Origin of the sequence: Natrialba hulunbeirensis JCM 10989 (assembly GCF_000337575.1) — an archaeon.
GTDB classification, from domain to species: Archaea; Halobacteriota; Halobacteria; order Halobacteriales; family Natrialbaceae; genus Natrialba; species Natrialba hulunbeirensis.
On record NZ_AOIM01000038.1, the window covers coordinates 1 to 113950 of the forward strand.

General features: G+C 60.7%; 109 protein-coding genes, 2 tRNA genes and 6 pseudogenes. 59 read left to right on the plus strand and 58 right to left on the minus strand.

Annotated features, from left to right (window positions below):
• Positions 1–300 (plus strand): annotated as a pseudogene (locus tag C483_RS14565) (ABC transporter permease); the annotation flags it as partial.
• A gap of 33 nt (positions 301–333) precedes the next feature.
• On the opposite strand, the gene C483_RS14570 reads toward C483_RS14565, so the two are convergent.
• Positions 334–939 (minus strand): nitrous oxide reductase accessory protein NosL, encoded by a 606-nt coding sequence (locus tag C483_RS14570; protein ID WP_049912757.1) that lies wholly within the window; start codon positions 937–939, stop codon positions 334–336.
• Between the two features lie 192 nt (positions 940–1131).
• Here C483_RS14570 and C483_RS14575 point away from each other — a divergent pair, with 192 nt between their 5' ends.
• Positions 1132–1488 (plus strand): TRAM domain-containing protein, encoded by a 357-nt coding sequence (locus tag C483_RS14575; RefSeq protein WP_006654130.1) that lies wholly within the window; start codon positions 1132–1134, stop codon positions 1486–1488.
• A gap of 40 nt (positions 1489–1528) precedes the next feature.
• Here the strand turns inward: C483_RS14575 and C483_RS14580 are convergent, their stop codons facing one another.
• A complete protein-coding gene (locus tag C483_RS14580; RefSeq protein ID WP_006654131.1) occupies positions 1529–2446 on the minus strand; it encodes a DMT family transporter in 918 nt (305 codons plus the stop codon).
• A 112-nt stretch (positions 2447–2558) separates the two neighbouring features.
• Between C483_RS14580 and arcS the strand changes: the two genes are divergently transcribed.
• The gene (gene arcS / locus C483_RS14585; protein WP_006654132.1) at positions 2559–4379 is read left to right on the plus strand and encodes an archaeosine synthase subunit alpha; all 1821 of its coding nucleotides are present in this window, start codon (positions 2559–2561) and stop codon (positions 4377–4379) included.
• 247 nt (positions 4380–4626) lie between these two features.
• Here arcS and C483_RS14590 read toward each other — a convergent pair whose 3' ends face one another.
• Complete coding sequence (locus tag C483_RS14590) at positions 4627–5883, minus strand: magnesium transporter (protein ID WP_006654133.1); 1257 nt, start codon at positions 5881–5883, stop codon at positions 4627–4629.
• A gap of 615 nt (positions 5884–6498) precedes the next feature.
• On the opposite strand from C483_RS14590, the gene C483_RS14595 reads away from it, so the two are divergent.
• Complete coding sequence (locus tag C483_RS14595) at positions 6499–6789, plus strand: hypothetical protein (RefSeq protein WP_006654134.1); 291 nt, start codon at positions 6499–6501, stop codon at positions 6787–6789.
• A 297-nt stretch (positions 6790–7086) separates the two neighbouring features.
• On the opposite strand, the gene C483_RS14600 is transcribed toward C483_RS14595, so the two are convergent.
• Complete coding sequence (locus C483_RS14600; protein WP_006654135.1) at positions 7087–7590, minus strand: hypothetical protein; 504 nt, start codon at positions 7588–7590, stop codon at positions 7087–7089.
• Entirely contained in the window at positions 7580–8086 is a 507-nt protein-coding gene (locus C483_RS14605; protein WP_006654136.1) for a nucleotidyltransferase domain-containing protein, read from the minus strand. The genes C483_RS14600 and C483_RS14605 overlap by 11 nt, the downstream gene beginning before the upstream one ends.
• Positions 8087–9332: 1246 nt before the next feature.
• Between C483_RS14605 and C483_RS21265 the strand changes: the two are divergent.
• The 4 genes and pseudogenes from C483_RS21265 to C483_RS14615 form a co-directional block, all read left to right on the plus strand.
• Positions 9333–9563: pseudogene (locus C483_RS21265) on the plus strand (HNH endonuclease); the annotation flags it as partial.
• A gap of 9 nt (positions 9564–9572) precedes the next feature.
• The gene (locus C483_RS19590) at positions 9573–10289 is read left to right on the plus strand and encodes a hypothetical protein (RefSeq protein ID WP_241431520.1); all 717 of its coding nucleotides are present in this window, start codon (positions 9573–9575) and stop codon (positions 10287–10289) included.
• A 401-nt stretch (positions 10290–10690) separates the two neighbouring features.
• Positions 10691–11290 (plus strand): HdeD family acid-resistance protein, encoded by a 600-nt coding sequence (locus tag C483_RS14610; protein ID WP_006654138.1) that lies wholly within the window; start codon positions 10691–10693, stop codon positions 11288–11290.
• Between the two features lie 199 nt (positions 11291–11489).
• Positions 11490–12518, plus strand: coding sequence for an LLM class flavin-dependent oxidoreductase (locus tag C483_RS14615; RefSeq protein WP_006654139.1), 1029 nt, complete (start codon positions 11490–11492; stop codon positions 12516–12518).
• 14 nt (positions 12519–12532) lie between these two features.
• On the opposite strand, the gene C483_RS14620 is transcribed toward C483_RS14615, so the two are convergent.
• The 3 genes from C483_RS14620 to C483_RS14630 all read right to left on the minus strand — a co-directional run bounded on the left by C483_RS14620 (position 12533) and on the right by C483_RS14630 (position 16587).
• Positions 12533–14182: a bacterio-opsin activator domain-containing protein gene (locus C483_RS14620; protein WP_049912788.1), complete on the minus strand. Its 1650-nt coding sequence runs from the start codon at positions 14180–14182 to the stop codon at positions 12533–12535.
• A 278-nt stretch (positions 14183–14460) separates the two neighbouring features.
• The gene (locus C483_RS14625) at positions 14461–14925 is read right to left on the minus strand and encodes a response regulator (protein ID WP_006654141.1); all 465 of its coding nucleotides are present in this window, start codon (positions 14923–14925) and stop codon (positions 14461–14463) included.
• A gap of 630 nt (positions 14926–15555) precedes the next feature.
• Positions 15556–16587: a Cdc6/Cdc18 family protein gene (locus C483_RS14630; RefSeq protein ID WP_006654142.1), complete on the minus strand. Its 1032-nt coding sequence runs from the start codon at positions 16585–16587 to the stop codon at positions 15556–15558.
• Between the two features lie 1449 nt (positions 16588–18036).
• Here C483_RS14630 and C483_RS14635 point away from each other — a divergent pair.
• The 6 genes and pseudogenes from C483_RS14635 (at position 18037) to C483_RS20935 (ending at position 24669) form a co-directional block, all read left to right on the plus strand.
• Positions 18037–18954 (plus strand): GNAT family N-acetyltransferase, encoded by a 918-nt coding sequence (locus C483_RS14635; protein WP_006654143.1) that lies wholly within the window; start codon positions 18037–18039, stop codon positions 18952–18954.
• 23 nt (positions 18955–18977) lie between these two features.
• Positions 18978–19364, plus strand: a complete 387-nt coding sequence (locus C483_RS14640; RefSeq protein WP_006654144.1) for a hypothetical protein — start codon at positions 18978–18980, stop codon at positions 19362–19364.
• A 174-nt stretch (positions 19365–19538) separates the two neighbouring features.
• Positions 19539–20807 (plus strand): ABC transporter substrate-binding protein, encoded by a 1269-nt coding sequence (locus C483_RS14645; RefSeq protein ID WP_006654145.1) that lies wholly within the window; start codon positions 19539–19541, stop codon positions 20805–20807.
• Positions 20804–23368: a methyl-accepting chemotaxis protein gene (locus C483_RS14650; RefSeq protein WP_006654146.1), complete on the plus strand. Its 2565-nt coding sequence runs from the start codon at positions 20804–20806 to the stop codon at positions 23366–23368. The genes C483_RS14645 and C483_RS14650 overlap by 4 nt, the downstream gene beginning before the upstream one ends.
• A 119-nt stretch (positions 23369–23487) precedes the next feature.
• Positions 23488–24200 (plus strand): annotated as a pseudogene (locus tag C483_RS14655) (DUF2270 domain-containing protein).
• Between the two features lie 313 nt (positions 24201–24513).
• Positions 24514–24669, plus strand: a complete 156-nt coding sequence (locus tag C483_RS20935) for a hypothetical protein (protein ID WP_241431521.1) — start codon at positions 24514–24516, stop codon at positions 24667–24669.
• A gap of 323 nt (positions 24670–24992) precedes the next feature.
• Here the strand turns inward: C483_RS20935 and C483_RS14665 are convergent, their stop codons facing one another.
• Positions 24993–26060, minus strand: coding sequence for a tyrosine-type recombinase/integrase (locus C483_RS14665; protein WP_006654149.1), 1068 nt, complete (start codon positions 26058–26060; stop codon positions 24993–24995).
• Positions 26061–26723: 663 nt separating this feature from the next.
• Between C483_RS14665 and C483_RS14670 the strand changes: the two genes are divergently transcribed.
• Positions 26724–26963 carry a MarR family transcriptional regulator gene (locus tag C483_RS14670; RefSeq protein ID WP_006654150.1) on the plus strand — a complete coding sequence of 80 codons (240 nt, stop codon included), beginning with the start codon at positions 26724–26726 and terminating at the stop codon, positions 26961–26963.
• Between the two features lie 149 nt (positions 26964–27112).
• Entirely contained in the window at positions 27113–27364 is a 252-nt protein-coding gene (locus tag C483_RS20065) for a hypothetical protein (RefSeq protein ID WP_152419889.1), read from the plus strand.
• A 32-nt stretch (positions 27365–27396) separates the two neighbouring features.
• On the opposite strand, the gene C483_RS14675 is transcribed toward C483_RS20065, so the two are convergent.
• A complete protein-coding gene (locus C483_RS14675; protein ID WP_006654151.1) occupies positions 27397–28230 on the minus strand; it encodes a hypothetical protein in 834 nt (277 codons plus the stop codon).
• A gap of 342 nt (positions 28231–28572) precedes the next feature.
• On the opposite strand from C483_RS14675, the gene C483_RS19595 reads away from it, so the two are divergent.
• Together C483_RS19595 and C483_RS19600 are read left to right on the plus strand one after the other, a co-directional pair.
• Entirely contained in the window at positions 28573–29055 is a 483-nt protein-coding gene (locus C483_RS19595; RefSeq protein WP_006654152.1) for a type IV pilin, read from the plus strand.
• 11 nt (positions 29056–29066) lie between these two features.
• On the plus strand, positions 29067–29552 hold the full coding sequence (locus C483_RS19600) for a type IV pilin (protein ID WP_006654153.1): 486 nt from the start codon (positions 29067–29069) through the stop codon (positions 29550–29552).
• Between the two features lie 88 nt (positions 29553–29640).
• Here C483_RS19600 and C483_RS19605 read toward each other — a convergent pair whose 3' ends face one another.
• Complete coding sequence (locus C483_RS19605; RefSeq protein ID WP_083860440.1) at positions 29641–29835, minus strand: hypothetical protein; 195 nt, start codon at positions 29833–29835, stop codon at positions 29641–29643.
• Between the two features lie 122 nt (positions 29836–29957).
• Between C483_RS19605 and C483_RS14685 the strand changes: the two genes are divergently transcribed.
• The 7 genes from C483_RS14685 to C483_RS14715 all read left to right on the plus strand — a co-directional run bounded on the left by C483_RS14685 (position 29958) and on the right by C483_RS14715 (position 35736).
• Positions 29958–30389: a hypothetical protein gene (locus C483_RS14685; RefSeq protein WP_004213756.1), complete on the plus strand. Its 432-nt coding sequence runs from the start codon at positions 29958–29960 to the stop codon at positions 30387–30389.
• A 17-nt stretch (positions 30390–30406) separates the two neighbouring features.
• Complete coding sequence (locus tag C483_RS14690; protein WP_006654154.1) at positions 30407–32395, plus strand: hypothetical protein; 1989 nt, start codon at positions 30407–30409, stop codon at positions 32393–32395.
• Complete coding sequence (locus C483_RS14695; RefSeq protein WP_006654155.1) at positions 32388–32930, plus strand: hypothetical protein; 543 nt, start codon at positions 32388–32390, stop codon at positions 32928–32930. The genes C483_RS14690 and C483_RS14695 overlap by 8 nt, the downstream gene beginning before the upstream one ends.
• On the plus strand, positions 32927–33745 hold the full coding sequence (locus C483_RS14700) for a hypothetical protein (RefSeq protein ID WP_006654156.1): 819 nt from the start codon (positions 32927–32929) through the stop codon (positions 33743–33745). Before C483_RS14695 ends, C483_RS14700 begins: the two co-directional genes overlap by 4 nt.
• Complete coding sequence (locus tag C483_RS14705; protein ID WP_006654157.1) at positions 33742–34023, plus strand: hypothetical protein; 282 nt, start codon at positions 33742–33744, stop codon at positions 34021–34023. Before C483_RS14700 ends, C483_RS14705 begins: the two co-directional genes overlap by 4 nt.
• On the plus strand, positions 34020–35189 hold the full coding sequence (locus tag C483_RS14710) for a hypothetical protein (RefSeq protein ID WP_006654158.1): 1170 nt from the start codon (positions 34020–34022) through the stop codon (positions 35187–35189). Before C483_RS14705 ends, C483_RS14710 begins: the two co-directional genes overlap by 4 nt.
• A 148-nt stretch (positions 35190–35337) precedes the next feature.
• On the plus strand, positions 35338–35736 hold the full coding sequence (locus C483_RS14715; protein WP_006654159.1) for a hypothetical protein: 399 nt from the start codon (positions 35338–35340) through the stop codon (positions 35734–35736).
• A gap of 31 nt (positions 35737–35767) precedes the next feature.
• On the opposite strand, the gene C483_RS20070 is transcribed toward C483_RS14715, so the two are convergent.
• Positions 35768–36034 (minus strand): hypothetical protein, encoded by a 267-nt coding sequence (locus tag C483_RS20070; RefSeq protein ID WP_152419890.1) that lies wholly within the window; start codon positions 36032–36034, stop codon positions 35768–35770.
• Between the two features lie 147 nt (positions 36035–36181).
• Between C483_RS20070 and C483_RS14720 the strand changes: the two genes are divergently transcribed.
• Positions 36182–36751, plus strand: coding sequence for a MarR family transcriptional regulator (locus C483_RS14720; protein ID WP_006654160.1), 570 nt, complete (start codon positions 36182–36184; stop codon positions 36749–36751).
• 7 nt (positions 36752–36758) lie between these two features.
• Here the strand turns inward: C483_RS14720 and C483_RS14725 are convergent, their stop codons facing one another.
• Complete coding sequence (locus C483_RS14725; RefSeq protein WP_006654161.1) at positions 36759–37016, minus strand: DUF7692 domain-containing protein; 258 nt, start codon at positions 37014–37016, stop codon at positions 36759–36761.
• 308 nt (positions 37017–37324) lie between these two features.
• On the opposite strand from C483_RS14725, the gene C483_RS14730 reads away from it, so the two are divergent.
• The gene (locus C483_RS14730) at positions 37325–38344 is read left to right on the plus strand and encodes a hypothetical protein (protein WP_049912762.1); all 1020 of its coding nucleotides are present in this window, start codon (positions 37325–37327) and stop codon (positions 38342–38344) included.
• A gap of 811 nt (positions 38345–39155) precedes the next feature.
• On the opposite strand, the gene C483_RS14740 is transcribed toward C483_RS14730, so the two are convergent.
• From C483_RS14740 to C483_RS14810, 15 genes are all read right to left on the minus strand, one after another.
• Positions 39156–40808 carry a winged helix-turn-helix domain-containing protein gene (locus C483_RS14740; protein WP_006654163.1) on the minus strand — a complete coding sequence of 551 codons (1653 nt, stop codon included), beginning with the start codon at positions 40806–40808 and terminating at the stop codon, positions 39156–39158.
• Positions 40809–40920: 112 nt separating this feature from the next.
• The gene (locus C483_RS14745; RefSeq protein ID WP_006654165.1) at positions 40921–41121 is read right to left on the minus strand and encodes a hypothetical protein; all 201 of its coding nucleotides are present in this window, start codon (positions 41119–41121) and stop codon (positions 40921–40923) included.
• Entirely contained in the window at positions 41111–41479 is a 369-nt protein-coding gene (locus C483_RS14750; RefSeq protein WP_006654166.1) for a hypothetical protein, read from the minus strand. The genes C483_RS14745 and C483_RS14750 overlap by 11 nt, the downstream gene beginning before the upstream one ends.
• Complete coding sequence (locus C483_RS14755) at positions 41476–41754, minus strand: hypothetical protein (RefSeq protein ID WP_006654167.1); 279 nt, start codon at positions 41752–41754, stop codon at positions 41476–41478. Before C483_RS14755 ends, C483_RS14750 begins: the two co-directional genes overlap by 4 nt.
• Positions 41747–41986, minus strand: coding sequence for a DUF7563 family protein (locus C483_RS20940; RefSeq protein ID WP_049912766.1), 240 nt, complete (start codon positions 41984–41986; stop codon positions 41747–41749). The genes C483_RS14755 and C483_RS20940 overlap by 8 nt, the downstream gene beginning before the upstream one ends.
• A 168-nt stretch (positions 41987–42154) precedes the next feature.
• Positions 42155–42226, minus strand: a tRNA-Ala gene (locus tag C483_RS14765).
• 143 nt (positions 42227–42369) lie between these two features.
• The gene (locus tag C483_RS14770) at positions 42370–43101 is read right to left on the minus strand and encodes a rhomboid family intramembrane serine protease (protein ID WP_006654168.1); all 732 of its coding nucleotides are present in this window, start codon (positions 43099–43101) and stop codon (positions 42370–42372) included.
• 272 nt (positions 43102–43373) lie between these two features.
• The gene (gene rpsJ / locus C483_RS14775) at positions 43374–43682 is read right to left on the minus strand and encodes a 30S ribosomal protein S10 (RefSeq protein ID WP_004215311.1); all 309 of its coding nucleotides are present in this window, start codon (positions 43680–43682) and stop codon (positions 43374–43376) included.
• A complete protein-coding gene (tuf, locus tag C483_RS14780; protein ID WP_006654169.1) occupies positions 43683–44945 on the minus strand; it encodes a translation elongation factor EF-1 subunit alpha in 1263 nt (420 codons plus the stop codon).
• Between the two features lie 210 nt (positions 44946–45155).
• The gene (locus tag C483_RS14785) at positions 45156–46115 is read right to left on the minus strand and encodes a homoserine dehydrogenase (RefSeq protein ID WP_006654170.1); all 960 of its coding nucleotides are present in this window, start codon (positions 46113–46115) and stop codon (positions 45156–45158) included.
• Positions 46115–46792 carry a hypothetical protein gene (locus C483_RS14790; RefSeq protein WP_006654171.1) on the minus strand — a complete coding sequence of 226 codons (678 nt, stop codon included), beginning with the start codon at positions 46790–46792 and terminating at the stop codon, positions 46115–46117. The genes C483_RS14785 and C483_RS14790 overlap by 1 nt, the downstream gene beginning before the upstream one ends.
• Before the next feature lie 142 nt (positions 46793–46934).
• Complete coding sequence (locus C483_RS14795) at positions 46935–47318, minus strand: NifU family protein (protein ID WP_006654172.1); 384 nt, start codon at positions 47316–47318, stop codon at positions 46935–46937.
• Positions 47319–47441: 123 nt separating this feature from the next.
• Positions 47442–49004: an LVIVD repeat-containing protein gene (locus C483_RS14800; protein ID WP_006654173.1), complete on the minus strand. Its 1563-nt coding sequence runs from the start codon at positions 49002–49004 to the stop codon at positions 47442–47444.
• A 51-nt stretch (positions 49005–49055) separates the two neighbouring features.
• Positions 49056–50033, minus strand: coding sequence for an ROK family protein (locus C483_RS14805; protein WP_006654174.1), 978 nt, complete (start codon positions 50031–50033; stop codon positions 49056–49058).
• A gap of 86 nt (positions 50034–50119) precedes the next feature.
• Complete coding sequence (locus tag C483_RS14810) at positions 50120–50581, minus strand: universal stress protein (RefSeq protein WP_006654175.1); 462 nt, start codon at positions 50579–50581, stop codon at positions 50120–50122.
• 111 nt (positions 50582–50692) lie between these two features.
• On the opposite strand from C483_RS14810, the gene C483_RS14815 reads away from it, so the two are divergent.
• Entirely contained in the window at positions 50693–51478 is a 786-nt protein-coding gene (locus C483_RS14815; RefSeq protein ID WP_006654176.1) for an SDR family NAD(P)-dependent oxidoreductase, read from the plus strand.
• A gap of 30 nt (positions 51479–51508) precedes the next feature.
• Here C483_RS14815 and C483_RS14820 read toward each other — a convergent pair whose 3' ends face one another.
• Positions 51509–52753, minus strand: a complete 1245-nt coding sequence (locus C483_RS14820) for a digeranylgeranylglycerophospholipid reductase (RefSeq protein ID WP_006654177.1) — start codon at positions 52751–52753, stop codon at positions 51509–51511.
• A gap of 294 nt (positions 52754–53047) precedes the next feature.
• Here C483_RS14820 and C483_RS14825 point away from each other — a divergent pair, with 294 nt between their 5' ends.
• Entirely contained in the window at positions 53048–53827 is a 780-nt protein-coding gene (locus tag C483_RS14825; RefSeq protein WP_006654178.1) for a DUF7839 domain-containing protein, read from the plus strand.
• A 105-nt stretch (positions 53828–53932) separates the two neighbouring features.
• Here the strand turns inward: C483_RS14825 and C483_RS14830 are convergent, their stop codons facing one another.
• The 6 genes from C483_RS14830 to C483_RS20075 form a co-directional block, all read right to left on the minus strand.
• Positions 53933–54700, minus strand: coding sequence for a proteasome assembly chaperone family protein (locus C483_RS14830; RefSeq protein WP_006654179.1), 768 nt, complete (start codon positions 54698–54700; stop codon positions 53933–53935).
• 3 nt (positions 54701–54703) lie between these two features.
• Positions 54704–54886, minus strand: coding sequence for an RNA-protein complex protein Nop10 (locus tag C483_RS19610; RefSeq protein WP_006654180.1), 183 nt, complete (start codon positions 54884–54886; stop codon positions 54704–54706).
• A 39-nt stretch (positions 54887–54925) separates the two neighbouring features.
• The gene (locus C483_RS14835; protein WP_006654181.1) at positions 54926–55726 is read right to left on the minus strand and encodes a translation initiation factor IF-2 subunit alpha; all 801 of its coding nucleotides are present in this window, start codon (positions 55724–55726) and stop codon (positions 54926–54928) included.
• A complete protein-coding gene (locus C483_RS14840) occupies positions 55723–55896 on the minus strand; it encodes a 30S ribosomal protein S27e (RefSeq protein ID WP_006654182.1) in 174 nt (57 codons plus the stop codon). Before C483_RS14840 ends, C483_RS14835 begins: the two co-directional genes overlap by 4 nt.
• A 5-nt stretch (positions 55897–55901) precedes the next feature.
• Positions 55902–56183 carry a 50S ribosomal protein L44e gene (locus C483_RS14845; RefSeq protein WP_006169133.1) on the minus strand — a complete coding sequence of 94 codons (282 nt, stop codon included), beginning with the start codon at positions 56181–56183 and terminating at the stop codon, positions 55902–55904.
• Positions 56184–56266: 83 nt separating this feature from the next.
• Positions 56267–56449, minus strand: a complete 183-nt coding sequence (locus C483_RS20075) for a hypothetical protein (protein WP_152419891.1) — start codon at positions 56447–56449, stop codon at positions 56267–56269.
• Here C483_RS20075 and C483_RS14850 point away from each other — a divergent pair.
• The 4 genes from C483_RS14850 to C483_RS14865 all read left to right on the plus strand — a co-directional run bounded on the left by C483_RS14850 (position 56436) and on the right by C483_RS14865 (position 58211).
• Complete coding sequence (locus tag C483_RS14850; RefSeq protein ID WP_006654183.1) at positions 56436–56702, plus strand: HAH_0734 family protein; 267 nt, start codon at positions 56436–56438, stop codon at positions 56700–56702. The genes C483_RS20075 and C483_RS14850 overlap by 14 nt on opposite strands.
• A gap of 227 nt (positions 56703–56929) precedes the next feature.
• Positions 56930–57382: a GtrA family protein gene (locus tag C483_RS14855; protein WP_006654184.1), complete on the plus strand. Its 453-nt coding sequence runs from the start codon at positions 56930–56932 to the stop codon at positions 57380–57382.
• Positions 57383–57442: 60 nt separating this feature from the next.
• Positions 57443–57517: transfer RNA gene (locus tag C483_RS14860), tRNA-Met, on the plus strand.
• 277 nt (positions 57518–57794) lie between these two features.
• Complete coding sequence (locus C483_RS14865; protein ID WP_006654185.1) at positions 57795–58211, plus strand: DUF7555 family protein; 417 nt, start codon at positions 57795–57797, stop codon at positions 58209–58211.
• Positions 58212–58446: 235 nt separating this feature from the next.
• On the opposite strand, the gene C483_RS14870 is transcribed toward C483_RS14865, so the two are convergent.
• From C483_RS14870 to C483_RS14890, 5 genes are all read right to left on the minus strand, one after another.
• Positions 58447–59814: an ABC transporter ATP-binding protein gene (locus C483_RS14870; RefSeq protein WP_006654186.1), complete on the minus strand. Its 1368-nt coding sequence runs from the start codon at positions 59812–59814 to the stop codon at positions 58447–58449.
• Positions 59798–61126, minus strand: a complete 1329-nt coding sequence (locus C483_RS14875) for an ABC transporter ATP-binding protein (RefSeq protein ID WP_083860442.1) — start codon at positions 61124–61126, stop codon at positions 59798–59800. Before C483_RS14875 ends, C483_RS14870 begins: the two co-directional genes overlap by 17 nt.
• On the minus strand, positions 61123–62322 hold the full coding sequence (locus C483_RS14880) for an ABC transporter permease (RefSeq protein ID WP_006654188.1): 1200 nt from the start codon (positions 62320–62322) through the stop codon (positions 61123–61125). Before C483_RS14880 ends, C483_RS14875 begins: the two co-directional genes overlap by 4 nt.
• Entirely contained in the window at positions 62322–63290 is a 969-nt protein-coding gene (locus tag C483_RS14885) for an ABC transporter permease subunit (protein ID WP_083860443.1), read from the minus strand. The genes C483_RS14880 and C483_RS14885 overlap by 1 nt, the downstream gene beginning before the upstream one ends.
• A gap of 144 nt (positions 63291–63434) precedes the next feature.
• Positions 63435–65255: an ABC transporter substrate-binding protein gene (locus C483_RS14890; RefSeq protein ID WP_006654190.1), complete on the minus strand. Its 1821-nt coding sequence runs from the start codon at positions 65253–65255 to the stop codon at positions 63435–63437.
• Positions 65256–65767: 512 nt separating this feature from the next.
• Here C483_RS14890 and C483_RS14895 point away from each other — a divergent pair.
• The 7 genes from C483_RS14895 to C483_RS14925 all read left to right on the plus strand — a co-directional run bounded on the left by C483_RS14895 (position 65768) and on the right by C483_RS14925 (position 74817).
• The gene (locus C483_RS14895; RefSeq protein WP_049912768.1) at positions 65768–67546 is read left to right on the plus strand and encodes an ABC transporter substrate-binding protein; all 1779 of its coding nucleotides are present in this window, start codon (positions 65768–65770) and stop codon (positions 67544–67546) included.
• A gap of 169 nt (positions 67547–67715) precedes the next feature.
• Entirely contained in the window at positions 67716–68777 is a 1062-nt protein-coding gene (locus C483_RS14900) for an ABC transporter permease (protein WP_006654192.1), read from the plus strand.
• On the plus strand, positions 68778–70490 hold the full coding sequence (locus C483_RS14905; protein WP_006654193.1) for an ABC transporter permease: 1713 nt from the start codon (positions 68778–68780) through the stop codon (positions 70488–70490). It begins immediately after the preceding gene.
• A 5-nt stretch (positions 70491–70495) separates the two neighbouring features.
• Positions 70496–71929: an ABC transporter ATP-binding protein gene (locus C483_RS14910; RefSeq protein ID WP_006654194.1), complete on the plus strand. Its 1434-nt coding sequence runs from the start codon at positions 70496–70498 to the stop codon at positions 71927–71929.
• Positions 71926–73329 (plus strand): ABC transporter ATP-binding protein, encoded by a 1404-nt coding sequence (locus C483_RS14915; protein WP_049912770.1) that lies wholly within the window; start codon positions 71926–71928, stop codon positions 73327–73329. Before C483_RS14910 ends, C483_RS14915 begins: the two co-directional genes overlap by 4 nt.
• Before the next feature lie 235 nt (positions 73330–73564).
• Positions 73565–74008, plus strand: coding sequence for a DUF7555 family protein (locus C483_RS14920; protein WP_049912794.1), 444 nt, complete (start codon positions 73565–73567; stop codon positions 74006–74008).
• A 257-nt stretch (positions 74009–74265) separates the two neighbouring features.
• Positions 74266–74817, plus strand: coding sequence for a DUF7529 family protein (locus C483_RS14925; protein ID WP_006654197.1), 552 nt, complete (start codon positions 74266–74268; stop codon positions 74815–74817).
• Between the two features lie 212 nt (positions 74818–75029).
• Here C483_RS14925 and hpt read toward each other — a convergent pair whose 3' ends face one another.
• The 3 genes from hpt to coaBC form a co-directional block, all read right to left on the minus strand.
• A complete protein-coding gene (hpt, locus tag C483_RS14930; protein ID WP_006654198.1) occupies positions 75030–75599 on the minus strand; it encodes a hypoxanthine/guanine phosphoribosyltransferase in 570 nt (189 codons plus the stop codon).
• A 95-nt stretch (positions 75600–75694) separates the two neighbouring features.
• Positions 75695–76396 carry a DUF7344 domain-containing protein gene (locus tag C483_RS14935; RefSeq protein ID WP_006654199.1) on the minus strand — a complete coding sequence of 234 codons (702 nt, stop codon included), beginning with the start codon at positions 76394–76396 and terminating at the stop codon, positions 75695–75697.
• A gap of 123 nt (positions 76397–76519) precedes the next feature.
• Complete coding sequence (gene coaBC / locus C483_RS14940; protein WP_006654200.1) at positions 76520–77677, minus strand: bifunctional phosphopantothenoylcysteine decarboxylase/phosphopantothenate--cysteine ligase CoaBC; 1158 nt, start codon at positions 77675–77677, stop codon at positions 76520–76522.
• A gap of 286 nt (positions 77678–77963) precedes the next feature.
• Between coaBC and C483_RS14945 the strand changes: the two genes are divergently transcribed.
• The gene (locus C483_RS14945) at positions 77964–78773 is read left to right on the plus strand and encodes a hypothetical protein (RefSeq protein WP_083860444.1); all 810 of its coding nucleotides are present in this window, start codon (positions 77964–77966) and stop codon (positions 78771–78773) included.
• A 72-nt stretch (positions 78774–78845) separates the two neighbouring features.
• Here C483_RS14945 and C483_RS14950 read toward each other — a convergent pair whose 3' ends face one another.
• Positions 78846–79583 carry an NAD(P)/FAD-dependent oxidoreductase gene (locus C483_RS14950; RefSeq protein ID WP_006654202.1) on the minus strand — a complete coding sequence of 246 codons (738 nt, stop codon included), beginning with the start codon at positions 79581–79583 and terminating at the stop codon, positions 78846–78848.
• A gap of 109 nt (positions 79584–79692) precedes the next feature.
• On the opposite strand from C483_RS14950, the gene C483_RS14955 reads away from it, so the two are divergent.
• The 3 genes from C483_RS14955 to C483_RS14965 all read left to right on the plus strand — a co-directional run bounded on the left by C483_RS14955 (position 79693) and on the right by C483_RS14965 (position 84458).
• Positions 79693–80214 carry an SRPBCC family protein gene (locus C483_RS14955; protein WP_006654203.1) on the plus strand — a complete coding sequence of 174 codons (522 nt, stop codon included), beginning with the start codon at positions 79693–79695 and terminating at the stop codon, positions 80212–80214.
• Positions 80215–80534: 320 nt separating this feature from the next.
• Complete coding sequence (gene trkA, locus C483_RS14960) at positions 80535–81872, plus strand: Trk system potassium transporter TrkA (protein ID WP_006654204.1); 1338 nt, start codon at positions 80535–80537, stop codon at positions 81870–81872.
• A 378-nt stretch (positions 81873–82250) separates the two neighbouring features.
• The gene (locus C483_RS14965) at positions 82251–84458 is read left to right on the plus strand and encodes a PQQ-dependent sugar dehydrogenase (protein ID WP_006654205.1); all 2208 of its coding nucleotides are present in this window, start codon (positions 82251–82253) and stop codon (positions 84456–84458) included.
• Positions 84459–84485: 27 nt separating this feature from the next.
• On the opposite strand, the gene C483_RS14970 is transcribed toward C483_RS14965, so the two are convergent.
• Positions 84486–85565, minus strand: a complete 1080-nt coding sequence (locus C483_RS14970) for a M42 family metallopeptidase (protein ID WP_006654206.1) — start codon at positions 85563–85565, stop codon at positions 84486–84488.
• A 159-nt stretch (positions 85566–85724) separates the two neighbouring features.
• Between C483_RS14970 and C483_RS14975 the strand changes: the two genes are divergently transcribed.
• The 3 genes from C483_RS14975 to C483_RS14985 all read left to right on the plus strand — a co-directional run bounded on the left by C483_RS14975 (position 85725) and on the right by C483_RS14985 (position 88264).
• The gene (locus C483_RS14975) at positions 85725–86891 is read left to right on the plus strand and encodes a thiolase C-terminal domain-containing protein (RefSeq protein WP_006654207.1); all 1167 of its coding nucleotides are present in this window, start codon (positions 85725–85727) and stop codon (positions 86889–86891) included.
• Entirely contained in the window at positions 86891–87289 is a 399-nt protein-coding gene (locus C483_RS14980) for a Zn-ribbon domain-containing OB-fold protein (RefSeq protein WP_006654208.1), read from the plus strand. Before C483_RS14975 ends, C483_RS14980 begins: the two co-directional genes overlap by 1 nt.
• 120 nt (positions 87290–87409) lie before the next feature.
• Positions 87410–88264, plus strand: a complete 855-nt coding sequence (locus C483_RS14985) for an NAD+ synthase (RefSeq protein ID WP_006654209.1) — start codon at positions 87410–87412, stop codon at positions 88262–88264.
• Between the two features lie 12 nt (positions 88265–88276).
• On the opposite strand, the gene C483_RS14990 is transcribed toward C483_RS14985, so the two are convergent.
• Complete coding sequence (locus C483_RS14990; RefSeq protein ID WP_006654210.1) at positions 88277–89299, minus strand: alpha/beta fold hydrolase; 1023 nt, start codon at positions 89297–89299, stop codon at positions 88277–88279.
• A gap of 175 nt (positions 89300–89474) precedes the next feature.
• On the opposite strand from C483_RS14990, the gene C483_RS19615 reads away from it, so the two are divergent.
• On the plus strand, positions 89475–90776 hold the full coding sequence (locus tag C483_RS19615) for an eCIS core domain-containing protein (protein ID WP_006654211.1): 1302 nt from the start codon (positions 89475–89477) through the stop codon (positions 90774–90776).
• Between the two features lies 1 nt (position 90777).
• Positions 90778–91248 (plus strand): SMI1/KNR4 family protein, encoded by a 471-nt coding sequence (locus C483_RS15000; RefSeq protein WP_006654212.1) that lies wholly within the window; start codon positions 90778–90780, stop codon positions 91246–91248.
• A gap of 382 nt (positions 91249–91630) precedes the next feature.
• Here C483_RS15000 and meaB read toward each other — a convergent pair whose 3' ends face one another.
• The 5 genes from meaB to C483_RS20630 all read right to left on the minus strand — a co-directional run bounded on the left by meaB (position 91631) and on the right by C483_RS20630 (position 98400).
• Complete coding sequence (meaB, locus tag C483_RS15005) at positions 91631–92755, minus strand: methylmalonyl Co-A mutase-associated GTPase MeaB (protein WP_006654213.1); 1125 nt, start codon at positions 92753–92755, stop codon at positions 91631–91633.
• A complete protein-coding gene (locus C483_RS15010) occupies positions 92752–93210 on the minus strand; it encodes a cobalamin B12-binding domain-containing protein (protein WP_006654214.1) in 459 nt (152 codons plus the stop codon). Before C483_RS15010 ends, meaB begins: the two co-directional genes overlap by 4 nt.
• A gap of 124 nt (positions 93211–93334) precedes the next feature.
• A complete protein-coding gene (locus C483_RS19620) occupies positions 93335–96391 on the minus strand; it encodes a carboxypeptidase regulatory-like domain-containing protein (RefSeq protein ID WP_241431523.1) in 3057 nt (1018 codons plus the stop codon).
• Between the two features lie 40 nt (positions 96392–96431).
• The gene (locus tag C483_RS20945; protein ID WP_049912777.1) at positions 96432–97829 is read right to left on the minus strand and encodes a S8 family peptidase; all 1398 of its coding nucleotides are present in this window, start codon (positions 97827–97829) and stop codon (positions 96432–96434) included.
• Positions 97786–98400, minus strand: coding sequence for a surface glycoprotein (locus C483_RS20630; RefSeq protein ID WP_449289184.1), 615 nt, complete (start codon positions 98398–98400; stop codon positions 97786–97788). Before C483_RS20630 ends, C483_RS20945 begins: the two co-directional genes overlap by 44 nt.
• A 503-nt stretch (positions 98401–98903) precedes the next feature.
• Here C483_RS20630 and C483_RS15030 point away from each other — a divergent pair.
• Entirely contained in the window at positions 98904–99578 is a 675-nt protein-coding gene (locus C483_RS15030) for an HD domain-containing protein (protein ID WP_006654215.1), read from the plus strand.
• 124 nt (positions 99579–99702) lie between these two features.
• Positions 99703–100128, plus strand: coding sequence for a hypothetical protein (locus tag C483_RS20950; RefSeq protein ID WP_241431522.1), 426 nt, complete (start codon positions 99703–99705; stop codon positions 100126–100128).
• Positions 100129–100198: 70 nt separating this feature from the next.
• On the opposite strand, the gene C483_RS15040 is transcribed toward C483_RS20950, so the two are convergent.
• Entirely contained in the window at positions 100199–100879 is a 681-nt protein-coding gene (locus C483_RS15040; protein WP_006654217.1) for a LysE family translocator, read from the minus strand.
• 171 nt (positions 100880–101050) lie between these two features.
• On the opposite strand from C483_RS15040, the gene C483_RS15045 reads away from it, so the two are divergent.
• The 3 genes and pseudogenes from C483_RS15045 to C483_RS21270 form a co-directional block, all read left to right on the plus strand.
• Positions 101051–103219, plus strand: a complete 2169-nt coding sequence (locus tag C483_RS15045) for an AAA family ATPase (protein ID WP_006654218.1) — start codon at positions 101051–101053, stop codon at positions 103217–103219.
• Positions 103216–104565 (plus strand): hypothetical protein, encoded by a 1350-nt coding sequence (locus C483_RS15050; protein ID WP_006654219.1) that lies wholly within the window; start codon positions 103216–103218, stop codon positions 104563–104565. The genes C483_RS15045 and C483_RS15050 overlap by 4 nt, the downstream gene beginning before the upstream one ends.
• Before the next feature lie 40 nt (positions 104566–104605).
• Positions 104606–104749, plus strand: a pseudogene (locus tag C483_RS21270) (restriction endonuclease); the annotation flags it as partial.
• Positions 104750–104768: 19 nt separating this feature from the next.
• On the opposite strand, the gene C483_RS15055 reads toward C483_RS21270, so the two are convergent.
• Positions 104769–105056, minus strand: coding sequence for a type II toxin-antitoxin system RelE family toxin (locus C483_RS15055; RefSeq protein WP_006654220.1), 288 nt, complete (start codon positions 105054–105056; stop codon positions 104769–104771).
• 2 nt (positions 105057–105058) lie between these two features.
• Positions 105059–105247: a hypothetical protein gene (locus C483_RS15060; RefSeq protein ID WP_006654221.1), complete on the minus strand. Its 189-nt coding sequence runs from the start codon at positions 105245–105247 to the stop codon at positions 105059–105061.
• A gap of 1114 nt (positions 105248–106361) precedes the next feature.
• Between C483_RS15060 and C483_RS15065 the strand changes: the two genes are divergently transcribed.
• Positions 106362–106976, plus strand: a complete 615-nt coding sequence (locus C483_RS15065) for a hypothetical protein (RefSeq protein ID WP_006654223.1) — start codon at positions 106362–106364, stop codon at positions 106974–106976.
• A 121-nt stretch (positions 106977–107097) separates the two neighbouring features.
• Here the strand turns inward: C483_RS15065 and C483_RS15070 are convergent, their stop codons facing one another.
• From C483_RS15070 to C483_RS21365, 4 genes and pseudogenes are all read right to left on the minus strand, one after another.
• Positions 107098–107565 (minus strand): type II toxin-antitoxin system VapC family toxin, encoded by a 468-nt coding sequence (locus C483_RS15070; protein WP_083860445.1) that lies wholly within the window; start codon positions 107563–107565, stop codon positions 107098–107100.
• Entirely contained in the window at positions 107558–107842 is a 285-nt protein-coding gene (locus tag C483_RS19635; protein ID WP_006654225.1) for an AbrB/MazE/SpoVT family DNA-binding domain-containing protein, read from the minus strand. Before C483_RS19635 ends, C483_RS15070 begins: the two co-directional genes overlap by 8 nt.
• Positions 107843–107963: 121 nt before the next feature.
• On the minus strand, positions 107964–109745 hold the full coding sequence (locus tag C483_RS15075; RefSeq protein WP_449289185.1) for a PAS domain S-box protein: 1782 nt from the start codon (positions 109743–109745) through the stop codon (positions 107964–107966).
• Between the two features lie 42 nt (positions 109746–109787).
• A pseudogene (locus C483_RS21365) lies at positions 109788–110216 on the minus strand (PAS domain S-box protein); the annotation flags it as partial.
• A gap of 108 nt (positions 110217–110324) precedes the next feature.
• Between C483_RS21365 and C483_RS15080 the strand changes: the two are divergent.
• The 4 genes and pseudogenes from C483_RS15080 to C483_RS15095 form a co-directional block, all read left to right on the plus strand.
• Positions 110325–111212, plus strand: a pseudogene (locus tag C483_RS15080) (aldehyde dehydrogenase family protein); the annotation flags it as partial.
• A gap of 92 nt (positions 111213–111304) precedes the next feature.
• Positions 111305–111868 carry a class I SAM-dependent methyltransferase gene (locus C483_RS15085; protein ID WP_006654228.1) on the plus strand — a complete coding sequence of 188 codons (564 nt, stop codon included), beginning with the start codon at positions 111305–111307 and terminating at the stop codon, positions 111866–111868.
• 212 nt (positions 111869–112080) lie between these two features.
• A complete protein-coding gene (locus tag C483_RS15090; RefSeq protein WP_006654229.1) occupies positions 112081–112893 on the plus strand; it encodes a peroxiredoxin family protein in 813 nt (270 codons plus the stop codon).
• Positions 112894–113159: 266 nt separating this feature from the next.
• Entirely contained in the window at positions 113160–113945 is a 786-nt protein-coding gene (locus tag C483_RS15095) for a TlpA family protein disulfide reductase (RefSeq protein ID WP_006654230.1), read from the plus strand.
• The last annotated feature ends 5 nt before the right edge of the window (positions 113946–113950 follow it).

The following is a 113950-nucleotide window of genomic DNA, read 5'->3' on the forward strand; positions in this document are numbered from 1 at the left end:
ATGTGTATAAGAGACAGGAGTGCGCTCGCACTCGCGGTCGTCGCACTCGTCGTACTGCTGGTCGGCCTCGACCTGCTGCTCGTCTACGGCTTTACGTCCGGGCTGATCGGCGACGGCGCGCTCGTCCACTCGCTCGCGCTCAGCCCGCTTAGCGCCTTCCGAGGGCTGGTCTTCGATACCGTGGTGGTCGTCGCGGCCGGCACCGGTCCGGCAGTCGCCTCGCCGCTGGCGAGTGTGCTCGGATTGGTCGGCTGGACCGTCGGCTCGCTTGCGCTCGCGAGTTGGGTACTGAACCGCTGAGAGCTGTTGGGTTGGTCCTGCTACGGCAACTAATCACATCAACGACATAACGAGCTCCTGAGTCACGTCCTCGTGCTCATAATGCTCGCCGCCGTACTCGTCGCTGAACGCAGTCGCGTCGTCACCATCGCTAAACGCAACGATCGACCCACCCATCGCGCCCTCGACATCGCTGTCAACGACCAACTCGAGTCCGGTCGCCGCTGCGAACGCGTCGGCGTCGAGGTGACGACTGAGGACGTAGTTGTCGCTGTCGGTGCTCTCGTCGACCTCGTAGTCGACGGCGGAGTAGTCCGTCAGGTACGTCACCTCGGGGTCTGCGGTGTCTTCGTGCTCGAACGCGAAGGTGTACGTACACAGCGAGCTACAGAACTGGGCCGGTCGGTCGTCCCCATCGAGCACCGTGGTGGGATCCTCGTAGTGGAGTTGGCCTGCGGGTCCCGGCTGGTTTCCGATTCCCATCGTACAGTTGTCACAGTCCTGTCCGCTGTCGATACTGACTGGATCGGGCGCTGGTTCTGCGTCGTCGTCACTGAGACAGCCGGCGGCCAGACCGAGAGCGGCCGTCGTCGCCCCTGCGAGGACCGTTCGACGCGTCATCCATCGTTCGTCCGCTGCTAACCGATTCCGTCCGTTCATACGCGCACTTAGCAGCAGTACTGTAAATCCGGTCTGGTATAATTCACGAATGGACGGGCGTACCACACTGCACGCGGTGGTTGCCGGTGCAGCCCGCACGCGATCCTGCTGTCGTGGCCATCACACCATCGTCAGCAGAATCACCATCGTCATCAGAAACAACAAAGGTGCGAGCGCGAGCCAGTAGGCAGTATGCTCGGACCAGCGTCGCTCGTTCTCGGGGTATTCGTGATGATACTGTTCGCGTCGTGGCTTATTCGCCGTGTCCGGGGCTCACCGCTCTCCGACGAGCAGCGCGAGTCTCTGGAGAGCCATCAGGAAGCCCAGGGGCGCGACCCACCGGTCGACGTCGGCGAAGAACACGAGGTCGCAATTCAGGAGTTCACCGAACACCACACGGGCGAGCGCCAGGCCGTCTGCAAGGTTGAAGGCTTCGTGATCTTCGTCGAGGACGTGCCGAGTCACTACGAGGCGACGGACGTGATCCAAATCTCTATTCTCTCGTTCAACCGCGGGAACACGTCGGCGACGGCGACTTACGTAGGCTAATCCGCCATTTCTCGTCCGCTTCTGCACCACGGTCTCGCCATTAGCCCGAAATAGACACGAACGACGCCCCCAGCACGACGATTACCGCAGCCACACCGACCCGCCAGCTCACGTGCTCGAGTCGCGTCGGCAAGAAGAGTGCAGAGAGGACCACAACGAACAACGGCGTGAGCTGCAGCAGTGGCATGACCACGACGACAGGAGCGATCTCGAGTGCCGCGAAGTAGGCGACGAAGGCAACGGTCGTCGAGACGCCGGCCGCGACGTACCAGAACGTGGTCCGTTCGCGGAGGGGAATCCGCCGAAGCGATCCCCTCCAGAGCTGGTACCCCACGAATCCGATCGTGGCTGCGCCCGCCATAGCGACCAGTCCAGGAAGGATTGCCGTCCCCTCGGCCAGTCCGACCGAGACGAAGATCGGCTCGAGGCCGATACAAACCGCGGCTCCGAGCGGCAACAGGAGGGTCACACCGGTTTCCCGGAGTGAGCGCTCGCGTGCCGTCGTCGCGGCGGTTTCCCAGGAGACGACGGCCAGGCCGACGACGACCAGCACGATGCCGAGGAAGTGAACCAGTGTCAGTTGCTCGTCGAGGAGCACCACGGCGAACACCGTCGCGAAAAGCACGTTCGAGGCCACGATCGGCGAGGTCAGGCTCGCGCCGATCTCGTCCGTGCTCTTGAACATGAGCAATCGCGCGACGAACATCCCGACGAGGCCGGCCGCAGCGAACGACGCGAGCGAGGTCTGGGTGTACAGCCCCGTGTACGGCGGCGGGTAGAGAACAAGCATGGGGAGGCCGACGAGGACGACGTTACACAGCAAGACGACGAGCACCGCGTCGGTAACGTCGCCGTCGTCGACGCCCAGACGCACGCAGAGGAACTGGCCGGCAAACGCCAGCGCGCCGGCAACCGCGAGCGCCACTCCGAGCGCTGACTCGGAGAGTTCGAGTACCATGACCCTCCTTTCGAGCGAACTGTCATAATGACTCTGTCCAGAGCGCGAACGCGACACGGACGCTGCGATCCACACCGACAGCCTCTTTCGCGCTCCCCCACCCAGTTCTGGTATGACCGAGTACTTCGAAGTCCACGAGCGCGACGGGGCCGCGCGCGTGGGCGAGCTGCGCCTCGATTTCGAGGCCGTCGCTGGCGATGCTGATTCGGACACCGATTCGAACCCCAACTCCGTTCCCGATCGAACCCCACCCCAAACGACACCCGCACTCGTCGACGACGTACTCGAGGACGCGGGCTCGCTCTGGTCGGCAGAGCGCGAGTTTCCGGAGGGCGATGAGTCCGCACTGACGGTGCTCCCGCACCGGTCGTTCCCGGGCGGGACAGCCGACGAGGTACAGGACTCGTTCGCCGTCGACTATCCGGACGTGGAGTTCCCCAGTGTGGCGGTCGTCTCGAGTGACCACGTCGACGACCACGGAACGGACGCTTACGCGGTCTCTGACGTGCAGTCGTTCACCGGCCACGGCGCGGGACTCGTCGAGGCGGTCGTCAACGTGCGCGAAGAAATCCCGACTGACACTGCACTGTTCTTCTCCGGTGTCGCAACGCCGCGAAACGTCGCTCTGTTAGCGTACGCCGGCGTCGACCTGTTCGACCGAACCGCGGCTATCGTGAAGGGAATTGAGGGTCGGTACCTGACGACCGACGAGGCCTACTTCCTCGAAGATCTGGAGGAGTTGCCGTGCTCCTGTCCGGCCTGCCAGCAGCCCCGCGAGGAGTTCACTCGCGAGGACTGCGTCGACCACAACGTCAACGCCCTGGAGGCGGAACTCGGCATCGTCCGCCGACGGATTCGTGACGGCCGCCTTCGCGACTACGTCGAGGGCCAGGCCCGCCAGGATCAGTGGCTCACCGCCGCAATGCGCGAACTCGACTCCCAGTGGGGCTATTTGGAGGAGCGTACGCCGATCCTCCGAGACGCACAGATCGACGCCGCGACCGAGGACACCCTTCGTCGCGTCGAGATCCAGCGCTACGCCGACCGGGTCACGACGCGATACCAGAACCGGTTCAAGAACCCGCTCGTGCTGGTCCCCTGTTCGGCGGCCAAACCCTACAGCGAGTCCCAGAGCCACCGCCAGTTCCACGACGCCATCCAGTGGCGCGCCCACCTCGTCTCGATGACGAGCCCCATCGGCGTCGTCCCGCAGGAACTCGAGACGACCTACCCAGCCCAGCACTACGACACCGTGGTCACGGGCCGCTGGTCCGAGGACGAGAAGCAGTTCGTGAGCGAGGTGCTTCGCCGGTATCTCGAGCGCAACGAATACCCGAAGATCATTGCCCACGTTCCCAACGAGGGGTATCGCGACATCGTCGGCCGCGTCGAGGAAGAACTGGACCTTGACATCACCTACACCGTCAACGAGCATCCCACAGACGACGAATCCCTCGCGAACCTGAGCGAGGCGCTGTCGGGCGAACTCAAGTACTCTAAACGCGAACGCGAGCACAACACTGTCCGCGCCATCGCCGACTACCTGCTCGGCGACGGTGCCGGCGACGACCTCTTCGAGGATATCCAGACCACCAGCCGCTACCCGAAAATTCAGGTCCGCGACCGTGAGGACACGCAACTGGCGACGATGGTGCCCCAGTACGGCACGCTCTCGTTCACACTCGCAGGCGCACGCCGCTGGGTCGACAGCGACGCACCGGTCAAGCGTGTCGAAATCGACGGCTTCGTTCCCCACGGGAGCGTGCTCGCGCCGGGTGTGGTCGAGGCCGACGAGGAGATCCGCGTGGGAGACGAGGTCGTCGTCGAGGGGCCGAAGGCGTTCGGCGTCGGCCGTGCCGAGATGTTCGGCCGCGAGATGGCCGAGAGTTCGCGCGGGATTGCGGCTGAGATTCGCCACGTCGAAGAGAAGTAGTCCGAGGTGTTCATCTGGTAGGCAGGGGGCTGAACCTCTCTCGAACGGACGGTTCTGTTGCAGCTCGATTTCCCGGGTAGTTGTCGTGCACAACATGTGCTTCTCGAGCAACGCAATTTCTGTGAGATCCACGTACTGTTCCTGGCAGCGTGCTGAATACAGGGCGCAGATCCCGCATAGCGGGCAGTCAGATTGGTGTTCCCAGCGTAGTCAAGCACATCTAGCGACAGAAGTGTACCAGTGGCACTTACAACAGGATCGCCTGGGCCAATCCGAGGAAGACGAAAAAGCCTAGCACGTCGGTCGCCGTAGTGATGAAGATCGTCGCAGACGTGGCTGGATCGAATCCCACCCGATCGAGTAACAGCGGCGTAATAGCGCCGAAAAAGCCTGCAATCACGAGATTTGCGACCATTGAGATGCCAATAACGGCCCCGAGTAAGAGACCAAATTCGCCGAATGAAAAGGCGGTAGCGATAACGGCGACAAGCACACCGGTAATAATTCCATTGACGGCACCGGCAACGACTTCGTTGAAGATGACACGCTTGCCGGTGTTGAGTGACACCTCATCGAGTGAAATTCCACGAACCGTGACCGCCATCGCCTGTGTGCCAGCATTTCCGCCCATCCCAGCGACGACCGGCATGTATGCTGCCAAAATGGCGACAGCAGCGATGGTTGACTCGAACAACCCAACCACCGCTGCAGCCATAAACGCCGTTCCGAGGTTGAGAATTAACCACTTGTATCGTCGCCGTACCTTGGTACCTGGACCATCGAGAACACTCTCTTCTTCAGCGACCCCGGTGAACTCGTAGAGCGTTTGCCCCCGCGCGTCTTCGAGTAGCCGCAACAAGTCCTCGGCATGAATCACTCCGAGGATGTCTTCTTCTTCATCGAGGACGGCAACGGAACGCTCGCGGTTTTGCCTGAATATCTCGAGGACCTCTTCGTCGTCGCGGTCGTACCGGACATGCGGTGTCTCTTGAACGTAGTCGCTAATCGTCTCGGTTTCAGGATCGGCCACGGACAGTGCTGCACCAGGGAGTTCGCCTTGTAATTCCCCATCGTCAGTAACGAAGATCGTCGGAACCCGTCCCCTTCTCTCTTCGAACCGACAAACGCGTTCGATCACTTCTGGGAAGTCCCGCGTTTCATCAACGGTGACGTAATCGAGGCTCATTACCCCGGCTGCACTTTCAGGGTCAAACGAGAGTAGGAAGTCGATTTTCTCGCGGCGTTCACTATCGAGCGTCGTGAGTAGCGCCTCACGTGTTTCCTCGTCAGTGTACCCGAGAACGTCCGTCACCTCGTCCGGATCAAGACCGTCGATAAACATCTCCAATGCAGACCGATGCATGTCTCCGATGAGGTGTTCTTGCACCTCTTCCGGGAGTGTGAAGAACACATCACGCCACTTGCTCAGTGGCAAGTCTGTGAACGGATCCGACGGCTCCGAAGCCATCGCAATCGTCTCCTGGATATCCGTCTGCTGAGCCATATGCAGAGTATATGAGCCGAGCACTAAATCACGACTGATGGCGCTATCGCAACACGGCCCTCTCAGCAGTGGCTGCTCTAACGACATTGAACAGCCTTCGATAAACACGCAAAAAAGAGATTTTCGCTGCTGAATTCACTCCCTGTATTCAGCACAGTGATTTAACAATTGTATGAACTTAATACTGAACAGTTACCTCTGTGTCCGATACTAACCGCTACAACTGACGAACTAACCCGGTCCACAGAGGATCACGATGGCGTGTACCCACTTTCTTCACGAGAAGTCCAGAAGTTATATTACTCTCCTTAACTAACTGTCACAACGGAAGCCACACCCAAACGAATACGCGGGGGCATGCGTACGAAATGCCCCGGGTGCTGTAACACCCGAGACGTGGCTTCCACTGCGGCCTGCAATGGTTGCCATGTTTCCGTTACTCCTACCGAGACAAAAAGGTCTCGCACGACACACAAGCATAGACACAGATACAGGTATCGCTCACAGGCAGCGCGCTCACGACCAGCACGCTCACGACCGGCGCACGGAGCCGTGCAGTTCCAAGTACGGACCCACTCCGGCCCGTCTCCTCGCCAATCGTCGACGGTGGTCTCGATGACTGCACGGTTCGACGAGCACGCCGACCAGTCGACGCCACTCGAGTCGGTCTCCCACGAGACAGTCGACCTCGACGCGCGAATCGAGCCGCGTTGCTACCGCTGTGACCGCTCCCTCGAACCCGACCACAGGATTCGCCTCACTACGCATCCGGGCCCCGACGCGATGGACCACTACGAAGCCACGAGCCGGCCTTGCTGTCCCGACTGCGTGGCTGCCATCGGGCTACTCGAGTTCGCCGTCGATCCGGGGTCGGGACCGGGGCCGGGATCGACCGGCTCGGACTGAGTCGGGAGTCGGTTTGACGGCCCCCGTCGCCGACGAGGTCGTCGTCGAGGTGTTGAGGGGCCGAAGGCGTTCGGCGTCGGCCGCGCCGAGATGTTCGGCCGGGAGATGGCCGAGAGCACGCGCGGGATTGTGGCTGCGATTCGCCACGTCGAGGAGAAGTGATCCGGACTCTCGCTCGGTCGGCGAGGGGTGAACACTCCGAAGAGCGTGTTCTGCTGAAACGCTCGTCGTCGGATAGCTGTCTCTGCATTGTACACCACTGCTGTGTGCTGTTCAGCAGTTCAGCAGGGGAGCCACCTATCGCTCCTCACACCCACACCTGGATTGTGCATCCGCGAACGCGACAATGTACGAATGAACCTCCTCTGCAAGGTCGTGCATCCCGAGCGCGAGGTCGCGACCAGGCCGGTCAATATCGTAGTAGATCCGTGATCGATGCTCGGCGCGGAAGCTATTGATTCGATCGGCGATATGTTCGTCTGAGAATACGCCCCGACTCTCGATATCACGGTAGACATCTCCGTGTTCGTGGTAGTCAGACGATTCGGCAGCAGTCATATCAACGAGGTAAAACTGCAACGATCGCTCGATGGCGTTGAACGAAAGTTCGACGAGACTCACGTTATTGTTCGTCCCGTCACGGAGTTGGCGGCACGTCCCTAACATCGCACACGCTTTTCCCAGTTGGATGTCAGCGTCCTCCTGCTGCCAGGACAGCGAATCCTGAACGGGTCCAGTTTCGCCATCTGCGAGTAGTTCTTCGACACGCCCAACGGCGCCCACAACATCCTCAAGCCCCATTTGTGAACACCTCCTGTTTCACAGCATCCAGCGCAGCAGCGGGTCGCAGCGTAATTCCATCGGTGAGAACGGCCGAAATTCGATCGTGCGTCGGGGCGGCATCTCGCGTTTCGACGACGATATGGAACTCGTACCGATGGCCGTCGAAGCGTTCGGTGGCGATCTCTTTCTCAATCTCGTGCGCTTTTCGTTGTGCCACCATCCGCTTCTCCGGTACCACGACAAAGAGATCCACGTCGCTGGCTCTGTCAGCGTCGCCACGAGCGACACTTCCGAACAAAACCACGCCGATCTCGGTACTCACAGAGTCGACGAGTCGCGTGAGGACCTCGCGGATCGGCTGCTGGAATTCCGTCTGCGGAACCAACGTGACGCGATCACCCGGCTTGGAGAGGTTCGTCGCATTAATTGTCACTTGATTCGCTCGGGCGTCGCGCTGTACTGTAATCAGATCTGCGGCCTCCAACGCATCTACAGCGCCGTTTACGTTTCCCATCCCCTTCCCGGTTAGCCGCTGGAGTTGACGATTACTGAACGCTCGGTTTGGGTTGTCTGCTAGCAGGTGCAGAATGTCGCCAGTCGCGGTGTGCCGGAAGAGTTCGGATCCATCGATAGGGAGTGGAAGACGAATGTGAATTCCATCCGGTCCCTCATCAGACTGAACAGGCTTGCAGTTCATGAACAGTTATACGGTTCAGTCTGTGTTGGATGTTACGGATACGACTGTATACAGGATAGGGACGTTTGCTTCGCGAATCAAAACGCGCTTCGGCTTCTGTAGCCCGTTTTTCTTGCCAAATCGGCCACTGACTCGTCTCGCCGCGCGGACGAATCTCACCGTGACGAGCGAGTACGGGCCCACGAGTCGCCCCTGCTGTTCCGACTGGTCGCCCTATCGATTCACAGGCTCGTCGCCACTCCACAGTTGGCCAGTGTAAACTGAATCGGTGGCAACTGGGTACGCTACTCACTTTGTCGGCGACGTCCCTCGTCGATACAACGAACTTCCGCTTGTACAATCGTCGAGACCCCCACCGAATCATCCGATTTGCCGTGGTGATGTCCGTCGGCCGAGGTTGCTCACTCGCGCAAGGCGGCGATGTGATTGTCCGCCGTCGACGCGTACAGCGTCGAGTCCGCAACGGCGAATCGGGCAGTTCCGACCGCGTCGTCCCCGTCCCTGCCTCCGTTCCACTCCCAGAGGCGGCACCGGAATCGGCATCCATCGCGACCAGTGGATCGCCGGTGTACACCGTCCCGTCGGCGACGATCGCGCCGGCAACCCCGCTCACCTCGGCGCACGTACCCGGACCGGGTCGCCAGTCGGGGTCGACGCGACGCTCTGGAGTACTGTGGCGTACATCTCCGAGGCGTTCCCGGGCGGTAGTACAGCCAGCGAGGCCGACGGTCGTAGCCGATGCGGCTACGAGGAACGGGCGACGACGCATAGCGGGTACAGTCGCTGCTCGCTCGCCTACAGTAAATATTTGCTGAACGTGTCGCTAATCAGACGTTCAATTCATTCATAAAAGTAAAGAATAGTTTGCATATCCACAAGTATTACTGGATGAACGGCGAGTAGAGGCAGGGTAGTACCAGCGTATCTATAGTAGCCACTGAAAGTCAGTGCACACCTGATCGCCAGACTGATCGGCGATCAGTGTGTAAACCGTTTCAGTTGTTACTATAGTGTGGTATCAACAAAGATGGCTTTAAGAGAATCTGCATAATATCTTGGGGAGATGGGTCAGGAGTGGGGAGCAAAATACGCTGACAATTGGGACGACATCTCAGAGTATGTTAAGGACCGGGACAACTATACCTGCCAATCGTGTGGGGTAAGGGGACGCCAATACGGGCCTGCTGAACTGCATTCACACCATATACATCACAAAAGTGAAGGGGGTAGTGATGACCCCTCGAACTTAGTAACTCTCTGTTGGAGATGCCATAACGAGGCCCACGATCATTTTGTCCGCCCTATGACAGAAAAGGCACGGACGGATCGACCATCCGTGTCAACACGCTCTTCTCAGTCATCGAATCCAGCCAAGCAGACGTGGAAGATCAGTGACGGTCCGGCTGATGAAAACCTCCAGCGGATTGCGGACGACATCTATGGCTCTAGTCACGAGACGACGACACGCCAGCGGTCTCGGTCTGGTTCTGCAGTCGCCGACAACGCTGGTGTAACGGTAGATCGAAGTTCCGATCCCAAAGTAACGACGACGCTTCAACTACCGACACTGGATCAGAATGATCCCCTTCCGGCAGCGGACTACACGCCACATGGACTCACCTTCTCCATCTTACTTATACTCGGCATTCCGGGTGGTTTCCTATTCACACTACTGAGTCAGTCAGTCATCAGCTCAGTACTACTTACCCTTGCTCTGGCAACCATTGCGTATCCGTTCCTCTACATACACAACAAACCCGTTTCAGAGGATCTGAATAGGATTAACGAACTTATTGGACCATATGAGAAAAAGAAACGAGAGATAAACAATATGATCGAGCAGAATGGGGATGTTCCTGACAAAGACATCAATGACCTGAGAAGCCTCCATGGAGAAATTTCAACTATTGTGTCGAGAAGAAATGAGGGTCATTTCAACAGTCAATTCGTCGACCAGGTTGCGGTAACGACAACCGATATCAAACGGTTGGAACGAGGCAATGTCACGCCCCGTACGTAATTACACTCCTTTCTATAGCGCGGACAAGTCCGTGAGTATCCGTAACAGATCCACACGCACTCCACCTGTTGCTCTGACTGTGTCGCTGCGATCGACCGCCTCGAGTTCATCTCTGAGCCACAGCCATGCGGTTCGGACTGAGCCGGGAGAACAGGGTGACTTCGAGGTGTGTGCGAACACGCGCAGGATCGCCTGTGAAAGGCGACATGACAATTAACGTGACACAACGGGAGATGTGTCCGAACAGACAGTATAGTGCTGTCTGAGACCACGCAGCGCGACTTTGAGGCGCCAGAACCTGAGTGTATCTGACTTTCGGACCGGTCCATATCCGCGACCTACTGTCAAACTGTGAAAATGTGTTATCTCCGTACACTGCGTACGTCTCTGTGGAGACGATTATGTCCGCAAACACAGCAACTGCTGACCACGAATCGCACGGCTACTCACTCAAGCGCGGATGGCGAACACTGGCTATCGCCGGCGCTGTCGTCGGGCTCATCGGCCTGCTAGCGATCGCGTTCCCGCTCGCGACCGGCATTTCTGTTACCCTCGTAATCGGCGCACTGCTCGTCCTGAGCGGGATCGTCCACGGCGCACACGCCTTCACCGCACGCGGGTGGAGCGGCTCGATGTGGCAACTCGCACTCGGCGTCATCTCGGTCGTCGCGGGTGTGCTCGTACTCGCGAACCCCGTCATCGGGCTCGTGACCCTCACGCTGCTCGCGATTGCCTATCTGCTGGCCGACGGCGTGGCTGAACTCTGGCTGTCGATGCGGATGGCCGACCAGCCCGGCCGAATGTCCGTCGCCGCGAGCGGCGTTCTCTCGCTCGTTCTGGCCGGTCTGCTCTGGGTCGGTTTCCCGGCGGACGCAGCCTGGGCAATCGGCCTGCTCGTCGGCATCAGCCTCTTCATGACCGGGCTCTCGATGGGCATCGTAGCCATCACCGGCCGCAACATGGAAGAGACGGCTGCCGCAGGCGAGCCACGGGCTGCATGACGGAGCAGCCTGCGACCGAGTGCGATTTCGATTTGTTTTGACGGCGTTGGTAATCGGCCTGTGAGCGACCGCCCTGCCGCGGTGCGGGGACTCGAGTACACGCCAACAGCAGACAGCAGCCAGCAGCCAGCAGCCAACAACCACTCACGTCCGTCCGCAAAGCGAGCCGTTATTCGGCCTTCGGTCCCGAACACACTGTGTGAACCTCTCGATCGTCGATCTTGCACCCGTCCCCGACGGCGCGAGCGCAACCGAAGCCTACGAGAACACGGTCGAACTCGCCCAACTGGCCGAGGAACGCGGCTACTCACGATTCTGGGTCGCCGAACACCACGGCATGGCCGACTCGATCGCGAGTACCACGCCAGAGGTCCTGATCGCCCATCTGGCCGCACACACCGACGACATTCGTGTCGGCTCGGGTACCGTGCTGCTCAACCACTACAGCCCGTTCAAGGTCGCCGAGTCGTTCAGCACGCTCGACGCCCTCGCGCCCGGCCGCATCGATCTCGGCCTCGGTCGTGCCACTGGCATGCCCGCCGCCGACCGCGCGCTCCGTACCGAGCGCCGAAAACGCAATCCCGACGAAGACCACGCCGAGAAGATCGAAGAGGCCGCGGCCCACCTCTACGACGAGTTCGGCGCGGACCATCCCTACTCGAAGCTCTCCCTCGCGCGCTCCGAAAGCGACGTACCGGAGATCTGGGTACTCGGCTCGAGTCCTTCCAGCGCGAAGATCGCGGGTGAGCTAGGATTGCGGTACTGCTTTGCCGCGTTCATCCGTCCAAACCTCGCCGAACGAGCGTTCGAGACCTACCACGAGCACTTCGAGCCGACCGACTCCGATGCCGGTCTGGACGAACCGGAGGGAATGCTCGCAGTGAACGTCGCCTGCGACGAGACCGACGAGGATGCCGCACGGCTCCGTGCGAGCGCCGAAGCGTCGTACAAGCGTATGCAACGCGGCGTCGTCGGCTCACTGCCGTCTGTCGAGGAAGCCATCGACGAACTCGGCGGCGTTCCGGAGCCGACGCCGCAGTCGATTCCGTCTGGAGAGTGGCCCCGTGCGCTCTCCGGAAGTCCCGAAACGGTCGGCACGCTACTCGAGACGCTGACGGATCGGGTCGGTGTCGAAGACGTAATCGTCCAGAATCTCATCGCGGATCACGACGACGTGTGTCGGTCACACGACCTGCTCGCCGACGCAGTCGGACTGGACGACCACTGAGCGGCGGCCGCTTCTCACTGCTCTTGGTCGTCGAGTACCGAATCGAAGAACTTCCGTTCTGCCGTCCGCAGGTGCTGGTTGAACGTCGCCGGCGCGATCCCCAGTCGCTCTGCGATATCCTCGCCCGTACTCTCGCGTGGCCATTCGAAGTAGCCCGCAAAGTAGGCCGTCTCGAGTGCCGCTCGCTGTTTCTCGGTCAGATCCTGTTCGAGGACGGCCGTTGCGCTCGAGCCACGACTCGAGCCGCTGCGATCGCTTCGCTCGGTCGTCCGTTGGGCGAGGTAGGTGGCATCCGGTCGCTGTTCCTTGATGAGTTCGATCATCTGGCGGGTGTCACGGCCCCGTGGAAGCTCGACGACGAACCGGAACTCACCGTTTGCGATCGTCGCCGAGGCGACACGACCGCCGTGGGTTGCGATCGCCTCGAACAGCGAGGCCGCGGCGGGCATCACGAACTCGAACTCGAACTCGTCCCGTCGCGCCGAGAGGAAGCGGGTATCGCTAACGCCACCGATTCGTTCGACCGTCTCCTCGAACTCTTCCTGTGCAATGTCCGTCGCCGAGCCGTAGGCGAGCAGGGTTTCATCACCGCGGACGAGCTGATTGATCGAAATGTGACCGGACTCGCGTTCGGAGAGACCCACCAGCTCGGGCACCATCTCCTCGAGTCTGAACTCGAGTTCGATGACGGCGTCACTGACGAGTGCATCACGGCGCTCGATCGCCGTGATTGCGTGCGCGACGGTGTCACCAATCCGAGCAAGAATCTGTGTTTCCGGCGAGGTGAACGCACGGGTCGAACTCGAGTAGATGTTCAGCACGCCGTAGATGAGGTCCTCGTGGATGATCGGAATCGCAGCTGAGGAGTGATAGCCCCGCGTCGTGGCTTCCTCACGCCACGGTTCGAAGTCGGGATCGGAGTCGATGCTGTTTGCGACCTGTACCTCACCGGTTCGGATCGCAGTTCCGGACGGTCCCTGTCCGGCGGCGTCGGTCTCGTCGACGCTAATCTCGACGTCTTCGAGGTAGCCCTCTTCGATGCCAGCGGCGGCCTTCGGGACGACATCGTTGCGACCGGGATTAACCTCGCCGACCCAGGCGAACCGGTAGCCGTCCGACGCGGTGAAGCGGTCACAGACTGCCTGTTCGAGTTCGGCACGCGTCTCGGTCGTGATCACCGAGTTGATGATGTCGTGTCCGATATCGTTCAACCGGTTGACCGTCTCGAGTTGCTCGCGCTGGCGTCGGCGTTCGTGTTCCTGCCGTGCACGTTCGATCGCGTGGTGGATCGTTCTGACGAGCAGTTCGCTCGTGACCTCGTCTTTGACGAGGAAGTCCTGGGCACCCTGCTGGATCGCCTGAATACCGACCTGCTGGTCGCGGAGTCCGGTCAGAACGACGATCGGTGTTGCGGTGCTCGCATCGGAGACCGTCTCGAGTGTCTCGAGTCCCTGGCTGTCGGGGAGGTTCAGGTCGAGCAAGACGACGTCGATCGAGCGCTGCTCGAACAACTCGAGTCCCTCCTCGAGTCGGTTTGCACGGGTGATCTCGGGCGTTCGACCGGCGGTCTCGTCGGAACTCACCCGCTGTGCGAGCTCCTCGGTCCCGCGTAACATCTCCTCGATCAGGCGTGCGTCGCCGGGGTTGTCCTCGATGAGGAGGATCCGAAGGCTCGGTGTGGTCTCTTCCTCCGGTGACTCTGCAACGCCAGTGCCGGTGGATTCGCCGCCGTCAGTGCGTTTGACGCCCCGGACGTCTCGCTCAGTTCCAGTATTCGCTCGCCCAGTTTTGGTGTCCGTTCGCTCGGATTCGATATCCGTTCGTCCGGATTCGGCTTCCGGTTCCGGTTCCGGTGCCGGTTCTGGTTCTGGTTCCGGTTCCGGTTCTGGTTCAGCCCCAGTTTCTCCGTCGCTGTCACCCCCACCCCCACTTTGACCACCGCTCACAGCTGATCACCCTCTGGCGGTAGCCGAACGACGGAAAACCAGAACTTCTCGAACGCCCGAACCGTCTCGATAAACTCGTCCGGATCGACCGGCTTCGTCAGATAGGCGTTCGCGTGCAGCTCGTAGGACTTCACAACGTCCTCTTCTGCTCGCGAACTCGTCAGCACGATCACCGGAATCGAGCGCAGTTCTGAGTCACCCTTGAGCTCCTCGAGTACCTCCTCGCCGTCCGTCCGCGGGAGGTTGAGATCGAGCAGGATCAGATCCGGTCGCGGCGCATCTTCGTACTCGTTTTGTTGATGGAGGAACTCGAGTGCCTCCGTGCCGTCGGAGACGACGTGCAGGTCGTTCTCGATGCGACCCTGTTTGAACGCTTCCTTGGTGAGGCGGACGTCGCCGGGATTGTCCTCAACGAGGAGTATCTGTGCTGTTGTGGGTGATGATGGGCGTCTGGTGGTCATTGCTGGGTGGGTGTGTCAGTGGGGTCGCATCGCGAAGTTGTGGTACGGGTCGGTGACCGTGTCTGGAGCGACTCGCAAGCAGGCGAGAGTGGAAACCAGGAACGGTGGCTCCCGGCCGATTGAAACCAAACGGGAGAACGGCAGACTGCAGTCGGGTCGAAGACGGATGTTCGACACCAGTGGGGACTAGAAGGCGGCGCTGAAGTGTGACTGGGACGGACGCGTGTATCGTCGTCCGACCACGGCCAGGGAAAAGTGGCCATCTCGTACTACCGCAAAGTCGACTGGAAGGGATAAATGTAGTGTTCACACCCCGTATCGGGTGACTCTCCGGAATATCAGACAATTTTGAGTCACTATTCGTCAAAAGAGACAGAAACGGGAGTTCTGAGACGGTCAGTGGTTCTGCCACCGGGCTATCGGAACAACTGCACTAGTTACACACTGATCGCACGTCCGCGATTCTCGCTCACTTTGCTCGCTCGCGGGTCACGCTATTCCCCGTTCGCTTTCCGCGGTTCTCGCTCACTTCGTTCGCTCCGAACCGCGCTCGCTCCGAACCGCGCACCCTCCGAACCGCGCTACTGTCGCACACTCTAGTGTGCAGTGACTTGCAGTGGCTACGATCGTTTACGAGTCCTCGTCGGACTGGTCGGAGTCGTCGGCAACCAGTCGATACCGCCGCCCTCGGTGTTTCCCGACCGATTCGATCAGGTCGTAATGAACCATCTTCGTTAAATGATTCCGCAGTGTCCGAGTCGTCTTTGGCTCCTCGACTCGCTGCTCGTACCGCTCGTAGAGCGTCCCCGGTTCGATTTCGCCGGTGTCTTCGATCATGTCGTACAGCACCCGCTGGTGCTCAAGCAGTCCTTCGACCGTCTTCTGACGGATCGCCGTCCGCGCATCCGGAATCGCAGACTCGATCACCGTGGTGGTCACCCGTTCGTCGCCAGCCTGTTTGGCACGCCGCGCTGCCGAGCGCAGGATACCGATGCCGACGCGGGCGTCACCCGAGGCTGCCTCAGCAATCGTCCGCAACTGCTCGGTCCGGACCGCGTTCGGTTCTAATCCCTGTGTCGCGCGCTCGCGAAGGATGGCAACGAGTTCGTCCGTCCCGTAGCGATCGAACTGAACGCGGGTCCCGGCGTGGAGCCGCGAGCGGACCCGGTCGTCGAAGCTCGCAAACAGCTCTTCCTCCCGGTTAGCGATCAACACGAGCGAGACGTGTGGGAGCCGGTGGAGGTCATAGAGAACAGCGGTCTCCTCGAGTTGGTCAACCTCGTCGAGGACGGCGACGAGCGGTCGGTCGCCTGCGTCGTCGAGTCGGCCGAACAGTTCGTCCTTCGGTGTCGATCGGTGGATCGACACGGCCTGGTCGATAGACTCGAGAAGGCTGTACAACACCCGAAATCGCGTGTACTCTTGCCAACAGTTGACGTAGGCGACACGCACGTCGGGATCTTGTTCTCGCAGTTGGGCAAGCGTGTAGCGGGCAATACAGGTCTTGCCGACGCCAGTGGGGCCAAACAGAAACGCGGGATCGGTTCCATGGCCGGCAAGTAGCGGTTCCAGAGACTCAGAGAGGAGGTTGACCTCGTCGTGACGGTGGACGACTTCGCTGGGAACGAAGTCCTCGCGCAGCACACGGGCGTCGACGATCACACGGACAGGGTTGCTTACCAATCACAATAAGTGGTCGGTGCGTGTGACTGTCTCCAGCCCAATTCTGTATATCGTTATGTAGTATAATGCCCTACTGTTCGGTAGCCGGAGAACGTCACACCAGTGTCGTGCAGGGCGTGGCTCCAAACGCAACAGTTTGCTGGCGCTCGTCGAGCGAGAATGAGGACAAGCAGCCAGTCAATCAATCAGTTCCAGGTGGTCATATGGTGGCGAGACACTGGACACCGGTCACAGAACACACACCACGCAGTGGTCACTCTCTAACGCGACTTGTTCTCAGAGTTCACAACAAATCCGACGATGAGCAGGCAGGGTCGAAGTGAAGATGGACATCGTACGGTCGCAACCCCAGACAACGCAAGCCGTGACCCCGGTGTATAGCCACTGGGAACCACTGCACGCCTGATCGCACGACGAACGGTTCGGAGTGGATGCGGTTTGAGGGGAGCGCGGTTCGGAGGGTGCGCGGTTCGGAGCGAGCGCGGTTCGGAGCGAGCGCGGTTCGGAGCGAACGAAGTGAGCGAGAACCGCGGAAAGCGAACGGGGAACAGCGTGACCCGTGAGCGAAATGAGTGAGAACCCGAGAAGAAGGGGGAAACGAAGTGACCCGTAAGCGAACCGTGCAATGAGTGTGTAATAGTCGGTCGTTGCCACAGTGGAGACGATCTCGGTCAGCAATGCAGCTCTGTATCACCGTTGGTGGGAAACCTCCCCCTAACCACCCATGCTCGATACCGAGCACGTTCTCCGCAGCACACACGCACGGAATCGGTGCCACTCCATTGACCGAGCGGATTCGAGTCCCAGTTCGAAGCCAGAACCCCCGGATTTCGGTGTCAAATAGGAGCTCCACAATACTCGATTTGCGAACAGACACAGGTATCTGCGACATCCGCAAAGACACGTCACATCGTCATAGCAGACCGGGCCGACACGACCCTGAACCGGCTACCAGCGATCAAATATATTTTCGAGGGTGGATTGGAAACGGGACCGGGCACACCATTCACGAGTCAACCCACCGGGAAGACCGCTATCGACAGCTGCAGTAGGCAGGGACTCGAGTAACAGCTCTGTGTTAGCCACGAACGCGAGCAAGTGCGGGTGGAGTGTTCTCGTCGGAGCGTAGCTAGCGACTCCCGACAGCGACGATGTATTTTGTATGTGCGCAATCAGAAGTTTTCCGATAAACCATATGTCGGTATGTAGAATAGGGTTGTGAGCCGGCTGGCTGCTCGGTAACTCGAGTACCTGCGTTGATCTCGGAGAGGACCGACCGACGGAGCGGTGGCGCCGTCTCTGGACGAGGACCAGTTGCGGGTAACGATAGGAGTCACCACTCACGAACCGCGATGATAGCACGAACCGAAATCGCGGGTTTCGACTGCAACCCGCACACTCATACGCCCGCTCGGTGGGCCAGCAGGTATGCACAGCGACGCGACCCCATCGTTCGACGACGACAGTCAGCGTGCGGTCTACGAGTTCGTCGAGCGACACGGAACGGCAACACGTGCGGAGGTGCTGCGATCGGTTCGGGTCGATGCAGGACCGACCCACTCGAAGCCGGCGCGGTCCGGTCGATACACGCAGGAAGCAGCGCTGTCGCCGACCGAACTGGCATCGTGTCTCGACGCGTTGGTAGCTGAGGGATGGCTTACCGAGCACGAGGGGGCCCTTCGTGTCTCACTCCCCGGAGCACCGACCGAACGCGAGACCGACACAGGGCGACTTCGAATCCGGCGCGCGCAGGAACGTGATCGGACGGCTCTCCTCGAGATGATGCGCACTGTCGCAGCCGACGGCGGTTACGTGGTCGCTGCCGACCTTGCGACGCGACTCGAACGCGCGCCAGCGCTGGTTCGCGTGAACGGCACCGAAGACGGTGCAGCGTCTCGGGTCTGTTTTGTTGCCGTGCTCGACACGGATACAGAGGCCACTAGTGACGATAGTAACGGAGACACCGACAGTGAGGAGATCGACAGTGACGACACCGACGCAGACACCGACAGCCACGCCACCAGTCACGATGACCACCCACTCGTCGGTTGGCTCCACCTCGACACCCCCGCACTCGAGTCCCGCTCGCACACAGCCGAGGTGACCGTCGGCGTCCACCCCGACCATCGCCGACAGGGCATCGGCCAGGCGCTACTCGAGTACGGACTCGAGTGGGCGGGCGAGGCGGGGTACCGGAAGCTGGTACAGGGGGTGCCAGCGACGAGTGAGGGGGCGATTGCGTTGCTCTCGGAGTGGGATCGAGAGGGTGAGCGGGCGGAGCACTATCGGATCGACGGAGAGTACGTCGACGAGGTGTTGTTCGCAGCGTGGCCTACAGTTTCTTGAGGGTTGCTGACAGACACCGACGTATGGAGGAGATCGAACTGGGTGTTCCGAAACCGTTGCTCGAGCGATTACCGGCCGACGACGACGTCACTGCACCCGATATGCAGCGGGCTGTCGGCGGCTGGGAACAGCAAGTAAACGAGCTAATCGAATCTGCCGAGGATGACCGGGAGGCGGCCGCCCAACTTCTCGATGTGATCGACCGGTTCGAAGCGCGCTATGAGACCTACGACGACCTGGTGCCGGAGCTTCGCGCGTGGGGCCAGTCACCGATTTATGCAATTGCCTGGCGGACGCTGTACGCGGATGTCGTTGCCCAGTTGTACGAACACGATGACCTCGCAGACCATATCGACCGGGAGCGAAATGCGCGACTCGTCGACGACGGTATTCGGCTTCGCGATCTCTGAGGGAGAATCCGTCCGATTTTCAGTGGGTATTGCCAGGCAGTGGCCCCCACAGATGGTACGTCGACAGAGCCGTCAACGAACCAGAATATGGCCACAACGTTGAAACTCTGAAAATTGGACACATAGCCATGGATTGGATGGCAAGGGGCAGTCGGGTGCTTCCAGGGGATATCGATGCGTGAACGGCAGCGGATTGGACGACGGGACCTGTTGTCGACAGCGGCAGGGGCGACAATTGTCGCAACCGCTGGCTGTCTGTCAGACGGACTCATCGGCGACACCAACGGCGATAGCCGGCCTGCGCTGTCCGAGCGAACGCTGCGCTACGGCGGCGTGCTCCCACAGTCGGGCGGCCTCGGTGCAGTCGGTGGGGCACTCGAGAACGCGACAACGCTGCCGATCGCTGAACTCGAGGAGTCGGAACTCGATGTAACAATCGAGTACGAGGGTGTCGACTCGGAAACGACGCCAACGGCAGCCGTCGACGCGGTCGCTGACCTGATCGAGGACGGCTATCCGGCAGTCGTCGGCGCAGCGGGGTCGGACGTGACGTTGCAGATGACACAGCAGGCGACGATTCCAGCGGAGGTCGTCTCCTGTTCGCCAGCGAGTACGTCGCCGACGGTCGGTATTCTCAACGACCGTGGCTTTTCGTTCCGGACCGCACCGGATGACTCGATGCAGGCGGTCGTCGCAGCACAGCTTGCAGTCGCCGAACACGATGCGGAGACGGCAGCAACGCTGTATACGGCGGGTGACTACGGCCGACAGCTCTCTGGTGCGTTCTCGGCGTCGTTCGACGGCGAGATTCAACGACAGGTGTCGTTCACCGAGGGAAGTGAGTCCTTTGACGAGCCGATCGCTGAAGCGCTCTCGGGCGAGCCGGATATCCTGTTTCTGGTTTCCTACATGGAGGACGGAGTTGGGCTGCTTACGGACTACTATGACGGACATGCCGGCGACGAGGTCGTGTTCGTCAGTGACGGACTGCAGGAGGACTCGATTCCACAGGGTGTGGATGCCTCGTTCACCGATATTTACGGCACTGCACCGGTTTCATCGGGTCCTGGACAGGGGACGTTCGCTCGGATGTACCGGGATGAGTTCGGAGCGGATCCAGCAATATTCACGGCGAACTCCTACGATGCGGCCGCGACGATCTTGCTCGCAAACGCCGCTGCAGGTGAGAACGACGGTGCAGCGATTCGATCACACATGATCGAGGTGACGACCGGTGACGGAACAGAGATCCAGCCGGGCGAACTCGCCGACGGGCTCGAACTCGCTGCTGCCGGTGAGCCGATCCGGTACCGCGGGGCGTCCGGTGAGATTGAGTTCGACGAGAGCGGCGATGGTGGTTCGATCACCTACGAGTACTTCACGTTCGGCGAGGACAGCATCAACCCACTGTCGGAACACGAGCCAGAGGGGGTGGCACAATGACGGCTGATACGTCGGTTGACGATGCGCAACCGAGCGACGGTGCAGCGGGCGAGAACGAATCGGTCACCGCCAACGAGCCACCGTCAGCATCCGACGACGGCGGTGTCAGCCAGCGGATTCGATCGGCGGTTCCCACGATGATTCGGGGGAGCTACCGTGCAAAATTCATTATCTCGATCCTCCTCATCCTCGTGATTATCTCAGCCGTCGGGGCGGTCGGCTACGTCGACGCCGAGCGGACCGTTGAGTCCGACGCCGAGCAGCAACTCACTGCGACGGTCGACATGCACGCGGACTCGATCAACGAGTGGACGATCGCGATGGAATCGCATACGCGATCGCTCTCCTCGGCGTCGGCACTCGCGGGCACCAACGCAGAGACCGCCGAGGCGTACGTCGTCGAAGAACAGGCGAAACTCCCGGTCGACGTTCGGGCAGTTCACGTCGTCGATACGAACGACGACGCAGTCCTGACCAGCACCAACGGCGAACTGCGCGGCGAATCGCTCGGTGCCGTCGACGAACCGTGGACGGAGATCGAACCTGGCGTCGACCTGACGGCCGCAAACGACGTCTGGTACTCGCCAACGGCGTACGAGTCCACGTCGCTCGACGACCAGGTGATCGCGTTCGCCAGCCCGATCGAGGGCGACGAAGCACGAATCGCCGTCGTCGTCGGTACGATCGACTACCGCGTGGACGGGCTCAGACAACTCCACGAGGACCAGGAGACGATGATCCTCAACACCGACGGCGACACCGTGCTCGCAAGCGACGAACTCGCCGGCGAGCCGGACGACGAACTCGTCGAATCACTCGGTCTCGTCCGCGAGGGAACCGCGTTCGAACGTGATGACGACGCCGGTCTCGTCATCGGCTACGGCGCAACCGCCGACAACGATTGGGTCGCGGTAACCACCGTCCCAGCAGCACAGGCCTTCGCCGCGAGCAATGCAGTCGGCTGGACCCTGCTCTCCGTAATCGGCACCGGGCTTCTGTCCCTGCTGGTCGGCGGCTTCTTCCTCGCCCGCCAGACCGTCACCCCACTCGAGGACCTCCGTAACCGCGCCGAGCGCATGGAAGCCGGCGACCTCGACGTCGACCTCTCGACGAGCCGTATCGACGAGGTCGGCCAGCTGTACCAGTCGTTCGACGAGATGAGCGGCGCACTCGAGACGCGGATCTCCGAAGCCCGCGACGCACAGGCAGACGCAGAAGCCGCACAGGAAGCCGCCGAGGCGGCCAAAGCCGATGCCGAAGCGGCACAGGAAGAAGCCGAAGCCGAACGCGAGCGGATGGCCGAGGTAACTGACGAACTCCGGTGGGCCGCAGACCAGTACAGCCAGACCATGCGCGCCGCCGCAGACGGCGACCTCACCGTCCGCGCCGACGTCGACACCGACAACGAGCAGATGCAGGAGATCGGTGCCGAGTTCAACGCGATGCTCGAGGAACTCGAGTCCACCGTCGACGACGTCAAGCAGTTCGCAACGGATGTCGCCGCAGCGAGCGAGCAGGTCAGCGCCTCGAGTACGGAGGTCCAGCGCGCGAGCGAGCAGGTCGCTGACTCCGTCCAGGAGATTTCGGACGCTTCGGCGCGCCAGAGCAACCAGTTGCAGACGGTCGATGCCGAAATGTCCGATCTCTCGGCGACGACCGAGGAGATCGCCTCCACAGCGACGGAGGTTTCGACTGTCGCCGAGCGCACCGTCGAGTCCAGCCGCGAGGGCCGTGAGGCCGCGACTGCCGCGATCGAGGAGATGTCCGAAGTCGAGACGAAGGCGGATCACGCCGTCGAAACGATCCGGTCACTCGAGAACGAGGTCGAAGAGATCACCGAACTCGTCGACGCCATTTCGGATGTGGCGGACCAGACGAACCTGCTCGCGCTGAACGCGAGTATCGAGGCGACGCGAGCGGGCGAGGGCGGTGAAGCGGGTGGCTTCGATATGGTGGCCCAGGAGATCAAGGCGCTCTCTGCGGACGCGAAGGAGGCTGCCGCCGAGATCGACCACCGAATCCAGGACATCCGCGAAAAGACCGACGAGTCGGTCAGCGTCGTCGAAGACACGAGCGAACGCGTCGAAGAGGGCACCGAGGCGGTGAAGCCGGCGGTCGAGTCGCTCACCGAAATCGCTTCGTTCGCCGAGGACACCAACGACGGTGTCACGGAGATTTCCGCGGCGACGGACGCCCAGGCGTCCTCGACCGAGGAGGTCGTCACTGCCGTCGACGAGGTTGCGACCAGCAGCGAGGAGTCGGCCGCAGAGGCCAGCAACGTCTCGGCTGCAGCGGAGGAGCAGACGGCCTCGCTCACCGAGGTTACCGACAGCGTCGACTCGCTTGCAGACCAGGCCGCTGCGCTCTCGCAGACACTCGATCGGTTCAAGACGGCTGTCGATTACGGCGGACGAAACGGGCGAGACGGGCGAGACAACCAAGAACCGGGCGACGGGCAGGAACGACCCAGTGGAGCAACACTGGCCAGCAGCGAGTACAACGGGTCGGAAACTGACGACGGCACCAGTAACCGGCCGTCTGGCTCGCCAACACACCGCTGACCACGCCGTCCTCGTCGTTCTGGGGCCAGCGGACGTTCTCGAACCAGAACTGTCCGATCAGGCGATTTTCTGGCTCTCGACGGCTGCGAGGCTATAGCCGTCGGTGACGTACGACCAGCATGGACCGGCACAGACACAACGACACACTCGACACCGAGGACGAAGAGATCGGCGCGGCCGCTGCCACCGATCCCGACGACTTCCTCGCAATGGTCCCCACTTCTACCGCGGCGAGGTCAGCCAGGCCAGCAGCGCACAGGACCGACTCGACCGCACCACCGACTGGGCGATCACCCTGATCGCCGCGCTGCTCTCGCTGGTCTTCTCGAGTGCGGACATGCCGGCGTACCTGTTGCTCGTCGGCCTGCTCTTGCTCTCGATGTTCCTTTTCTTCGAGGTGCGTCGCTACAGATTCTACGACGTGTGGCGCGCTCGCGTGCGACTGCTGCAGGAGAACGTCTTCGCGAACGCGTTCGATCCTGCCGGTGTGGAACACCCCCGCTGGCGCGAGGAAGTCGGTGAGGACCTTCGCCGACCGACATTTAAAGTGTCGTTCTTCGAGGCACTCTCTCGACGCGTTCGACGCGTGTACGCGCTCCTATTCGCCATCGTCGGCGTCGCCTGGGTCAGCAAAGTGACGCTCTTCACGCCCGAAGCGCAGTGGACAGAGGCCGCGGAGTTGCCGGGCGTTCCTGGAATCGTCGTCGCAACTGGACTGGCGGTGTTCTACTTCGCCGTGGTGGTCGTCGCGGCCTGGCCGGCAGAACGGCACGCGAAAGGTGAGATTCACGGCGTCGAAAGCGGCGACTGGAAGGGGACGAGGGAGCGGTAGTTCTGAGGGGTGAACTCGAGTGCGGGTAGTATCACAGCAGAGTCACACCAGCGATGAGGGGGTGCCGGGTTTCCGGTCCCACAACGGTCAGTGACACCGTCTTGTCTCTGGGAGCAGCCCAAACCGAATCGGTCAGGACCGGTTCTTCCATTGGGGCGACAGATTCGGGAATAGAAACCCTAATTCGAGAGATATTGCTACTACACGGTCGAAACCGATGGCGAATCGAGACGACGTTTCCAGAGAGTTAGCTAAATGTACGAACTGTGACTCCATCTACGCGGCTCGACAGTGGCCGGACGGTGATATCCAGATGATCGGCAGTGATAGCTGCCCTTGTGGCTCGACCGACTTTGTGCTAGTCGATGATGAAGACGACGACGGCGGCCGAGCAGCGATCGAAACCGAGCCTGGCCGAGAGAGTGACGGCGACGATGATCCGTCACCAGACCGGACTACTGCGGAGTAGGTCGCCCGAATAGCGTCTGAGTCCACGGCTCGTGTGTCGAGTTTCTTTGCTGTGGCTGTGTGTTACTTGCGAGTGGTACTCGAGTGCTGCAGCTCGCTTGGTCACACCCTGGCGACTGTAGTGACACTCAGAATTCGCTGCACGCGTCTGGTCTACTTCGAATCTGCGCGCCGTCATCATCGCCCGCATTTCGGACTCCTCGCTTCGCTCGTCGCCGTGAAATGCGGGCAGAATGATGGGCCGGCGCAGCGGGGAACTACCCGCAAACTGCGTACCCTTGGGTTGCTCACTGTGCGAAATCGTCGTAACTGTGTTAGTCTGTCTCATTGGTGGAAATCCAGCTGCTCGACGAGCGATCGACGCCGCTTCTCCATGCGCTCGCGAAGGCGTCGCCGTCGCTCCTCGGGATCGGCTTTGTCGTAGTGCTGTTCGATCGTCTTCACCGTCGCGTTGACTCGCTCTGCAACGTCCTCGGGCGGCCAGCCGCGGTTCAACAGCCAGGTGACCGTCCCGGTCCGGATCTGGTGCGGTGACCGGCTCGAGGGACACTTGCTCGCGTGCGCGTAGTCAGTGTACTCACAGGCCTCCTGTTCCTTTCCGTGCGGACAGGGGCCGTATCGGCACGGCAGCGTCGCGAGATAGCTCCAGACGCGGAGCGTGTTCTTTCCGGGACGGCCTTGCGCACTCGCGAGCAGCGGTTGCCTGCCGTGATCGTCGTGAACGTCGTACCGGTGCTTCCGCAGGTACTCTTTGACGACGTGCGCGGTCTCTCGAGTGAGCGCGACCGGCCGTTCACCGCCGAGTTTGTTCTTCAGCGGCGTTCCGGTATCGGGCCGGTGGCGAAAGTCGACGTACGGATCGTCGCCCAGCTCGACATCGCGGAGATCGAGCGCACGGAGCCCGCCCTGTCGTGCACCGGTGAACCACGCGAGTTCCAGAAACACGTGCGCACGCGTTCCGTACTTCGCCTCGCTGTTCCGGTAGAACCGGAGCAGTGCAGCCGCATCGTCGGTGTGTAGTTTCGTATCGTTCGACCGGTCTTCCGGGTCGAGATCGGGGATGCGGACCGCGTCAGCGAGCCCATCTTGGCCGGCACCGATGTCCTCCAGGAACTCGGCGACTTTCCGTAGCGTCCACATCTCGCCCTCGAGCGTGGCCGGGGCGACATCCGATGCACGAATCTCGTAGTATTCGTCCATATCATACGGACGAAGATCGCCGACGGTCTCGATGCCGACCGATTCACACCATTCGACCCACAGCTTCAGTCGGTACTCCCAGCCGTGGAGACTCCCTTCAGTGGAGTCCGCTTCGCGTCGACGGAGGTACCGACGGACCGCTTCTCGAGGAGTGAAGTCTTCTGGGTCCGGACGGCGGCGTCGCCGACTCATCGACGCACTCCGCACGCGCCGCTGTGATCTGAAAATGCGATACGCTTACCGTGATCGGGTGTCTGGTTTGTCATGGTCTCACGTCTGTGGGACCGCGGACTCACCGTGCGCGCCGTTAGTTGGTACCTGGGGGCGCGCACGGTCGCTGTCCGTCGGTAGATCTGATCGAAAGGACCACTGATACTTAGCCGTTGCAGGGCCGTTTCCGATTCTTCCGATAAATCGGGGTTTCGTGAAATTCGTGGCTGTTGAAGCCTCTCGCGTACGTCTGCCGATTTCCGATACTTTCCGATTCCGTTTCCGATAGTCGTTCGGAGCCGGATTGACCGGGCCGTGGGCTGTGGGCCGGAGTCTAATCGATACTGTCGATCGGGGAGTTTATCCCCCGTTGCGTCGAGCGATTGCATGCTTCCGTAGTTTAGGTACGGAGGCCAGGCGGGCCGGTGCCCCTAACACCGGGTCCGCGTTCTTCCAGGGACCCGACCGGGCAGCGGCGGGTCCGTCTGGCTTCCGTCATCGACACCGAAACATCGTACCTACTTATAATTAACCGACCGTACGTTAATCTACAGTGAATCGAATGTTGCTACCGATCACAGTAACCAGTATTGATAAAATGGTTGTCTCGCACCTTCCTGTATGCGAAGACCGAGGGTTTCGTGGATGACGCAGGCAGACGACCGCATTCTCGAAACCCTCTCAGATAGCGGGTTGATCCTCTCTCCGCGGGTGCTGGCGGTCAACACCGACTACTCGCGACACTATCTGAGCACGCGACTCGGAAAATTGCACGACGCCGATCTCGTCGATCGCGTCGACGAAGGACTCTACCAGATCACCGACCACGGGCGCGCGTATCTGAACGGGGACCTCGAGGCCGACGAACTCGAGCCGGAACCGTAGGCGCTGCTAAAACCCTCAGCAAATGATGGTACTGCCTCTATAGCGGTAAGTACAGGTGAACGAGCTGCCGGATTTCCAGTCTAATGCTACGACCGTTGTTTCTCAAAACAAATGCTTCTTTACAGATCAACTTGAGGTTTGATTGTCAAATGGAGATTGGACCATTCACAGAAAGATTAGTAGATATACTTGGAGGTGTATTCGGAGGAATCCTGTCAATCTTACTCTTATTAGCATTGTTGATTATTGGAATGGTAATTGCAATGTTAATTTCTTATGTCCCTGCTATTATACTCATTTCATTAGCTATATTAGTAGGATTTTTATTTAACACAGATGCTGCTATCGGATTGGTTGTGGTGTGGGTTATTGGATTGGCTCTAAGAATCGGAGAGTGGTAAATCTGCATGTAGAGTGTGCAGATTTCCACTTCTTATTCTCTAGCGTCTACCGGCTTCCGATACCGCGGCTGAAGCCCAAGCGAGCGTGCAGCAGCAACCGGAATCGTCACCTGCTTCGGCCCAACGGTCACCGATTCGTTCGCAGTGTCTTCGATAAGCGCAGCCAGTTCTTCCCGGTAGGATTTGGGTCGCTCCTCCTGGATCTGCACCGTCTCCTTGTCGCGGTGGTGGATTGCACGGTTCGCGAGATAGGCGAGCACAAAGAACTCACATACTTCAGACGGTGCTTCCGCTAAGTACGAGGGCAAAGTCAAATCACCAATTTCGGTTTTCGGTCCGACTGGTGCACCGAGAACCGCAAGCGTCCTTCCGAGAACCGTCCCTCCCGTGGTTGGACGAACCTCGGTTGCTCTCTCCTCGGATTCCTCGTGATAGAACTCGTGCTCGAGGCCGGCCATCTCCAGCGCGTCGATCACGTGGGATCGGTGGTCGCGATGGTTCAGCGCAAAGGAGGGTGTGTACGTCTCGGTTGCGATCGAACCGCCAGAGAAGACGTTCGCGACGAGCGTGTTGAGCGCGAGAAAGGCATCGTCGCGATAGGTTGCATCCAGCCAGCCCAGCTCGCGAACAGTTTCGATTCCGCGAGCAGCGTCCGGCATCCCATCGTCGTCGACCCACCCGCGAACGCGCCCACGTGGAATATCCTGCGCGTTCGAGATCGCGTACGAGCCCTTGTCCGGGTGCTGACTCGCGTAGCGCATGACAGCCCGATAGTCGAGCACGCCGGCCCACGAATCTGCATACGCACCTCCATCGTAGGTGCGCGCGAGGTCGCGCTCGTCGATCACCGGTTCGTCCCAGTCCATAGGAGCGAGTCACATGAGACTGGCAAAATTCTTGCCGTTGTCACTCTCAGATCTGAGAATGCAAGACGGCGTCGGTTCAAGGGGGTGCTGTAGGTGCTCTGCACCCCCTTGATTATCAGATCTGAAACCCATGTGCTCCTTGATGTGTACCCGAAATGGTTCACTATCTATTGGTTATATATACTGATCTTCCAGTGCTTGCGACAAGCACCGAAACGCGACGAGAAGACGACGCCGAGGATTCGATGCCTAATCCCCCTCGAGCGTCACCCGGTCCTTCCACGGACCCCGGAATAAGTCTTCTCACCGTTTGGGGTGCTGCAAACCAAAACGAAGCAAACAATGGATCTAACAAAATACCGTGCCAAATTAATTGGCAACGAAGAAGAGCGTGCAGTATCGCCTGTTATCGGCGTCATTCTCATGGTTGCGATAACCGTCATTCTCGCAGCCGTGATCGCGGCATTCGTGCTGGACATGGGTGATAGTATTGGCCAAGAAGCAAACGCAGCAGTAGATATCGAAGGTGACGGAACATCTTCTGTGGAAGTTTCAGTGACGAGTTTGCAAAGTGCTGACGGTGTGAAATTAGCTGGTGGAGGTATTGGCGAGGATACAGGAGACACTTATACATATGATGATGCTTACTACACAGAAAGCGTTGGCACAATAGGTAGCTATAGCTCCTCTGATGATTCAGCTGACGAGATTTGTCATAGCAGCAGTGGTGAGCAGACAATTGACGTGGTAGCATACCTAGGAGAAAGTCCAGATTCCACTGAAACAGAAACAGCACAGCAATCTTTCACGATTGACTGCGAATAATAAATAGTGAAATGAACCTCAAAGAATACAGAGCCAAGCTGATTGGTGACGAAGAAGAGCGCGCAGTTTCACCAGTTATCGGTGTCATCCTTATGGTCGCGATAACCGTTATTCTCGCGGCTGTGATTGCGGCGTTCGTACTGGACATGGGTGATAGTATTGGCCAAGAAGCAAACGCAGCAGTAGATATCGAAGGTGACGGAACATCTTCTGTAGAAGTGTCAGTGACGAGTTTGCAGAGCGCTGATGGTGTAAAACTCTCGAGCAGTAACACTGACTGGTCAGATGCAAGTGGTCTTGGCGATTATTACACGGAGGAAGTAGGTACGATAGGATCTTACGACGGAGCTACCGATGGCGAAGGTGGAGAAGGTCTCTGTGCAGGAGATGAAGACACGGAAGAGACAGTTGATGTAATCTCGTACCTCGGTGAAGATCCAGACGACACTGAAACGGAAACAGCACAACAGTCCTTCACAATCGAATGTGTTGACTGATTGTCAAACCGCAACTATATCCTAACTAGCCACACCGATTTATTTGAAATATAGTATAGAACGCAGATTATAACTCTGTTTGTTGGGTTTAGTTTCTTAGTTTTTGATGCCCCTCAACAAGTTCAAGCGCCCATTCACCATCGCCAATATGACGAACGTGGATTTGGTGTTCACCATCAACATTACCGTTCTCGTCAAGCAATCCCTCAATTCGGAGATCGTCTTTCGGAAGTGTAACGCCAGCTGAATTCTGATCCAACTGCCGTAGTTTGTTCAGCGCCATGCACCTGGCGGCAACCCGCCTTGGTATAAAGGTTGGTGACTATCGGTTTGACCAAGGTTTGACCAAGGCTGTGCCACGGTTTTGCGGAGTTTTTCGAGGGAGCGGGTTTGACCCGCGGAGGTATGGCACTTAGCCTACCCCAGAAGTACGTTCCCAACTCGATCCGGAGGGAAGACGGTATCGACCTTACAGACAGCATTCTCGCGCCGATCTTCGTCCTGGCGTCGTTCTCGATCGGCGCGGTCGGGACGCTCGAGTTCAGCGAGCCACTGAACTTCGCGCTGACGGACGCGCTGTATGCAGCCCACGGCACGGAGATCACGTACGCGTTCATCATCTCCGTTGGTGTGCTCGTGATCGGCTGGCTGACCAACGAGACCACGCCGGAGGACTACACCGACGTTGAGACGGTCGTGATGCTCCTGGCGGTGATTCTGAACGTGCTCGGGGCACTCGTACCGGCCGTCTCGCACACGCTGGAAACGATGTGGTACGTCGGCTGGTTCACGGTGTTCCTCAACGGGGCCGCGTTCTACCTGATCGCCTACAAGTAATCGAGGTTCAGAATTCAATGACTTCAGCTATTTCCACCGACGAAACCCGGAGTACAGACAGCCCACAGCCCACGCCCACGGCCCACGATTCGGAGCCGGTGAGTCGCCGCGGGTTCCTCGAGCGCAGCGCGATCGCGGGCGGGGCACTGATCACCCTCGGCGCGGCCGGCGACCGCGTTGCACCGAAATACTCGCCGATCGGTCAGGTGCAAGCAATCCCTCCGGCTGCTATCGGGTTCTACCTTGCATCAGGAGCAGCGGCGGGTGTCACAACGGGCAGCATTCTCTGGCATGAGCCAGGCACCGATCTCGACCCGGAAGACGTGCTCGAAGACCAGCTCTACGAGGCGGCGGCCTCGGTCGCAGACGGCCGGGAAGCGTTCGTCAACGAGATGGAACAGGAGTTCCTAGGGCCAGACGACCCCCAGGACACACCGTACGGCCGCGTCGCCTGGCAGGAAATTCGAGCGGCTGCAGTGCGAGCAATCGTCGACGGAGGGAGCCAAGAAGATGCAGTCGATGCCGCACACGACGCACTCGACAAGCAGACGACTCGGTCGGTTATCAATATCGTCGAGCGTCGGAACACCGGCCTGAACGCGCTCGTTCAACAGCTCACACTCGACGTTGAGGAGTCGATCGGCGTCTTCGAACACGTCGAATTTGACTCCGGAAACACACGCGGGCTCGCGCTCAGTACCGCCAGTGAAGAGGAAGACGTCGAGAACATCGACTGGCTTCGACCGATCGAAGCGTCACAGACTGAAGACGCCGCTGACGACGAATTCGTGATGTACGAGTGGAAGGTCGACCTTCCGGTAGATCCGACCGAGCTGGAGGGGCGAGACGAACCGCTCTGGGAAATCGGACTCGGCCACACGTCGGGTAGTGACAGTCTGTTTGGAGCGGCTGTGGAAACGGAGTGGGCGCAGAACTGGGACGAGTACGGCATCCACACCGACGACTCCTACTCGCTGGTCGCAGAGCACAGCGATCTCGGAGAGACGACGGTTCTCGACACCGGCGAGATCACGTCCGAAGTGCTCGCTGTGGTCGAGACAGCGTACACCGACATTCGAGGCGACGTGCAAACGTACGTCTCCAACCTGTACGACGGCGTCCAGCAGGGTGCGATAGATCCTGCAGACGTGCTCTCGTCGCAGGACATCGTCGACGAGTTCGGCGACAGCGACGACCAGGCGCGAGTCGCTGCGGAACTCCTCGCGATCGGTGCGAACGTTCCGGACTCGGCAAGCTACCGGGCCACGATCTCCCACCCAGACCTACAGGCGGACGAACTGGAAGGCCTGCTCTATCCGCAATTCGACGGCGAAGCGCTGAACCTTCGCAGCGGAATGACGCTCGAACCCGAGGACTACCGCATGGCGTACTTCGGCTACGAGTCCGCGGTAGACGACGGTTTCGAGACGACCACGCTTTCCGGCGAGGAAGCCCTCGAGATCCATTCCGTCTCCGGCCTCGAGGACGAGATCTCGATCGAAGACGAATACGAACCGGAAGCCGGCGTCGACGGCGAAGTGATCCTCTGGACGGGAAGCGGCGCACCCGAACCGATCACCGACCCGGACGAACACGACGGCTGGCAGATCGTCGTCACTGGTGAGACGACCGACCACGTCGCAGACGTATCCGAGGCCGTCGAGGACGGCGAGCAATGGATTCTGGAAACGACCGATCTCGCCGAAGGAGAGGCTATCGAATCGGTCGAAGTCGTGCCCAGCGTCGAGTACTCCCGTTCAATCGACTACGTAGCCGACCCAACCGAGGTAGACGGAGACGAAACGATCGAACGCATGGAGAACCTCCGCGAGCAGGTCGACGACCTCGAGGAGGCGCTCGAGGACGATAGCAGTCCGGGGCTCACGTTCCCCGATGATCCGTTCGAAACCACCGGCGGGGTGCTCGCTGGAATCGCAATCATCGGCGCAGCTATCGCGGTCGTCGTTGGTGTCGTCACGAATCTGCTCCCGTTCGGAGGTGACTGACGTGCGGCGGATTCTTCTGTTTTCCACGCTCGCAGCTCTGGCGCTCGCGATGGGCATGGGCTTCATGGGCGGCACCGCGATCGCCGAGGAGACCGGCAACGAAAGCACCACGCCAGAGTACGAAGTCGAGTTCGGCGACGACCTTCGGATTCTCGACTACCAGCTCGAGGACGGCACCGCGACGATCACCTTCGACGCCGATCGGCCGTTCACCGTCGTCGTCTCCGACGCGCTCGCTGGCGTCGACCAGGAGGGCGCGGTCGAAGTCCCGCAAGAGGAGTTCGAGATCGACACCGGCGAGAGCACGATCTCCACGACCGTGCGCGAAGTGAATGGTGCGTCAACCGTCGGCGTCTCGGTCCAGGGCACGACCGTCAGGCTTGGCACCGAGATGGAAGCACAGGAAGAGAACCCGTTCGAGACGTTCGGCGGTGAGTCCGGCCTCTTCACCGGCGTCATTATGACAACCGGACTGGCGGGGCTTGGGACGGCCTACGTGATCCGCAGCGAAGACAGCGGAGTGATCGAGGCATGAACGGAGACACCAGCGGCACGTTCGGCGGATGGTCGGACCGGCTCACCTACCTGCTCGCGGAAGGCCAGCTGCTCGTCGCCGGTGCCGCGGTCTCGATCGGCGCTGCGCTCATCTGGATTCGACCGGAGATTCCAGGCATGCCGCCGGTCGCTCGAGGGATCTTCGCCGCAATGTTGCTCCTTGGGCCGCCGCTGCTCGGGCTGTTCGTCACCGGAGCCCGGAAGCTCCGCAATCGGCACATGGAGGAAGTGTACCACATCAACGGCGTCACGGACACCCGCCGGAAGCTCTACGTCGCACCCGAGGTATGGGCAGAGAAGACCGTCGAGGGGCCGTCTCCCTACCGCTGTAACGACGAAACAGCATACGAGGTACGCGAGTTCACGTACCACGAGGACACCAGCCAGCTGGTCGTACGCGGGTGCTACTTCAGCCAGATGGCCGACTCGAAGCTCGTCACGACGAAGACTATGCTCGAGGATATTCACGGCGACCTCGTCGACGCGTTCCTTGAGTACAATCGACTCCGCGGACGCATCTCGAAGATGGGCCTCCAGATTCAGAGCGACGTGATCAACGAGGAGGCAGAAGCCGACGAGCGCGGGTTGATGAATCCGCGAACGTCGGTGAAGGAACGGTTCGAATCGGCCAAGAACGACGCCGAGGACCGTGATATCGACCAGATCAAAGACGTTACTCAGTACGTCGAAGAGTACGCCGACGAGCACGAGATCGACACGACCAGCGGGCCACCACAGACGCGCGCACAGGCCGCAGAACAGGCCACTGCAACCGATGGAGGGACTAACCAATGAGATTCTACGGCCAGCAACGACTCTTCGAACTGACGACCAGCGAACTCGAGCGCTACCGAGCGAAGACTCGCGAGCATGAGTACAACGCTGAACGGCCAGAGAAGCGGCTGCTCGCCGAGGAGTGTCGAGAGATGGTGACCGAACTCGAGCAGCGCAAGAACCGAATGCTCGCGAACGCGATTCGTCGACGCCAGCGAGAGGAGATAGAGCACGCACTCGACGAGGCGGAGATCGACGCCCAAGAGATCATCCAGGAACTCGAGAGTGAGTCAGCATGAGTGACGAGCAAGACAACTACACGGTTGGTGGCTTTCGCGAGTACCAGGAGGGAAAGCTCGAGCGCACTCCCGACGAGGTACTTCCGCACACCGGATTCGTTCGCGACGAACAGGTTGACCGTCAGCTGGCGATGCGCGCAATCCACCACGATCCGGACAAGTGGGACGGGAAGGCTGCAAAAGACTACATGGCGGTCGGCAAGAACCGAGACATCCTTCGCGTCGAAGGGAGCGAGACAGCCCGCAACGCGCTCGACAACGGCGATACGCTCACGCTGAAGCACTACATCGGTGACCCAAGCCAGCAGGCCGACCTCGCTGGCATCAAAGCCGTGACCCGACTCCAGGAGATCGTCGCCGGCCCGGCACCCGTCATCGTCGTCTTGGGCGAGATGGGCGCGGGCAAGACCGACTTTGCTGGGCTGTTGGGCCAGCTCCGGGAACGGTGGGTCGACGGCGATCTCCTCGTGGGGAGCAACATCCGGACGCTCGACCGGACCGATCGGTGGGTCCGTGACGACGGCACTGTTGAAGACGGCTGGATTCCACACTACCCGCTACTCGAGGAGTGGGCCAAGCAGGACGGCGATCCCGTGAACAACCCCCAGCAGCCGAAGCTGTTTATCGGAGACGAGTTCTCGACGAACGCCAGCGGCACCGGCGCTGACGGCCACAAAGTCCGTCAGAAGATGGGGCCGTTGGTCTACAAGATCCGCAAGTACGGCGGTGCGCTCATCTACATCGCCCACGGTGAGAGTTCGATTCACCCGCTGCTCTGGCGTGTCGGTATCATCATCAAGAAGACCTCGCAGAAGACCGCTGTCGTCGCCGACCGCGTTTCGGGTGGCAAGCTCGTCGACGTCGATCCGCGACCGCTTGAGGGCATCCCACCAACGGACTGGAACTTCCACACGCAGGACGAAGCCGACTGGTCCTGGGAAGCACCGAAAGGCGACGAGAAAGACGGCGAGGCAATCGCCGAGGAGGACGTGAAACGCGTCGCCGCATGGACGATGGAAGAGTGCCGTCGACAGGGTATGTCCGCGCGCGAAACCGCCGAGTTCGTTCCCTACAGCCACGCTACCGTCTCGAATTGGTGGAACGACATTGACGAAGGCGGGACAAAGGCAGACTGGGTTAACACCGTCGAGCAGGTGATTGCATGACGGCGTCGGGGTGTCTACCTGTAAAGCGGAAGCGACCCCCCTACAGCCATGGGCGGCGCGGTCCGTCAGGACCGCGACGCCGTAGCCCATCGCAGCGCTCTCCGCGCTCGACTCACCACCAGCGGAGGAGTATATATATCGGCGCGCGATGCGCGTGGTCCGCGTGAATCGCTCGAAGCGAGCGAACCACTTCGGCACGGCCGTCGAGAAACGAATGGCTGCGAAGCGCCGGTTCGAACTCGAGCGCAGTTCGTGGCACGACGCCGAGTTTGGCAACGGCACGCCGGTCGAGATCAAATCGACGATGCACGAGCATTCGAACGGCCAGCCCGGAAACTGGAAGGTCTACCGCGAATATCACGAGAAGCTACGTCGGCACGATGGCTGGTACTGTTTCGTCGTCTACCGACCACATGGGCGATCGGGGCTGACGATCCTCCAGGACAAGATGGTTCGTTCGTGCGATCTCCCGCTACTCCGGTGGCATGGCGGTGGCGATCACCGTGGGACCGAACAAGCGAAAATATCGATTCAATCTATTTTCTAATCAGGGAGAATAGCGGTTTCTTGGTTAGATATTATTCAATCCCCAACGCTGCTGCGACCATCGCAGCAACAATCAATAACGCGATTACGGTAGCTGAAAGCCAGGAAAAGCCGGGTGCCGAAGCAAAGGCTGATTGAAGGTCAATAGCGATAGTGGCCAAAGGTCCAGCAAGGACAATGAGCACAAACGCTCCTAAGATGAATTGAGGATTGATTTGTCCCCGTCTTCCCTCATTTGCATCCCTTTCCGTACTCTGCAATCTTTTACGAAACAGCGAACTGCCTTGTCGTTTTGACATTGCGTATGGGTAGATGTTCGATAGGTGTAAAAAACGAATAGTCCTTTTACAGGCCCTCTTACACCCGTTTATGCTCATCAACACCCCCTTGATGAGCGTAAACCCTTGAGTCAACGTTTTTGTTAGACGAATACTTCATAAGATAGTATGGTTCGGGTTCCCGAGGAGTTTCGCGATGAATTCAACGAGAAGGGAGAAACCTTCTTTGAAATTGCTGAGTTGCTATATGCTCATCCCGGTCGCCAGTTTACACAAAACGAACTTGCTGAAAAGATGGAACGCTCGACCACGACCATCAGTAACCATACTCGCGAGATGGTTGACGAAGGCTGGCTTAACCGACAGAAAGACCAAACGACCTTCGCTTGGAATTCTGATGTACACAATCCAGCTAGCACGGAGGGAATCACTGCTGCCAGAAGGTTCTACGTAGACCTCCTAAATCTACTCAAGGAACATTCAAAGACAACTCCCGGTGCATTCGCTATCTTAGGATTCGCCATGATCCTCACAGCGGTGGTGGTATTTGCGGTTTTCGTAGGGTTCTCGCTCAGATTCACTCAAGATTCATCTGTTTCACCTGCGGTTTATATTGTGATCGCTGTCAGCTCGTTTCTGACTGGCGTTATCATGACACTCCTTTCACCAATGCAGGCGATGATAAATCGATTCGTAGGACGGCTCATCTCAACGAACATCTTTCAGAGTAAAGAGTGACCCAAATTCACTCTTCCGTGGCGGTGACGATCTCCGTCTCGATCTCGAAGCTCACTGCTCTCGTCGATAGCGTCTCGGCAATCTCCCGTCGCTGCTCGAGGGTCAGATCATCACGGGCGAGCACCTGGCGTGCAGCTCGGACGAAATGAGGCACGTCATCGCACGCACTCACGACCGCTTTCGTCTTGTTGCAGTCGTAGAAGTCCGCTGCGCGTTCGATTGCAGTTCGTCGGTACGCATAGTCACCGTCGGTTCGGATTCGCATGCTCGTACACACGACCCCCGATATCCTAGTTTTTTCGACTCACTGAACGGCCCATATCGGCCCAAAATCGGGGGAACCTGTCGGCCCAACAGAGAAGAGTCCCATCTCGCAGCGTCGATCGAATCGGAATATGCACACGGCCTGCTCGATCTCGTGTGCATATTCGGGAAACCGATTTTGTCGACGTGCAACCCCCAGGGGAGAAGGAAGAGTCGATAATCTACCTCTGATCGAAAGTTTCTATACGATCTCTCTTCCAGAAAACAGGGGTGGAAAACTACTTTATTGATCTACATTTAGCTATTAATATGGTATCTCCAGAGGAATTCTTCTCGTCATTTGCTCAAATATCTGCAACTATCGTGGGCTTTGTGATTGCAATCAGTACTGTCCTTTATTCGATAGAGCGTGAAAAAAGGGAAGAAAGAACAGATGAATTGAGAGAATCACTCAATGATTTTTTCGCCCATAATCACCAATTGCTATCTGATCTGTTTCATGCGTTTGAAAACACAGCTCCAGACGACTATACTGATGATTTCGACCAAGTCAGCGGGGACTTTGATGAAGCTGTTCAGAAAGCCAAGGAGTTGAAAGAAGAATCTGACTCAGAAGTGGTTATTATATATTCACATTTGGCTATTCTCTACTACAGTACGTTACGCTTAGAGACAAGATGTGATGTGCGGGAATTGAAGGAAATAATTAGAGATTTCAAATCCAGTTTAGATGCACTACAGCATGACTATTTTCATTCAGAGAACCAGTTTAATAGAGGACTCTATAAGGATTTGACGAAACAAGATGAGGATGACATACCAGACGAATATCTTCTCGAATCAGGTGTGTTCAGTAGAGATGACACCAATCCGATTGTAGAGCACCTGAACGAAAATAGAATATCATCACCTACAAATCCGCATAAGAGTACTGTCACTCCCGTGGTTTTATCCGGCAAAGAATTATACACGATACGGGCAGTAGTCAATCGGCTAAGGATTGAGTTCGGGTCTGTTCGGACCAAAAGTTATCGTACACTAATTGATTATGATCCTCACATAGTACAGATCATAAAACTCACAATTGCGATAATAGTGGCTGGTGTGGTTATTCCCATAGCGTTCCTTTTTAGTTTTCCTCCGATTCTCGATAGCCTCCAAATTAGTGGGTGGGATTTGTTTCTATCCCAAATGGTTCTCTTAATAACCACCGTTCTTATTTTTATTTCCACGATAGAACTATTGCTTGTTCAATTACGGCCGTCCAAGAATAATCTCTCCTGTTTATCCCGATTTCTACTTTGGATAGTAGATAAACTATCTATATAACCAAGAAAATCTGTAATTTCAATCTACTGTAGGGGGAGAGAACAGCAGGATCTCACGCAACAAAAAGAACTACTCCAATACCAGTCATTGTTTCATCTGTTTCAACTGGAACAACAGCGTACAGGGGTGAGGGGTGCTGTAATTTTTTGCGCTGTCATCTTAGCGACGCATCTACTCAAATTGGCGAATAGCGTCTGAAACAGTGAGTCCCTGTTGCTCCGCGATCTCGGCAGCAAGGTTCAGTGTCCATTCCTCTTTCTCTGGTCCTCTGTGCTCTCGAACAAGTAGTGAGAGCGCGTAAACAATCAGCAAGTCGTCTTGGGGGGTGTCGCACGACACTGGGTTTGGTTTTTGTTTCACTAATAAACCTTCGTAGGCACATCCGACAACCTACGTTATCGAGGTCCTGCCCCATCCTACCAGTGGGGCTACCCCTTCTCTACCGTCTGGAATCGGCCGCCCCATCTTTGCGCTAGCGCGGCGCGCGCTCTGCGCGCCGCGCAATTACCCTGCCCCCTTAGGGGCACCTACCGTAGGGGTACCCGACAACCCTGTTACCGACACCAACCGATGATACGGACGATTTCACGCACCACAGGCCGCAATTCACCGGTTCTATTGTTCGCTCGAATCGGCTAAACTGGCCCAAAATCTGCGCAGACCGCCCGTTAACACCCAGGTGAAAGTAAAATACGGTGTAGAAAATGGGTTTGTTGAAGAGTGCTGTAATGACACCGGGAAAGAAGGGTGAAAGAAACGAGAGAAAGCGAATGCTGCAGCTATTCACCGGGCAGACCGGACCGACGACGGGTTACCGCAACGGCGGCGGAAGTTCGTCAGCCCGCACCCGAACGTCGCGATCGTCGAGCTGGTCGCGATCGCGGAGGTACGCCAGGTCGTGAATCGACGCGCTCAATCGCTCGAGATATTCGAAGCCAATTGAGTCCGGTTCACTGTCGCTCTCACTGGTCTCGCTGCCGTCCGTAGCTGGCTGCCTATCGTCACTCTCACGGCGTTCACGGCGCTCTTTGGCGCGTTCATCCTGCTGCTCGACAGTGTCGTCCGGGTAGACTTCCCGTAGGATCTCGCGTGCTCGCTCCAGGACGACGCGAGAGACGAAGAACACCATGACCGGATTCCCTTCACGAGAGACGACACCGGTTTCAGCGAGTCGACGAACGTGGTACCGAATCGTCGATCTCGCGAGCCCGGTTCGCTCCTCGAGTGCATCGTAGGTCGCACCGTCGTGTTCAGCGATGACGCGCAAGATGTCGTAGACGGCCGTGGTGGACTCTTTCAGCGCTTCCCGGTAGATGTCCGTCGCCAGGTCTTCGTATCGCTGGCGAAGCATCTCGCGCCGGCCTGTCGGCCGCTCGAAGTCCCACGGCGGTGACATCGGCCCATCGAAGAAATCATCCTCGATGAGGTCCGACCGCTCGATTCCAGCCCATCGTGCGTGCGTCGCGACGACCGTCCGAAGGTGGTCGAGTACCTCGTCCCATTCGGAAACGTGCGGGAGTTCTCCGCGGTCGACACCCGCGTACGAGGCCTCGAGCTTCGGGTGATGGAACGGATCACTGCGCGGCTTCTTGTGCCACTGATTCGCCTGGTAGATCTTCATCTCCGTGCTGTAGCGCTTCGGATCGAACCCGAGGAGGTGCCAGCGGTCACTCTCGACGAGCGCCTCGAGCCAGCCTTCTTTCTGGCGTCGCTGGTGAGCTTCGATCTCGGACTCTCCACCCCAGTCGATGAGTTGCTTCGATTGGTCGAGCGTCTCGACGAGCGCGTTCTTCTTGTCGATGTGGAACCGAATGTGCGCCTCGGCTTTCGGAAGCCGACGGGCGTCGTCGACGCGATCGTCAAGGTCCACCGCGTCAGCGCCGTACACCGCTCGAAGTGCATCGTACATCCGACGCTCCATCTCGAACGGATCTTCCGCCCACGTTGTCCAGGCGAGCAACCGCGTACCCTCGCCGTACGGACACTCGAGTGGATCACCGCTCTTGTAGACCATTTCGCGAAACTGGGGCATGATCTCGACGTGTAACGCGAGCGGCGGCTTTCGAAGGTCACGCTCGCCGTTGTCGTCTTCTGAACCCCATTCGCGGAGCTTCAGGTGCTGTTCGTAGTACGCACGATAGTCGTCACCGCGGCCAGTACCGGCCTTCCATCGCGACGACGTAAGGACCAGCGCGTAGTCTCCTGACGGCAGCCAGTCTGCCTCGAAGTCTTCGACAGCCACGTGCGGCTCGAGGTCACGATCGCCGACGTGCTCGCGCCAGTAGGACAGCGATCGATCGTACAGTGTCCCGCGGTCGGCACTCCGACCAGCGTTCGGCTCCTGGACGTCGGCGAGATGGTTCATCACTGCGGCGCCGTGCGCACGCGGCTTCGGGAAGGTATCGGACTCAGATCCGGTGACATCATCGAACTGCACCGGATCGTCGGCAGCGTCGACGCTCACAGCGGTCCCTCCCGCGCGTTTCGAACGTCGCGCGTACAGTCGTCACACAGACGGCGCAGCCCATCAACCGACTCACCGCAGCGCTCACACTCACTGCTCTCGACGAGTCGGCTCATCGCGTTCCCTCCTCGAGCTTCGTCTCTGCTCGAGCGAGCAGATTCCCGATCGTCCCCGGTCGGCGCTCGGTCCGACGGGCGAACTCGCGAACACCGGTGCCGTTCTCTCGACAGGCGACGTATGCCTCGCGTTCGGCATCGGTCAGACCGGAGAGGTCCGGCCCAAAGTCGACCAGTGTGGCCTGCTCACTCGACATGCTCGCTCACCTCCCGTTCCGGGACCGGAACGTGGCGGACGTGCTCATCAGAGAACCGCAGCTTGACGCCGGTCCAGCCGTCGAGCAGTGCGCCCGCATCGGAGCCACCCGCCCGCATGGGCAATACGATGTCGTAGGGGTGGCGGTCACAGCACCATCCGAACGTAACGAGTTCGTCGAAGGAAGCCGCGAGAACCACGTTCACGAGGTCTGGCTTCTCAATCCGCTGCGACCCCTTCGTCTTGGGAACAGGGTGGCCGCATTCGGGACAGATTGGGATGTTATCGCGATCTCGCGTCGGCTCACGAACGACCGTAGGAGCCATCACACCGAACTTTCGCAGACCGGTTCGGCTCATCGGCTCACCTCCGCTTTTGGACCGTACTCCGCGCGAATATCCGCGTCCGCGATACGTCGACGTAGCTCGTCGTCGACGTGCTCTGTCGCGATGAACTTCACCCGGCCGCAGTCTCGCGGCGGCACCAGACCGGTCGTGCCGGACCACTCGGTGAACTCGAGCCAGCCTGAATCACGGACGGTGGCGTCCGCTACGCACACCAGGCCGTCGGAGAGTTGGATGAATGCAGGCGAGTAGCCAGACGGGAGGTTTCGCGGGTCAACCCGTTCAGGCATCGGTCTCACCTCCGTGGCGACCGGCGGACGTTTCTGGATCTGGCACCGGCACATCGACGCCAGCAGCGGAGCCGCGGCTCAGTCGAGCGTACGAATCGCACTCTCCGCAGCGGTGGGCTCGGTCGCGATCGTCACCGAAGACGCGCCGAAACCGATCGGTAACATGGGAACCACAGTATTCGCAAGTCGAGTGGTCGACCGACGGCCACGGTGCGACCGTCACGCCGACCACCCCCGATTTCCTTCGCTGAAATCGCGTGACTGCGTACGGGTGAATCCCGCGCTGGCAATCACTCCGTTCTGAGGGGTGGTTTCTACGAAGAAACCGCTACTGCATAATTCCCCGTCAGTCGCTATACCGGCGACTATCGGAACAATTCGAGACGTTACAGAATCGCAGTGGACTCGTCGGGATTTGAACCCGAGGCCTCTTCCTTGCGAAGGAAGCGATCTACCACTGATCTACGAGCCCTCGCACGTTTCTAACTCGGGTTTGTATTTGTAGCTTGTGTTTTGAGAGGAGAGCGTTTCAGTCAGTCACTGCCTCACTGTCCGGATCCACCGACAACCGACAGCCGACAGCCGACAGCCGGCAGCTGTCTCCATCCGTTTCGATCAACCCACAGACCGGCGCGTACTCGAGTCCCTCTGGACTTGTAACAGACGAGTGCGCCCGGCGAGCAGGCCGAGCAGGAAGCCGGTGAAGTGAGCGATCAGAGCGACACCGGGTGCGGCGGTCGTGAGGGTGACGACAATTGCGAGGCCGACGAAGACAGTGAGTGTCATCCACTGTGGGATGTCGATGATGGACGCGAAGCCGGCGGAGAGTCGGTTGCCAGTGATGAGGTAACCAAGGAGCGCGAAGATCGCGCCACTCGCGCCGAGGACACCGACGGGGTCGCCGCTGACAAACGGTGCGGCGGCTGCGAAGCCGCTGAGAAGGACCTGTGAGATGCCGGCAATCGAACCGGTGAGGAGGACGAACGTGTGAAAGCGCACACGCGAGGTTGCGCGGGCGACTGGCCATCCGAAAACGACCAGTGCGAGGCTGTTCGAGAGGAGGTGCCAGAGGCCGCCGTGGGCGTAGACACTGGTCACGATCGTCCAGGGGTTTTCAACGAGCGGAAGGGTGAGAACGAACAGCCCGGTCATCAGGCCGACGAGATCCGTGATGGCCTGAATGAGAAAGACCAGGCCGAAAATGACGAGCAGTTCGAAGATGGGACTCGACTGATCGTCGCTGGCGGCGGACCCGGAGGCGCTTGCGCTTGCACCGGTCTCGGGTGAACGGGAGGCCGATCCTGAACGCGAGCGTGCGCCAGGACGTGGCCGCGATCGGTTCGCCATACAGTTTCTTCGGGAGGACGCGATAAAAGTCTGCACGCCTGGTCAGGCAGTCCTGTGAGTGACTGTGGCTGGTTCGGTTTCGGTGGCTGGGCTCTGGTGGGGAGTGGCTATTGCGTGATGGTCCGAGATGAGTACAGCAGCTACGCAGGAACAAATCAGTAACCGATAGTCGGTGAGTGAAAACGCAGCGCGACGACAATGGGGATACCCCATTTCGTCACAGTCGGTCGGTGATCGACTCGCAGACGAGCAGACGTCAGTGAGACGCTGACTTAGTCTTCGAGGACGATCTCGATCGAAACGTCGTTTGGCACCTGGATGCGCATGAGCTGTCGGAGTGCGCGTTCGTCGGCGTCCAGATCGATCAGGCGCTTGTGGACGCGCATCTCCCAGTGCTCCCACGTCGCGGTGCCCTCGCCGTCAGGCGACTTCCGGGTCGGCACCTCGAGGGTCTTGGTCGGCAGCGGAATCGGACCGCTGAGGTTGACGCCGGTGTTGTTCGCAATCTCGCGGACGTCGTCACAGATGTCGTCTAGGTCGTCTGGACTCGTGCCCGCGAGTCGAACGCGTGCCTGCTGCATTTATTTCTCGTTGACGTCGAGGACCTTGCCGGCCGCGATGGTCTGACCCATGTCACGGATGGCGAAGCTCCCGAGTTCTGGGATCTCGCTGGATGGCTCGATGCTGAGGGGCTTCTGTGGGCGGATGGTGACCACAGCAGCGTCACCCGACTGGATGAAGTCTGGGTTCTCCTCGGCGACCTCGCCGCTGGATGGGTCCATCTTCTTGTCGATGGACTCGATCGTACAGGCGACCTGCGAGGTGTGTGCGTGGAAGACCGGCGTGTAGCCGGCCGTGATCACGGATGGGTGCTGCATGACGACGACCTGTGCCTGGAACGTCTCGGCGACGCTTGGTGGCTCGTCGGCTGGGCCACAGACGTCACCGCGGCGGATGTCGTCCTTACCGATGCCGCGGACGTTGAATCCGACGTTGTCGCCGGGTTCTGCCTTTGGCACCTCTTCGTGGTGCATCTCGATCGTCTTGACCTCGCCGCCGACGTCGCTTGGCTGGAAGGAGACGTCGTCGCCGATGTTCATGACACCGGTCTCGATACGTCCGACTGGGACGGTACCGATACCCGAGATGGTGTAGACGTCCTGAATTGGGAGTCGGAGTGGAGCGTCCGTTGGTGGCTGTGGCTCTGGCAGGTCGTTGAGTGCCTCGAGGAGGGTCTCCTCGCTGTACCACGACGTGTTGTCGGAGGCTTCTGCGATGTTGTCGCCTTCGAACGCCGAGATCGGGATGAACGAGGCGTCGTCCGTGTTGAACTGGACCTGCTTGAGGAGCTGCGTGACTTCCTCGACGACGTCATCGTAGGTCGACTCTTTGTAGTCGACGACGTCCATTTTGTTGACGCCGATGATGAGCTCGTCGATACCGAGGGTACGAGCCAGGAAGACGTGCTCCTGGGTCTGGGGCGCGACACCGTCGTCAGCAGCGACGACGAGGACGGCGTTGTCCGCCTGAGATGCGCCCGTGATCATGTTCTTGACGAAGTCGCGGTGGCCAGGACAGTCGACGATGGTGAAGTCGTACTCGTCGGTTGTGAACTCCTGGTGGGCGATGTCGATGGTGACACCACGCTCTCGCTCCTCGGCGAGGTTGTCCATCACGTAGGCGAACTCGAAGCCGCCCTTGCCCTTCTCTTCTGCTTCTTCGCGGTGCTGTTCGATGACGTGCTCGGGAACGCTCCCCGTCTCGTAGAGGAGGCGGCCCACGAGCGTACTTTTCCCGTGGTCAACGTGACCAATTACGGCCAGGTTCTGATGTCGTTCGCTCATTGTTGTAGCTCACGCGCAGAGGCGCTTATATCGGTCTCTTTGTCTCGTTGCGGTTAAAACCATTTCGAAAGCGTATTCTGTCGAACCCCGCGCCTGCTTGCGGTTTGTGTCTCGTACACACGGTTTGGCCACCTGCCGCCCATCACTCGCAAGCCGCTCGAAAGTCACTCGGACCGCTACACGAATGCTTCTTACAAGCCACGTAGATCACTACAGCGGCGGCAGTCGACCAACGTCAGAAAGCACCGCTGTCGCCGTCTCCGGGCCGCCAGCACCACGCCCACTCGAGTGCAACGAGCCTGCGTTGCGCGTCTCAATCTGAACGATGTTTCGCGTGCCGGTGACGGCGAGCGCGCCGTTCTCGGGGACGAGGCGCGGCCCGACGCGGACGCCGTCGCGGGTGGCCTCGCCGATGAGCCGAATGGTTCGGCCGTCCTCTGCGGCGAGGTCGAGCGCGCTGCCGGGGACGTTCTGGATACCCTCGACGGTTGCATCTTCGAGTGAGAAGCCGCCGTCGGCGAGCACGTTCGCGAGGATGACGAACTTCAGGGCGGCGTCGGTGCCGTCGACGTCGAACGTCGGGTCGGCCTCTGCCACACCGAGGTCCTGTGCCTCTGCGAGGACGTGTTCGTAGTCGAGGCCCTCGGCGGCCATCCGGGTAAGAATGAAGTTCGCGGTGCCGTTGAGCACGCCGCGGACGGCGGTGACGGCCTGCGGCGTCGAGTCCTCGATAGTCGAGAGAATCGGGATCGCGCCGCCGACGGTCGCCTCGAAGCGAATCGAACCTGCGCTGTCGGCCTCGAGTTCCCGGAGTTCTCCGTAGCGCTCGGCGACGGGCCCCTTGTTCGCGAGGACGACGTGGTGGTCGGTCTCTAGTGCGCGTTTCGCGTGCGTGAAGCCGGGGTCGGCGTCGCCGAGCGTCGTCGGCGTCGCCTCGACGAGCACGTCGTAGTCGGTTTCGAAGACGACCGTCGGATCGTCGGCACCGATCTCGTCGCCGCCGAGTTTGCGGTCGAGCGCGGCTGCCACGTCGATTCCGTTGGGATCGACGGTCGCCGTCGTCGAATCGGCGAGCGCGACGACCTCGTGGCCGTACTCGCTTGCAAGGTCCGCAACGGAGCGACCGACGTCACCCGCACCGAGGATCGCGAGTCGCCGGCTGGCCCCCATCAGGCCTCACCTCCGAGCAGTGGCTCGACGATAGTGAGGTCCTTGTCGGCTCCGATGGATCGAATGGACTCGAGTGCGGCGTCGGTCCGACCGGAGTCGACGGCGAGTCGGAGGCGGGCGCTGGCGGTGGCGTCGGTGCCGTCGGGAGCGGCGAGCGAGAGGTCGATGACGGCAGCCTCGGCCTCGGATTCGATCCGGGAGAGTGTTTCCGAGAGGTCGTTTTCGACGAGGTGGCCGACGAAGACGATGGATATCTCTTCGCCGTAGCGCTCGGCGCCGGCCTGGATGACGTTGACGCCGGCGTCGCGCAGGCCCTCGACGATGTCGTCGAAGCGTTCCGGTGGGCACTCGAGGTCGACCTCGACGGGGATGTGCCCGCGTGGTGTGATGTTGCCGCGTTCGTGGTGAATACTCAGGAGGTTGCCGCCGTTGTCCGAGATTGGGGAGAGCGCGCGGAGCAACTCGCCGGGTTCGTCGACGAGTTCGAGGCGGACGGTGTAGGGGCGAACGCCGCCGTCGGTTTCTGTTTCCGTTCCGGTTTCGGTTTCCGCTTCTGTTTGCGGTTCGACATCGGCGCCAGCGTCGGCGTCCGCTGTTGTCTTGGCTGTCGCGTCGGACTCAGACTTGGCTGCAGCGTCGCGGTCGCTGTCCGAACCGCCGATTGGTTCGTTACCCATCACCGTCACCTCCCGCGGTCGGGCATCCACACGTCGTCATAGTGACTAACTCCGTAACTCGAGCGTAAAAGGGTATAGGAATTCTCAAAACTGACCGACCCTGCCAACGTGAGACACGCCGCTGTGGTCGACGAACCTGGCCTCAGAGGTGGTCTTTCCCGGGATTCGACGAGCCCCAGTCACCGCGGCCGCCCTCAGTCCGATCGATGCCCATGATGGACTCGGCCTGGTCCGGGCCGCCGAGACTCTCGCGTGCGTCGGGGACTCGAACCGTCACTTCGTCGATGTCGGGCCACTGGATCAGTTCCGCCTTGATGTTACCCGTGGTTACGTCGCTGACCGAACACCCCTTACAGCCACCGCCGAGTTCGATGATGACCTCGCCCGTCTCCGGATCAGCCTCCCGAACGGCGCTCGTCCCGCCGTGCATCTGGATGATCGGCATCTCGCGAGTGAGCCAGGCCTCGACGCGCTCGCGGAGCGACGCTTCGGTCTCAGTGTCAGTGTCGGCGTCGGCGTTACTCATTACCCGCTCTAGGAACTCGAGCGACGAATAGGTTTGGACCGTAAAACCGAACGATCAGGAACGATCACGAGGGTTTTGCGGACATCCACGAAAGAGCCCGCCGACTTCGACGCGAAACCTGGCTCACTCTCGTGACGACTCCGCCGCGTCGTTAGACCGCTGGCGAAGCATCTCGAGTCCGAGTGCGCCACCGGCAACGCCGGCCGCCCCGGCGACGCCGGCAGCCGTGAATCCTGGGATAGAGTCAGCCGTGTCACTTTCGCCGCCGCCGTCCCCGTCATCATCGCCACTGCCATCCCCGCCACCCGACCCAGCGTCGTCCGCCTGCGCCGGGAACACCAGCAGTGCACCCTCGGTGTCAGCGCTCGGAATCGCTTCCGTGCTGCTCGCGACGAACGTCTCACCGGGCTCGAGTACCCGCGCCGTCCAGAAGCCCAGATCCTCGGCGTCGCGCCAGCCGGCGAGTTCGGTGGGTGAGGCCGGGTCAGAGACGTCGTGGACCATCACGCCGCCGCGATACCACGAGGAGTAGAGGCGATCGTTTCGCAGTTCGAAGTTATGGGCGGTCGTCCACATACCGTCGTTGTATCCCTCGTTCTCGGCGGGTGGTGCCTCGATCGTCGCCTGGTAGGTTGGCTCGCTCGGATCGCTCACGTCGAAGAGGTCAATTCCGCCCGGACCGTCGGGGTCGTCGCCGCCGGTCGCCCAGGCCTCGCGGCCGACCCCGAGCAGGGTGCCAGTGTCGTCGACGGCCGAGTAGTGGTCGTTGCCCGGCAGCCCCTGCTGGGCGTCCGTCACACCAGCGAACGGAATGTCCTGTTGCTCCTCAAGGTCTGTCTCGGCGACGTGGGAGATGTACGCCGGTTCGGCGGGATCGCTCACGTCTATCAGGTAGGTTCCTGCGTTCCAGTACGCGAGGTACGCGATTTCGTCGTGCACGTAGACGTCGTGAAGGTATCGCAGAAGCCAGTGGACCTCCTCCCAGCCGGACTCGAACTCGAGTAGCGACCAGCGGCCGACCGCTTCGACGGTGTCGTCACTGATGTCGAAAATGACGAGCGGGTTTTCGGCGGGTTCCTCGCTGTTCGCGACGACGTACAGCAGGTTGTCCTCGAGGAAGCAGTTGTGAATGTGATAGTCGGTTCCGTAGGGCTCAGTAACGGCGACAGGCTCTGCTGGATCGCTGACGTCGTAGCAGATGAAGCCGTGAAAGACCGAGTCATTGGCCAGGTTCGCCGGCCCGGGGACGACCAGACGGTCGCCGCTAACTTTCACGTCGAGGATTTCCGTGAGCGGTGCACCGTCGACCGAAATAGAATCTTCGCGCGCGAGTACCTCCGGATCGGTCGGGTCGGAGATGTCGACAGTTGCGAATCCCGTCGCCGTTGCGAGATAGGCAGTCTGCCCGTCGTCGCCGACGACCGCTTCGGCCGCGCCGCCGACCGACGTGCGACCGACTGGTTCGTAGGACTCAGGGAACGCGTCCTGTGGCGTCGATTCGACCGGCCCGTCGGAAAACGAGTCGGGGTTGGTGGTCGTGATGTTCGACTGTGAACGTGAACCGGTAGCGACGGTCGCGTGTGAGGGGGCGTGCTCGTCAGTTGCAGACACCGAAGACGCGGACAGGGCGACACTGAGGCCGGCCCCGGCGGTCAGACCGGAGTGGAGGAAGGCTCGTCGACGCATACGTGGTATTGCGACGCACGGGTCAAGAAAGTAATCATTCGCCAACCCGGCTCAGGCGTCGAGATGCCGCCGGTCGCCGGTCCCCTTGGTCAGCGCGCTCGCAACCGCGCCCTCGAGTACCACGTCGTCGCCGTGGTCGGTGACGCGAATTTCGGGCACGTTGTTGAGCAGCATCTCGGAGACGCGCTCACGAATCGGATCGACGACGAGTTCCTCGTTGTGCAGCGCAACGGCGCCGCCAAAGGAGACGACGATCGGTGCGAACGACTGGATGACGTTCGTCACGCCGATCGCGTTCCAGTGGGCGAGCTGTTCGATGACGTAGTCGGCGAGTTCGTCCTCGCCGGCGAACTCGAAGACGTCCTTCGCGGTGAAGTCGGGGTTCTCGAGCGGGAGGTCGGTCGCAATCGTCGGATCGTCGTCCGCAAGGAGTCTCGCGAAGTTCGGGATACCGTTGCCCGAACAGTAGGCCTCCCAGTGGCCGTCGTGGCCACAGCCACAGGTCAGGCGGCCGTGCGGGTCGACGATACAGTGGCCGACCTCGCCGGCGTTGCCGTCCCAGCCGTCGAGGATTTCGCCGTCACAGCAGACGCCAGCACCGACCCCCGAGGAGATAGTGATGTAGACCATGTCGTCGGGGTTTCGGTCAGCATGAAAGCGCTCGCCGATGACGCCGGCGGTGGTGTCGTTGTGGAGGTGTACCTCGTCCGTCTCGAGTAGCTTTTCGATCGGACCGGTGAGCGGAATGCGGTCGATCGAGTCCGGCAGGTTCGCCGGGTCGATGACGGCACCTTCCGCGAGGTCGAACGGACCGATCGAGCCGATGCCGGCAGCAGCGACATCGGTGGGAGTCACACCGGCGTCGCCGCAGGCTTCGCGCAGCGTCCGGAGGACGCCCTCTGTCACGTCGATTCCCGTTGGTCCGCGTGGCGTGGCGTTTCGACTGACGCCGATCGTCGCCCCGTCGTCCGTGGCGATCGCCGCCCGGACGTTCGTCGCGCCGAGATCGACGCCCGCATAGTAGACCATCCTGTTCGAATGACCGCCGCCGCGTTACTTAACTACACATATTGTACTCGGCGACGAGTTGTTCTCTCTTGTTGCGGTGGTGAGAGCTATGCTTCCTCGTCGTTGCGAACGAACGTCACCGGACACGGTGCCGACAGCAACACCTCCTGTGCCGTCGATCCGAACACCGCCTTGCCGGTCGGCGACCGGCGACGCCCACCGACCACGACACGGTCGGCATCGACAGCTGTCGCCAACTCGACGATCGTCGGCCCGTGATCGCCAACCGCACCGCGAGTCTCGTACTCGAGTTCGTGTTCGTCGAGCACGTCCTGCAGTTCCCGAATCGTCGAGTGACGGGTGGCGACCTCGTTCGGGTCGACCTCCTCGAGTTCGGTGTCGAACTCGAGTTGGGAGAGAACCTCGTCGTACTCCGAATCGGTGAAGACGTGGCCGAGGACGACGGTCGCGTCGGCCGGTTTCGCGACCTCGACGACGGTTTCTGCCAGTTTGGTGCTGCGGTCAGCATCGCCAGGCCCGACGGCAAGCAAGACGGTTTCCAGTGTCATACCCCATGTATGTACGGAGGGATACTTAACTTCAGGAGCCGCCCGTGACGGCGACGCATCCTGGTTCGGTGTCCCAGGCGACTTTTTACCTGTTCTCGACGAGAGTGGCGTATGGACGAACACGCACTCGAGAACCGGACCGTTCTCGTGACGGGCAGCGCACGCGGTGTCGGCCGGGAACTCCTGCTGGCGACGGCAGCGTACGGCGCAGACACCGCGGTTCACTACCACACGAGCGCCGAGGCGGCCCGCGAGGTCGCCGAGGAAGCTCGCACCCGCGGTGGCGGCGACACAGAAGCGATGACGGTCCAGGCAGACATCACCGATCCCGAGAGCGTCGACGGACTCTTCAGCGCCGTCGAAGCCGAACTCGGGAGCGTCGACGTACTGGTAAACAACGTCGGCGACTTCGCGCCCAGCCGCTGGGACGAACTCGAGTTCGAGACGTGGAATCGTGTACTGGAGACGAACCTCAACGGCACCTACCTCTGTTCGAAGCGGGCACTGGAGACGATGCGTGGGGGAGAACAGGGTGATCGGACCGACGGTGCTGCCGATGGCGACGAGTACGGCCGGATCGTCAACGTCGGCTACGCCTCGAGCGAAAAGGGGCTCGTGAGTCCGGTGAACTTCCCGTATTTCGTCGCAAAGGCGGGCGTGTTGATGTTTACCCGAATGCTGGCTGCGGATACGCAAAACGACGGCGTGACTGTGAACGCAATTTCGCCGTACGTCGTCGAGAATTCGGACGAGTTTCCGGAGGAACTGCCCCGTGGCCGTCCGGCGAACTTCGACGATCTGGTGCAGCCGCTGTTGTTCTTCCTCGATCCCGACTCGGGGTATATCAGCGGCGAGAATATCGAAGTCGACGGCGGCTGGTTACCGGAGCACGTCTAAGCGCACCGATACGAGAAATTCCCGCTCCGTTCACAAGCCGACGCCGAAGCCAAACTCCTGTTTCACAAAGCGTGCGAGCAACGGAATGTCACCCGGACTGAACAGGTTTGCAATCGCGCGGACGTTCCCGCGATTTGCCTTTGCCAGCGTATCGTCGTCGAGTTGGCGCAGGTTCTGCATGAACTCATCGTAGCGCTCGTTCTCGGCGAGATAGAGCAGCTTCGTCATCCAGAGCCGTTTTTGCATGTTCGGCGCGACTTCGCGGTGCCAGAGCGTGTCGTAGACTTCGAGATTCTCCGCTGATGGCTCGATATCGCCGTGTTTGAGACAGCTATCGACTGCTGCTGCTGCCATCCGTCCCGACTGCATGCACTTGTTGATCCCCTCGCCCCAGAGCGGATCGACCGTCGGAACCGTGTCACCGATAGCCATGAACCGATCGGTGTGCATCTTCCCTGGCATCTGGATGTGAGCCGAGCCGCGGTGTTGCTTGCCCTCGATCCGCGTCGCGTTCTGGAACCGCGGATCGGTGTCGAGCCAGTGGTCGAGATAGTCGTCGATCGCGAACCCATCGCGTGCGTAGCGGTCGTGTCCGTTGTTCTGGATATAGCAGAGACCGACCTTGGCCGTATCCTCGCCGGTGTGGAAAATCCACGAGTAGCCACCCGGTGCAATATCGTGATCCAGACGCAGCATCATCGCATCGTGGAGATCCGCAAAGCCCGGGCGATCGATGTCGATGCCCTCGAACTCATACTCGATGCCGATCGCATGATTCTCCCGTTTGAGATCACTCACGCCGAGTTTCTTCGCGATCGGCGCTGCCGGCCCGGTCGCATCGATCATCACGTCACCGTAGACCTCCTGATCGCCGTTGTAGGTCATCCCCACGATCTCACCGCCCTCCATGATCGGCGCAGTCGCGCGCGATTCGAAGTAGTACTCCGCGCCCGCGTCCTGGCCGTCCTCGGCGAGATAGCGCTTGAAATCAGCGAACTCGAGTACCGCGCCGGGCTGATCTTTCACGTAGTGGTCGGTCGGCGACTCGAGGACGACGCTGTCGGTGTACTGCATGACGACGTCGTCGGGAATGCCGAACGACGCCATCATCGAGGGGAACGTTCCGGCGGTCGATTTGTTGCTCTGTCGCGGGAACTCGTCCTCGGATTCGGTTTCGAGGACGACGACGTCGTATCCGCGCGTCGCGAGGTCACGGGCACATTGGGCACCCGCCGGCCCGGCACCGGCGATCACCACGTCGTAGCGGTCGGTCATACTCGTGTGACTCTCTCGAACCCTAATGAGTTTGTTCAGTCGTCGCTGTGAGCGACCGGACTCGAGTACACACCGCTACGAACGCAAGAGCGGCTACTCGAGGCTGCTCGCTGTACTTGGTACTGGGTTCTCGCTGTACTTGGTGATTGGTGCCTACTGCTGGTATCTGTTGTGTCTCACGTGGCGATCCACGTGCGATGCAGCGGGACTGGCAGCGAAACGGACCGGCGCATTCCCGACAGTCGCGCGCGTCGACCGCGTACCTTTTTGCTCCCCTCGGAAAAAAGAGGGCGTATGGTCGACGTCCTCGACAACAAACGGGCCGCGACGCGATTTCGGATCCTCGTACAGATCGCCGAGCGCCAGCCCGCAGTCAGCCAGGGGGAGATCGCCGAGGAAGTCGGCGTGACGAGCCAGGCCGTCAGCGAGTACATCCGCGATCTCGTCGACGACGGACTCGTCGAGAAGGAAGGCCGGTCGCGCTACCGCGTCACTCGCGAGGGCGTCGACTGGCTCTTTCGCGCCGCAGACGACGTGCGTCGCTTCGCAGACCACGTCACCGGTGACGTGCTCGGTGCGATGAGCGAAGACGCCTACATCGCCGCCGCCGAGATCGAGGAAGGTGACACCGTCTCACTGACACTCGAGGACGGGCTCCTTCACGCGACTCCGGGCGGTGAGGGTCCCGCAACGGGTATCGCCACCACGGACGCCGAAGCCGGCACCGACGTCGGCGTCACGAGCTTCGAGGGTGTGATGGAACTCGAACCCGGCTCCGTGACGGTTTTGCAGGTGCCGACGGTTCGAACCGGTGGCAGCCGTGCGATCGACGACGAGACGGTTCGCGACGCCTGTGACGACGCCGATATCGTCGTCACAACGGGTGTAGAGGCGACCGTCGCCTGCCGACAGGCAGACGTCGAACCCGCAGTGACGTTCGCCGTTGGCGAAGTCGCAGCCGACGCCGCCGAACACGGACTCGAGGTGACCGCTATCGCGACGACGGATGCCGTCGGGCGCGTTACGGACGCGCTTCGTGATGCGGATGTGGCCTACGAGGTACTCGAGGGGTAACGCTGGGCTGCTGTCGAGCCATGAGTAGTAGTCGGTACCACTCCTACTGCACACAAGAAAACACGAAAGCAGGAAAGCAGGAAAGCAGAAATTCTGCTCGACGACTCAGCCGATATACCGCAGATCGTCGTCCGTCGGCACGTCCATCTGCTGTTGTTGTTCCATCTCCTGGATCTTCCCGATAACGTCCTCCATCTCCTCGGCACGCTCGTCGAGCGTCTCGTAATCCAGCTCGATCTCGAGTACCTCCTCTAGCACCTCGAGCACGGCGCGGGCACTTTTCGGGTCGACGAGATAGCCGCTCGTCTCGCCCATCAGACACGCCGACTCGAACCCGCGGCGGGCACCAAGGCCGAGCAACAGGCCCGAGACGCCGACGATACCGCCTGCCGGTTCGTCCTCTCTGAACTCGACGCCGGCCTCTTCGAGATCCTCGCGCATCGACTCCTCCGTCATGGCACCCACGACGGCGTACTCGTCGATGAGTTCGCCCGTTGGAATCCCGCCGAGTGCGAACGCTTCGGACGCGCCGAACTCCTCGGCGATGTCGAGGAACGCACTCGTCAGCACGTAGTGGCCATCGTTCGTCTGGGCCTGGTGATCACCGGTCAGCAAGAGCAGATCGCGTCCCTCCGGCGGGGATACCGCGTAGATTTCAGCACAGGTGAGCTCCGAAACGCCGTCTTCGACGGTCACCTGCGGCGGGAATTCGCGGGAGTACACCCGTCGAACGAGCGTACTCTCGCCTTCGAGTTCCTCCAGCAGGTGGTCGACGGCGAGTTTTCCAACGTGTCCAACGCCCGGCAGCCCCTCGACGAATACGGGGTCGTCCAGGTCGAGTTCGGCGACCGCGTCGATGTCGAGTTCGTCCATACCCTAGCAGCGATGGCGACGTTTAAGAGCGCGTCGGTACTCGCCGTAAGGATCTTCGGGATCGAAGGGTGCCGGGGCACTGTTTTCGGTGTCAGCGCCACAGTCCGGACACGTCGCAGAAAGGGTATATCGCGGGCGGTCGTGTCGCTCGCGCCACGCCGAACACACCCGGATATCAGATTTCATTGTCGCTGTAGTGGTTGCAAGACGGGATGTATCGGTCCGTTACTCCTCGTCAGTCCGTCGCTCGCGGTGGTACTCGCCGTCGCCACCGTGACCCTGGATCGCAGTGACCGCACGATCGGCACTCTCCTCGAGTTGGGCCTCGGCAGTCTTGTAGTTCGGCGCCTGCACGCGGATCCGGTACTCGGGTGCGCCGACGTAGGTCACTTCGAGGTCGACTTCCTCCGGGACCTCGCCGTTTCCTTCGGCGGCTTCGAGTGCCTCGCGGATGCCGTCGACACCGGTTGCCGATGGGTTCTCGAGGTCGACGTAGCCGGTGACGTTGACGTACGGCACCGAGACGTTCTCGCGGGCGGTTTCGACGAGCGAGTCGATCTCGTCGTCCGTGAGTTCGGTGCTCTCGAGTGCCTCACTGCCGTGGATTGCAGCCTGCTTGAAGCCTTCATAGAGGCTTCCGTGTGCACCGATGAGTTCGTTTGCGATCGCGGTGAACTCCTCGTCACCGATCTCATCGCCGGTCGCCAGATCCATCCAGTTGTCTGCCTTCTGCTCGTTTTTCCACTGCTGGATCTTCTCCGAGCGCTGGTGGTCGTTGACGTCCTTGAGCGAGAGGTCGATCTGCTGGGATTCCTCATCGACATCCAGGACCTTGCAGACGACGATCTGGCCCTCACGGACGTGGTCACGGACGTTCTTGATCCATCCGCTGGCGACCTCGGAGATGTGAATCAGGCCGCGTTTGTCCTCGTACTCCTCGAGATCGACGAAGACACCGAAGTCTTCAATCTCGTCGATCTTGCCGACGACGAGATCGCCGGGGTCGGGCCAGCCGCTGTACTTCATCGTGACTCGACGGTGTCGACGATCTCGTGTTCGATCTCGGCTTTGCCACCGGTCGGTCGCGCGAGCGTCGTGCCACAGACGGCACAGGCGACCTCCGTGGAGGCCTTGCCGAAGACGGTCTGTTCGTTCTCGCAGTCACTGCATCGAACGCTGTAGAAATTTCCTGCCATTGAAATCACTCCTGGAACTCGAGTCGGCCGGCGCGCCATCCTTCGCGGAGGTGGGCCTTGCCACACTCGTTGCAGCGGTACTTGAGGTCGGTCTTCTTGGTTGGCTTCTCGCCACCGGGTACCTTCGAGAAGCGACCGGAGTTACCGATCGACGCGGTGTTGCGCCGGGTTCGGCGAGCGTCCCACTTCATCCCGGAGGAACGGCCCGATCGGGACTTCTCGACTTCGTGTTCGTGGTGTTCGTTACAGTGCGGGCAGTACGTATTGAATCGGCGTGGCATCTGCATGGTTATCTCACTTGACGTGGGCTAAGACAGCGCTGTTTAAAACCCGTTTGGTTCGTCGTCAGTTTCGACGTCGAGGACGCCCCTCACGCGGGCGCGCGTTTCATCGTTGTGTCGGCAGCATTATCGTCATCGCCGCCGTCACCCTCGCCGCCATCTCCTGTCGATAACATCGTCTCCACCACCGTCGGCAGCACCGGCTGCCAGCCACAGGTGTTCGAAGCGTTTAATCCGCTCTCCTGAGAACTGTGGCGTATGAAGCGGCTCATCATCCACGGGGACCCCGGTATCCGAAAGGGGGCACTCATCGAATACGACGGTGAGGAACTCGTCTGCTTCGGGATCAACCGCAACGGCGAGTGGCATGGCCCCGAAGAGGTCCAGCTGTGGTGTATCGTTGGCGCTGACTCGGAGTACGAGGACTTCGAACACCAGAACTACATCCCGCACTTCCTCGACGTCGAACGCGTCGACGCCGAGGCCATCGATGTCGTCCGTCCGCAGGGCGACCTCGCAGTGTAACACGGCGAGGCATCGTTTTCGCACCTCTTTGGATCTACCCACCAAGACACACTCTCAACACGTGGCTCAGACGCCATCCTGTCACTCACGATTTCGCGATTTCACAATCTCACAATCATCCAATCACACGGCTGAAACCGGGCGCTACTGTTAGCACCCGTACCCACAGTGAAGCTGTACTCGAGTACGGTCGTCCAGCACGACTACAAGGTAAGCACGGATTCCAGATGACTGAGTCACTTATTGACGCGATTCGAACGCGTGTGCGTGCATTGCTCTCGACGAGTCGGTTCAGTCAGTTTGCCAGCGTTGGATTCGTTGGTGCGACGGTCGACAACGTCGGACTCATTGCGCTGGTCGAACTGGTTAGCCTGAACCCGGTGTTTGCGAAGGTCATCTCCTGGGAGCTCTCGATTGTGGTGATCTTCATTTTGAACGAGTACTGGACATTCGCCAGCCACGGTAAGATGAGTGCGTGGGCGTTCGGTCGGCGATTTCTGCGGTCCAACGCGGTCCGATTCGGTGGGTTTCTGGTAACGCTGACGGTACTTGCAGTGTTGGTTAACTGGTACGACGTCAACTACGTTATCGCGAATCTGGTTGGAATTGGGATCGGCTTCTTCGTGAACTACACCTGTGAGAGCCTATACACGTGGAAGGTACACCGAGACGGGCGGTAGAAACCCGCACACGGCGTCCGAATCACAACCCTTAACTAGCACACCGGGTTACGATATGGTAGCGGGATGGGATAGCCAGGAGATTCCGGCGGGCTCATAACCCGCAGACCGGTAGTTCAAATCTACCTCCCGCTACTTTTCAGGGATTCAATAACGAACGACGAACAGTGTGAGGAGTGAGTCTGAATCCCTGTAAATACAACGAGTAGATCTGAAGTAGGCCACGAGCGACCGCAGGGAGCGAAGTGGACGTAGTTCAAATCTACCTCCCTACGTTCCAGTGATAACATGTTTGTGAGTCACAACCGGATCCCCCCGAATCCTGTACTGACTCACTGATGGTTCGTCCAGCATCTCTGCACGGACGACACAAACCAGACACTAGAAGTAGACTCCCTTCCCAGATAGCGACATGACACAGGAGTCCCGTCGGCTCCTCCGCACCGCCGATGCGCTGGTCTCTGCACTGTTCATCACCGCCGTCGTAGCCGTGATCGGACTCGTCGTCTCGGCAGTCCGCGGCGGCAACTGGACAACAGTCCGTGAAGCAATGTTCGTCATCGGCATCCTCCTCCTGACGTTTGGCACCATCCTCACCCGACCTGGCGTCCGCCCACGAATCAAACGCGAACTGGAAGATGACGACGACGAAGCACGACCTCAACTCGAGTCCGATGCAGAGACGCCGACGTCACACCAGAAGCGTCTGGCAGCACTACTGAACAGTTCGAACCCGCTTACGGAGTCCGAGCGACTTTCGCGCGGCGTTCGGTTCTTGCTCGCAGGTGGACTGGTGCTCGTGGTGACGTTTGGGACGGAGTACTGGTAGCAGACGGACGCACCACGGAGAACCGAATCACTACCGCAAGCTACGTGGTGAGTGTATAGAAGCGACGGGGGACGTCTGGACTGCGTCTCGAGAGACAGTGGAGCGCAATAGAATACAGCGAGCGACGGTTTCTAACTGGAATGTTACCCTGGACAGGCTCTCGTCTACAAAACAAACGATCAAAGTAACCTACCGGACGGAGTGATGCCGATTCGTCGGATTCGGCCCGATTCGGTCAGTCCGATCGAACCGTCTGCTCGAGATCCGTCGGCGGCAGTTCGTTCTCGATGCGAAGGCAGGACGCGGTCTGTCCGGACGCCGTCTGCTCGAGTACGGGCGACTGGGTCTCACACGGTGTCGCGAACGCAGTGGCGAGTGAGTCGCGAGCCTCGTCTTCGTTGCCAGTCACGATGTTCTCGATAGCCGACTCGAGAACGGCTTCGGCCTGCGGGTCCGAAAGCGGCTTCGGAATATCGAACTCGTCGCGCAGTCGGACCTTCGTCTCGGCGGTCGTCACCTCCTCGGTCGTTTCGTACTCGTCGACTTCGGTGAGGAGCATCTCGCGGATCGCCTCGACGTTGAGTGCGCCGTCGTCTAGTTTCTGCCGGAAATCCATCACACGTCGCCAGGTTTGCTGGTCGAACTCGTAGCCCTCTGGCTGGATCACTTCGGGACACCGCGTGTGGAACCGACAACCCGACGGCGGATTCGACGGGCTCGGCACGTCGCCGGTGAGTTCGACACCCATACCACGGTCGTTCGGATCGGCAGTCGGGATCGAGGCCAGCAGCGCCCGCGTGTAGGGGTGTTGTGGATTCGCGAAGACCTCGTCCGTCCGTCCGAGTTCGACGATTTCACCGAGGTACATGACGGCGACGCGGTCACAGATCTGACGAATAACAGCCAGGTTGTGGCTGATGATCAGGATACTGAGTCCGAAGTTCGCTTGGAGGTCGTTCATCAGTGACAGAATCTCGGACTGGATCGAGACATCGAGCGCCGAGACCGGCTCGTCCGCGATGATCATGTCAGGGTTCATCGAGAGTGCCCGCGCGAGACCGACGCGCTGTTTCTGCCCACCGCTCAGTTCGTGTGGGTAGCGGTCGGCATCCGACGCGGAGAGCCCAACTCGTTCTAACAGGTCGGCGACGATCTCGTTTCGACGGCCCTTGTCAGTCAGCCCCTGTACCGTCAGCGGCTCGGCGATTGCATCACCGATACTCATCCGGGGGTCGAAACTCGACTCCGGATCCTGGAAGATCATCTGGACGCGGCGTCTAAACGCCTTCATCTCCTCGCTGTCGTACTCCGTGATATCCTCGCCATCGAACTGAACGGTCCCCTCGGTTGGCTCTTCGAGTCGGATGAGCGAGCTCGCGGCGGTGGATTTCCCACAGCCACTTTCGCCGACGATACCGACCGTCTCGCCAGGATAGACATCGAAATCGATCCCGTCGACGGCACGAACACGGCCAACTTCCTTCGAGAGAATGCCCTCCGTGATCGGGTAGTGTTTCTTCAGGTTCTGCACGGAGAGCAACGGTTCGTCGCTCTCGCTGCTGCCACGACGGCGGTCGGCCGCTCGATTACTCACGTCGACCACCTCCGGTTGTCCGCTCCTGTTTCCCACTCTCATCCGTCCCGCCATCGGTCCGACCGGTTCGCTGCGTCCCACTCTCGCTCGCAGTGTCGCCACCGACCCGCTCGAGTACCGACGGATCGTCGGCGGTCTGGTAGTGGACACACGACACCTCGTGTCCGTCGCCCGCAGCGGACTCGAAGGCCGGCTGTGCGCCGGTTCGACACTCCTCGATCGCGTACGGACACCGGTCTGCGAACCGACAGCCCTCGGGCGGATCGATCGGGTCCGGGAGCGAACCGGGGATACCGCCCAGGGAACCGTGGCCCGGCAGGCACTCGAGTAGCGCCTTCGTGTAGGGATGGGACGGCGAGTCGAAGACGTCGTAGACGCTGCCTCGTTCCATCACTTTGCCGGCGTACATGACGACGACGCGGTCTGCGATTTCGGCGACGACGCCGAGGTCGTGGGTGATGAAGATGATGCCCATTTCGAACTCCTCCTGGAGGTCGCGCAGGAGTCTGAGAATCTGGGCCTGAATGGTGACGTCGAGTGCCGTCGTCGGCTCGTCGGCGATGAGCAGGTCGGGCTGGCACGCGAGCGCCATCGCGATCATCACGCGCTGTTTCATGCCGCCGGAGAGTTCGTGTGGGTAGTCATCCAGACGGGCGCTGGCCTCGGGGATACCAACGCGGCTGAGGAGGTCGACGGCCTCCTCGCGGGCGTCGTCTTTCTCGACGTCCTGGTGGAGTTGGATCGCCTCGATGAGCTGCCAGCCGACCGTGTAGACGGGATTGAGCGCACCCTGTGGGTTCTGGAAGATGTGGCTGATGCGTGCGCCACGGATATCGGTAAGCTCTTCCTCGGAGCGGGCGGCCAGATCGTCGCCGTCGAAGACGACGGAGCCGTCTGCGATCGAGCCGGGCGGACTTTTGAACAGTTGCGTGATCGATTCGCTCGTTACTGTCTTGCCGGAGCCGCTTTCGCCGACGATGCAGACGGTTTCGCCAGGGTGGACGGTGAAGTCGATGCCATCGACTGCCTGTACTTGCCCATCGTCGGTGTCGAACACCGTTCGCAGGTTGTCGACGGTGAGCAGCGGGTCGCCGCGTCTGCTGTCAGTGCGGGCTTTCGTAGTGGTGTTCATGGTCGACTCGTTGGGGGTGCTCGTTGTAGATGTGGAGTTAGGGTGGGTTGATTCTGGTTCTGGTTCCGGTTCTGGTTCCGGTTCCGGTTCCGATCCTGAACCAGATACGCTGTCGTCTTCGTGGCCACTCTCGTTCCCACTGCCGCGGTCAGGACTCGGCGAGGACGGCGGTGTCGGTGCCGGCGTCATTCGCCGCTCCCCTCCGAACGTGGATCGAGTGCGTCACGGAGCGCGTCGCCGATGAAGTTGAACGCGAGGATCGTGAAGAACAGGAAGACCCCCGGAATCGTCGAGATCCACCAGGCGTACTGCAGGTCGTCTCGACCGGACGCGATGACCTCGCCCCACGATGGGACCGTCGGGTCACCGAGACCGAGGAACGCCAGGCTCGCCTCGAAGAGGATGAGTCCGGGGATCAACAGCGTCACCGCAGTGATGACGCTGTTCGAGACGTTCGGCAAGAGGTGGCGACGCATCGTCCAGTAACTACTGGCACCCGCGTTCTTCGCGGCGAGGACGTACTCCTCTTCGCGGCGCTGGAGTGCCTCACTCCGAACAATACGGGCAATTCCGCCCCACCCGAGCAGGCCGAAGATCACGATCATGCTGAACAGGCTGCCACCGTAGAGGTAGACGACCATCAGGTACAGGAAGAACGTCGGGAACGTGATCTGGATGTCGACGTAGCGCATGAGCACGGCGTCGATCCAGCCGCCGAAGTAGGCGGCACTCACGCCGACGATCGCCGCGATCGTGATCGTAATCATCGCAGCGATCAGGCCGACTTGCATACTGACCTCCATCCCGTAGATGACCGAGACCAGGATATCTTTCCCTTCGTGGGTCGTTCCGAGTGGGTGCGCCCAGGTCCCATGACAGCGGCCACCCGAGACCTCTCCGGCACACTCGACCGGCATCCACTCTTCGACCGACATGAACACCGGCGGCTGGTAGGCGTTACTGGGGTTGACCGTCGGTCGATCCAGGAACCGCGGTCCAATCGACCCAATGACGAAGATAATCCCCAAGTATATCAGGCTGATAACGGCCGCCTTGTTCTTGCGGAACTGCCGCCAGTAGTACCTCGTCATCCGCTTGTTCTCGTACAGCGGCACGACGACGAAACACAGGATCGACAGCAACGTCAGAATGTACAGCCAGTCGAGTGCCTGCAGGTTGACACCGAGCGTGCCGATAGTATCGGTTCCCGGCGTCTTGATGACGTAATCGTAGATGACACCGGCGGCAAAGACGGTGTAAATGCTTGCAATGATGATCGCCTTGAGTGACAGCGATCGATGTGCGTCGTCGACTTGTTCCCAGTCGACATCTTCGAACGTCTCTCGACTCCCGGCCGAGCCGTGTGTGTCAGTATCGACCGACATCAGGAATCACCGTAATCGATCCGTGGGTCGAGCACTGTGTAGGCGACGTCCTGTGCCAGGTTTCCGATAATCGTCAGGAACGCCGGTAACAGGACTGTCCCCATCACCAGCGGTGTATCCTGATTGATGATCGCCCGGAAACTGAGCATCCCCAGTCCCGGAATGCCGTAGACGACTTCGATCAGATACGACGACACCAGGATAATTCCCAGCAAGTCACCGACGAGGATCGTTGCGAGGGGAACCGACGCCGGCCGGAAGATGTGACGCGTCAGGATCCGCCGCCCCTCGACACCCTTGGCCTTCGCCGTTTTGACGAACTCAGCCTCGACGTACTCGAGTGCCTCCGCGCGAGAGTAGCGCATCAGACTCGCGATCGAACTCAGTGTGAGCACGATAATTGGTAGTATGAGCTGTTGAGCGTTCTCCAAGGAGAACACGGCAACGCTCGTGTCGAACAGGATCGGCACCCAGCCAAGCATCACCCCGAAGATCACGAGCAGGATGATCGCGAACCAGAAGTCCGGAATGCTCAGCCCGAAGAAGGCGAAGAACGTCGCCGCGTAGTCACTCCGGGTGTACTGGTTGGTCGCGGAGTAGAGGCCGATAGCAATGCCCAGAACTGTCGAGATGATAACGGAGGGAACCCCGTACATCATCGAATACGGTATTGCATCAGCTATCGCTGTTGTGACTGGTTGTGCGCGTGTCTCAGACCATCCCCAGTCGAGCGAGAGCATGTTCCCCATGAAGTCGACGTACTGAACGTGAATCGGCTGGTCGTATCCGTAGTAGCTCTCGTATGCCTCCCCAATTTCGCTCGGATCATCACCGGCCTGTGCGGCCTGGAACTGGAGTTCGGCAAGCTGTGTATCCGGCGTAAAGTACAGGAGCATAAACGTCAGCGTCAGGACGATCAGTGACGCGACGACTGCCCAGGCAACTCGACGCAGAATATAGGTTGTCATGCTCATGCGCCATCACCACTGCATTCCAATAAGAGTATGAAAGGTAGCAACACGGTTGAATTTCGGTTTCAGTCTCGTTCTCGTTCTCGTTCTCGGTTACGGTAGGGTTGATACTATCGCCGAATCGAGTGTCGGTCAGCGAGGTTATGCTTCGTCGAACGCCCAGGTGTGGCGGTCCCACGCCTGACCGAACTCCTCTTCGGGTCCATCGACGTATCCCTGGTACCCGATGATGTCGTCACCCATGGCGACGAAGTTAACCGGCTGATCCTCACTCAGAATACCGAAGATTTCTGCGAGTGTCTCCTGGCGCTCGCTCTGGTCTGCACTGGTTCGGACAGTGCTAAACAGCGACGCCATGTCGGCATCCGGAACGTAGCCGAAGTAGTTCGTCGGTGCTTGTTCCGTCCAGAACGCGTCGGTTGCGGCCGGCGTTCGTGGATAGGTGTTGAAGTTGATCCCGTACATGAGGTCCCAATCCTCTTCGCTCGCGGAGCCATCGCGTGGGCCGTCGTTGTTCGGGCCACCAGTCCACGGCTGGTCGTCCTCGTCGCCCTGCCAGGAGTTTTGCACGTAGTTCGGGATCATCTGGTCGAACGTCACGGAATCGAACTCAACCTCGATACCGAGGTCGCTCAACTCGTCGCCCATGAACTCGGCCGTGGTTGCCGTCGTTTCGGTCCCGCGCGAGTAGACCATCGTCAGCGTGACTTGTTCGCCGTCTGGGTCGAGCAGCGTTCCGTCGCTGTCGTAACCGTAGCCCGAACTCAGGTTCTCCTCGAGAAGGTCCCGTGCGGCGTCTGGATCGTAGCTATCCCCTTCGCCGAACTGGGTCACTTCGGATTCATCGTACCACTCCGACCACTCTGGCTGGAACGTGTGTGCGACCTCTGCGTAGCCACGGAGGATGTTCTCCGTAATCTCGACCTTGTCGATCGCCATCGAGAGCGCCTGCCGAACCTCGCGCGTGCGAAGTTCTTCCCAGCCGTTCATCCGCTGGTTGTACGCCATGATAGTCAGGTACGAGTACGGAACTTCCATGACGTCGACGTCCGGTCGGCCCTCGAACTGCTCGACACGAGTCGACGGAATATTGGTCTCTTCGATCTCGCCCTGTCCGAGCGCACTCATCCGGGTGCTGTCCTCGTCGATCGCCTGATAGGAAAATTCCGTAAAGCTTGGCGCGTTCTGCCAGGCCTCGACCTGCTCGTCGCTGATGTAGTCCGGGAAGTCGTCAGCGTCGAGTTCGTTCATGTAGTAGTCGTCGTTCCTGACGGCGACGAACTCGGAGTCGCGGTCCCAGCGTTCGAACGTGTATGCACCGAGGTTGCCGGCGTAGGCCAGTTCTTGCACTTCGTCGTCCTGATCGAGACCCTCACCGTCCTGTGCGTCGACATACGGTTCGAGCAGCCCCTGTGGCATACAGTACGATCCCCAGAGGTCCGGCTCGAACGGCCAGTCGGCGTTCGGGTTCTCGAGTTCGATCTGGAACTCGAGTTCACCGGTTTCTTCGACGTGCGTTCCGTCCCAGTTACCGGCGGCTTCGGAGAGCGCCCAGTTGCCTTCTCCCTGGTGAACTTCCTGGATCATGTAGACCCAGTCGGAAGCGGTCATTTGACCGTAGTCACCGCCCCACTGGAGGTTGTCTCGGAGGGTTGCGACGTACACCTGCGCATCACCGGTGTCTTCAACGTCCATCCACAGTGGGAAAATCTGGTCGTCGGAGGTAACCGTGTATGCGCTGTCCATCACCAGCGCGAGCCGGTTGTTCGTGTTGTTGTCGGACACCTGAATGAAGTTCATCGATTCGGCGTCCGTCCCGTCGGCGACAGTGTAGGTATCGTCTGTTTCCTCGTCGTCGCTCCCCAGACAGCCAGCAGCCCCAATCACACCCGCTGCAGTGAGTCCCTGAAGGACACGGCGTCGGTTGATACCAGTTCGGTATCGCTTGTTATTCTCCACCATGAAACCACGGTATTAGCACAAGTATAAATAGGTTGTTGTTCCTGGTTCAACAAGATATTGTCAGGGAGGCCGTACCCAGTGTTTGCCCAATGCCTGTTCCGTAATATGGGATTGACACCAGTGTCTGTCCGGATATCAGTAGATGCACTGGAATAAACAGACAATGTGTTGTGATTGGGGTCGTCCCGTAATCGAGCTGTTTATAAGTTCCTGCTGGCCAGCAACTGCGTTGTATCACCAACGCATGCGTCAGGGACGGCTCGTACCGGGAAACTGGTTAAACAGTGTCTAACTGTAACGACTGATAATTGTGGTAGTTATCTAACTCGAAAACCGTCTATATCCGTGGTCTGCCCTTCCTACAGCGTCTCTTTTCTGAGAAACAGATGTTACCACTGTCCAGAGTGTATTGTATACAATTGTCACACAATACGAGATTGTGTACAAGTAATGGTAGCACACCGGATCCAAAACAAAAATTTATGGGACATGAGTGTCTCGTCTCACTCGAAATGGCGAATGAAATCGATCAGTCCCGGCGGACTTTCCTGAAGACTGCTGGGGCGGGTGCAGCGGTGGCAACGTTTGCTGGGTGCATTACCGACGAGGATCCCTCCGAAGACGACGGTGGGGACGAGGGTATGCTGAACCGGATCAACTCGACGATGACGTCGCTCGATCCGATTCAGTCGACCGACACGGCCTCCGGTGAGGTCATCAACCAGATTTACGAGGGGCTTACGTACTTCCCGAACGGTGGGGCGGAGGTCGAGAATCTCCTCGCTGAGGAAGTCGACATCTCCGACGACCTGCTGACGTACACGTTCACGCTGAAGGAAGCCGAGTACCACGACGGTACTGAGCTGACCGCAGACGACTTCGTGTACGCGTTCCGTCGACTCGCCGAGTCCGAGAACAGTGAGCGAGCGAACTTTATCCTCGGCGACATCTTCCTCGCAATCGAGCACGAGACGGACGACGATGGTGCAGTCGTTCCGGAATCGATTGGAGCCGAAGCGGTCGACGACCGAACGTTCGAAATCACGCTCCGGTCGGCGAACCCGAACGCACTCGACCTGCTGTCGTACGACTCCTTCTCCGCGATTCCAGAAGGAATCGTCGGCGACATCGAGGGCTACGACGGCGAGTACGAACACGGCGAGTTCGCGAGCGAAGTCGCAGTCGGTACTGGTCCGTTCGAGTTCGACAGCTGGGACCCAGACGCAGAAGCCGAAGTCTCCACATTCGACGATTACCACGGCAGCGTGGCGAACATCGACGGCGTCCACTGGCAGATCCTCGAAGACGACACTGCACACTTCACCTACGCGATGAACCGCAGTGCCGACGTCTTCAGTATTCCAACCGCGGACTACGATCAGTCGCTGATCGACGCGGAAACGGACGACGAAGGGCGTGAAATCGGTGAATACGGTCCCGTCGAAAACGGTGACATGCTCGACTACGTCGGCGTTCCACAGCTGTCGACCTACTACTTCGCGTTCAACGCACCGTCCGTCCCAGTCGAGATTCGACAGGCCGTTGCATACGTTCTCAACCGAGAGGACCTCGTCCAGGATATTTTCCAGGGACGTGGCGAAGAAGCAGTGACGTTCACGCCGCCAGGTGCGTTCCCGGGCGGTCCGGAGCGTCGCGACGAATTCATCGAGGACTACCCGTACGAGCTGTTCGAAAACGACCGTGATGCCGCACGCGACCTCATCGAGCAAGCTGGCTACGACGACGACGATCCGTACGAGCTCACCCTGACCACCTACGAGAGTGAGGTCTTCCAGGAAGCCGGTCGTTACCTCCGTGACAACCTCGCCGGACTCGGTGTCGACCTCCAGCTCGAGGAGACGCCGTTCGCGACGCTGCAGGAACAGGGAGAGAACGGCAACCTCGAGTTCTACTCGCTCGGCTGGACGTGGAGCTGGCCAGCAGCAGACTACGGGATGTTCGGCTTCGAACCGGAGAACACCAACACGTCCCTAATGCCCGGCGATGCGAGTGGCTACTACCTCGACTGGCACGAAGAGGACTCCGACGCGTCGGCAATGGCCCAGGAAGCCTGGGAAACTGTCGAAGCGAATCCAGAGCCCGAGGAAGGACAGGAAGCTCGCAACGAGGCGTACATCGACATGGAGCAGGCCATCTGGGACGACGCGGTCATGCTTCCGCTGTACCACGAAATCGCCGAGCAGTTCAACTACCAGCACGTCGACATCGAGCCGTTCGGAACGATGGGCGACTACCTGCAGCGGTACAACAACGTCACGCTGGACGAATAACGGCCGTCTAGCAGCAGAGCCGTAACTGTACAGCCGCGGTCCGGGAGTTCTCCCTCTCCCATCCAACTGTACGTGCGTTCAACGATAATAGGGAGGTTTATAATCCAGGAATGCTCGAACAACCTATAGTACGAGATATGATGCAGACGTTGCAGACGGGTGATCATTCGTGAGCCGCTGGCGGTACTTCTTCCGCCGGTTGCTCCTGTCGGTCCCCGTCGTTCTCTTCGGGCTCACGATTACGTTCGTCATCGTACGAATGGGCCCCATCGACCCTGTCGCCGCCATTGTTGGTCCTGAAGGGGGAGGCGCAAGTCGCGGACGTATCGAAGAACGGCTCGGATTGAACGAACCCCTCTGGCAACAGTATATCACCTTCATGGTTGATATGCTGACGTTCAACCTCGGCCAGTCGTGGGTTATTCAGCCAGGTCGAAGCGTCGAGAGCCTGCTGATGACCTACGCGCCACGAACGCTCTGGCTCGGGTTCTGGTCGGTTCTGATCGCTATCTGTATCGGGATCCCGCTCGGCTTCTACGCCGGACTGAACCCGAACACGAAGAGTGACTACCTCGCATCGTTCGGCGGGATCGTCTGGCGCGCAATGCCAAACTTCTGGCTCGCCATCATCATCCTCGCCGTCCTTCGCCAGTCCGAACGGTTCTTCTTCGGGCTGAGCTGGCAGTCACTTGGTGTTAGCAACAACCTCATCGGTCAGCCACCGCTCGACTTCATCGCGTTCACTGACTGGACCACGATTGGAATTATTAGTATCCCAGTGGGGGTATACTTCTCGTTCAGTACTCTCATCGAATCGATCAAGCAGGTCATGCCCGCCGCGATCGTGCTTGGCTCGGCCGCGATGGGGAACGAGATGCGAATCGGTCGAACGGCCGTTCTCGAAACGATCAACTCGAACTACGTCGAGACGGCGAAGGCCAAGGGGCTTCGTGACCGCGTCATCGTCTGGAAGCACGTCTTCCGGAACGCGCTGGTTCCGCTCGTCCCGATCATCACGAACGAGGCGTTCATCCTGATCGGCGGCTCGGTCATCGTTGAAGTCATCTTCGGCATCAACGGTCTCGGCTACCTGTTCTTCCAGGCAGCCGTCCAGGGTGACCTTCCGCTAGTCGGATCGCTGATGTTCATTTTCATCGTCCTGATCGTCTCGATAAACATCCTCCAGGACTTCCTCTACACCGTTCTGGATCCACGCGTGGGGTACGAATAGATGAGCATGAACGAATTCGACGACAAGACGCTTCGAGAACGAATTGCCGACAATCCACAACCGGCGCTTGCCTGGTTGGCTGGTGCCCTCGTGCTGGTCGCCCTTGAGTTGGGACGACTCGCATCCGGCATCGTCCAAGTCGGCGAAACCACCCGGTTTGCACTCGGCGGTATCGCGTCGCTTCCGGGATTGGTCGAAGAATCAGTTGCCAGTTCACTCGGTGAGATCGCGGGCCTCGTTGCGTTCGGCCTCGCAGCGCTCGTGTTGCTGGGTATCGCAGCCATTCTCGTCAAGTGGTTGTTGATCCCCTGGACACTGGTCGACCGCCTCGGCATCGAGGCAAGCACCGGTGTCAAAGACATCATCGAACGCGTCATCGTCACCGGACTCCTCGTCGTCGCTGCTGCCCTCGTCGTGCTGACACCAGTCGGTGGCGTCCTCGAGATGGCAGTCAGTGCGTTCACTCGCGGCGTCGAATGGGTGAGTTCGCTCCCGACGATTACGAGTCGCGAACTCATCTCGAACGAAGGCTACCAGCTTCCCGACGGCAGCTGGGAAGGGACCTTCCTCGGTCTCTCACCTGCCGTTGCGTGGGCGCTTCGTGTAGCGGTCGTCTACGCGTACGCACTGGTCTGGCTCGCCTGGCTCTGGCGCGGCTACGAAACGTTCCGTGCACACTACCGTGAGGCAGACTGGACGCCTCGCGACGACAGTATCAATCGCTTCCGGAACCACTACTGGGGAATGTTTGGTCTCATCGTCGTTATCATGTTCCTCGTGATGGCGCTGTGGGCACCGGCAGTGAGTCCCGCGACAGCTGAGGCCAACCTGTACCAGCCGTACGAACACGAGTTCGAGTACTACGGCGACGATGGAGTCGAAACGATTTCCCACGGTGATGCAAACTTTGACAGCCGCTCGCAGGGCGGTGATATCAACGTCGGGATCATGAGCTACGACGACTACGACCGGTTCCATCCGTTCGGGACAAATACGGACGGGAAGGATCTCTTTACCTTCTTGGCGTATGGAGCGCAGGTCTCGCTCGTCATCGGACTGCTCGCAACCGTCCTGATGGCAGTCATCGCGACGGCACTCGCGCTCATCACGGCGTACTACAAGGGCGTTACCGACCTGGTGACGATCGTGGCCAGTGACTCGATCATCTCCTTACCACGATTCTTATTGGTCCTGTTGCTCTCCGTGCTGTTCATGCAGGCCAATCACCCGGTTGCGGAGATCTACGACGGGGGCTTACTCCTGGCGTTAATCTTCGCCGGGACCGGCTGGCCACTCCTGTGGCGGTCGGTCCGTGGTCCGGCGCTTCAGGTCTCCGAACAGGAGTGGATCGATGCCGCAAAGAGCTACGGCCAGAGTCCGGCAGCAACCATGCGAAAGCACATGGCGCCGTACATCGCCGGCTACATGCTCATCTACGCCTCGCTGTCGCTCGGTGGGGTCATCATCGGCGTCGCTGCACTCTCGTTCCTCGGCTTCGGTGTGCAGGCACCGACGCCCGAGTGGGGCCGTGCCGTCTACGAGGGGCAGTCCCTCATCCCGACGTCTTCGTGGCACATCGCGACTCTGCCAGGGATCCTCGTCGTGTTGCTCGTCACTGGATTCAACGCTCTCGGTGACGGCATTCGCGACGCGATTGACCCACAGAGCGAGGCCAGCGACGGCGCCGCCGGCGCTGCCGGAGGTGGTGGATAATGGCTATGGAATCTGACTCTCCAACTGCGGCGACAGCAACGACAACAGCGGAATCGACGACGACGGCTGGGGCTGCGGCACGCGATGAGCCGATCCTCACCGTCCGAAACCTTCAGACCTCCTTCTTTACGGATAAGGAGGTCATCCGCGCAGTCGACGGCGTGAACTTCGACATCCGGCCCGGCGAAACCGTCGGAATCGTCGGCGAGAGTGGCTCCGGAAAGAGTGTCACCGCCCGTTCGATCATGGGACTCGTCGACTCGCCCGGCCGGATCATGCCGGGAAGCAGCATTCGCTTCAACCACGTCGAAACGCTCATCTCGTTCGCCTCGGACTTTTCCGAGCGAACCGTCAATCTCGACGACCTCGAGGCAGAACACGACCCCGCCTCGCTGTTCGACCACCCCGACATCGACGCGACACCGCGGACGTTCGGGTACGATGACCGCGAGGAAGCAACGATCGAAGACTTCGTCGGCGCCTACGGCGAGGAACTCGAGTTCATCGGTGATGACGACTGTGTCTTCGTTCGCGGTGGCGGCCCGAACGATCCGGAGTCGATCACCGACGGGTTCGTCGAACTCACTCGTTGTACGGGTGAGATTCAGCGCGCGATGCGCGGTGGCCGAATCGCGATGGTCTTCCAGGACCCGCTGACGAGCCTCAACCCGGTCTACACGGTCGGCAACCAGATCAAGGAGACGCTGCGGCTTCACCAGGATCTGTCGGGACAGGAGGCGACCCAGGAAGCGATGAATTTGCTCGAGGCGGTCGGAATTCCGGACGCACGCCGGCGCGTGACGGAGTACCCACACCAGTTCTCCGGCGGGATGCGCCAGCGGGCGGTCATCGCGATGGCGCTGGCCTGCGACCCCGACCTGCTGATCTGTGACGAGCCGACGACGGCACTCGACGTGACGATTCAGGCCCAGATTCTGGATCTGCTGCGCGAGCTGCAGGAAGAGCGCGACCTCGGGATCATGTTCATCACCCACGACATGGGTGTCATCGCCGAGGTGACCCACCGCGTGAACGTCATGTACGCGGGCGAGGTCGTCGAGACCGCGGGTGTCCACTCGTTGTTCGACGATCCGAAACACCCCTACACGCAGGGGTTACTCGAGTCCATTCCGGGCCGTCAGGAGAGTGACCGACTGCAGACGATCGAGGGTAACGTGCCGACGCCGAACGAGCCGGCGACGTACTGTCGGTTCGCGCCGCGGTGTCCGAAGGCGTTCGAAGAGTGTGAGGCGGTCCATCCGGATACGGTTTCGGTTGGCGATGCGAACGAGGACGAACAGACCGATCACACGGCAGCGTGCCTCCTCTACATTGACAAATACGTGAACAATCACGTTCGGACGGAGACAGGTGCACAGGCACAGACACAGACCCAGCCACAAACCGACGCCGACACAGCCGGAGGTGACGAACGATGAGCCAGAACGCAATGGAAGCGAACGCGACTGAGACGGAGCCACAGGTAGGATCGTCCCAGGACGACGACGTGATGGTCGAGGTTCGCGATCTGCGGACCTACTACGAAGGCGAGGGCCTCTTCGGCGGGACGCCAGTCAAGGCTGTCGACGGCGTTTCCTTCGACATCAAGCGTGGTGAAACGCTTGGACTGGTCGGCGAATCCGGCTGTGGAAAGAGTACCCTCGGACGAACACTCATTCAACTCGAGTCCGCAACGGGTGGCGAGATTCGATTCGACGGTACGGATATCACGACGCTATCGGGCGCGGACCTCAAGAAGTGGCGTCGGAACGCCCAGATGGTGTTCCAGGACCCAGACTCGAGTCTCAACGACCGGATGACGATCGGTGAGATCGTCCGAGAGCCACTCGACGTCCACGACTGGAAGACGCCGCGTGAGCGTCGCCAGCATGTGAAAGAACTGCTCGATACGGTCGGACTTCAGCGCGAGCACTACTACCGCTATCCCCACCAGTTCTCCGGTGGGCAGCGCCAGCGAATCGGTATCGCGCGAACGTTGACACTCGAGCCGGAGTTCATCGTGCTCGACGAGCCGGTGTCGGCGCTCGACGTGAGTGTGCAGGCAGAGGTCATCAACCTCCTCGAGGATCTGCAAGAGGAGTTCGGTCTGACCTATCTCTTTATCGCTCACGACCTCTCGGTCGTGCGCCACATCTGTGACCGGGTTGCTGTGATGTACCTCGGCAACATCATGGAGATCGGGCCGACCGAAGAACTGTTCGCCAATCCGGCGAACCCGTACACGCACTCGCTGCTGTCGGCGATTCCGGAACCTGATCCCTCGGCGCACAAGGATCGGATTACGCTCCATGGAACGCCGCCGAGTCCGCGATTCCCGCCGGATGGCTGTCCGTTCAGCACGCGCTGTCCCGCTCGGATCCGTCCGCCGGAGTACGAGAACCTGGACAACGATCTCTGGGTGCAACTCGATACGCTCCGTGAAGTGTTGCGCGAGCGCGACCGCGCGGAGAAGTCGGTTACTGACCGTATCCGCGAACTGCTGGGCAAGGAGCCACGGTTCGGAACGATCGAGGAGATCTATGGCGAACTGTTCGACGAGCACGACGTCCCGGCCGATGTGCAGGAAATCCTCGATGAGACGGCGGATCTCGCGCGCGATGAAGGCGAGATTGCTGCACTCGACCGGCTCGGTGAAGAGTTCGGGAGCGTCTGTGAGGGCTATGACCCTGACACCGGCGGCGAGAACGAGGATACAGACGACCCAGTTGCACCCGAGTACTACACGGTCAGTCCCACGGGACGACGCAGCTTCTGTCACCGCCACGATCCGAGCGCAGAGTACGCCGAACCGGATCAGGTGCTCGACGAGCGCCACTAACGGAACACACGAGTACTGATCGGCCGTGTCTACGTGTGGCCGGTCGTGGCCGTCTCACCGTTTTCCTCGTTGCTCACGTACTCGCCACCGTAGTTGGTGGTCTGGTGTGTCCTTCTGGTACCGACTCGAGTAGGAGTAGGGTTACAATCGAAGTCCATTTCTGCCCGCTTTGAGTAGCAGTGATTATATCGACAGCCGCGACGATACCGACTACGACACGCTTCACGCCGATTCCATGCCCACAGATTACCACCGGAGTTCACTCCACGTCCGATTATCCGTCTGGATCGATGCGATCACCTACGCCGGCGCAGTTGCCACTCTCGTAACCCTCGCTGCACTCCTCCTCGGTCTCGTCACCGGAGGTGGTCCCTCACAGGCAAAGTTCATACTCTTTGCCGTCGGTTTTCTCCTGCTTGGCTATGCGACAGTCCGACTGTGGCCGTCCACACCAAGCGATCTGGATTCTCAGACTGAACTTGCCGGCGTCGAAGGTGACTCGATTCCGGAAACTGCAGACCGGACGCGGTTTCAGGCGTTCGTCCAGCAGTTGCCACCACTCCGGTGGGTTCGGTCACCGCCGCCGGAAGCCCGTATGCGAACCCAGGGAAAACTCCTCCTGGGAAGCATCGCGGTATTGCTCGTCTCCTTTCTGATGGAGACCGTGTTCGGGATCTGAGTCGCATCGGCTCTCCGGTGTGTCCAGCTATCGGTCGTTCGTATTCGTACGTGCATACACAGAGCTACAGTTGCGTCTACGGTCACTCTACGTCCATACCCGCGTCTGCGTCCACACCCACACCTACACCTACACCTGCCTACAGTCATGCCCACAGACACACTCACACGTCCACTCACACGCAAACCCCCCCAGCCGAACTCGGCACTCGAGTCGGCGTGAAAAGAGTTATCCGGCTACTGTGCCCACCCCTTCGTATGGTACGGATTGGGAACGACGATAGTGCTGAACGAGTCGAGCGAGTCAGCACGAACGCAGTCAAAGACGCCTGGGCGCAAACGACCGACGAACTGGAGGTACTCGCCGAACAGCGTCGTGAGAACGGCTGGGATACCGTCGCGGTTCCGGCGATTCAGACGGCCGCGGTCAGCCGAGACGCCGGCCCGAAACACAACGAACGCTTTGGTATCGTCTTCGTCGTCCCGGACAACTACGCCGACTCGTTCTCGGAAGCGTTCGAGCGCGGCGAGTTCCCACGGTTCCAGGCGTACCGAAACGAGGTCAGCGGTGCTGTCTTCCTCGTCGTCGAGTATCTCGATCCCGACACCGAGACCGCGATTCTCCTCGCTGGCCAGTACGAACGTCGCCACGTCGGTGGGATGCTCTCCGCTGCCGCCGACGAGGGTGTCCTCTATACGCACGCAAAAACGCTCAACGGGACGATCCTCGGCTCGTTCGAGCACGAAGGAGACGAGTACGAGCCACTCGTCCCCGAAACGATCGAACCGATCGGCAACAGTTCGGAGTAACTCGTCTCAGTGTCCGGGTACTCGAGTACCCAGAGGTGAGTTCGGGTCGTTCTGTTGTGGGTTGCTTGGTGTGTTGAGTGCTGTGTGTGGTGTGTTGAGTGTTGAGTACTGTGTGTGGTGTATTGCGTGCTGAGTGCTGTGTGTGCTGTGTTGCGTGCTAAATGCTAAGTGCTACTTGCGAAGTGGAGAGAAACGAGACCCGTCGCGACCGATCAGGAGTCGCCGTGTTCGTCGATAATGACGACTTCACCGTCGACGACGTCGACGTTGATGAGCGTCTTGACGTCGTAGCCGGCGTCATCGACCTTGTTCTCACCGCCAACCTTCTTGATGACGGCGACAGTATCGATGACTTCTGCGCCGATGCCGTCGAGCGCTTCGAGCACCGAGGCGAGCGTGCCGCCGGTCGAGAGCACGTCGTCGAGGACGAGGACGCGCTCGCCCTCGCGGACGTCGTTGATGTACATCTCGTTCTCGGAGTAGCCGGTCTGCTGGGAGATTGCGACCTCGTCGTCGAGGCCGTACTGGCGCTTTCGGATGACGGTCAGCGGGATGTCCGTCATCAGCGAGACGGCGGTCGAGATGTGAATCCCCATCGCGGCTGGGGTGACGATTCGGTCGACATCCTGGAGTTCGGCCTTGCGGATGATTCGGATGACGATTTCACGAAGGAGCGTCGGGTCGAGCTTCGGGACACCGTCGCTGATCGGGTGTACGAAGTAGTGATAGCCGTTCTTTTCGATGATCGGCGCCTCGAGGAGCGACTGCTGTAACTGATCCATGTCGTGGGTCGGACGGTAGCGGAGTAAAACTTGACGATACGTGTGGGCAGTGAGTCGCTGTAACGCGCCACCAGCAACGAGCGCAGTTGGCGTCGTCAGTCGCTCGGCCCGTAACTCAGTTCTGGTGGCTGGTCGCCATGGCCGAGGCGCATATGCCGCTCGTGGTAGATGTGGACGACCGCTGTCAGCGTCACGACGACGGAGATGAGGCCCATCCAGGTCAGATTCGACAGCATGGTCAGCGGATAGATCTCGAGCCAGAGCGCTGCGACCAGCGCAGAACTGATCGCCCCAAGCGAGAGGTACAGTTCCCGCCAGGCGAACTCGCGACCGGGCACGATCTCGAGATAGACGCTGATATCTCGCGTTCGGTCGGTCGCGCGGATCACACCTCGATCGGAGTCGAAATGGAGAATGCCGACTTCGTCCATCTTCGGCAGGTGCGTCTGCTGGAGCGTCGTATAGACGCGCTTTCGTTGCGCTGGCGTGACCCCCTCGAGTGTCGTCTCGTACTCCCAGGCAGCCAGTTGCTGGGCGAGGTCACCGAGTTCGACCGGACGGCCGTCCTGTTTGAGAAAGTGGAGCACGTAGCGACGACGCTGGTTGCGGAGGACTTCGAACACTTCGCCCTTCGAGAGCGGTTCCGGCTCTGGGACGGCCGTTGTCTCCTCGGAGGCGTCCGTCTTGCTGGCTGTCTCAGTCGCACCCACTGCGTCCGCATCGCTGGCTGTGTTGGCTCCGTTGGTTCCTGTTGTCGACTGCGGTTCGATACTATCGTTTCGTTGTTTCTGGGCCACTCCGGGTCACCTCGATCCCCGTCCATTGCCGAATCAAATCGGTGGTACTAATGGGTTAGTTCGATGGGATGAACGCCACCTATATAACTCTCCTGACCCGCTCTGAAATAATCAGGTGGCTAACTAGTCCGAGCGGATGGCAGCGATCGACGTTGCGATTTCACCGGCGAGCCCGGATTTGGACCCCGAAAACTGTGCGACGTCTGTAGCGTGGACGAGCAACGCTCGTGTCTCATCGCTTCCCATCACGCTTGCATCGTTCGCAACGACGAACGCGAGGTCCGCCCGAGCCTGCATCTCTCTGGCCTTGGTGATCAGCTGTTCGTCCTCGCCCGACGTTTCGGTCTTGAAGCCAACGATCGGCAGATCGGGATGTGCGTCACGAATCTCGTCGATCAGTTTCGGCGTGGACTCGAGTGCGAGCGTCAACTCCTGGCCCGAGCGAATCTTCTCATCGCTGGTCTCGACGGTGTAGTCGCTGATCGCGGCGGCCGAGACAAGCGCGTCTGCCTCGGCACAGGCTTCCTGGGTCGCGGCGAGCATCTCCTTGGCGCTCTCGACTGCCTGAACGTCAGCGTAGGGGACGTTCGGTCCGTCGTGGACCAGCGTGACGTCCGCGCCCCGAACGTAACAGGCAGCGGCGACTGCACGCCCCATCTTCCCCGACGAACGGCTCGTCAGGATTCGAACCGGGTCGATCGACTCGCTCGTCGCGCCGCTCGTGACGACGACGTGCTCGCCGGAGAGGGGGCGCTCGCCTGCCGCGCGGGCCACGTCGCAGACGATCGCCTCCTCGCTCGCGATTTTCGCCTTCCCCTCCTCGATCCGCGGGTCGACGAAGTCGACGCCCCACTCGGAGACCGTGTCGATGGCCTCCAGTACGCCGGGGTGGTCGTACATCGGTTCGTGCATCGCCGGGGCGATGACGACGGGTGTGTCGGCACCGAGCGCAGTCGTCGCACACGTCGTCACCGGCGTGTCGTCGACCGCGCCGGCGATCTTGCCGACCGTGTTGGCCGTCGCCGGCGCGATCAGGAACACGTCGGCCCAGCCGTCGTAGCCACAGAGGTCGACGTGCTCGACGCTGCCCGTGATCTCCGTAACGACGTCGTTGTCGGTGGCGAACTCCACGGCCCAGGGGTGGATGATTCCCTGGGCACTGCCGGTCATCACGCCGCGAACGGTGGCACCGCGTCGTCGCAACTCGTGGGCCAGCTCGACCGTCTTCACGGCCGCGATCGACCCCGTCACCCCAAGTGCGACGTTGACTCCCTCGAGCATTCGTCTGGTCTTCTCACGGGAGTGTGTTAAGCGTAGCGAGGCATTGCCACCAGTGTGGCATCTCATCCGTTGGGTTGTCCACAGTTCCAGCGGCGTCTCTCGGCGTATCCTGTAGTGACTGAACCGGATCCGACACCATTCGGTCATGACCGCCAACCGGATCCTCCAGAATTCGTGTCAGTGTAGCTAAGTCTATCTCCGCTCGACGCGTGAGTTCTTTTGAGGACTGATGGAGACACATAGTAACTCACCAGAACCAACCAGTACCGACAGTGAACCGGATGCCATGGCGAAAGCCAGGTCCTGGACCGGGATGGTCCGCACTGGCCTCTTCTCCCTCTCACTCGTCCTGGCTGCAGTGATGACCGCCCTCTTTCTCCCCGACTTACTCGCACTGCTCGTGATGGGCTGGACCGCCGAAGCCGGAGCGGAACTCGGCATTCACCGACTGCACGTGATGGGGATCGCCGCGGTTGTGGGCGTGTTCCTGCTCGGACTCTTCTCGCAGGCGTTTCGCCCACTCGAGCGCATCGCGTCGATGTGGGGTGCGTTCGTGAGCATCCTCGTCGTCAGCATCGGCACCGTCGCGTTCGGCGTCGGTCGCCCCGAAGAGGTGCTCCCGTTCTTGCTGGTCACGACCATCGCGCTCGTGACCCACCCGGCAGGACGGAGTCTGTTCCGCCGCGGGGACTCGTACAGCCCGGTGTTGCTCGCACTGGTCGCCGTCGCCGCGATTCCGATCCTCGCGTTCGTCGGGACGAAACTGAGTCTGACGACGAATATGTCCGATCCACACGCCGCCGACGGCCACTACGTGATGATGACTGGCCTCGCACTCGCCCCGCTCGCGTACGGTGTCTTCGCCGCACTCGGCTTCACCGGCTGGCGGCTTGCCTCGTGGCTCGCCGCGCTCCCGATGGCGTACTACGGCCTGCTGTCGCTCTCGTTCCCTGCACAGGTGGGTGCAACGAGCACGACGTGGAGCGTCCTGGCCATCCTCTGGGCAGTCGCTTTCGTCGTGACTGCTGAGTATTCGCGTACAGGTACGTCCGCGCTGTTCCGGCGCGATAGCAGAACGAAGCGAGCGAGCATCTAGCCCACAGCGGGCCCTCTTTTTCCGTCCGTTCTGTCCGCTCCGTGTTTTGCCAGGACCTGGCCCGATAGCCAGTCACTCTCGCTCGACGCTCGGATGCATCGTCGGCCGCTCGTCGAGCGGGTCGGCGAACGCCTCAAGCATCGTTTCACGGGCTCGCTCGTCGCGTGCGCGCCGTTCCTCGTCGTCGATCTCCTCACAACCGGGTGGTACTTCGCGGTCTCGTCCAGTGAAGTACCCCTCCGGGACGACCCAGTCGTGGTAGAAATTGACGTCGGAGTCGTGGATAACCGCGAGCCCGACCTTTGCGCCGTGGCCGGCCGCAACGATCGTCTGGTGTGGCTCACCGGCGAGTCGCCCCGCGGCGTAGACGCCGTCGACCGCCGTTCGGCCGGCGTCGTCGACCGCGACGAAGTGCTTGCTCCCGCGCTGGGTTCGGCCCACGTCGAGGGGAACGAGATAGTCGCTGTCGGACCACGAGGCCGCGACGATGCGTCGCGCTTCGATCGGTTCGCCGCCGTCCGTCTCGAGTACGAACCCCGCGTCGGGATCGGTCTCGTCTCGCAGGTCGGCGCTCGTCACGAGTCCGAGTTCGAACGTTGCGCCGGCGTTCCGCGCCTGCTCGCGGGCCAGTTGCAGGTACCGGCGGGCGTCGACGCCGTCCGGGAAACCGGGGTAGTTCTCGAGGCTCGCGTTTCGGGCGAGGATGGATTCGCCACCATCGATGACGAGCGTATCCATTCCTGCGCGTGCGGTGAAGATCGATGCGGCGAGGCCGGCGACGCCGCCGCCAATGATACAGACGTCTCGCATATCCCTGCGTTCGGAGGCCCCCGTATAGAAGTTGTTCGTCGCCTGCCGGGTGGACTCGAGGCCGGACCTGATAGGAATCCTTACAGTGAAACCGCTCATACCCCTCGCCGTGGACAGAATTCTCCTCAGTACCGTCGCGTACCGCCCGCCCGAGGAGGTCTTTCCGTACGTGCGGTCCTTTACCGACTACCCTCGCTACACGGAACACCTGACCGACGTTCGCAAGCACGGTAACGGCGGCGTCGGCACAGTGTACGACCTGCGACTCTCGTGGTGGAAACTCAGCTACACCGCCCGCTCGAAGGTGACTGGTATCGAGGCTCCTGAGTCACTCGAGTGGCACCTGCAGAACCATCTCGATGCGCGCGGGGAGTGGCGGGTCGAGGCGGAGCCGTCGGCCGCGCCGCCGGGTGAGGAGACGGCGAGCCGGATCTACTTCGAGGCGGTGTACGATCCGCATTCGGCGGATCCGAGCGCGATTTCACTGCCGCGGTTCGTCTCGCTCGACTGGGTGATCGGGAAGGTCAAACCGCGGTTACTCGACGAGGCCAAGGACGTTGTCAGGCGGCTGGTGGCGGATATCGAGGGCGAGCCGCGAGAGGTGGAGTTGACGATTCACGAGTTGCCGTGAGAGCGGTGTTTGCCGTTTACTGTTTGCTGTTTACTGTTTTCCCTTGACGTTTCCTGTTTGCTGTTTTTCCCTTGATGTTTGACGCTTTTCGATGATCATTTGGTGTTCACTGTTTGGTATGTGTGCATCTGAGTGGTTGTGTAATCGCGTGGTTGTGTGGTTGCATCTCTACTACCCAGGGACTCCAGGTCCGCCGTACGCACTGGCCAGCCTTGCCAGTCGCCAGCGATCGCCCGTCGACTGATCTGCCTTCCCCACCCCCATCTGCTGGCCGCTCTTTATTGGCCCTCGTTCCCGTACTACAGCCAGGTGAGTAACGGATGCGAATTATCGTGGTCGGTGCCGGCGAAGTCGGGTCGAACATCGCGAGCAACCTCGACGACGACCACGAGGTTGTCGTCATCGATACGGACGAAGAACGCGTCGACGCGATTACCTACGAGTGCGATGTCATGGCACTCGAGGGCGACGGCACCTCGGGCGTGGTACTCGAGGAGGCCGGCATCGAAGACGCGGATCTCGTTATCGCGAGTACGGACAGCGACGAGACGAACATCGTCGTCTGCGGCGCGGCCAAAACCGTCGACGATCCGTTCACCATCGCACGGGTGAAAAAGACCGATCTGCTGCGGACCTGGGAGCGAACGGAGGAGGCCTTCGGCGTCGACGTGATGGTCTGTACGGATCTCTTTACGGCCGAGACGATCGTCGATATCGTCAACCTGCCGGGCGCGCGCGACGTCGACAGCTTCGCGAACGGACTCGTTCGAATGGCCGAGTTCGGTATCGACGCGGACAGTCCGATCGTCGGCGAGACTGTCTCCGAGGCCGACCGCTTCGAGGCGCTGACGTTCGCGGCACTCATCCGCGAGGACGAGGTCGTCATCCCGAGCGGTGAAACGGTCATCGAAGACGGCGATGCGCTGGTCGTTATCGGCTCCGTCGAGAGCACTCGAGAGTTCGCCGGCGAACTGACACCGCTCCTGACGGTCGAGCAGGCAAGCGAGGTCGTCATCATCGGGGGCAGCGAGATCGGCTACCAGACGGCTCGACTGTTCGAGGAAAACGGACTCGAGCCGCGACTCGTCGAGCGGAACGCGCGCCGCGCACGCGAACTGGCAGAACGGCTCCCGGGAACGCTCGTCCTCCAGAGCGACGCGACGGATATCGACTTTCTCGTGCGCGAGCACGTCGCCGACGCGGACATCGTCATCGCCGCACTCGAGAGCGACGAGAAGAATCTGCTCGTCTCCCTGCTCGCAAAGCGGATCGGTGTCGAGCGCACGCTCGGCGTCGTCGAGTACGGAGAGTACGTGGATCTCTTCGAAACAGTCGGAATGGATGTTGCGATCAACCCGCGGCTGGTGACGGCCGAAGAGATTACGCGCTTCACCCGCGAGCAGCGAACCGAGAACCTCGCAATGTTGGACCACGATCGGGCCGAAGTCCTCGAAATCGAAGTTGGCGAGGACAGCATCCTTCTCGAGTCACCGCTGCATGACGTGATGGCCGACCTTCCGGACGGTGTCGTCGTCGGTGCGATCACGCGCGACGGCGAGTTGATCACTCCGCGCGGCGAGACGGTACTCGAGCGCGGGGATCACGTGGTGATCTTCGTCGAGACGACGGTGTTGGATGCGGTGTCGTCGGTGTTGTGAGTTGTGAGGGTGCAGGTGAGAGCGAGAGATCTGGATCTGAACAGCAAAACGAACGTAACGAGACGAGCGAGAGCACGAACAGCGTGAAAGACGAAGAGAGATACTGTGACACCACACGCTCTTCCACGCACGTATTAGCGGCTGATTTCGGGCTCAAACACGCTGTTTCTTTCGTGAGACTGTTCGACCTGCCGTGATAGACCCGTGCCTGGGGCTGAGAGCGACATCCGATCGGAGAGCCGGTGATGGCGCTGGACAGACGATAGTGACCCTTTGAGTGAATCGACGACTGTCGGGAGCGAGACAGTGTCGACCTACGGCCCTGTAACGGTCTCGCGCGCTTTTTGAACCCCTTCCTGAAGCGAGAGTGGAGACGATATGAGCGACAATCACAGTACCGATGACGAGCGGCGACCAGCGGAGAATCGAACAGGGAACGAGGGCACTGAGCGGACTGGACGAAGCGAACGGGCGGACCGGACGAACCGAACAGGGAACTGGCGACACTCTCGTCGCCGCTTCCTCCAGACTGCAGCGGTAACCGGCGCGGCCGCCGGTATCAGCGCCGTCGGTGCCGCGGAAGATCAGGACGAGTCGGCTGACGACGGGGAGGACACGGACGAGGCACACGACTGGAGTCAGATCGAACTCGGCGGCTTCAGCGATGCCTGGCTCGGCCAGTCACCCGAGGAGATCGAAGACGTCGAGAATCCGACGCTGTATCTCGAGGAGGGAGAATCCTACGAGGTCACCTGGGAGAACCTCGATGATGTCGAACACAACTTCGTCATCATCAACGAGGAGGGCGAGCACCTCCTCGAGACGGATCTCATGGGCGAGGCCGGCGAGACCCAGACCGTCGAATTCGAGGCGGAGTCCGAGATGGCGGAGTACTACTGCGGCCCCCACCCCCAGACGATGCGTGGGGACATCTCGTTCGAGGAGGCGGACGACCCAGAGCCCGACGAGGAGATGGAACGGTACTTCCCCGAAGGGCCGACCGTCGGCGTCGACCCCGTCGCGACGGGACTCGGAACGCCAACGGACTTCGAGGATCCGCCGGGAACCGACTATCAACTGGTCGCTGAACAGACCGGCCAAATCTACGCGATCGGCGACGACGGCATCGAGGACGAGCCCTGGCTCGACATCACCGACCGACTGGCCGCCGTCGCCGAAGACTTCTACGGCGACGACTACGCCGACCCCGACCAGGACTACGACGAGCGCGGACTGGTCGGACTCGAGTGCCATCCCGACTACGAGGAGAACGGCCGATTCGTGCTCAACTACAGCGCGCCGCCGGTCGACGTGATGCCCGAGAGCTGGTCACACGTCCAGGTCATCTCGGAGTTCGAAGTCGACGACGACGGCGAGCCGGATCCGGACTCCGAGCGCCGGCTCATGGAGTTCTACATGCCGCAGTACAACCACAACTCCGGACCGATGGCGTTCGGGCCGGACGGCTATCTCCTCGTGCCGATGGGTGACGGCGGCGGTGCTGACGACCGTTTGGAAGGCCACGTCGAGGACTGGTACGACGAGAACGAGGGTGGCAACGGACAGGACACCACCCAGAGCCTGCTCGGCGGCGTCCTGCGGATCGATATCGACGGCGAGCCGACCGAACACCCCGCTCGCGGGTCACTCATCCACCTGGATCTCGACGAGGGCGACGTCGACGAACCGGACGACGACGCCGGCTACGCTATCCCGGACAACAACCCGTTCTCCGACGGCGAGGAATTAGCGGGCGAGGGACTCGAGGAGTACTACGCCTGGGGGCTGCGCAACCCGTTCGGCATCACGGTCAGCGAGGACGATCAGATCATCGTCGCCGACCCCGGACAGGTGCTGTACGAGCCGGCCTACCAGATCGAGAAGGCCGGCAACTACGGCTGGAACGTCCGCGAGGGCTCACACTGCTTCAGCACGGAAACGCCCGCGACCCCGCCGGAGGAGTGTCCACTCGAGACGCCCGAGGACGTCCGCGGCGGTGAGCCGTTGATCGATCCGGTCGTCGAGTATCCGCAGGTGTACGAGGGGACTCCTGTCGGTATCGTCATCGTCGGCGGGCACACGTACGAAGCCGACGCGATCGACGAACTGGACGGAGCCTACATCTTCGGCGACTGGACGGCTGATCAGGGCCGTGTCCAGCCGCGTGGCCGTGTCTTCGCTGCACATCCGGAGGACGTTCCCGAGGTCTCCGAGGAGCGCGATGAGTTCGGTAGCCGTCCGCGCGAGGACCTCTGGGAGATGGAAGAAGTGCTCTTCGGCGAGAACGGCGGGACGCTCAACCACTTCGTTCGCCAGTTCGGTCGCGGTGAGGACGGCGAGGTGTACGTGCTTGCGAACCGTGAAGGAGTCCCGGAGGGTGACACCGGTGTCGTCCTCGAACTCGTTCCCGAAGACGAGGGCGTTCCGCTCGACGAGGTAACGGATGCTGGAGAGGCAGACGAGGAACCGGAAGAAGAGGAACCAGAGAACGACGTTGCAGACGAGGATGAGGAGCAGCCCGAAAACGACGTTGCAGACGAAGACGCAGAAGACGGCGCAGACGAGGACAGCGAAACCGGCACCTAATCGTCGCGCCGAATTCCCACGCTCAGTTTACAGCGTGTAGTCGTGCTCGCCGTCCTCACTCGCGAGGAACGCCTCGAGCAGATCGATCGTCGACGCCACGTCCTCGACGTGGGCCGTCTCCGTCACCGTATGGAGATACCGCGTCGGAATCGAAATCGCACCCACCGGCTTCGCACCCGCCGTATTCTGGAAGCCAGCCGTGTCGGTGCCACCTGCAGGAAGGATCTCGAGTTGGGACTCGATCTCTTCCTCGTCGGCGACCGACTGCAGTCGACGGTGGACCTTCGGATTCGTGATGACACTCGAGTCCTTGAGTTTGATCGCGGTCCCCGCACCGAGTTCGGTGACGTGCTCGCCGTCGTCGAAGCCGGGCACGTCGTTCGCGACGGTCACGTCGAGAGCGATGGCGAGGTCGGGGTCGACGTCGACGCCGAGCGCGTTCGCGCCGCGCAGACCGACTTCCTCCTGAACGGTCGCACAGAAGTGGATCGTTGCGTCCGGGTTCTCGAGCCGACGGGCGGCTTCGAGCATTGCGAACAGGCAGATGCGGTCGTCGAGCGCCTTGCCGGTGACCGTTTCACCGACGAGTTCGGTCGACTGGTCCATCGTCACGAGGTCGCCGGGCGAGACGCGCTCGTCGGCGTCCTCGTAGGGAAGGCCGAGGTCGACGTACGTGTCTTCGACGTCCGGCGTCTTCTTGCGGTCTTCCTCATCCAGCGTGTGTGGCGGCGGCGAACCGATGACGCCCGACAGGTCGCCGTCGTCGGTGTGGATCGTGACACGCTGGGCCTTGAGCACGCGGGCGTCCCAGCCGCCGAGCGGGTCGAGTTCGACGAAGCCGTACTCGCCTTCCTTTCCGCGGACGTGACGGACCATGAAGCCGATTTCATCCATGTGAGCGGCGACGGCGACCGAGTAGTCCGAGTCGCCCTCGAGGGTGCCGACGACGTTCCCCATCGCGTCGGTCCGGACCTCGTCGACGCTGGACTCGAGTTCCTCGACGACCAGATCGCGGACGCGGTCCTCGTACCCAGGAACACCGCTGGTTTCAGTGAGTTCTGTCAGAAGTTCGACATCGAACGGGACGGTATCGTCAGCGAGAGACATAGTCGCACGTCGGTACGAGACGGTTATAAACGCGTGGAAAGGCGTCTGGCACACCGTTTGTGTCGGTTATTACCTCACGTATCAGACACCAGTGTTCGTCTCGCGTCCAGTTTCAGTGCAACCGCGGAGTATTAACGGGACGACGCAGTACGAATGCGTATGAGTGGCGTACGCGTCGCCGGAACGGGGTTGACACCGTTCGGAAACGCCCCCGAACGGACGAGCAGAGACCTCTTCGCCGAAGCGACACAGACCGCGTTCGAAGAGAGCGGCGTTCCACGAGCGGACGTCGAAGCAGTGTTCTACGGAAACTTCATGGGCGAACTGGCAGAACACCAGGGCCATCAGGGGCCGCTGATGGCCGAAGCCGCTGGCGTCCAGGCACCAGCGACGCGGTACGAATCGGCCTGCGCCTCGAGCGGGATGGCGATCCGCGACGCCGTCATGCGCGTCCGAAACGGCGAACACGACGTCGTGCTCGTCGGTGGCGCAGAGCGGATGACGAACCTCGGCACCGCCGGCGCGACGGAAGCGCTCGCCATCGCCGCCGACGACCTCTGGGAAGTGCGAGCCGGGATGACCTTCCCCGGCGCGTACGCGCTGATGGCCCAGGCGTACTTCGACGAGTTCGGCGGCGGCCGCGAGGACTTAGCGAACGTCGCGGTCAAGAACCACGATAATGCCCTGACCAACGAGAAAGCCCAGTACCAGACGGCCATCTCCGTCGAGGAGGCGCTCGACGCGCCGACCGTCTCGAGTCCCCTCGGGCTCTACGACTCGTGTCCGCTCTCGGACGGCGCGGCGGCGCTCGTCATCACGAGCGAGGAGTACGCCGACGAACACGACCTCGACGCGCCGGTCGCGATCACCGGCACCGGGCAGGGCGGCGACCGGATGGCGCTGCACGACCGCAACCACCTCGCGCGCTCGCCCGCCGCCCGCGACGCCGGTGCAGAGGCGTACGCGGACGCCGGCGTCGACGCCAGCGACGTGGATCTCGCCGAGGTCCACGACTGCTTTACGATCGCCGAAGTGCTCGCCATCGAGGCGCTCGACCTCGCCCAGATCGGCGAGGGAATCTCGGCCGCCCGCGACGGGCGGACGACCGCCGACGGCGATGTCCCGATCAACCTCTCGGGCGGCCTCAAGGCGAAGGGCCACCCGGTCGGCGCGACCGGCGCGTCACAGATCGCCGAGGTCACGAAGCTACTGGCGGGGACGCATCCGAACAGCGAGCACGTCGCCGACGCGACGACCGGTCTCGCCCACAACGCGGGTGGAACGGTCGCCAGTGCGACGGTTCACGTACTGGAGGTGATGGAGTAATGAGCAACACAGACACAGACACCGTCCGCGACGCCGGCTTCGACGACTGGCTCGACGCCGCCGAAGACGGCGAGGCGTACTACCTCGAGTGTCCCGAGGGCCACACCTCGCTGCCACCACGCCGGCTCTGTCCGGAATGTGGCTCGTCGGACCTCTCCGAACAGTCGCTTCCCGACACCGGCGAAATCGCGACGTTCACCGTCACGCACGTTCCGACACCCGCATTCGAGGACGACGCACCCTATGCGACCGCCATCGTCGACTTCGGCCCAGTTCGCGTTACCGGACAGATCGTCGACCGAGATCCCGACGACGTCGAGACCGGTCAGACGGTTGCACTCGAGATCACCCGCTCGGAGACGACGGACGAGCGCGTCATCGGCTTTACGTCGGTCTGATTCGAAGACTCGGTTCGAGTCGTCCCCAGTACCGACGGCGATTCAGCCACACCGGCCCGAGACGGTGCGTACGAAGGCAGACGACTTTTTCCTGCAGCCCTCGCTAACACGGTCGTTCACATGGCCAATCTCCACGAGCAGACCCAGGACCACATTGACCCTCTCGACCTCCGATTCGACGCCGACGAACTCGAGGCGCAGGTCGATCACCTCACCCAGTTCGTTCGCAACCGTGTCGACGCCGCAGACGCTGACGGGGCCGAAATCGCCCTCTCCGGTGGTATCGACAGCACGACGATGGCGTACCTTGCCGTCGAGGCACTCGGTGCCGACAACGTCCACGCGATCACGCTCCCGAAGGCAGTCAACGAAGACGCGAACATGAGCGACGCCGAGCGGGTCGCAGAGGAGCTCGGTGTCGAGTACGACGTGATCGAGATCGACCCGATCATGGACCAGGTACTCGCGCTCGCCGACGCCGAAAACCAGAACAAATCGGAAGATCGGTGGGAAGGTCGGTACGTGGGCAACACGAGCGCTCGCGTGCGGATGACGATCACGTACCTGATCGCCAACCGCGAGAACCGCGTCGTGCTCGGGACCGGCAACCGCGCCGAACTCGCGACGGGGTACGTGACGAAGTACGGCGACGGCGGTGTCGACTGCAATCCGCTTGGGAATCTCTACAAACAACAGGTGCGACAGGTCGCGGCTCACCTCGGGGCCTCCGAGGAGGTCGTCCAGAAGACGCCAACCGGCGGCATGGTCGACTACGAGAGCGACGAGGAGGAACTCGGCCTCGATTACGACACGCTGGATGCGGTGCTCGCGCTCTCGGTCGACGGCAACCTGCCGAAGTCGGTCGTCGCCAGACTTACCGACACGACGGTCGAGGACGTCGCACACGTCGAAACGATGCACGAGAAGAGCGAACACAAACGGACGCCGCCGGCTGTTCCACAGCCACTCTTTTAGGGAGGGACCTGGCTACCTGTCGCCCATATCGAGATCCGCATCGTCAGCCCCGCCCTCGAGTAGCTCCGCCGTGAGATACGCGACGAACTCGTCGGGATGTTCGGCGTGGGGCAACTGCGTCGCGTAATCGATGGCGACCAGATCGAGATCTGCCGCTTCGGCCAGGTCCCGGCCGTCGCGCAGCGGGACGAGTTCGGCATCGCGGCCCCAGATGAGCGTCGTCGGCACGTCGAGTGCGGCGAGTTCGGTCGCGAGGTCGAACTCGTCGACGGTGTGATCGGCGTCGTGCTCCTCTCCGGACGCGTCGCCCTCAGCGCCGGCTCCTGGATCGAGCATCCCCGCCGCAAACGACGCCGGCGCATACCGCGCACCCGGTTGGTGGGCGCTGCGCCAGGCGTACTCGATCTCGGAGTCGTCGATCCGGTCGGGGTCGTAGTAGCCGTCTCGGTCGTAGAAGTACCGGATCGAGGGCTTGCTCGCGAGCAGGTTGAACAGCGTCGTCCCGACGACGGGGGCGCGGAGCAGGCGCTGGACCCAGGGTCGCGTCGCGCCGGTGTCGTCGGTCGGGCAGATCAGGACGAGTTCCGAGATGTCCGCCTCGTCGGCGGCCTGGACGGCGAACGAGCCGGTGAGCGAGGAGGCGACGACGATCGGTTCGTCGGTGACGTCGTCCGCAAAGTCGCGGATACACTCAGCGTAGAGCGTCGGCGAGTAGACCAGTGGCGGCCGGTCCGTGCGGCCGAAGCCGGGGAGGTCGACGGCGTAGACGTGGTAGTCCTCCGCGAGCCGTTCGAAGATGGCTGCGAACTCGTGGCTGCTCGCGCCGGCGTGGAGGCCGTGACAGAGCAGCATATCGGGGTCGTTGGGGTCACCGGCGACGGTGTAGGCGATTTCGATGCCACGCCAGCGGTGGGTCCGTTCGACGCCAGTAAGAGGGTTCTCGAGGTCGCCAGCGCGGCGTGTAAGGAGGCGGTTGCCGACGATGGCCGCGCCGACGGTTCCGAGGGCGGTACCGAGGACTGTTCGGGCTTTCATACGAGAGGGGTACGGTGGGAACGCTCTTAGAACTGGGGTTGTCTCGCACTAGGATCACTATTACGGTTGTTTCTGATAACTATTAAGGGAGACTGATATGAATTCTAATAAAATGAGGCGCTGGACTGGTACCCACTGCCGGGAATCCACGACCGTCAACGTGGTGAGTCGGTAGATGGGACGGAAGCGGACACGCAAACGAGCATCGAAGTCGACCGACACTGACGAGTCGTCAGAATCACAGACGAAGCGTCGCTCTTCGAGTTCGACTCGATCGAAGAAAGGCGGCCCACTGACCGGAACCGCGGTAGTCGATCAGAGTCTTGGCGACGATATCAACGCCCTGACCGGCCAACCTGAAGGATTCGACGCGATGGCCGGGTCGAACACACCGGACTTCGAGCCGCTACTTACCGGTGCCGACGCACAGATTCAGCGTGCACTCGAGGGCACCGACACGACACAGGACGAGGTTCCCGATACTGTCCTCGACGTCCTAGGCGAGGGTGGTCGCCTTCTTGAGCAGCCAATTCAGCGTGCACTCGAGGAGCGCATGGACGCGGACTTCTCGAATGTCCGTGTTCATACTGGTGCGAAAGCCGCCGAAGCGGCCGACGCGATCGACGCGAAAGCGTTCACCTGTGGGAACGATATCGTGTTCAATTCGGGCGAGTACGATACCGAGAGTCCGAAAGGTCAGCATCTGTTGGCCCACGAGCTGGCGCACGTCAACCAACAGAACGGCGGTGCACCCATCTCGATGATGCCCAAGGAGGGCGCTGATCTCGAGATTGATCCAGATCCACAGTTAGAGCGCGAGGCCGACAAAGAAGCCCAACGAGTGATGAAGGGAGCTGAACTCGGGCTTGAGAGTCTCGCCGATACCAATGTCCACGTACAACGGACTCCAAAATCGGTTAAATCCCTCAAGGAACTCTCGGAATTATTCGATGTTCAAGAGTATATCGACGACGACACTGAACTCGTCGGTGACGATGGCACTATCGATTCCGCAGCAGGACGAACAGTGACCGAAAATATGCGAAAGCAGATCGACGGGTTACCAGAACGAGACAATACGAACCCACCGTATTCCATCAAGCAAAACGTCACATTTGCTATCCTCCGTTTGAATGAATCGACGTTGACAGTAGCCGTTGCGAGCGGAAAACGCCGATCAAACGAGGACGAAGAGCAGAATCCGTTATTACCGGGGCCCTACAAAAACGAACGCCACTACGACCATCGCAGCAATGACAATAGTATGAACCCTGCCGCAATGTGGTGTACCGAACCCAAACTCCTCGAACACGTGGCTCAAGAGTATGATCCTGAAACAACCGAAGGAGAAATCCTCCTCTTTACTGAACGTCCTCCCTGTGATGCGGGTTGTGAGAAACTCATCGAGCTATTCGAGTCCGAATATCCTGGTGTCAACGTGAACGTGAGTTATGATCCAGATATGGAGGGTAACTAAGATGTCAGAAGGGACAAACGAAGTCGGTGAACGAGCGCTGGAATTGCTGGTCGAGTACGGCTATGGACCGAAAACAGAAATTGAAGGCTGTACTGAGGAGGAAATCGCACACCTGGAAGATGAATTCGGCGTTGAACTCCCAGCGGCGTACAAATCTTGTATGCGATACATCGGAAACGGAACCAATGGATTTCTTCGAGGGAGTGAATTCACTTATCCCGCCCCGAAGTATCAGCGGGAATTCGCCGAAGACTGCATCAATCGGTGGGACGAACTCGACTTCTCACTCGAGGAAACCGATTTCGTCTTTCGTGGTCTACAGGGGTCTTCTTTCTGGTTTTTCAACACCGAAGAAGGGGAAAATCCACCGGTTTATCTCTACATGGAGGATACGAAACCAGAACTAGTTGCCGATACGTTCTCCGAGTGGTTGTTTAGCGAAATCAAAGCCAAAGGGGAGAAGCACAACTGACGTCGTCCGTTGACCGGAGTGCTATAACGCTCTACCACGACTCGACGGAGAGAAATCGTGCGCGCAACCCAGCGGTGATGATCTGCACATAACTATCTGGGACACAGACGTTGGTTGTAGCCGCGTCTTCCTGACGTACTCTCGAGAGCAGCGACACTATACGGACCGATTCGTCCGCCCCAACGAATGAATCGGAACCACACGGAAGCGAAGTCCACCAAGTCCGAACAATCGATGCGAGACCTCTCCCTACGAACCAACATCGTCTTCCACTTTACGCCCGGCAGTGGTCACACTCAATCGGATGCGCGATGCATCCATCCAGCGTCTTTACCGCTCGAGCACGAGACAACATAGGAAGCTACAGTTTCAGAGCAGGCTACTACGAGTCGAACTCCGCCTGCACAGCCTCGATATCCGCCTCCGAGAGGCAGTCCGCAACCGGCGTCAGCACGTCATTCGCGATCGCGTACGGATCGGTCTCGCCCGTCCGAACCGCCTCGGCTAACTCGTCGACGCCGCCGGCGGACTCGAGTTCATCCTCGAGCAGGGCGTTGACGTCTTCGCGAAGGAGGGTCCGGATCTCCTCGGCGTAGCGCTGGCGGACTTTTTCGGCGTGGGTGCCGGAGTCGACGAGGAACGACTTGTGGGCGGCGAGTTCGTCGATGAAGGTGTCGACGCCGGTGCCTTTTGTGGCGACGGTTTCGACGATAGGGGGCATCCAATCGTCGAGGTCGTTGGCGTCGTCTGGGGAGCCGTTGTCGTTGTCGCTGTCGCTGCCGTTGTTGCCATCGCTGCTCGCTCCCGTACCGGCCATTGCATCTGCGCCGTGGTGGCCAGCCCCGCCGAAGCCAACGTCCGCTCCGATATGAAGCATCTCTTGAAGCTCCTGGACAGTCCGGTCCGCGCCGTCACGGTCGGCCTTGTTCACCACGAACACGTCCGCGATTTCGAGAATGCCGGCCTTCAGCGTCTGGACGGAGTCGCCCGACCCCGGCGGGACGAGCACGGCGACGGTGTCCGCCGTGCGGACGATGTCGACTTCGTTCTGGCCTGCGCCGACGGTCTCGATGATGATCTTATCCTTGCCGAAGGCGTCCATCGCCTTGACCGCGTCCGCCGTCGCCGTCGAGAGCCCGCCGAGCGTGCCGCGTGCGCTCATCGACCGGACGAAGACGTCCATATCACCGATCGTCGAGGCCATCCGAATACGGTCTCCGAGGACGGCCCCGCCCGTGAAGGGAGAGGAGGGGTCGATCGCGATGATGCCGACCGTCTCGCCGCGCTCGCGGTAGGTTTCGGCGAGTTTGTCGACCAGCGTCGACTTGCCCGCGCCGGGGCTGCCGGTGATCCCGATCACGTCGGCGTTACCCGTGTGCGCGTAGAGTTCGGATACCAGATCGCGATAGCCTGGCGCACGGTTTTCGATCTTCGAGATGATTCGGGCGAGCGCGCGGTGGTGCCCCTCGAGGAGGGCGTCCAGGAGGTCCTGATCGTCGGCGTTCATCGCTCGGGTGCGTTCTCGCGGACGAACTCGATGGTCTCTTCGATCGAGGTGCCGGGGCCGAAAATGGCGGCGACGCCCTCTTCTTTGAGTTCCGGCCGGTCTTCCTCGGGGATGACGCCGCCGACGAGGACGAGGGTGTCCTCGCGTGCGCCGTACTCCTCGAGTCCGTCCATGATCTTCGGAACGAGGGTGTCGTGTGCGCCCGAGAGGATCGAAATGCCGAGAACGTCGACGTCCTCCTGGACTGCAGCCTGGACGATCTCGTCGGGGGCCTTGTGCAGCCCCGAGTAGATGACCTCGAAGCCGGCGTCGCGGAACGCCCGCGAGATGACGTGTGCGCCGCGGTCGTGGCCGTCAAGGCCCACTTTGGCGACGAGACAGCGGATCGACCGTCCCTCGCCTTGACCGTGCGATTGTGGCTGTGACTGCGACTCCTCGTCCTGTTCGCTGCTCATACCCGTCCCTTCCGTGGCCGCATGTTTGACTTTAACGGAAGTTTCTGGAGGTTGTGTGATCGTCGTGAGTTTGACTCGTGGCAAAAAATAGTCGTCAGGTTTCGGTCGCTGTGCGACTGCGGACTCAGGCGGGAGCAGCGCCCGGCTGATTCGCGTTCGGTCCAGCGACGTCGGCCACGTCGTGTGCGATACTGGCGTCACCGTCGCCAGCAGCCTCGATCGTGATCGTCGTCGACTCGACCTCGTCAGCCGAGATACCGTGTTCGTACTCGCCCGGCCCATCGTCTGCCGGGATTTCGTAGGTGAACTCGATCGTCGCCGACTCGCCGCCCTCGAGTGTGACCGTTTCGGCCAGTTCGGGCTGGGTGTCGATGACGTCGGGTCCGAAGTCGGTGCCCGGCGGGAAGTAGAACACCGTTCGGGTGTCTTCCTGCTCGCCGGTGTTGGTGACTGTCGCGTTGACGGTGATCTCCTCGCCCTGCTCGGCGCTGTCGGGTGCTGCGAGGCCGTCGACCTCGAAGTAGGTGCCGAGCGTGAGGTTCGCGGTCGTCGTCTCGCCGGTTTCGACCTCGACGAACTCGATGTTCGAGTCATCGNCGTCGACCTCGAAGTAGGTGCCGAGCGTGAGGTTCGCGGTCGTCGTCTCGCCGGTTTCGACCTCGACGAACTCGATGTTCGAGTCATCGTAGCCGTCGGCGACCGCGCGGAGTGCGGTCGTTCCGGGCGTGACGTCTTCAATCTCGTAGGTGCCGTCTTCGGCGGTCGTCACGTTGAACGCGCCGTCGTCGGCGTCGACGACGTTGGCGTCAGCGATCGGGACGCCGGCAGCGTTCGTGACGGTNTCTTCGGCGGTCGTCACGTTGAACGCGCCGTCGTCGGCGTCGACGACGTTGGCGTCAGCGATCGGGACGCCGGCAGCGTTCGTGACGGTCCCTTCGATCGAGCCGGCGGTGCGATCGACGACGAAGTCGACGCCGTCGACGTGTTCGCCGGGTGCGACGGTAACGATTTCGTCGATCTCGTAGCCCGGTGGCGTGTCGACGACGTTGACGACGTACGTCCCTGCCGAGACGCCGTCGAGTTCGTACGAGCCGTTCTCGTCGGTCATCGCCTCGTGCACATCGCCGTCGTCGTTCTCGGCGACGATGGTTGCGTTCTCGACTGGTGCGTCGTCGTCACTTGCCGTCACGTCGCCGCTAATCGTTCCTGCAGCCTGCTCCAGGGAAACGTTGACCGTGACGGTCTCGTTCTCGGGAACGGTGACGGAGTCAGTGTGGCTCGCGTAGCCCTCGGCGTCGACCGTGAGGGCGTGCTCGCCAGCGGGGACATCCGCGAGACCGTACTTGCCGTCGGCGTCGGTCACGTTCGTGTACGTTTCGTTGTCGGCCTCGAGGTCGATACTGGCGTTTGCGATCGGTTCGCCAGTGGCGTCGTCAGAGACAGTTCCCTTGACGTTCCAGTTCGTCTCGTCACCGGTGATCGTAACCGGGGCGAAGTCCTGTTCGTCCTCGCTGGCGACGATGTGGCTCGCGTCACCCGCTTCGGTGTCCTCCGGTACGACGTCGGAGAACGTCAGGTCCTCGCTCTCGCCCGGTTCGAGGTGGACGACGGACGAGCTGTCAGCGGTCGCCGCGTCGGCCGTCACGCTTCCCGTCGTAGCGAACTCGACCGTGTTTGCGAGCAGCAAGTTCGCTTCCTCGGTGAAGTCCTCTTCGTCGGTGAAGAAGTCACGTGCAGTCGCCGTGAGCAGCAGTTCGCTGCCGTCGTCGCTGACGGCAACCGACGGGCCAGCGTAGCCGTCGCCGAAGTCGGCGTCAGCGAGCGTGGTGCCGCTGTAGTCGTCGAACCAGCTTCCCCAGGTCGTGGTCCCGGTGAACATCTCGACCTCGTCGCCGGCGTCACCGACACCCGTGAAGATTGGGTGTGACTGCTCGATATCGATCGTTACCGGCTCGTCAGACGTGCCGATTCCCTCGGAGTCGCGTTCCGCGGGATCCTCACGGACGTTGTTGAGCCGGTAGATGCCGTCTGCGTAGGTTTGTGCGGAGCCACCCTGATGGGAGTCGAGGTAGACCGCACTCTGGGCGCTCTCGAGTTCGTCGAGGAAGTCCTCGGCGAGTGCGTCGCTGCCGAGTCGCTGGACGACGAACGTGTCGTAGTCGTCCATCACGTCGAGCAGGTCGTCTGCGACGACGACGTCGACGTCGTAGGTGTCGTCGTTGAGTCGCTCGTCGAGCACGCTGGCGACGGCGTCGCCCTGGCTCGTGTCGTCTGCGACGTCGACGACGGCAACGTCGCCGCCGCCGTCACCGAGTTCGTAGGCGACCGTCTGTTCGTCCGGCGCGTCGCCGGTGTTCTCGACGGTCGCGTTGACGCTGTAGGCGTCGCCCGGTGCGAGTTCCTCGGGTGCGTCGGTGATGTCGACGCTGAAGAACGGCTCGAGGATGTCGATTTCGGTCGTCGCCTCGTCATCCTCGGTGAAGACACCGTGGTCGTAGGTTCCTTCCGTGACGTTCTCCGTGTCGACGTCGAAGGAAATCGTCGCGTCCTCGTCAGCCTCGAGCGTGACGTTCTGTGCGTGCAGTGCATCGTCGAGGTCGTCGAAGCGATATTCGACGGTCTGGGTGTCGTCGACGTTCCCCGTGTTCGCGACATCCGCGCTGACGGTAATCTCGTCACCGCGGTCGGCTTCATCGGGTGCGTCGAGGTTCGAGAGCTCGAAGTTCGAGGCGAGGACGGTGAACGCGTCGCTCGCGTCGTCGTCTTCGGTTTCGACGGTAACGGTGTGGTCACCGCCGTCGAGGTCGCTCGCGTCGAGTTCGAACGTGATCGTCGTCTCTGCTGGGTGGTCAATCGGGTCGTCGACGCCGGGTGCGGCCATGTCGACGACCTCGGTTGCGGCTGGGTCGTCAGCGTCGTTCAGGTAAAGGGCGACCTCCTCGACTGCACCCTCTTCACCGAGATTCTCGAGATCGACGGTGACCTCGAACGTCTCGTCGTCGTCGACTTCGTCGGGCACGTCGAGTCCCGTGATGGCGATTTCACCTTCCTCGAGCATGCCCTGTACCTTCTGCTGGAGCAGGCTCAGATCGTCCGTCGTGACCTCGCCGTCGCGGTCCATGTCCGCGAGATCCTCGGCGAACGGCTCAGGATCCATATCCTGGAGGTACTGCTGAGTCAGCTGGACGTCCTGGACCGTTACAGCCTCGTCCTGGTCAACGTCACCGAGTTCGTACTCGAGTGCGCCCGCGGCAACCTCGTCGACAGCAGCGTANGTCCTGGACCGTTACAGCCTCGTCCTGGTCAACGTCACCGAGTTCGTACTCGAGTGCGCCCGCGGCAACCTCGTCGACAGCAGCGTAGGCGTCGACAATGCCGTGGCCGTAGCGAACGTCTTTCTCGTCGGGTTCGCCGTCAGGCTTCCAGGCGGTCTCCTCGAGTGTCTCCTCGATTTCCTCCTGCGTGAGGTCGTCGTTGGCCGAGAGCATGAGGGCGATGACGCCGGAGACGTGTGGTGCGGCCATCGAGGTGCCGTCGAGGTAGTCGTACTCGTCGTCTGGCATCGCGCTCAGGACTTCCTCGCCGGGTGCGGCGACGTCTGGTTTGACCCACTCGTCGGGCCACTCTGGGTCAGGGTTGTCCCAGTTGTTGGCGGCGATGGTGTTACCGCTGGAGAAGTCGGTGATATCGCCGTCAGCGTTCGAGGCACCGATGCTGAACGAGTCGTAGGTGTTTGCCGGCGAGCCGACACAGCCCTCGCCGGAGTTACCCGAGGANTCGCCGTCAGCGTTCGAGGCACCGATGCTGAACGAGTCGTAGGTGTTTGCCGGCGAGCCGACACAGCCCTCGCCGGAGTTACCCGAGGAGGTGACTGCGACGACGTCCATGTCGTTGGCGTTCTGGATCGCTGGGATCCAGGCGTCCTCGTACACTGGACCGAAGAGGCCACAGCCGGCACCGAAGCTCATGCTGACCACGTCGGAGTCCATCTCTTCGACGACGTACTCGAAGCCAGCGATAGTGTCGGAGTCAGCACCCGAGCCGTCCGGCAGCACGAGGCCGTGCTGCAGGTCGACGTTCGGCGCGACACCGTAGGCCGGCGTGTCGTCGTCAGCCGGTGCNGCACCCGAGCCGTCCGGCAGCACGAGGCCGTGCTGCAGGTCGACGTTCGGCGCGACACCGTAGGCCGGCGTGTCGTCGTCAGCCGGTGCAGCTGCACCGACCGTGCCACCGACGTGCGTGCCGTGATAGTGCGTGTCGTATGGCTCGGAGCCCTCGACTGGGTCACCGTCCGCGTCGATCTCGACCCAGCCACCTGGATAGGTTGGATCGTCTGCATCCTCGGTGTAGAGGTCCAGATCCTGGTGNACTGGGTCACCGTCCGCGTCGATCTCGACCCAGCCACCTGGATAGGTTGGATCGTCTGCATCCTCGGTGTAGAGGTCCAGATCCTGGTGATCGATATCGAAGCCAGTGTCGAGCACTGCGACCTTCACGTCCTCACCCTGAGCGTTGAAGTCAGCCCAGGTCTCGGAGGCGTTGATCTGGTCGAGACCGTAGGTGTAGTCGTCTTCGTCAGGTTCGACGGCTGGCTCGACGGATGGCTCCGGTTCCGGCACNGGTCTCGGAGGCGTTGATCTGGTCGAGACCGTAGGTGTAGTCGTCTTCGTCAGGTTCGACGGCTGGCTCGACGGATGGCTCCGGTTCCGGCACTTCGTAGTCGGGTCGGAGCTCGACCGACTGGACGCCCTCGATCGAGGCGAGTTCGGCCGTGTCGACTGCCGACGCGTCGACTTCGGCGCGAACCGCGTTCGTGATCCAGTAGTCGTTGATCACCTCGACGTTCGCCATCGTGTCGAGGGACGCCGTGACGGATGCCTGCGACGTCTCGGCGTGCTCCTGAAGTTGGGCGATCGCCCGGTCGCGATCGTCACTCAGATCGCCCTCGTACTGATCGAGGACAATATACACTTGCTCGGTTCCGGTCGCCTCCTCGAGTTCGGGGTCGACCGTTGCCGGTGTCTCATCGTCGACTGTTTGTGTGTCGATTCCGTCTGCTGCGGCCGCACTGCCTGCCAGGCCGGTGCCTGCGATCGCAACGAGCGAAAGCACCATGAGGGCCGTAAGCAGGATGGCCGTCCATTGTTCGCGTGTGTCTGTCATTTGGGAGTTGTCTTTGATTATGTTCATTTCACCACGCACACAGCGTGTGTAGCACCATTCCACCGGATCACATACGATATCTAGTATTTCATATCTCGTGAATACATAAGAATCCAATAACAAACATGGTAATATAATTATTGGATATTCCTAGTTACTATTTACTATGGAAATATCAGTCGTCGTAACTGCTGTGACTGCGGACGGCGGAGAGTAGCCGCGGCTCGGCATCCCTCCGCACGGATCGCTATCGCGATCTATCGATGATCGTTCCGAGGGGCGACGGTCACCGGTACAGAACTACAATTGACCGCTCAGTTCAGGACGGATGACGCGGGGGGGAGAGGGAGATCCAACGAAGACGAGACAGAGTCAGTAGTGTCGGTATCGGACACGAGTACAGTGGACAGGCACTGTTCGGTCACACACTCATCTGCGAATGTGTCTCTCTCCCGAACCAAAGGCTAAAGAGCGAAACGACCGAACATTCTGTCAATGACTATCGTTCGTCTCTTGCGGAGGGATCTCTCGTGGGCGTCGAAATAAAAGAGCGCAGGGTTACCGACGCGGAGTTCGAGGAGATGAAGCAGTTCGTCTTCGAGTACCTCGCAGCCAGCGTCGAGAAAGAAGAGGAAGGCGGTCGGATGCGCTGGTACCCGTGGCACTCCGCCGAGTACCGGCACAACCACATCCTCAACGTGGTCGAACTCGCGACCGAAATCGCCCAGAAAGAGGGTGCAGACGTCGACGTCACCCGTGTCGCCGCCCTCTTTCACGACGTGGCGAAACTCGAGACCGACCAGGAACTCCACGCCGAAGCCGGTGCCCGCGTCGCCCGTGAATACCTCGAATCGCGCGGTGAGTACCCCGAATCGTTCATCCAGCAGGTGTGTCGCGCCGTCGAACAGCACTCCTATCAGGGCGACCTGAGCGACGTGGCACTCGAGACGCAGTGTCTGATCGAGGCCGATCTGCTCGACAAGGTCGGTGCGAACGGCACGGCCCTGATGTTGTTGCGGATGGGCTACGAGGCCCGAACACACATGGACTCGGACGAGATGGTCGAACGGGTCCTCGAGCGCGGCTACAACGCGGCCTCGCGTGTCGAGAGCGAGACCGCCGAGGGTATCGCCCACCAGCGACTGAAGCGCGTGAAGTGGTTCAGCGAGTGGCTCGAAGACGAAATCGCCGGGATGGGCGACTGAGTTCACAGCGCACGACGACTGCAGCCCCGATTTCGCTGCTTCACCCGTGACACTGCCGGAGGCTCTCGTAACGCCCCCAGACCGGTTAGTTTTATACAATGTGTCCTGTAGTATAGTACAGTCGATGCACAGGCGCGCTGTACTTACGACAGCAGTAAGCGGGCTGGGAGTGCTGGGTGCAGGATGTAGTGCACAGACGGCGGACACCGAACCCGTGGTCCTCGATTCCGTCGCTGTCCGGAACCTCGATAGCCAGCAGCACACGGTCGAGGTCGACGTGCGTCGGGACGGCGATCCGTTCGTCGCAGAGACGGTTTCCGTTGCGGGGCGAACAGATGAGACGCCTGGTAGGGAGACGGTTGCCGCCGTCGTCGACGGAACCGATGGCGAGCCTGCAGCCTACACACTCCGAACACGGTTCGCCGACGAGCAGGAGTGGATGACGACCTCGGTGACGAACCGACTGGACACCGACTGCACGAGCGCCGAAGTACGAATCACCGAGTCCGGTGCCCTCGGAACCTGGATGGGATCGATCACTGACTGTTGAGTGGTGAGTGTTGCGTGGTGACTGTTGGGCTAGCACCGTTCGGCTCGCATCACAGGGCGGTGTCTGCCGGTCAGACGAAACTCATCGCCCCGATGCCGAGGAAGAGCGCCCCGAAGCCCGCCAGTACGACCGCGCTGAGCGCTGCGATCGTCGGCGCGAGGGCGTCGACTCGACGACCCGCCGCGACCAGTCCGGCGGGGTAGGCGACGATCCAGACCGCGATGCCGCCGAAGAAGCCGAGCAAGAGTGCGGGCGAGCCGGTCTGGACGACGAGCGTTCCCGCGAGGACGGAGTCGAGTGCGGGGACGTGGGCGAAGATATCGAGGCTGCCGGGCTGGAGGAGGCCGACGCCGACGGTGAGCCAGAAGCCGAGCTGGTAGGGGTTGGTCAGCGAGAGGACGAACGTTTTCCGGAAGCCCTTGGCGGTGGTTGTGCCGCCGTCGGTGAACGAGGTTGCGGCTCTGGCTTCCTCGATCGCGCCGACGGCGAAGTAGCACATGAGGACGCCACCGACGAGGTAGAGTGCGGGTCTGATGGCGGGGTACTGGTCGATGACGGTGACGACGCCAGCGAGCACGAGGACGAAGAAGAGCACGTCGGCGAGCATGGCCCCGAGGCCGGCCCAGAAGCCGGCGGCCCAGCCGCGGACGACGCTCTCCTCGGCGATGATGGCGTTCATCGGCCCCGGCGGGGCGGCGAGGGAGACGCCGAAGACGACGCCCGCCAGGAGCGTTCCTGCGAGAGTGAGCACGTGTAGTCGACTTCTAGTGGGGGTGGAAATGTGAAAAGGACAGCGAACTTGGTAAGGCGGTCGGAGAGAAAATCAGACACCACTGGAAAACGAACATCGTGACTCAAATTCAATAACAGATGTAGTCGCATCTAAAAAGATTCTTCTCAGGTGTCTGTAAACAGCGTGTCAATGGCGAACTACTGGCTTCTTCGGGCGGGAGAACGTGGGCGGCTCTGGGCGGAGTGGGCTGAGCGCTCGCCACCGGTTGTCACGATTGGGTGGGACATCGGTGGGCCGTCGGAAGTCGATTTCAGCGACAAATCGGCGGTGAAGCGTCGAGTTTCGCGCGCGTACGAAAGCGACGAAGGGGCGACGGCCGGCCAACTCCGATACTTCGTCGGTGGCCGGACGACGCACATGAGCCCGGGTGACTTCGTCGTTATTCTGGGGGATGCAGCCGTCGAGGCCGTCGCTCAGGTTGGTGAACTGGCGTACAATCCGTCGGGGCTCTCGAGTGCATCAACGCACACCTACCAGCGGCCGATCGAGTTCGTCGTGAAAAGCGCGAGTGCCGGTGGCGTTGCGCTTCGATCACTTCCGAAACGGTTCGGACGCGACGCCAATGGTCACGGAGAGGCGAGTCTGTACGACCTTTCCCAGACGATACAGGAGTACCACGTCACTCGCGGGGAGTTTACGGACTTACTCGAGTGTCTGAGCAGTCGGGACGATGTCATCGTCGCACGGGACCCGGACGAATTGCTCGAATCGCCGTCCGAACGGGAGTTCTACGTTGCACTCTCGGAACCGGTGAACTTCCTGACCGCGTACCGGCGGAACGTCTGGGGAGTCCGAAACACGGACAACCTGCGTGGAACGTGGGCTGATCTCGAGGAAGGCGATATCATCTTCTTCCGCTCACACGGGAAGGGCGAGACGGACAAAGACTGGGGACTCATCGGCTACGGTGTCGTCGGCGACTACAAGGCGACGAAATCCGAGTACTGGTGGCGTGACGAACACGTCAATGAGGACGTGGTCTACGAGCACGTCTTCGGGTTCAAGGAGACGTTCTGTCTGGGAGATCAGCACGTCATTCAGAACCGGCCAGAACACCGCAAGTCAGCAGAACAACTCACCATCGAATGCGAGGCAATTCTGCAGAATATGCTCCCCGTCGAAGACGCCGCCGACCATCTCGGCTGGGTGTCGTTCAACGATATCAACATGTGGGGGCCGAGTCAGTCGAACGGTCGAAAACTCCTCGAGAAGTTACACGCTCACGACCGCGAGCGAGAGCGTTCACTCATCGAATCGTCGCCAGAGATCGATCTCTCAAAAGAGGATGTTCTCGCTGACCTACACTTCCCGGACGAACTCGCGAGTTCGATCGTCGAAGATGTCACTGCCGCACTCGACGCTGGGAAGCACGTCATCTTCACGGGGCCACCGGGGACCGGGAAAACGGAAATCGCGCAGAACGTCGGACAGGCACTCGTAGATACGCACGACGAAATCACCGGCTCCAAAATATCCACGGCGACAGCCGACTGGTCGACCTTCGACACCGTCGGCGGACACATGCCGTCGGCGACTGGCTCGGGTGAACTCGAGTTCAGGCCTGGACTGGTGCTTCGCCGGTTCAAGCGAAACGACGAACAGAAAAACGAGGTGCTGGTCATCGACGAAATCAACCGCGCCGACATCGACAAGGCGTTGGGACAGCTGTTTACGGTCTTCTCGGGCCAGGAAGTGCAACTTCCGTTCGAGCAGGACGACCGAGAGGTTTGCGTGTTGCCTGCCGAGCAGTACACCGGTACCCGTGAACTGGCGTCGAACGAGTACGTGATGCCGCGTTCGTGGCGACTGCTGGCCACGATGAACACCTACGACAAAACCTCGCTCTACGAGATGAGCTACGCGTTCATGCGCCGGTTCGCCTTCATCCGTATTCCGGTTCCGGCGCTCCCCGAGGGCGAGTCTGGTGATGCAATCGACGAACTCGAACGGCTCATGCACGCGTACGTCGAGACCTGGGACCTGGAGTGGGACCGCAGAGAGGCGATGGCAGTTGCTCGCGTCTGGCGGACGACGAACACGACGATCGACGACCGGTCGATTGGCCCGGCAATCGTCAAGGATCTCTACCAGCACGTGAGCCGACACGCGAACGACTCACTCTCGGCGGCGCTGACGCAGGCAGTCATCAGCTACGTCTTCCCGCAACTTGAGGGCGTGCCGAAACGCGAACAGATCGTTCGGCAACTCGCGTCGGTCGATGAGATTGACGAGCGCCTGCTCCAGACTGCTGCGCGGGATATGCTTCAGGTGACGCTCACCGAGTCCGAGCCGGTATGAACAGAAACGAACTCCTCGACGAACTGTCGGAGGATATCCTCACGTACGTGATGCAGGGGGCGTTTCCCGAGCGCGAGCTCGCACAGACGATCTCGCCCTCGCAGTTGGACGAGCGATTCGAGGATTACGAACTACTGCTTGACCTGCACTTCATCCTGAAATCGGATGTCGTCGAATTCGTCCACAAACTTCCCAAACGACTCCGAAGCATCCGCACGGAGACGAGCACCGTGTCACAAACACATCGGGGAACTGTGAACGGGCACGTCAATTGGGGGCGGACGATCAAGAAACGTCACACACAGAATCCTCACGACGGCTCGCTGTTCGTCTGCGATAACCGCTCCGAAAACTACGACATTCCCGAAAATATCGTCCTCAAGAAGCTGATTGCAGTGATTTACCGCACGCTTCGAGAGGCGGACCCGCTTCTCAAGGATAACTACACCTGGGTTCAGGAGACCTGGGGCGACAACGAGCAGTTGATCGCCGACCTGCAGCGGGTCGTCGATCGCAACGTCCACGTCCGCCGAATTCGGGACCCAAAAGCGTACGAGCCGACCGAGCGCATGCTCACGACTGCGGCACAGTCGCGCCAGGAGATTTACCGCGAGGCGGCCTCACTGCTTCGGAGTCGGACCAATATCTTCCAGGGCGATACCGAGGAAATCCGGTCGCTGCTCGACGAAACAGCGATCACGCCGGACGACGAGCACGCGCTGTTCGAACTCTACGTGCTCTTCCAATTCGTCGCGACACTGGAACGACTTCGGAACGAACGGGCACAGTTCAAGACGATCGCCTCCGATCGACAGGAAGTCGCTCGCATCGACGGGTCGAAAGAGTTCGTCCTCTACCACGACAACTCGGCGCGAGATCGGAACCTCTCGTTCATCTCCGAACCGGATGCAGACCGGGAGGAGCTCGGGCGCTCGGATACAGTACAGCGAGTCGCACAGGACGTTGCAGGTGACTACCTCGGCAAAGAGTTTGAGAACCACACCGGACGGCCTGACGTGATCGTCCTCGAGATCATCTCCGAAGAGACCAACGAACACGAGTACCTCATCACCGAGGTCAAAAACAGCACGAACACCGACACAATTCGTCGCGGGATCAAGGAGACACTCGAGTACCTCGCCTTCCTGCGGGTCGACGATGAGTTCGTGTTCGGAACTGACGACGACGGGTCGTATTTTGGAACCGGGTGGAACGGGCTGCTCGTCGTGCAGGATCTGGACGCACAGACGCAGTCGCTCGCTGAGCAGTCGGACAACGAGATTACGATTTTGCAGGCGTCTGAACTCGAGACAGAACTGGCGTCGGTTCTGGAGCAGATTCTCTGAGTGACGGCCACAATTCAGTGGAGGTACTGTGCGCGGCTGACTCGAGAGCTACCTCGAAACCAAGGAACGTGCGGAGGAGTTAGAGGCGAAGATCGAGAAAATCGACCAACTCATCGACGAAATCGTCTACGAACTGTGCGGACTCACCGAGGAAGAAATCGAGATCGTCGAGGAGGCAGTGGACGGCTACACTCGAGTTGGGGTTAGAATCCGTACCGCTTGTGGGCCTCGTCGATCGGGAGCACCTCGAGAACGCGAACGAGATTTTCGTCGTCCTCAATCTCGTAGAACGCTGTCCACGTCCGGCCGATGTGGAGACGATACTTTTCGTTGCCGTCGACAGGCAGGCGCTCTTTATCGCCAGCGCCTCGACCCGGATATGGACTCTCCAGTTTCGAGAGGTTGTCCTTGATGATCCGTTCTGTCTTGTCGTCTACGTCCGCAAGCAGAGAGCGTACGCTCTCCGAGACGACGACCTGGAACGATGTCACACTTAGACCTCATCCAGCGGAACGAACTCTTCGTTCTCTTTAATCTGCTTCATATCTTCCTTGAACTGCTGGTGCTTTCGCTGTGCTGCTAACTCTTCGAGTAATTCGTCCCACGTCTGCCCTGCCTGTTTCATATCGCCCAATTCCTTGAACGTCTCTTCCGTCACGGGAATGCGCTTTTCTGCCGACATCCTATGTAAATCCTTACAACCCTTACAAACTTAAACCTGACCTCGTTTCTCCGTCAAGCCAATTCTTCCGCCGACGATATAGGGATTTGTTACCATCTTGCTTCCGTGAGCTCCACGGGCCTATGCAGCAACCGAAACGAGAACTCGAGTCCCGTTTTCGGGCCGGACCCCCACCGTCGATATCAGTGTCGACGGAGTGGGGTGGGCGTCGTGGTGGTGGTAGGTGGTGATGCGAAGGCGGTCCCGTCGTAGTAGTTCCGCGGGACCGGAGACTGTCGCCACACCCGAGAGTCCGGCTGACCGACGGGACTCGAGTACCCCTGCGGTGTTGCGTCTCGCAGAGGGTGGACTCGCTAGTCCCGTTGGTCGTGTCGGTGGTTTTGGTTGTGTTGGTCCTGTTGATCGTGCCGACCTTGCTTTCGTCGTCGCTCCCGTCGTTTCCCTCGGTTCCGTCGCTCTTCTCGCTTCCGAGCGAGTAACCCGGGCGCGACACGACAGCCGCAGGGACCGGCGATGGCATCGGTGGGGCCGATGGCGCTCACGGTGGTGACTGGTGTCTGACAGCGTGGGCAAGGGGTGAGTGTGTCGGGCGGGTCCGTGTTGGTGTCGCCGCTGCTGGCAGTTGCGGTGGCGGTGGTAGTGGTGTCGTCCTCGTCCGACTGCTCACACATCAGTCTCACCTACGAGCACGTTGGACACGCCGGATTGGATAGTCAGCACTGCCTGCGTCGGAGACGCAGTATGGCGATTCCGTTGTCGTGCGGGACGTTTATATCCCGGTAGAATGTATGCAATCATGGCAACTAAGCCAGGTGGCTTGGAAGCCATGCCTCGGATGTCATCACCATCCGGGGTTTTCGTACCCGTACTGGCTGGCTTCCGTTCTAATTGTTGACTCGTGGTGACTTATATCTACCGTTCGAATTGAGAATTCAGACCTTCCCTACGTCTCTCATCGGTACAACATTCGCGAGCACTCGAGTACTGTTTGCCAAGTATGACTGCGAAACAGTCCTGTGTGGGTCTTTTGCGGTCACCACCAAGAAAACCGCATACCTACCAGCGCAATAACTAAACAGTACTCTTTTCATTTCCCACAGACACCAGTAATACAATGAACGATTCCGGCGAGAAAGAAAACACACACGAAACCGACTGGGATGATCCCACAGAATCGAGGCTAGCCAGGTGGATCGGATCTGTTCCACTGCCGTTCCTGCTGGGTGTCGCGATCGTCGGTAGTTTCGCCCTCGGCGCACTCGCTGTCGGCGGGCTGTCGATTCTGGACGAGACACCACCGGACCCCGAGATTGAGTCCGTCGAAATTCTCGAGGCAGGGTGCCCCGACGACGTGTCCGGATACTCGAAATCGAGCAGCGGCGGAGTGTGGGTCGGAACAATCAACGACACCTCGATAGACACCGAGGTCTCAGCCGACATACGCCGGACCACACCGGAGGATGCGACCGTCGCGGCGTATCGGGTATGGGTCGACACGCACAACACGACGACCGAATCCGACGAGTGTCCCGGCCGAATCATCTACAGCGTCGAGTACGACGCCCCGTATCCTGACGCGGCAGATGCGATGCGGACCGAACGGTACCTCAACGACGAGTTCCGGGGCTGTGGCTATTCAACCAGTGATCCCGAGCCGGGCTGCGCCGCCTTGCACGAAGAGCGCCCGGTTCACTACTCCAACGGCACTGTCACGGAGGAGTCTCTGTGAGGCGGGTCACTTCCAGCACGAGATTCGAGCCGTTCAGCAGCGCCATCGGTACCGAACGCACTATTGGAATGACCCGGCGTATGGCTGCCTCCCGAGAACCACTGTGGTGACGCGCATTGCGTCACCCCTCGAGAAACCGATTCAGTTCCCGGAACTCGTCCGGTGAGAGAATAATCTCGGTCTCGAACGCATCGAACTGCTCGAAATCGTGGTCGATCGTTACGATCGTGTTCGCTCCTTCCGCAACTGCTACCTGCGCGTAGTAGCCGTCCCAGCCATTGATATTCACAGTGCGTGCACGTTCAAACCCGCCACGGACGACCCCCTCTGGCAGCCGGTCGTACCAGTGGATCCGCTTCGCGTCCAGCAAATTTTCTAACAGACGGGAGGCCTCCGCGTTCGACCGCCCGTAGTACGTCGTGAGTACAGTGTGTGCACCGAACAGTGCTGGGTACGGGACGATAGCGTCGATTTCGCCAGCGATTGCGTCTCGAACGTACGAGAGTGCAGCCTCGTGAACCGGGGCGTCCGTGTGCGCGAGGGCAATGACGCCAACATCGAACAGGTACGGCCCACCCGCGTCACTCATCGCGATCTCGCTCCGCACCTCGGCGGATCGCATCTCTGTGCTTCCTGGCCACTGGATCGACACCCTCCTCGAGTGGCGTCGTCTCGCCGTGTTCGGATGCTGTCTCCGCAACGAGCTGTTCCAGGCGCTCGATAATCTGGTCCGGATTGTCCTCCGGTTCGACAATTAGGTCTCCGTTCTCTTCGCGAATTTCGACCTCGCTTCCCGGCGTAATCCCAAGCCGTTCTCGCAGTTTCTGTGGGAGGACGATCCGCCCTTTCGTATCTACCGTCGCCATATTCCCACTTACGGTGGGATTATGGATAACTGTTTTGCTCAGCAGCCACACTGGCACACGACGGACGACACGTTCCGTGACTGAATCGCGATGCTTCTCTACTACCGCCCTCCTCGTCGGTTCACTCGCTGGCAACAGGCACCGTAAAGGTGAACGTCGCACCCTCCCCAGGCTCGGACTCCACCCAGATCTCTCCGTCGTGGCGCTCGACGATCCGCTGACAGAGCGCGAGCCCGATTCCGGCCCCAGCGTGTTCTTCGTGGTTGTGAAGCCGCTGGAACACCTCGAAAATCCGATCCTGGCTCTCCACATCGATCCCGATCCCCTCGTCGCGAACGGAAATCACACACTCCTCGTCGTTCGTGTCAGCACTGATCTGAATCCGTGGCGAGTCCTCCCCGCTGTACGTGATCGCGTTGCTCAGCAGATTCTGGAACACCTGCCGGAGCTGCCCGGGATCACCCGTTACCCGCGGGAGAGGGTCCGCTGTAATTTCGGCACCCCTCTCGTCGATTGTTACCTGCAGATCATCGCGGACGTTCTCGAGTACAGTCTCGAGATCGACCGGTTCGAACGCGCTTCCACGCGTCTGGACGCGCGAGTAATTGAGCAGACCGTTGATCATATCCTGCATCCGCTGGGCACCGTCGACGGCGAAGTCGATGAACTCTCGCCCGTCCGCGTCGAGTTCGTCGTGATACCGGCGCTCGATCAGTTGCAAGTAGCTCACGATCATCCGAAGCGGTTCCTGTAAGTCGTGGGATGCAGCGTACGCGAACTGCTCTAAGCGCTCGTTCGACGCTTCGATCTCCCGTTGGTAGTCTTTGCGTTCAGTGATGTCCTGTACCATCAGCATGCCCGCGACGATCTCGCCCTCGCTGTTTCTCACTGGGAGCGTGTGCGCCCAGAGGTCGCGGCCGAGGTGGTGCTCTTCGAACGTGTTCGATTCCCCGTCGAACACGGCCTGAAAGTACGGTTCGATCTGTTCGACGAGGTCGTCAGGATACCGGTCGTAGATAGTTGCTCCCACGATCTCCTCCTGTGACACCCCGAGGTCGGCAAGCAGTTCCCCGCCGGCCACCGTGTATTCGAACGCCTCGTCGTACAGCCCGACTGCGCCCGGGAAGTGATCGATCAGCGTTCGATACCGCTGCTCACTTTCTTCCAGGGCTCGCTCGCGCTCGTTCCGCTCGGTAATATCGCGGACGACGCCGACCCGTTCACGCCCGTCGCTATCGGAGGGAAGGAGAGCGAACGTCGCCTCGGTAGGAACGGGTGTCCCGTCGGCGCGCTGCACCGTTGCTTCGACCGACGTATCGTCCGCCTCGTCCTGAGCCAGTTGCGCTTCGATCTCCTGGGCGTGCTGGTGGACATCGTCATCGACGATCATCGACACGTGGGAGCCGAGCAACTCCTCGGGAGCGTAGTCGAGCATCGCCGCATAGGACTCGTTCACCATCGTGAAGATACCCTCCTCGTCGACGACGTAGATCCCATCTTGCACCGTTTCGACGATGGTCTCGTACTGTCGCAGCTCTTGCTCGCGCGCTTTTCGCTCGGAGACATCCCGGACGACGCCGACCGTGCCGTCGTACGTTCCGTCGCTGGATACGATCGGTGAAAAGCGACTCTCGGCGGGTACTCGCGTGCCATCCTTTCGAAGGACAGCCGCCTCGATCGTTGCAGCGTTCGCAGCAGCGTCAGTCAACGCTCTCGAGGCTTCGGCCGCCGTACTCGAGACGCTGTCCTCGACGACGAGCGAGCAGTGTGAGCCGAGCAGTTCCTCGCGTGAGTACCCAGTCAGGTCGACGTACGCCTGGTTTACGGTCACGAACCGATACTCGTCGTCGAGGACGTAGATCCCGTCCTCGATGGTCTCGATGATCGTTTCGTACTGGGTCAGTTGCTGTTCTCGTTCGGTCGGCGCTACTTCCGTGTCAGTGGTCTCTCGGACGACGCCGACGAACCCCTGGTACTCCCCGTCCGTGACCAACAGATTGCCGCGCGCCTCACAGCCGAGGGTGTCACCGGCAGCAGTCTCGATCGGGAACTCGAGTGGTGGCAGATCGGTATCGCCGGCGGCGTGATGTTCTCGAATCGCACTCTCGATGGGTTCAACACCCGACTCGGGCAGTATCAACGATACGTGTGCCCCCAGAAGCTCGTCCCGCGAGTACCCCGTCCAGTCAACGATGACGTCGTTGACCGCGACGAACTGCGCTGCAGAATCGAGCTGGACGAGGCCATCGTCGATCGCGTCGACGAACGTTCGAAAGCGATCGAGTGCCACGTCATCAGCTGTTTCCGCCCAAAAACCCGCTGACGTGGATTCTGAGCCGTCGGTCATGAGCACGTACTGGGTGGTGCGGACCATAAACGCTCGCAAACACAAATAGCGTTGTCGCGATAGGTTTCTATTGTTCACTGAGAGGAGTCAGACGCCAGGCAGGCACAGCGGCTGCGTAGGCCATGAGTGGGTGACCTCCTCCTCGCCGAACTGTGCCGCGAGGCCGGCCTCCCCGACGGCGTCTTCAACGTCGTCCCCGGCGGCAGCGACCCCGGCACGGCCCTCTCCGCACACGATGACGTCGACGCGCTCACGTTCACCGGCAGCGTCGCCACCGGTCAGGCGGTCATGGAGTCCGCTGCACAGACCATCACTCCCGTCACGCTCGAACTCGGCGGGAAGAACCCGGCCATCGTGATGCCCGACGCCGACCTCGACGAGGCCGCCTTCTGGATCGGGACCGGTATCTTCACCAACGCCGGCCAGATCTGCTCGGCAACCGACCGCGCGCTCGTCCACGAGTCCGTCTACGACGAGGTCGTCGACCGCCTCGTCGACCGCGCCGAGGCCACCGACCTCGGCCTCGGCGTCGACGACCCCGACATGGGGCCGCTCAATCACGAGGCTCACTACGAGTCGGTACTCGAGTACATCGACGTGGGCCGCGAGTCGGAGGCCACGCTCGCGACGGGTGGCGAGCCACTCGAGGGCGACGGCTACTTCGTCGAGCCGACGATCTTCACCGACGTCGACCCACAATCCCGACTTGCGCAGGAGGAGATCTTCGGCCCTGTGCTGACGGTGATTCCGTTCGCCGACCGCGAGGAGGCGATCGAGATCGCGAACGACGTCGACTTTGGCCTGACTGGTGGTGTCTTCTCGAGCGACGTGAAGCAGGCGCTGTCGATGGCGCGCCGGATCGAAGCTGGCAACGTCTACGTCAACGAGTGGTTCGGCGGGTCGGTCGAGACGCCGTTCGGTGGGATGAAAGCGAGCGGAATCGGCCGCGAGAAGGGACTCGAGGCGCTCGACTCGTACCTGCAGACGAAGACGATTACGGTGAATCTCGACGAACGGAAGTAAGCGCATGCCTCGGCGGCCAACCGCCGCACACGAATCCATGCCGCGCCACGTCACGCCACAGCAATCATACCCCCCACCCGCGAACGAGTAGTATGGGTTTTCACACCTTCGACCCCGAGCGCGCACCCGCACTCGAGGACGCGAGTCGCTACCGCTGGTGTTCACGCGAGGAACTCCTTTCCCTACTCGAACCGCGAGACGAGCACGTCGTCGCCGACCTCGGCAGCGGAACGGGGTTCTTCGCCGACGACGTTGCCCCGCACGTCGACACGCTCTACGCGATCGACATCCAGACCGAGATGCACGAGTTCTACCGCGAGAAGGGCGTTCCCGAGAACGTCGAAACCGTCCACGCCGGGACCGATAACCTTCCGCTGGCCGACGACAGCCTCGACGCCGCTTTCTCCGTCGATACGTACCACGAGTTCGCGAGCGACGACAGTCTGGCCGAACTCGCGCGGGTCCTCAAACCGGACGGCCGCCTCGTCACAGTCGACTGGTCCGCGACTGGTGATCAGGACGCCGGCCCGCCGCTAACGGAGCGGTTCGCGCTCGGCGATGCGGTCTCGCAGCTACAGGACGCCGGGTTTTCGATCAGTCGGGCGACCGACCGCCCGGAAACCTACACGTGCGTGGCCCACGCCCCTGACCGATAGAACCCGTTCCCCCACCCTCACCCCTCCCTCCATCTCTACCTCATCAGGTACACACTCCGCACCGCGAGTTCACACGCGGCAGTTCGAACCCACGATTCTTTGCCCATCGCTGACGTATTGCCAGCTATGCACCGACGGCCGCCACTCGATGGAGCCGACGACTGGCCAGGACGGCAGTTCGACCCCGTACGAACGGACGGTGGACCACAGCGATGACAGAAAAGCCAACGCCAACACGTCGTGAGATTACTGCCGGAACCGCGGGACTCGCGATAGCGACCCTTGCAGGCTGTCTCGACGGCCAGGGGTCCGACGAGTCGACCGACGACTCCAGTGACGGTTCCACCGCCGCTGGCGCTGGCTCCCCGTCACTCCCGATCGACATCACGACCGCCGACGGTCCCGGCAGCGAGGCCGGGACCCTGACGATCCCCACCGACGGCGTCGTCCTCATCAACTTCACTCGACTCCACTGTCCGACCAGCGAGGGCCTTCTCGAAACGATCGGTAACGCCCGCGAACGCCTGCTCGCTGCGAGCGACAACGCGGAGGCAGCCGATGCGGACGCAGACGCGGGTTCGGACACCGGCTCGGAGTCGAACTCGGACGACGAAGACGAAGACGATGACGACGAAAATGGAACCGACGGTGACAGCGACACCGACAGTGACAGTGACACCAACAGTGACAATGCCAACACCAACGAAAACGGCACCGAACCCCACTCCCAACTCGAGTACACCGTCGGTCGAGACGAGGATCTCACCGTCATCTCGGTCGTCAGCGGCGTGTCTGGGGCAACACCGACCGAGGCGGAACTCGGCGAGTGGTGGGCCGAACACGACGGCGACTGGACGGTCGGCATCGATGAGGATGGCTCGCTCTTCGACTACTACGATGTTCGGAGCGCCCCGGCCACCCGCATCGTCGACAGCGAGGGCACGGTCCAGTGGGAGAACAACGGTGGGACAGCGACGGGAAGCTACGTGAGCGCAGCGTGGTCGGCACTCGAGTCGGACGAGTAAGTGTTTTCGAGGGCGACACCAGCTCGGGAGACACACGGACGGTCACGACCCGGGATTCGCCACCCGAACCAGTGCACCCATTTTCCTGGACCCCGTACTGTCACCTATGATGACCCGGCGACCCGCCGCGCTGGGGCACGCCCGCTCCCCGAACCGAGTTGTTTGCCCTCTGCAAATCGGCTCTGTTTCGAACTCGTACTCGTACTCGCACTCGTACTTGGCACCCGAAACCGGATCGAACACAGCACCGAAGGGGGTGAGCCCGAATGCGCCGGCGTGATCTCATCGCAGGCGTCGGTAGCCTCGGCATTCTCGCCGGCGCTGGCGGCGTCCTCTGGCGTGGCCTTCCCGTCGGCGACGAGCCACCAGCGGCGGATGCGAACGGCGACGAAGACACAGACGACGACAGCGGCGGACCGATCGTACTCGAGACGATCGACGCGACGGGCAGCGAAGAGGGGACGATCGAGGTGCCAAACGATGGCGTCACCGTCGCGATGTTCTTCGCGCCAAGCTGTGGCACCTGTCAGTCGCTGATGCCGAACCTTCGGGAGGCGAGCGATCAGCTGAACGAGGAGTACGGTGACGACGTTACCGTCGTTTCGATCACCTCGAACCGGTCAGAAGACGAGCTGCGCGAGTGGTGGGACGAACACGACGGAAACTGGTATCTCGGCCACGATCCGGGACGATCGCTCGGCGTCTCCTACCGAGTGGTCGGCTACCCGGTGGTTATCGTCGTCGACGAGAACGGGGAGAAACACTGGCACGAAAACGGCGTTCTCGATGCGAGGCGGATCTACTACGGTGCTGCGCCGGTGCTCGACGAGTACCGAGAGCGAACACAGGCGGCCGACGATGCTGACGATGCCGAAGCGGAGCCGTCAGAGACGGATTCGGAGGGCGAGGAGTCGGGTGGCGAGGAGCCGGACGGTGAGGAGTCGGACGGGGAGGATAGTGAAGATGAGACTACAGACGAAGACGATGAGAGCGAGGATAGTGCTGAAAACGAAGCGAACGAGGGTGTCGAGGAAGCAGAGACAGACGACTAGCGCGG

What these genes read in the sequence shown, in the direction of transcription:
- C483_RS14605 (WP_006654136.1), bottom strand. Translation starts at nt 8,086, where the DNA reads ATGGGAAACGTAAACGGCGCTGTAGATGCGTTGGAGGCCGCAGATCTG.
- C483_RS14580 (WP_006654131.1), bottom strand. Translation starts at nt 2,446, where the DNA reads ATGGTACTCGAACTCTCCGAGTCAGCGCTCGGAGTGGCGCTCGCGGTT.
- C483_RS20070 (WP_152419890.1), bottom strand. Translation starts at nt 36,034, where the DNA reads ATGTCAAAACGACAAGGCAGTTCGCTGTTTCGTAAAAGATTGCAGAGT.
- C483_RS14990 (WP_006654210.1), bottom strand. Translation starts at nt 89,299, where the DNA reads ATGAAAGCCCGAACAGTCCTCGGTACCGCCCTCGGAACCGTCGGCGCG.
- C483_RS14670 (WP_006654150.1), top strand. Translation starts at nt 26,724, where the DNA reads ATGACGCAGGCAGACGACCGCATTCTCGAAACCCTCTCAGATAGCGGG.
- C483_RS14645 (WP_006654145.1), top strand. Translation starts at nt 19,539, where the DNA reads ATGCGTGAACGGCAGCGGATTGGACGACGGGACCTGTTGTCGACAGCG.
- C483_RS14715 (WP_006654159.1), top strand. Translation starts at nt 35,338, where the DNA reads ATGCGCGTGGTCCGCGTGAATCGCTCGAAGCGAGCGAACCACTTCGGC.
- C483_RS14785 (WP_006654170.1), bottom strand. Translation starts at nt 46,115, where the DNA reads ATGGGGGCCAGCCGGCGACTCGCGATCCTCGGTGCGGGTGACGTCGGT.
- C483_RS14805 (WP_006654174.1), bottom strand. Translation starts at nt 50,033, where the DNA reads ATGGTCTACTATGCGGGCGTCGATCTCGGCGCGACGAACGTCCGGGCG.
- meaB (WP_006654213.1), bottom strand. Translation starts at nt 92,755, where the DNA reads ATGAACGCCGACGATCAGGACCTCCTGGACGCCCTCCTCGAGGGGCAC.
- C483_RS20075 (WP_152419891.1), bottom strand. Translation starts at nt 56,449, where the DNA reads ATGAGCCGCTTCATACGCCACAGTTCTCAGGAGAGCGGATTAAACGCT.
- C483_RS14750 (WP_006654166.1), bottom strand. Translation starts at nt 41,479, where the DNA reads ATGAGCCGAACCGGTCTGCGAAAGTTCGGTGTGATGGCTCCTACGGTC.
- C483_RS19600 (WP_006654153.1), top strand. Translation starts at nt 29,067, where the DNA reads ATGAACCTCAAAGAATACAGAGCCAAGCTGATTGGTGACGAAGAAGAG.
- C483_RS14795 (WP_006654172.1), bottom strand. Translation starts at nt 47,318, where the DNA reads ATGAGTAACGCCGACGCCGACACTGACACTGAGACCGAAGCGTCGCTC.
- C483_RS15050 (WP_006654219.1), top strand. Translation starts at nt 103,216, where the DNA reads ATGAACAGAAACGAACTCCTCGACGAACTGTCGGAGGATATCCTCACG.
- C483_RS14640 (WP_006654144.1), top strand. Translation starts at nt 18,978, where the DNA reads ATGGAGGAGATCGAACTGGGTGTTCCGAAACCGTTGCTCGAGCGATTA.
- C483_RS14965 (WP_006654205.1), top strand. Translation starts at nt 82,251, where the DNA reads ATGAGCGACAATCACAGTACCGATGACGAGCGGCGACCAGCGGAGAAT.
- C483_RS20065 (WP_152419889.1), top strand. Translation starts at nt 27,113, where the DNA reads ATGGAGATTGGACCATTCACAGAAAGATTAGTAGATATACTTGGAGGT.
- C483_RS14575 (WP_006654130.1), top strand. Translation starts at nt 1,132, where the DNA reads ATGCTCGGACCAGCGTCGCTCGTTCTCGGGGTATTCGTGATGATACTG.
- C483_RS15095 (WP_006654230.1), top strand. Translation starts at nt 113,160, where the DNA reads ATGCGCCGGCGTGATCTCATCGCAGGCGTCGGTAGCCTCGGCATTCTC.
- C483_RS14975 (WP_006654207.1), top strand. Translation starts at nt 85,725, where the DNA reads ATGAGTGGCGTACGCGTCGCCGGAACGGGGTTGACACCGTTCGGAAAC.
- arcS (WP_006654132.1), top strand. Translation starts at nt 2,559, where the DNA reads ATGACCGAGTACTTCGAAGTCCACGAGCGCGACGGGGCCGCGCGCGTG.
- C483_RS14590 (WP_006654133.1), bottom strand. Translation starts at nt 5,883, where the DNA reads ATGGCTCAGCAGACGGATATCCAGGAGACGATTGCGATGGCTTCGGAG.
- C483_RS14850 (WP_006654183.1), top strand. Translation starts at nt 56,436, where the DNA reads ATGAAGCGGCTCATCATCCACGGGGACCCCGGTATCCGAAAGGGGGCA.
- C483_RS14945 (WP_083860444.1), top strand. Translation starts at nt 77,964, where the DNA reads ATGGCGAAAGCCAGGTCCTGGACCGGGATGGTCCGCACTGGCCTCTTC.
- C483_RS19605 (WP_083860440.1), bottom strand. Translation starts at nt 29,835, where the DNA reads ATGGCGCTGAACAAACTACGGCAGTTGGATCAGAATTCAGCTGGCGTT.
- C483_RS14790 (WP_006654171.1), bottom strand. Translation starts at nt 46,792, where the DNA reads ATGGGTAACGAACCAATCGGCGGTTCGGACAGCGACCGCGACGCTGCA.
- C483_RS14845 (WP_006169133.1), bottom strand. Translation starts at nt 56,183, where the DNA reads ATGCAGATGCCACGCCGATTCAATACGTACTGCCCGCACTGTAACGAA.
- C483_RS15090 (WP_006654229.1), top strand. Translation starts at nt 112,081, where the DNA reads ATGACAGAAAAGCCAACGCCAACACGTCGTGAGATTACTGCCGGAACC.
- C483_RS20950 (WP_241431522.1), top strand. Translation starts at nt 99,703, where the DNA reads ATGCACAGGCGCGCTGTACTTACGACAGCAGTAAGCGGGCTGGGAGTG.
- C483_RS14925 (WP_006654197.1), top strand. Translation starts at nt 74,266, where the DNA reads ATGGTACGGATTGGGAACGACGATAGTGCTGAACGAGTCGAGCGAGTC.
- C483_RS14980 (WP_006654208.1), top strand. Translation starts at nt 86,891, where the DNA reads ATGAGCAACACAGACACAGACACCGTCCGCGACGCCGGCTTCGACGAC.
- C483_RS14895 (WP_049912768.1), top strand. Translation starts at nt 65,768, where the DNA reads ATGGCGAATGAAATCGATCAGTCCCGGCGGACTTTCCTGAAGACTGCT.
- rpsJ (WP_004215311.1), bottom strand. Translation starts at nt 43,682, where the DNA reads ATGCAGCAGGCACGCGTTCGACTCGCGGGCACGAGTCCAGACGACCTA.
- C483_RS15060 (WP_006654221.1), bottom strand. Translation starts at nt 105,247, where the DNA reads ATGTCGGCAGAAAAGCGCATTCCCGTGACGGAAGAGACGTTCAAGGAA.
- C483_RS14710 (WP_006654158.1), top strand. Translation starts at nt 34,020, where the DNA reads ATGAGTGACGAGCAAGACAACTACACGGTTGGTGGCTTTCGCGAGTAC.
- C483_RS14745 (WP_006654165.1), bottom strand. Translation starts at nt 41,121, where the DNA reads ATGTCGAGTGAGCAGGCCACACTGGTCGACTTTGGGCCGGACCTCTCC.
- C483_RS14595 (WP_006654134.1), top strand. Translation starts at nt 6,499, where the DNA reads ATGACTGCACGGTTCGACGAGCACGCCGACCAGTCGACGCCACTCGAG.
- C483_RS14985 (WP_006654209.1), top strand. Translation starts at nt 87,410, where the DNA reads ATGGCCAATCTCCACGAGCAGACCCAGGACCACATTGACCCTCTCGAC.
- coaBC (WP_006654200.1), bottom strand. Translation starts at nt 77,677, where the DNA reads ATGCTCGAGGGAGTCAACGTCGCACTTGGGGTGACGGGGTCGATCGCG.
- C483_RS14755 (WP_006654167.1), bottom strand. Translation starts at nt 41,754, where the DNA reads ATGCCTGAACGGGTTGACCCGCGAAACCTCCCGTCTGGCTACTCGCCT.
- C483_RS14820 (WP_006654177.1), bottom strand. Translation starts at nt 52,753, where the DNA reads ATGACCGACCGCTACGACGTGGTGATCGCCGGTGCCGGGCCGGCGGGT.
- C483_RS15010 (WP_006654214.1), bottom strand. Translation starts at nt 93,210, where the DNA reads ATGAGCAGCGAACAGGACGAGGAGTCGCAGTCACAGCCACAATCGCAC.
- C483_RS14905 (WP_006654193.1), top strand. Translation starts at nt 68,778, where the DNA reads ATGAGCATGAACGAATTCGACGACAAGACGCTTCGAGAACGAATTGCC.
- C483_RS14665 (WP_006654149.1), bottom strand. Translation starts at nt 26,060, where the DNA reads ATGAGTCGGCGACGCCGCCGTCCGGACCCAGAAGACTTCACTCCTCGA.
- C483_RS14950 (WP_006654202.1), bottom strand. Translation starts at nt 79,583, where the DNA reads ATGCGAGACGTCTGTATCATTGGCGGCGGCGTCGCCGGCCTCGCCGCA.
- C483_RS14910 (WP_006654194.1), top strand. Translation starts at nt 70,496, where the DNA reads ATGGAATCTGACTCTCCAACTGCGGCGACAGCAACGACAACAGCGGAA.
- C483_RS19610 (WP_006654180.1), bottom strand. Translation starts at nt 54,886, where the DNA reads ATGAAATCTGATATCCGGGTGTGTTCGGCGTGGCGCGAGCGACACGAC.
- C483_RS14840 (WP_006654182.1), bottom strand. Translation starts at nt 55,896, where the DNA reads ATGGCAGGAAATTTCTACAGCGTTCGATGCAGTGACTGCGAGAACGAA.
- C483_RS14730 (WP_049912762.1), top strand. Translation starts at nt 37,325, where the DNA reads ATGGTATCTCCAGAGGAATTCTTCTCGTCATTTGCTCAAATATCTGCA.
- C483_RS14770 (WP_006654168.1), bottom strand. Translation starts at nt 43,101, where the DNA reads ATGGCGAACCGATCGCGGCCACGTCCTGGCGCACGCTCGCGTTCAGGA.
- C483_RS14825 (WP_006654178.1), top strand. Translation starts at nt 53,048, where the DNA reads ATGGTCGACGTCCTCGACAACAAACGGGCCGCGACGCGATTTCGGATC.
- C483_RS14570 (WP_049912757.1), bottom strand. Translation starts at nt 939, where the DNA reads ATGAACGGACGGAATCGGTTAGCAGCGGACGAACGATGGATGACGCGT.
- C483_RS14810 (WP_006654175.1), bottom strand. Translation starts at nt 50,581, where the DNA reads ATGACACTGGAAACCGTCTTGCTTGCCGTCGGGCCTGGCGATGCTGAC.
- C483_RS14685 (WP_004213756.1), top strand. Translation starts at nt 29,958, where the DNA reads ATGGCACTTAGCCTACCCCAGAAGTACGTTCCCAACTCGATCCGGAGG.
- tuf (WP_006654169.1), bottom strand. Translation starts at nt 44,945, where the DNA reads ATGAGCGAACGACATCAGAACCTGGCCGTAATTGGTCACGTTGACCAC.
- C483_RS14885 (WP_083860443.1), bottom strand. Translation starts at nt 63,290, where the DNA reads ATGACAACCTATATTCTGCGTCGAGTTGCCTGGGCAGTCGTCGCGTCA.
- C483_RS14610 (WP_006654138.1), top strand. Translation starts at nt 10,691, where the DNA reads ATGTCCGCAAACACAGCAACTGCTGACCACGAATCGCACGGCTACTCA.
- C483_RS14880 (WP_006654188.1), bottom strand. Translation starts at nt 62,322, where the DNA reads ATGTCGGTCGATACTGACACACACGGCTCGGCCGGGAGTCGAGAGACG.
- C483_RS14690 (WP_006654154.1), top strand. Translation starts at nt 30,407, where the DNA reads ATGACTTCAGCTATTTCCACCGACGAAACCCGGAGTACAGACAGCCCA.
- C483_RS14635 (WP_006654143.1), top strand. Translation starts at nt 18,037, where the DNA reads ATGCACAGCGACGCGACCCCATCGTTCGACGACGACAGTCAGCGTGCG.
- C483_RS14890 (WP_006654190.1), bottom strand. Translation starts at nt 65,255, where the DNA reads ATGGTGGAGAATAACAAGCGATACCGAACTGGTATCAACCGACGCCGT.
- C483_RS19635 (WP_006654225.1), bottom strand. Translation starts at nt 107,842, where the DNA reads ATGGCGACGGTAGATACGAAAGGGCGGATCGTCCTCCCACAGAAACTG.
- C483_RS19595 (WP_006654152.1), top strand. Translation starts at nt 28,573, where the DNA reads ATGGATCTAACAAAATACCGTGCCAAATTAATTGGCAACGAAGAAGAG.
- C483_RS14700 (WP_006654156.1), top strand. Translation starts at nt 32,927, where the DNA reads ATGAACGGAGACACCAGCGGCACGTTCGGCGGATGGTCGGACCGGCTC.
- C483_RS14650 (WP_006654146.1), top strand. Translation starts at nt 20,804, where the DNA reads ATGACGGCTGATACGTCGGTTGACGATGCGCAACCGAGCGACGGTGCA.
- C483_RS14855 (WP_006654184.1), top strand. Translation starts at nt 56,930, where the DNA reads ATGACTGAGTCACTTATTGACGCGATTCGAACGCGTGTGCGTGCATTG.
- C483_RS14920 (WP_049912794.1), top strand. Translation starts at nt 73,565, where the DNA reads ATGCCCACAGATTACCACCGGAGTTCACTCCACGTCCGATTATCCGTC.
- C483_RS14600 (WP_006654135.1), bottom strand. Translation starts at nt 7,590, where the DNA reads ATGGGGCTTGAGGATGTTGTGGGCGCCGTTGGGCGTGTCGAAGAACTA.
- C483_RS14800 (WP_006654173.1), bottom strand. Translation starts at nt 49,004, where the DNA reads ATGCGTCGACGAGCCTTCCTCCACTCCGGTCTGACCGCCGGGGCCGGC.
- trkA (WP_006654204.1), top strand. Translation starts at nt 80,535, where the DNA reads ATGCGAATTATCGTGGTCGGTGCCGGCGAAGTCGGGTCGAACATCGCG.
- C483_RS15000 (WP_006654212.1), top strand. Translation starts at nt 90,778, where the DNA reads ATGTCAGAAGGGACAAACGAAGTCGGTGAACGAGCGCTGGAATTGCTG.
- C483_RS15070 (WP_083860445.1), bottom strand. Translation starts at nt 107,565, where the DNA reads ATGAGTGACGCGGGTGGGCCGTACCTGTTCGATGTTGGCGTCATTGCC.
- C483_RS14625 (WP_006654141.1), bottom strand. Translation starts at nt 14,925, where the DNA reads ATGACCACCAGACGCCCATCATCACCCACAACAGCACAGATACTCCTC.
- C483_RS15045 (WP_006654218.1), top strand. Translation starts at nt 101,051, where the DNA reads ATGGCGAACTACTGGCTTCTTCGGGCGGGAGAACGTGGGCGGCTCTGG.
- C483_RS14675 (WP_006654151.1), bottom strand. Translation starts at nt 28,230, where the DNA reads ATGGACTGGGACGAACCGGTGATCGACGAGCGCGACCTCGCGCGCACC.
- C483_RS14705 (WP_006654157.1), top strand. Translation starts at nt 33,742, where the DNA reads ATGAGATTCTACGGCCAGCAACGACTCTTCGAACTGACGACCAGCGAA.
- C483_RS14725 (WP_006654161.1), bottom strand. Translation starts at nt 37,016, where the DNA reads ATGCGAATCCGAACCGACGGTGACTATGCGTACCGACGAACTGCAATC.
- C483_RS14835 (WP_006654181.1), bottom strand. Translation starts at nt 55,726, where the DNA reads ATGAAGTACAGCGGCTGGCCCGACCCCGGCGATCTCGTCGTCGGCAAG.
- C483_RS20935 (WP_241431521.1), top strand. Translation starts at nt 24,514, where the DNA reads ATGATCGGCAGTGATAGCTGCCCTTGTGGCTCGACCGACTTTGTGCTA.
- C483_RS19615 (WP_006654211.1), top strand. Translation starts at nt 89,475, where the DNA reads ATGGGACGGAAGCGGACACGCAAACGAGCATCGAAGTCGACCGACACT.
- C483_RS14865 (WP_006654185.1), top strand. Translation starts at nt 57,795, where the DNA reads ATGACACAGGAGTCCCGTCGGCTCCTCCGCACCGCCGATGCGCTGGTC.
- C483_RS15085 (WP_006654228.1), top strand. Translation starts at nt 111,305, where the DNA reads ATGGGTTTTCACACCTTCGACCCCGAGCGCGCACCCGCACTCGAGGAC.
- C483_RS14830 (WP_006654179.1), bottom strand. Translation starts at nt 54,700, where the DNA reads ATGGACGAACTCGACATCGACGCGGTCGCCGAACTCGACCTGGACGAC.
- C483_RS14720 (WP_006654160.1), top strand. Translation starts at nt 36,182, where the DNA reads ATGGTTCGGGTTCCCGAGGAGTTTCGCGATGAATTCAACGAGAAGGGA.
- hpt (WP_006654198.1), bottom strand. Translation starts at nt 75,599, where the DNA reads ATGGATCAGTTACAGCAGTCGCTCCTCGAGGCGCCGATCATCGAAAAG.
- C483_RS15065 (WP_006654223.1), top strand. Translation starts at nt 106,362, where the DNA reads ATGAACGATTCCGGCGAGAAAGAAAACACACACGAAACCGACTGGGAT.
- C483_RS14915 (WP_049912770.1), top strand. Translation starts at nt 71,926, where the DNA reads ATGAGCCAGAACGCAATGGAAGCGAACGCGACTGAGACGGAGCCACAG.
- C483_RS14970 (WP_006654206.1), bottom strand. Translation starts at nt 85,565, where the DNA reads ATGTCTCTCGCTGACGATACCGTCCCGTTCGATGTCGAACTTCTGACA.
- C483_RS14875 (WP_083860442.1), bottom strand. Translation starts at nt 61,126, where the DNA reads ATGACGCCGGCACCGACACCGCCGTCCTCGCCGAGTCCTGACCGCGGC.
- C483_RS14815 (WP_006654176.1), top strand. Translation starts at nt 50,693, where the DNA reads ATGGACGAACACGCACTCGAGAACCGGACCGTTCTCGTGACGGGCAGC.
- C483_RS19590 (WP_241431520.1), top strand. Translation starts at nt 9,573, where the DNA reads ATGACAGAAAAGGCACGGACGGATCGACCATCCGTGTCAACACGCTCT.